The sequence below is a fragment of the Bradyrhizobium sp. 191 genome (genome assembly GCF_023100985.1).
GTDB classification, from domain to species: Bacteria; Pseudomonadota; Alphaproteobacteria; order Rhizobiales; family Xanthobacteraceae; genus Bradyrhizobium; species Bradyrhizobium diversitatis.
The window spans coordinates 1990707-2106049 of the sequence record NZ_CP064692.1 but is presented as its reverse complement, the minus strand read 5'-3'; the positions used below and the strand labels follow the sequence as shown (position 1 = coordinate 2106049).

The 115343-nt window shown below is 64.6% G+C and carries 104 protein-coding genes (2 of these 104 cut by a window edge); 66 read left to right on the top strand and 38 right to left on the bottom strand.

Annotation, left to right across the window (positions count from 1 at the left end):
• From IVB23_RS09645 to IVB23_RS09620, 6 genes are all read left to right on the top strand, one after another.
• A protein-coding gene (locus IVB23_RS09645) for an ABC transporter permease (RefSeq protein WP_061878258.1) crosses the window boundary here: on the top strand, positions 1–724 show its 3' portion. Its footprint begins 227 nt before the window's first position; 724 of the gene's 951 nt are visible here — the last part of the coding sequence; its start codon lies off the left edge, out of view; it ends in the stop codon at positions 722–724.
• Positions 711–1583 carry an ABC transporter permease gene (locus IVB23_RS09640; protein WP_247803354.1) on the top strand — a complete coding sequence of 291 codons (873 nt, stop codon included), beginning with the start codon at positions 711–713 and terminating at the stop codon, positions 1581–1583. The genes IVB23_RS09645 and IVB23_RS09640 overlap by 14 nt, the downstream gene beginning before the upstream one ends.
• Positions 1580–2572: an ABC transporter ATP-binding protein gene (locus IVB23_RS09635; RefSeq protein ID WP_247803353.1), complete on the top strand. Its 993-nt coding sequence runs from the start codon at positions 1580–1582 to the stop codon at positions 2570–2572. Before IVB23_RS09640 ends, IVB23_RS09635 begins: the two co-directional genes overlap by 4 nt.
• Positions 2569–3540: an oligopeptide/dipeptide ABC transporter ATP-binding protein gene (locus IVB23_RS09630; protein ID WP_197967016.1), complete on the top strand. Its 972-nt coding sequence runs from the start codon at positions 2569–2571 to the stop codon at positions 3538–3540. The genes IVB23_RS09635 and IVB23_RS09630 overlap by 4 nt, the downstream gene beginning before the upstream one ends.
• Before the next feature lie 83 nt (positions 3541–3623).
• Positions 3624–4691: an alcohol dehydrogenase gene (locus tag IVB23_RS09625; protein ID WP_197967017.1), complete on the top strand. Its 1068-nt coding sequence runs from the start codon at positions 3624–3626 to the stop codon at positions 4689–4691.
• Between the two features lie 134 nt (positions 4692–4825).
• Complete coding sequence (locus tag IVB23_RS09620) at positions 4826–5905, top strand: isocitrate/isopropylmalate dehydrogenase family protein (protein WP_247803352.1); 1080 nt, start codon at positions 4826–4828, stop codon at positions 5903–5905.
• A 34-nt stretch (positions 5906–5939) separates the two neighbouring features.
• Here the strand turns inward: IVB23_RS09620 and IVB23_RS09615 are convergent, their stop codons facing one another.
• From IVB23_RS09615 to IVB23_RS09600, 4 genes are all read right to left on the bottom strand, one after another.
• Positions 5940–6218: a hypothetical protein gene (locus IVB23_RS09615; protein WP_247803351.1), complete on the bottom strand. Its 279-nt coding sequence runs from the start codon at positions 6216–6218 to the stop codon at positions 5940–5942.
• 104 nt (positions 6219–6322) lie between these two features.
• Positions 6323–7144, bottom strand: coding sequence for an enoyl-CoA hydratase (locus IVB23_RS09610; protein WP_247803350.1), 822 nt, complete (start codon positions 7142–7144; stop codon positions 6323–6325).
• A 306-nt stretch (positions 7145–7450) separates the two neighbouring features.
• Positions 7451–7822: a helix-turn-helix transcriptional regulator gene (locus tag IVB23_RS09605; protein WP_020608151.1), complete on the bottom strand. Its 372-nt coding sequence runs from the start codon at positions 7820–7822 to the stop codon at positions 7451–7453.
• Between the two features lie 28 nt (positions 7823–7850).
• Positions 7851–8900: a LysR family transcriptional regulator gene (locus tag IVB23_RS09600; RefSeq protein WP_061878251.1), complete on the bottom strand. Its 1050-nt coding sequence runs from the start codon at positions 8898–8900 to the stop codon at positions 7851–7853.
• A 512-nt stretch (positions 8901–9412) separates the two neighbouring features.
• On the opposite strand from IVB23_RS09600, the gene IVB23_RS09595 reads away from it, so the two are divergent.
• The 4 genes from IVB23_RS09595 to IVB23_RS09580 all read left to right on the top strand — a co-directional run bounded on the left by IVB23_RS09595 (position 9413) and on the right by IVB23_RS09580 (position 12810).
• Positions 9413–9649, top strand: a complete 237-nt coding sequence (locus tag IVB23_RS09595; RefSeq protein WP_247804807.1) for a hypothetical protein — start codon at positions 9413–9415, stop codon at positions 9647–9649.
• 207 nt (positions 9650–9856) lie between these two features.
• Positions 9857–10588 carry a cytochrome c biogenesis protein CcdA gene (locus IVB23_RS09590; protein ID WP_061878249.1) on the top strand — a complete coding sequence of 244 codons (732 nt, stop codon included), beginning with the start codon at positions 9857–9859 and terminating at the stop codon, positions 10586–10588.
• A gap of 140 nt (positions 10589–10728) precedes the next feature.
• Positions 10729–11001 (top strand): hypothetical protein, encoded by a 273-nt coding sequence (locus tag IVB23_RS09585; RefSeq protein WP_247803349.1) that lies wholly within the window; start codon positions 10729–10731, stop codon positions 10999–11001.
• A gap of 261 nt (positions 11002–11262) precedes the next feature.
• Positions 11263–12810, top strand: a complete 1548-nt coding sequence (locus tag IVB23_RS09580; protein ID WP_247803348.1) for a heme peroxidase family protein — start codon at positions 11263–11265, stop codon at positions 12808–12810.
• A gap of 141 nt (positions 12811–12951) precedes the next feature.
• Here the strand turns inward: IVB23_RS09580 and IVB23_RS09575 are convergent, their stop codons facing one another.
• Entirely contained in the window at positions 12952–14409 is a 1458-nt protein-coding gene (locus IVB23_RS09575) for a sensor histidine kinase (protein WP_061878246.1), read from the bottom strand.
• Between the two features lie 380 nt (positions 14410–14789).
• Here IVB23_RS09575 and IVB23_RS09570 point away from each other — a divergent pair, with 380 nt between their 5' ends.
• From IVB23_RS09570 to IVB23_RS09560, 3 genes are all read left to right on the top strand, one after another.
• Positions 14790–15788, top strand: coding sequence for a TRAP transporter substrate-binding protein (locus IVB23_RS09570; RefSeq protein ID WP_061878245.1), 999 nt, complete (start codon positions 14790–14792; stop codon positions 15786–15788).
• Between the two features lie 83 nt (positions 15789–15871).
• A complete protein-coding gene (locus IVB23_RS09565) occupies positions 15872–16387 on the top strand; it encodes a TRAP transporter small permease (protein ID WP_247803347.1) in 516 nt (171 codons plus the stop codon).
• Positions 16384–17703, top strand: coding sequence for a TRAP transporter large permease (locus IVB23_RS09560; protein ID WP_247803346.1), 1320 nt, complete (start codon positions 16384–16386; stop codon positions 17701–17703). Before IVB23_RS09565 ends, IVB23_RS09560 begins: the two co-directional genes overlap by 4 nt.
• 64 nt (positions 17704–17767) lie before the next feature.
• On the opposite strand, the gene IVB23_RS09555 is transcribed toward IVB23_RS09560, so the two are convergent.
• Positions 17768–19042, bottom strand: coding sequence for a serine hydrolase domain-containing protein (locus tag IVB23_RS09555; protein ID WP_247803345.1), 1275 nt, complete (start codon positions 19040–19042; stop codon positions 17768–17770).
• Positions 19043–19205: 163 nt separating this feature from the next.
• Between IVB23_RS09555 and IVB23_RS09550 the strand changes: the two genes are divergently transcribed.
• The gene (locus IVB23_RS09550) at positions 19206–20123 is read left to right on the top strand and encodes an intradiol ring-cleavage dioxygenase (protein WP_247803344.1); all 918 of its coding nucleotides are present in this window, start codon (positions 19206–19208) and stop codon (positions 20121–20123) included.
• A gap of 81 nt (positions 20124–20204) precedes the next feature.
• On the opposite strand, the gene IVB23_RS09545 is transcribed toward IVB23_RS09550, so the two are convergent.
• From IVB23_RS09545 to IVB23_RS09535, 3 genes are all read right to left on the bottom strand, one after another.
• Positions 20205–21218 carry an acyltransferase gene (locus IVB23_RS09545; RefSeq protein ID WP_247803343.1) on the bottom strand — a complete coding sequence of 338 codons (1014 nt, stop codon included), beginning with the start codon at positions 21216–21218 and terminating at the stop codon, positions 20205–20207.
• 253 nt (positions 21219–21471) lie between these two features.
• Positions 21472–23208, bottom strand: coding sequence for a bifunctional protein-serine/threonine kinase/phosphatase (locus IVB23_RS09540; protein ID WP_247803342.1), 1737 nt, complete (start codon positions 23206–23208; stop codon positions 21472–21474).
• Positions 23209–23268: 60 nt separating this feature from the next.
• The gene (locus tag IVB23_RS09535; protein WP_247803341.1) at positions 23269–24108 is read right to left on the bottom strand and encodes a formate/nitrite transporter family protein; all 840 of its coding nucleotides are present in this window, start codon (positions 24106–24108) and stop codon (positions 23269–23271) included.
• Positions 24109–24782: 674 nt separating this feature from the next.
• On the opposite strand from IVB23_RS09535, the gene IVB23_RS09530 reads away from it, so the two are divergent.
• The 11 genes from IVB23_RS09530 to IVB23_RS09480 all read left to right on the top strand — a co-directional run bounded on the left by IVB23_RS09530 (position 24783) and on the right by IVB23_RS09480 (position 38521).
• Positions 24783–26099, top strand: a complete 1317-nt coding sequence (locus IVB23_RS09530; RefSeq protein ID WP_247803340.1) for a CmpA/NrtA family ABC transporter substrate-binding protein — start codon at positions 24783–24785, stop codon at positions 26097–26099.
• A 60-nt stretch (positions 26100–26159) separates the two neighbouring features.
• Positions 26160–27056 carry a nitrate ABC transporter permease gene (gene ntrB / locus IVB23_RS09525; RefSeq protein ID WP_061878236.1) on the top strand — a complete coding sequence of 299 codons (897 nt, stop codon included), beginning with the start codon at positions 26160–26162 and terminating at the stop codon, positions 27054–27056.
• 11 nt (positions 27057–27067) lie between these two features.
• Positions 27068–27862 (top strand): ABC transporter ATP-binding protein, encoded by a 795-nt coding sequence (locus tag IVB23_RS09520; protein ID WP_061878235.1) that lies wholly within the window; start codon positions 27068–27070, stop codon positions 27860–27862.
• A gap of 341 nt (positions 27863–28203) precedes the next feature.
• Positions 28204–29583, top strand: a complete 1380-nt coding sequence (locus IVB23_RS09515; protein WP_247803339.1) for an MFS transporter — start codon at positions 28204–28206, stop codon at positions 29581–29583.
• Positions 29584–29761: 178 nt separating this feature from the next.
• A complete protein-coding gene (locus tag IVB23_RS09510; RefSeq protein ID WP_061878665.1) occupies positions 29762–30190 on the top strand; it encodes a globin family protein in 429 nt (142 codons plus the stop codon).
• A 10-nt stretch (positions 30191–30200) separates the two neighbouring features.
• Positions 30201–31418, top strand: coding sequence for an FAD-dependent oxidoreductase (locus IVB23_RS09505; protein ID WP_247803338.1), 1218 nt, complete (start codon positions 30201–30203; stop codon positions 31416–31418).
• Between the two features lies 1 nt (position 31419).
• Positions 31420–34122, top strand: a complete 2703-nt coding sequence (locus IVB23_RS09500) for a nitrate reductase (RefSeq protein ID WP_247803337.1) — start codon at positions 31420–31422, stop codon at positions 34120–34122.
• Positions 34123–34497: 375 nt separating this feature from the next.
• Positions 34498–35394: an SMP-30/gluconolactonase/LRE family protein gene (locus IVB23_RS09495; protein ID WP_247804805.1), complete on the top strand. Its 897-nt coding sequence runs from the start codon at positions 34498–34500 to the stop codon at positions 35392–35394.
• An 18-nt stretch (positions 35395–35412) separates the two neighbouring features.
• Positions 35413–36252, top strand: a complete 840-nt coding sequence (locus IVB23_RS09490; RefSeq protein ID WP_247803336.1) for an aldo/keto reductase — start codon at positions 35413–35415, stop codon at positions 36250–36252.
• A gap of 187 nt (positions 36253–36439) precedes the next feature.
• Entirely contained in the window at positions 36440–37381 is a 942-nt protein-coding gene (locus IVB23_RS09485; RefSeq protein WP_061878229.1) for a DMT family transporter, read from the top strand.
• 60 nt (positions 37382–37441) lie between these two features.
• A complete protein-coding gene (locus IVB23_RS09480) occupies positions 37442–38521 on the top strand; it encodes a zinc-binding dehydrogenase (protein WP_247803335.1) in 1080 nt (359 codons plus the stop codon).
• A 166-nt stretch (positions 38522–38687) separates the two neighbouring features.
• Here the strand turns inward: IVB23_RS09480 and ppk2 are convergent, their stop codons facing one another.
• Both ppk2 and IVB23_RS09470 read right to left on the bottom strand, forming a co-directional pair.
• The gene (gene ppk2 / locus IVB23_RS09475) at positions 38688–39608 is read right to left on the bottom strand and encodes a polyphosphate kinase 2 (protein ID WP_197967036.1); all 921 of its coding nucleotides are present in this window, start codon (positions 39606–39608) and stop codon (positions 38688–38690) included.
• Between the two features lie 91 nt (positions 39609–39699).
• The gene (locus IVB23_RS09470) at positions 39700–40161 is read right to left on the bottom strand and encodes an Lrp/AsnC family transcriptional regulator (RefSeq protein WP_061878226.1); all 462 of its coding nucleotides are present in this window, start codon (positions 40159–40161) and stop codon (positions 39700–39702) included.
• A gap of 132 nt (positions 40162–40293) precedes the next feature.
• Here IVB23_RS09470 and IVB23_RS09465 point away from each other — a divergent pair, with 132 nt between their 5' ends.
• Together IVB23_RS09465 and IVB23_RS09460 are read left to right on the top strand one after the other, a co-directional pair.
• Positions 40294–42657, top strand: a complete 2364-nt coding sequence (locus IVB23_RS09465; RefSeq protein ID WP_197967037.1) for a transketolase — start codon at positions 40294–40296, stop codon at positions 42655–42657.
• 301 nt (positions 42658–42958) lie between these two features.
• Positions 42959–44389 carry an aldehyde dehydrogenase family protein gene (locus tag IVB23_RS09460; protein ID WP_197967038.1) on the top strand — a complete coding sequence of 477 codons (1431 nt, stop codon included), beginning with the start codon at positions 42959–42961 and terminating at the stop codon, positions 44387–44389.
• A 165-nt stretch (positions 44390–44554) separates the two neighbouring features.
• Here IVB23_RS09460 and IVB23_RS09455 read toward each other — a convergent pair whose 3' ends face one another.
• The gene (locus tag IVB23_RS09455; RefSeq protein ID WP_247803334.1) at positions 44555–45532 is read right to left on the bottom strand and encodes an SMP-30/gluconolactonase/LRE family protein; all 978 of its coding nucleotides are present in this window, start codon (positions 45530–45532) and stop codon (positions 44555–44557) included.
• Positions 45533–45620: 88 nt separating this feature from the next.
• On the opposite strand from IVB23_RS09455, the gene IVB23_RS09450 reads away from it, so the two are divergent.
• A complete protein-coding gene (locus IVB23_RS09450; protein ID WP_247803333.1) occupies positions 45621–46445 on the top strand; it encodes an NAD(P)-dependent oxidoreductase in 825 nt (274 codons plus the stop codon).
• Between the two features lie 7 nt (positions 46446–46452).
• Here the strand turns inward: IVB23_RS09450 and IVB23_RS09445 are convergent, their stop codons facing one another.
• The 4 genes from IVB23_RS09445 to IVB23_RS09430 form a co-directional block, all read right to left on the bottom strand.
• Positions 46453–46863, bottom strand: coding sequence for a cupin domain-containing protein (locus IVB23_RS09445; protein ID WP_247803332.1), 411 nt, complete (start codon positions 46861–46863; stop codon positions 46453–46455).
• Between the two features lie 41 nt (positions 46864–46904).
• Positions 46905–47360, bottom strand: a complete 456-nt coding sequence (locus IVB23_RS09440; protein WP_131866908.1) for a carboxymuconolactone decarboxylase family protein — start codon at positions 47358–47360, stop codon at positions 46905–46907.
• A gap of 70 nt (positions 47361–47430) precedes the next feature.
• Positions 47431–47964: a DUF417 family protein gene (locus IVB23_RS09435; protein ID WP_247803331.1), complete on the bottom strand. Its 534-nt coding sequence runs from the start codon at positions 47962–47964 to the stop codon at positions 47431–47433.
• 30 nt (positions 47965–47994) lie between these two features.
• The gene (locus tag IVB23_RS09430) at positions 47995–48807 is read right to left on the bottom strand and encodes an SDR family oxidoreductase (protein WP_247803330.1); all 813 of its coding nucleotides are present in this window, start codon (positions 48805–48807) and stop codon (positions 47995–47997) included.
• A 101-nt stretch (positions 48808–48908) separates the two neighbouring features.
• Between IVB23_RS09430 and IVB23_RS09425 the strand changes: the two genes are divergently transcribed.
• Complete coding sequence (locus IVB23_RS09425) at positions 48909–49841, top strand: LysR family transcriptional regulator (protein ID WP_247803329.1); 933 nt, start codon at positions 48909–48911, stop codon at positions 49839–49841.
• A gap of 18 nt (positions 49842–49859) precedes the next feature.
• Here the strand turns inward: IVB23_RS09425 and IVB23_RS09420 are convergent, their stop codons facing one another.
• Together IVB23_RS09420 and IVB23_RS09415 are read right to left on the bottom strand one after the other, a co-directional pair.
• Entirely contained in the window at positions 49860–50828 is a 969-nt protein-coding gene (locus tag IVB23_RS09420; protein ID WP_247803328.1) for a hypothetical protein, read from the bottom strand.
• 407 nt (positions 50829–51235) lie between these two features.
• Entirely contained in the window at positions 51236–52156 is a 921-nt protein-coding gene (locus IVB23_RS09415; protein ID WP_247803327.1) for a hypothetical protein, read from the bottom strand.
• 220 nt (positions 52157–52376) lie between these two features.
• Here IVB23_RS09415 and IVB23_RS09410 point away from each other — a divergent pair, with 220 nt between their 5' ends.
• The gene (locus tag IVB23_RS09410) at positions 52377–54095 is read left to right on the top strand and encodes an IlvD/Edd family dehydratase (RefSeq protein WP_247803326.1); all 1719 of its coding nucleotides are present in this window, start codon (positions 52377–52379) and stop codon (positions 54093–54095) included.
• A 67-nt stretch (positions 54096–54162) separates the two neighbouring features.
• Here IVB23_RS09410 and IVB23_RS09405 read toward each other — a convergent pair whose 3' ends face one another.
• Positions 54163–54738: a histidine phosphatase family protein gene (locus IVB23_RS09405; RefSeq protein ID WP_197967047.1), complete on the bottom strand. Its 576-nt coding sequence runs from the start codon at positions 54736–54738 to the stop codon at positions 54163–54165.
• On the bottom strand, positions 54735–55529 hold the full coding sequence (locus IVB23_RS09400; RefSeq protein ID WP_247803325.1) for an enoyl-CoA hydratase/isomerase family protein: 795 nt from the start codon (positions 55527–55529) through the stop codon (positions 54735–54737). Before IVB23_RS09400 ends, IVB23_RS09405 begins: the two co-directional genes overlap by 4 nt.
• Positions 55530–55756: 227 nt before the next feature.
• Between IVB23_RS09400 and IVB23_RS09395 the strand changes: the two genes are divergently transcribed.
• Complete coding sequence (locus IVB23_RS09395) at positions 55757–56977, top strand: FAD-dependent oxidoreductase (RefSeq protein WP_247803324.1); 1221 nt, start codon at positions 55757–55759, stop codon at positions 56975–56977.
• A gap of 4 nt (positions 56978–56981) precedes the next feature.
• Here the strand turns inward: IVB23_RS09395 and IVB23_RS09390 are convergent, their stop codons facing one another.
• Positions 56982–57896: a ribokinase gene (locus tag IVB23_RS09390; protein WP_247803323.1), complete on the bottom strand. Its 915-nt coding sequence runs from the start codon at positions 57894–57896 to the stop codon at positions 56982–56984.
• Positions 57897–57914: 18 nt separating this feature from the next.
• Positions 57915–58808 (bottom strand): sugar kinase, encoded by an 894-nt coding sequence (locus IVB23_RS09385; RefSeq protein WP_061878211.1) that lies wholly within the window; start codon positions 58806–58808, stop codon positions 57915–57917.
• A gap of 212 nt (positions 58809–59020) precedes the next feature.
• Here IVB23_RS09385 and IVB23_RS09380 point away from each other — a divergent pair, with 212 nt between their 5' ends.
• The 9 genes from IVB23_RS09380 to IVB23_RS09340 all read left to right on the top strand — a co-directional run bounded on the left by IVB23_RS09380 (position 59021) and on the right by IVB23_RS09340 (position 68744).
• The gene (locus tag IVB23_RS09380) at positions 59021–59869 is read left to right on the top strand and encodes a VOC family protein (protein ID WP_247803322.1); all 849 of its coding nucleotides are present in this window, start codon (positions 59021–59023) and stop codon (positions 59867–59869) included.
• A gap of 152 nt (positions 59870–60021) precedes the next feature.
• Positions 60022–60729: a TetR/AcrR family transcriptional regulator gene (locus tag IVB23_RS09375; RefSeq protein ID WP_197967052.1), complete on the top strand. Its 708-nt coding sequence runs from the start codon at positions 60022–60024 to the stop codon at positions 60727–60729.
• Positions 60730–60939: 210 nt separating this feature from the next.
• A complete protein-coding gene (locus IVB23_RS09370) occupies positions 60940–61749 on the top strand; it encodes an ABC transporter permease (protein ID WP_061878209.1) in 810 nt (269 codons plus the stop codon).
• A 57-nt stretch (positions 61750–61806) separates the two neighbouring features.
• Positions 61807–62799 (top strand): ABC transporter substrate-binding protein, encoded by a 993-nt coding sequence (locus IVB23_RS09365; protein ID WP_197967053.1) that lies wholly within the window; start codon positions 61807–61809, stop codon positions 62797–62799.
• A 151-nt stretch (positions 62800–62950) separates the two neighbouring features.
• The gene (locus IVB23_RS09360) at positions 62951–63796 is read left to right on the top strand and encodes an ABC transporter ATP-binding protein (protein ID WP_247804804.1); all 846 of its coding nucleotides are present in this window, start codon (positions 62951–62953) and stop codon (positions 63794–63796) included.
• A gap of 218 nt (positions 63797–64014) precedes the next feature.
• Entirely contained in the window at positions 64015–65412 is a 1398-nt protein-coding gene (locus IVB23_RS09355) for a hypothetical protein (protein WP_247803321.1), read from the top strand.
• The gene (locus tag IVB23_RS09350; protein WP_247803320.1) at positions 65409–66560 is read left to right on the top strand and encodes a Gfo/Idh/MocA family oxidoreductase; all 1152 of its coding nucleotides are present in this window, start codon (positions 65409–65411) and stop codon (positions 66558–66560) included. The genes IVB23_RS09355 and IVB23_RS09350 overlap by 4 nt, the downstream gene beginning before the upstream one ends.
• Positions 66561–66690: 130 nt before the next feature.
• The gene (locus IVB23_RS09345; RefSeq protein ID WP_247803319.1) at positions 66691–67881 is read left to right on the top strand and encodes a dihydrodipicolinate synthase family protein; all 1191 of its coding nucleotides are present in this window, start codon (positions 66691–66693) and stop codon (positions 67879–67881) included.
• Entirely contained in the window at positions 67881–68744 is an 864-nt protein-coding gene (locus IVB23_RS09340) for a sugar phosphate isomerase/epimerase family protein (protein WP_247803318.1), read from the top strand. The genes IVB23_RS09345 and IVB23_RS09340 overlap by 1 nt, the downstream gene beginning before the upstream one ends.
• Positions 68745–68760: 16 nt before the next feature.
• Here the strand turns inward: IVB23_RS09340 and IVB23_RS09335 are convergent, their stop codons facing one another.
• The gene (locus IVB23_RS09335) at positions 68761–69909 is read right to left on the bottom strand and encodes a Spy/CpxP family protein refolding chaperone (protein WP_247803317.1); all 1149 of its coding nucleotides are present in this window, start codon (positions 69907–69909) and stop codon (positions 68761–68763) included.
• Between IVB23_RS09335 and IVB23_RS09330 the strand changes: the two genes are divergently transcribed.
• The gene (locus IVB23_RS09330; protein WP_246515517.1) at positions 69880–70455 is read left to right on the top strand and encodes a hypothetical protein; all 576 of its coding nucleotides are present in this window, start codon (positions 69880–69882) and stop codon (positions 70453–70455) included. The genes IVB23_RS09335 and IVB23_RS09330 overlap by 30 nt on opposite strands.
• A 370-nt stretch (positions 70456–70825) precedes the next feature.
• Here the strand turns inward: IVB23_RS09330 and rocD are convergent, their stop codons facing one another.
• Positions 70826–72040 carry an ornithine--oxo-acid transaminase gene (rocD, locus tag IVB23_RS09325; RefSeq protein ID WP_061878203.1) on the bottom strand — a complete coding sequence of 405 codons (1215 nt, stop codon included), beginning with the start codon at positions 72038–72040 and terminating at the stop codon, positions 70826–70828.
• Positions 72041–72265: 225 nt separating this feature from the next.
• Positions 72266–73486, bottom strand: a complete 1221-nt coding sequence (locus tag IVB23_RS09320) for a cytochrome P450 (RefSeq protein WP_247803316.1) — start codon at positions 73484–73486, stop codon at positions 72266–72268.
• Between the two features lie 105 nt (positions 73487–73591).
• Here IVB23_RS09320 and IVB23_RS09315 point away from each other — a divergent pair, with 105 nt between their 5' ends.
• The 9 genes from IVB23_RS09315 (at position 73592) to IVB23_RS09275 (ending at position 84556) form a co-directional block, all read left to right on the top strand.
• Positions 73592–74134: a phosphonopyruvate decarboxylase gene (locus tag IVB23_RS09315; protein ID WP_028178284.1), complete on the top strand. Its 543-nt coding sequence runs from the start codon at positions 73592–73594 to the stop codon at positions 74132–74134.
• Complete coding sequence (locus tag IVB23_RS09310) at positions 74131–74721, top strand: thiamine pyrophosphate-dependent enzyme (protein WP_247803315.1); 591 nt, start codon at positions 74131–74133, stop codon at positions 74719–74721. The genes IVB23_RS09315 and IVB23_RS09310 overlap by 4 nt, the downstream gene beginning before the upstream one ends.
• A gap of 137 nt (positions 74722–74858) precedes the next feature.
• On the top strand, positions 74859–75560 hold the full coding sequence (locus tag IVB23_RS09305) for a TetR/AcrR family transcriptional regulator (RefSeq protein ID WP_061878200.1): 702 nt from the start codon (positions 74859–74861) through the stop codon (positions 75558–75560).
• 1 nt (position 75561) lies between these two features.
• Entirely contained in the window at positions 75562–76752 is a 1191-nt protein-coding gene (locus IVB23_RS09300) for an efflux RND transporter periplasmic adaptor subunit (RefSeq protein WP_061878199.1), read from the top strand.
• 81 nt (positions 76753–76833) lie between these two features.
• Entirely contained in the window at positions 76834–79929 is a 3096-nt protein-coding gene (locus IVB23_RS09295; protein WP_061878198.1) for a MexW/MexI family multidrug efflux RND transporter permease subunit, read from the top strand.
• Between the two features lie 129 nt (positions 79930–80058).
• A complete protein-coding gene (locus IVB23_RS09290) occupies positions 80059–82167 on the top strand; it encodes a sensor histidine kinase (protein ID WP_247803314.1) in 2109 nt (702 codons plus the stop codon).
• Complete coding sequence (locus tag IVB23_RS09285; protein ID WP_247803313.1) at positions 82164–82553, top strand: response regulator; 390 nt, start codon at positions 82164–82166, stop codon at positions 82551–82553. Before IVB23_RS09290 ends, IVB23_RS09285 begins: the two co-directional genes overlap by 4 nt.
• Positions 82550–83800: an adenylate/guanylate cyclase domain-containing protein gene (locus tag IVB23_RS09280; protein WP_247803312.1), complete on the top strand. Its 1251-nt coding sequence runs from the start codon at positions 82550–82552 to the stop codon at positions 83798–83800. Before IVB23_RS09285 ends, IVB23_RS09280 begins: the two co-directional genes overlap by 4 nt.
• A 9-nt stretch (positions 83801–83809) precedes the next feature.
• Positions 83810–84556: a hypothetical protein gene (locus IVB23_RS09275; RefSeq protein WP_247803311.1), complete on the top strand. Its 747-nt coding sequence runs from the start codon at positions 83810–83812 to the stop codon at positions 84554–84556.
• Here the strand turns inward: IVB23_RS09275 and IVB23_RS09270 are convergent.
• The 12 genes from IVB23_RS09270 to IVB23_RS09215 all read right to left on the bottom strand — a co-directional run bounded on the left by IVB23_RS09270 (position 84553) and on the right by IVB23_RS09215 (position 98477).
• A complete protein-coding gene (locus IVB23_RS09270) occupies positions 84553–85440 on the bottom strand; it encodes an ABC transporter permease (RefSeq protein WP_247803310.1) in 888 nt (295 codons plus the stop codon). The genes IVB23_RS09275 and IVB23_RS09270 overlap by 4 nt on opposite strands.
• A gap of 3 nt (positions 85441–85443) precedes the next feature.
• On the bottom strand, positions 85444–86385 hold the full coding sequence (locus IVB23_RS09265; RefSeq protein ID WP_247803309.1) for an ABC transporter permease: 942 nt from the start codon (positions 86383–86385) through the stop codon (positions 85444–85446).
• A gap of 31 nt (positions 86386–86416) precedes the next feature.
• Positions 86417–87928: an ABC transporter substrate-binding protein gene (locus IVB23_RS09260; protein ID WP_247803308.1), complete on the bottom strand. Its 1512-nt coding sequence runs from the start codon at positions 87926–87928 to the stop codon at positions 86417–86419.
• A gap of 17 nt (positions 87929–87945) precedes the next feature.
• A complete protein-coding gene (locus IVB23_RS09255) occupies positions 87946–89055 on the bottom strand; it encodes a dipeptide ABC transporter ATP-binding protein (RefSeq protein ID WP_247803307.1) in 1110 nt (369 codons plus the stop codon).
• A gap of 175 nt (positions 89056–89230) precedes the next feature.
• Positions 89231–90220 carry an ABC transporter ATP-binding protein gene (locus IVB23_RS09250; protein WP_247803306.1) on the bottom strand — a complete coding sequence of 330 codons (990 nt, stop codon included), beginning with the start codon at positions 90218–90220 and terminating at the stop codon, positions 89231–89233.
• Complete coding sequence (locus tag IVB23_RS09245; RefSeq protein ID WP_247803305.1) at positions 90217–90927, bottom strand: DUF1028 domain-containing protein; 711 nt, start codon at positions 90925–90927, stop codon at positions 90217–90219. Before IVB23_RS09245 ends, IVB23_RS09250 begins: the two co-directional genes overlap by 4 nt.
• A gap of 9 nt (positions 90928–90936) precedes the next feature.
• The gene (locus tag IVB23_RS09240; protein ID WP_247803304.1) at positions 90937–92742 is read right to left on the bottom strand and encodes a gamma-glutamyltransferase family protein; all 1806 of its coding nucleotides are present in this window, start codon (positions 92740–92742) and stop codon (positions 90937–90939) included.
• Positions 92743–92828: 86 nt separating this feature from the next.
• Positions 92829–93818, bottom strand: a complete 990-nt coding sequence (locus tag IVB23_RS09235; protein ID WP_247803303.1) for an oligopeptide/dipeptide ABC transporter ATP-binding protein — start codon at positions 93816–93818, stop codon at positions 92829–92831.
• A complete protein-coding gene (locus IVB23_RS09230) occupies positions 93815–94801 on the bottom strand; it encodes an ABC transporter ATP-binding protein (RefSeq protein WP_131866982.1) in 987 nt (328 codons plus the stop codon). The genes IVB23_RS09235 and IVB23_RS09230 overlap by 4 nt, the downstream gene beginning before the upstream one ends.
• 13 nt (positions 94802–94814) lie before the next feature.
• Entirely contained in the window at positions 94815–95786 is a 972-nt protein-coding gene (locus IVB23_RS09225) for an ABC transporter permease (RefSeq protein ID WP_247803302.1), read from the bottom strand.
• Positions 95787–95796: 10 nt separating this feature from the next.
• Positions 95797–96777, bottom strand: a complete 981-nt coding sequence (locus IVB23_RS09220) for an ABC transporter permease (protein WP_247803301.1) — start codon at positions 96775–96777, stop codon at positions 95797–95799.
• A 104-nt stretch (positions 96778–96881) separates the two neighbouring features.
• The gene (locus IVB23_RS09215; RefSeq protein ID WP_247803300.1) at positions 96882–98477 is read right to left on the bottom strand and encodes an ABC transporter substrate-binding protein; all 1596 of its coding nucleotides are present in this window, start codon (positions 98475–98477) and stop codon (positions 96882–96884) included.
• Positions 98478–98781: 304 nt separating this feature from the next.
• On the opposite strand from IVB23_RS09215, the gene IVB23_RS09210 reads away from it, so the two are divergent.
• The 6 genes from IVB23_RS09210 to IVB23_RS09185 all read left to right on the top strand — a co-directional run bounded on the left by IVB23_RS09210 (position 98782) and on the right by IVB23_RS09185 (position 106513).
• On the top strand, positions 98782–99039 hold the full coding sequence (locus IVB23_RS09210; RefSeq protein ID WP_194388732.1) for a DUF6489 family protein: 258 nt from the start codon (positions 98782–98784) through the stop codon (positions 99037–99039).
• A complete protein-coding gene (locus tag IVB23_RS09205; protein WP_197967068.1) occupies positions 99039–99839 on the top strand; it encodes an alpha/beta hydrolase in 801 nt (266 codons plus the stop codon). Before IVB23_RS09210 ends, IVB23_RS09205 begins: the two co-directional genes overlap by 1 nt.
• 47 nt (positions 99840–99886) lie before the next feature.
• Complete coding sequence (locus tag IVB23_RS09200; protein WP_247803299.1) at positions 99887–101437, top strand: wax ester/triacylglycerol synthase family O-acyltransferase; 1551 nt, start codon at positions 99887–99889, stop codon at positions 101435–101437.
• Between the two features lie 9 nt (positions 101438–101446).
• Positions 101447–102442 (top strand): alpha/beta hydrolase, encoded by a 996-nt coding sequence (locus IVB23_RS09195; RefSeq protein WP_247803298.1) that lies wholly within the window; start codon positions 101447–101449, stop codon positions 102440–102442.
• Positions 102443–102571: 129 nt separating this feature from the next.
• Positions 102572–105808: a cytochrome P450 gene (locus IVB23_RS09190; protein ID WP_247803297.1), complete on the top strand. Its 3237-nt coding sequence runs from the start codon at positions 102572–102574 to the stop codon at positions 105806–105808.
• Positions 105809–105838: 30 nt separating this feature from the next.
• Positions 105839–106513 carry a spermidine synthase gene (locus IVB23_RS09185; RefSeq protein WP_247803296.1) on the top strand — a complete coding sequence of 225 codons (675 nt, stop codon included), beginning with the start codon at positions 105839–105841 and terminating at the stop codon, positions 106511–106513.
• On the opposite strand, the gene IVB23_RS09180 is transcribed toward IVB23_RS09185, so the two are convergent.
• Positions 106510–107424, bottom strand: a complete 915-nt coding sequence (locus IVB23_RS09180) for an alpha/beta hydrolase (protein WP_247803295.1) — start codon at positions 107422–107424, stop codon at positions 106510–106512. The two genes, IVB23_RS09185 and IVB23_RS09180, sit on opposite strands and share 4 nt — an antisense overlap.
• 165 nt (positions 107425–107589) lie before the next feature.
• Here IVB23_RS09180 and IVB23_RS09175 point away from each other — a divergent pair, with 165 nt between their 5' ends.
• The 10 genes from IVB23_RS09175 to paaC form a co-directional block, all read left to right on the top strand.
• The gene (locus IVB23_RS09175) at positions 107590–107970 is read left to right on the top strand and encodes a hypothetical protein (RefSeq protein WP_247803294.1); all 381 of its coding nucleotides are present in this window, start codon (positions 107590–107592) and stop codon (positions 107968–107970) included.
• A complete protein-coding gene (locus tag IVB23_RS09170; protein ID WP_247803293.1) occupies positions 107967–109049 on the top strand; it encodes an alpha/beta fold hydrolase in 1083 nt (360 codons plus the stop codon). The genes IVB23_RS09175 and IVB23_RS09170 overlap by 4 nt, the downstream gene beginning before the upstream one ends.
• Entirely contained in the window at positions 109046–109639 is a 594-nt protein-coding gene (locus tag IVB23_RS09165) for a GNAT family N-acetyltransferase (protein ID WP_247803292.1), read from the top strand. The genes IVB23_RS09170 and IVB23_RS09165 overlap by 4 nt, the downstream gene beginning before the upstream one ends.
• 223 nt (positions 109640–109862) lie before the next feature.
• Positions 109863–110318 carry a phasin gene (locus IVB23_RS09160; RefSeq protein ID WP_061878177.1) on the top strand — a complete coding sequence of 152 codons (456 nt, stop codon included), beginning with the start codon at positions 109863–109865 and terminating at the stop codon, positions 110316–110318.
• Between the two features lie 185 nt (positions 110319–110503).
• A complete protein-coding gene (locus tag IVB23_RS09155; protein WP_247803291.1) occupies positions 110504–111790 on the top strand; it encodes a DUF445 domain-containing protein in 1287 nt (428 codons plus the stop codon).
• A gap of 202 nt (positions 111791–111992) precedes the next feature.
• Positions 111993–112763, top strand: coding sequence for an alpha/beta hydrolase (locus tag IVB23_RS09150; RefSeq protein ID WP_247803290.1), 771 nt, complete (start codon positions 111993–111995; stop codon positions 112761–112763).
• Positions 112764–113004: 241 nt separating this feature from the next.
• Entirely contained in the window at positions 113005–113871 is an 867-nt protein-coding gene (paaX, locus tag IVB23_RS09145) for a phenylacetic acid degradation operon negative regulatory protein PaaX (protein ID WP_247803289.1), read from the top strand.
• A gap of 76 nt (positions 113872–113947) precedes the next feature.
• Positions 113948–114940 (top strand): 1,2-phenylacetyl-CoA epoxidase subunit PaaA, encoded by a 993-nt coding sequence (gene paaA, locus IVB23_RS09140; protein WP_247803288.1) that lies wholly within the window; start codon positions 113948–113950, stop codon positions 114938–114940.
• Positions 114941–114950: 10 nt separating this feature from the next.
• A complete protein-coding gene (paaB, locus tag IVB23_RS09135) occupies positions 114951–115238 on the top strand; it encodes a 1,2-phenylacetyl-CoA epoxidase subunit PaaB (protein ID WP_015687593.1) in 288 nt (95 codons plus the stop codon).
• Positions 115238–115343, top strand: the beginning of a protein-coding gene (gene paaC / locus IVB23_RS09130; RefSeq protein ID WP_247803287.1) for a 1,2-phenylacetyl-CoA epoxidase subunit PaaC. The gene runs 671 nt beyond the window's last position; the window shows 106 of its 777 coding nt (coding positions 1–106); the start codon lies at positions 115238–115240; its stop codon lies beyond the right edge, outside the window. Before paaB ends, paaC begins: the two co-directional genes overlap by 1 nt.

Sequence of the window (115343 nt, the reverse complement as noted above, 5' to 3'; positions counted from 1 at the left end):
TCTCGGCCGTTCGTTCCGGACCGGTCAGACGGTGTTGCAGGCGGTCGCCGAGCGCATCCCGGTCTCGCTGCAGCTGATGCTGATGGCCGAATTCATCGGGCTCGTGATCGGTGTCCCCGTCGCGATCGCCTGCGCTGCGCGCGCCGGCGGCGCCTTCGACCGCTTCATGACCGGCAGCGCCTTCGCCATGCTGTCGATGCCTTCATTTCTCACCGCGATCCTGCTGATCTATCTGTTCGCGGTCGAGCTGCACTGGCTGCCCGCGACCGGCTATGTGCCGTTCACCGAGGAGCCGCTGGCGAATCTGCGCTTCTTCGTGCTGCCGGCCCTGACGCTCGCGCTCGCAGAATGGCCGGGCATCATGCGGGTGCTGCGCTCCGACATGATCGCGACCCTGCAGGAGGACTATATCGCGCTCGCCAAAGCAAAAGGCCTCAAGCCATCCCGCATCCTGTTCGTGCATGCGCTGAAGCCTTCGTCGCTGACCCTGGTGACGGTGACAGGCATCAATATCGGCCGCCTGCTCGGCGGCACGCTGATCGTGGAATCGATCTTCGCGCTGCCCGGCATCGGCCGGCTGCTCGTCGGCGCGATCTACACCCGCGACCTCATCATCCTCCAGGGCGTGGTGCTGCTGGTTGCCTGCGGCTTCGTCATCGTCAACTTCATCGTCGACATGCTCTATGCCGTGCTCGATCCGAGGATCCGCCATGGCCACGCTTGAGCTGTCGATCCAGGTCGAGGAGGTGGCTGCGCCGGTCGGCCGCAAGCGCAAGCTCGGCCTGTTGTTCTGGATCGCAAGCGCCTGGCTTGCGATCATACTTTCGCTCGCGATCCTGGCTCCGGTGCTGCCGCTGCAGAACCCTGTCGACATGGACATGCTGGAGCGCCGCGCGCCGTTCTCGACCGAGCACTGGCTCGGCACCGACGGGCTCGGCCGCGACGAGCTTGCCCGGCTGATCTTTGGTGCGCGGGTGTCGCTCACGGTCGGGCTGATCGCGCCGATGATCGGCCTCGTCGTCGGCGGCGCGCTCGGCCTGCTCGCCGGCTATTTCCGCGGCCGGTTCGAGACGCTGGTGGTCGGGAGCATGGACGTGCTGCTGGCCTTTCCGCCGCTGATCTTCGCGCTCGCCGTGACGGCGTATCTCGGCCAGTCCATTCCCAATCTCACCTTGATCCTCGGCGTGCTCGGCATTCCCGCCTTCATGCGCGTGGCGCGCGCTGCGACGCTGACCCTGGCGCGGCGCGAGTTCGTGATCGCGGCCGAGGCGCTCGGTGCGAGCCATGCGCGTATCCTGCTGCGCGAGCTGCTGCCGAACGTGCTGCTGCCACTGCTCGCCTTTTTCCTGCTCGGCGTTGCCGTCACCATCGTGGTCGAGGGTGCGCTGTCCTTCCTCGGCCTCGGCGTGCCGCCGCCGATGGCGAGCTGGGGCAGCATGATCGGCGAGGGCCGCGAGAGCCTCGACGTCGCGCCGCGGCTCGCCTTCCTGCCGGCCGCAGCCCTGTTTGTGACCGTGCTGGCGTTCAACCTCGTCGGCGACACCTTGCGGGCACTGACCGATCCGCGTCAGGGGGCGCTGTGAACGCGCCGCTGCTGACCATCGAGGACGTCGCGGTCGAGCTGCCGACCCCGCGCGGCAGCTTGCGCGCGGTCGATCATATCGACCTCTCGCTGGAGGGTGGTCGCACGCTCGGCATCGTCGGCGAATCCGGCTGCGGCAAGACCATGCTGTCGCGCGCCGTGCTTCAGCTGCTGCCGAAGAAAGCGAAGCTGACGGGGCGCGTGATGTTCGACGGCCAGGACCTGGTGCGGCTCGATTCCGAGCGCCTGCGACAGCTGCGCGGCCGAGATCTCGCGGTCGTGTTCCAGGACCCCATGACCTCGCTCAACCCGGTCCTGACCATCGGCACGCAACTGATGGAGACGATCCAGGAACATCTCGAGCTCGACACTTCCACCGCGAAAGCGCGAAGCATCGAGCTGCTTGCCGCGGTCGGCATTCCCGCGCCGGAGCAGCGGCTCGCGCAATATCCGCATCAATGCTCCGGCGGCATGCGCCAGCGCATCGCGATCGCGATCGCATTGTCCTGCGAGCCCAAGCTCTTGATCGCGGACGAGCCGACCACCGCGCTCGACGTCACCATCCAGGCGCAAATCCTCGATCTGCTCGCGCGCGAGCAGCGTCGCCGTCACATGGCGATGATCATCATCACCCATGATCTCGGTGTCGTCGCCGGCCGTGCCGACGAGGTCGCGGTGATGTATGCGGGCAGGGTGGTCGAGCGCGCGCCGACCTCGGCGTTGTTCAAGCGCATGCACATGCCCTACACCGAGGCGCTGCTGGCGGCGATCCCGAAGCTTGATGCCGCGCCGCATACGCCGCTGCCTGCCATCTCCGGCCGCCCGCCCGATCCGACACGGCCGCTGCGTGGCTGCTCCTTCGCGCCGCGCTGCCGCTATGCCGCAGGACGCTGTCACGAGGCCAAGCCCGAGCTGAAGGACGCGGAGGCGCCTGGACATCTCTATGCCTGCTTCCATCCGATCCGGATGACGGAAGGGATCGGCGCATGATGCAGCTTGCCGTGCGCCCCGAGCCGCTTCTGAATGTCGACAAGCTCGTCGTCGAATATGGTCTCGGCAACAAGACGGTGCACGCCGTCTCCGGCGTCAGTTTTCAGGTCGCGCGCGGCGAGACGCTGGGGCTGGTCGGCGAATCCGGCTGCGGCAAGTCGACGCTCGGGCGCGCGGTGCTGCAATTGCGCCGCGCCAGATCCGGCCGTGTGCTGTTCGACGGCGAGGACCTCACGGCCATGGAGGGCGAGGCGCTGCGCAGGATGCGCCGCCGGGTGCAGCTCATCTTCCAGGATCCGATCGCCTCGCTCAATCCGCGCCGTCGCATCGGCGATATCGTTGCCGAGCCGCTGATCATCGCCGGCGTCAAGAATGCCGCCGAGCGCAAGCGGCGGGTTCAGGAGGTGCTCTCCGCGGTCGGGCTCGATCCCGATCTCGTGGCGGGCCGTCTACCGCACGAGTTCTCCGGCGGCCAGTGCCAGCGCATCTGCATCGCGCGAGCGCTGGTGCTCAACCCCGAGTTCATCGTCTGCGACGAGCCGGTGTCGGCGCTGGACGTTTCCATCCGCGCGCAGATCCTCAACCTGCTGGAGGAGATGAAGGCGCGCTTCGGTCTGACGCTGCTGTTCATCGCACATGACCTCGCGGTGGTCAAAGCGGTCAGCGATCGCGTCGCGGTCATGTATCTCGGCCGGCTCTGCGAGGTCGGGCCGTCGGAGCAATTGTTCGCAAGTCCCGCACATCCCTATACCGGGCTGCTGTTGCAGGCGATTCCGGTGCCCGATCCGGACGTTCGTCCCGCCGAGAGCGTAGCGACAGGCGAGCCGCCATCGCCGATTGCACCACCGTCCGGCTGCCGCTTCCGCACCCGCTGCCCGCGCGCCGATCAGCGATGCAGTGCGGAGATACCCGAGTTGCGCCAGATCGGACCCGGCCAGTTCGTGGCTTGCCATCATCCGCTGGCCTGAACTAAGACCGCTCGCGGGTTTGTCTCGTCTCGCCGGTCATGGCATGCTGCGCTGAGAACGAGAAGCATTCCGGGAGGACGCCAATGAAGAGTTTCAAGGTTGCCGATTTCAAGGCGCCGCTGCAGGAGGTCGATGAGGCGACTCCGCAGCCATCGGGCACGCAGGTGTTGATCAAGGTGAAGGCGGCCGGCGTCTGCCACAGTGATCTCCACATCTGGGAAGGCGGTTACGATCTCGGCCATGGCCGCAAGCCGTTGTCACTGAAGGACCGCGGCATCAACCTGCCGCTCACGATGGGCCACGAGACGGTCGGCGAGATTCTGGCTTTCGGCCCCGATGTGAAGCCGACCGATCAGGGCGATCTCAAGCTCGGCGACGTCGGCCTGGTCTATCCCTGGATCGGCTGCGGCAAGTGCCCCACATGCCTTGCCGGTGACGAGAACATGTGCCTGACGCCGCGCTCGCTCGGCGTCTATTGCGATGGCGGCTATTCCGACCACATGCTGGTGCCGCATCCGCGCTATCTTCTCAATCTGAAAGGGCTCGATCCCGCGACGACCGCGCCTTATGCCTGCTCGGGCGTCACCACCTACAGCGCGCTGAAGAAGGTCGAGCAGTATTTCGACACGCCGATCGTGATGTTCGGCGCCGGCGGCCTCGGCCTGATGGCGCTGTCGCTGCTCAAGGCCATGGGCGGCAAGGGTGCGATCATGGTCGATATTGACGCGAAGAAGCGCGAGGCGGCCGAGAAGGCCGGCGCGCTGGCGACCGTCGATCCCAAGGCGCCGGATGCGCTTGAGCAACTTGCGAAGAAGGCAGGCGGCCCGATCCGCGCCGTGATCGACCTCGTCGGCAATGCCGCGACGACGCAGCTCGGCTTCGACTGCCTGACCAAGGGCGGCAAGCTCGTCATCGTCGGCCTGTTCGGCGGTGGCGCGACCTGGGCACTGCCGCTGATACCGATCAAGGCGGTGACGATCCAGGGCAGCTATGTCGGCAATCTGCGCGAGACGCAGGAATTGCTCGAGCTGGTGCGAACGAAGAAGGTGCCGCCGATTCCGGTGACGCGGCAACCGCTCGCCAAGGCCAATGACGCGCTGCTGCAGCTGCAGCAGGGCGCGGTGGTCGGACGCACGGTGCTGACGCCGTAGTAACAACTCTCTCCTCCGTCATTGCGAGCGTAGCGAAGCAATCCAGAAGTTCCTCCGCGGACACAGTCTGGATTGCTTCGTCGCAAGAGCTCCTCGCAATGATGAGGCTAGACCTTCCTTCATACAGGAACCCCATGTCTGCAAACAACGCCTTCCACATTGCCGTGCTCGCCGGTGACGGCATCGGTCCCGAAGTCATGGCGCCGGCGCTCGAGGTGTTGCGCAAGGTCGGCGAAAAGTCAGGCCTGCGCTTCCGGTTCACCGAGGCGCCGGCCGGGGCCAACAATTATCTCGCCACCGGCAAGTCGATGCCGGACACCACGATCAAGCTCTGCGAGGAGGCGGACGCGATCCTGCTCGGGGCCTGCGGCCTGCCGTCGGTGCGCTACCCTGATAATACCGAGATCGCGCCGCAGATCGAGCTGCGCTTCATCTTCGATCTCTATGCCGGCGTGCGTCCGGCGCGGCTCATTCCGGGCGTGCCGAGCCCGATCGTCGGCGCCGACCGACGCGGCATCGATCTCGTCGTCATCAGGGAATCGACCGAAGGCCTGTTCGCCTCGATGGGCAAGGGCGTCGTCACCCATGAGGACGCGCGCGAGACCCTGGTGATCACCCGCAAGACATCCGAGCGCTTGTTCGAGTTCTCGTTCCGCCTGACCGAGCGGCGCAAGGCGCGGGGCAAGCCGGGAATGCTCACCTGCGTCGACAAGGCGAACGTGTTCAAGGCCTTTGCCTTCTTCCGCGGCATCTTCGACGAGATCGCCAAGAAGCATCCCGAGGTGAAGACCGACCGCCTCTATGTCGATGCCTGCTCGGCGATGCTGGTGAAGCGTCCCTGGGATTTCGACGTGATGGTGATGGAGAACATGTTCGGCGACATCGTCTCCGACATCACCGCCAGCCTGATCGGCGGCCTCGGCATGGCGCCCTCGGCCGACATCGGCGACAAGTACGCGGTGTTCCAGCCGTGCCACGGCACCGCGCCTGACATCATGGGACAGGGCAAGGCCAATCCGACCGGCATGATCCTGTCTGCGGCGATGATGCTGGACTGGCTCGCCGACAAGCACGGCATCGAGAGCGCGGCCGAGGCGGGCGAGACCATCGAGCGCGCGGTGGACCAGATCTATGCCGGCGGCATCAAGCCGATGGAATTCGGCGGCAGCAACGGCACGGCGGATATTACGAAGGCCGTGCTCGCGGCGCTATAGTCGAAGAAAGGGGCCCTCACGGGCCCCTTCGCGTTCACCAGCGGTGCCAGTGGCGGTGACGCCAGCCCCACGGACGCGGGCCGTAGAAGCGCGGGCCGCCGTAATAGCCGTAGGCGCGATAATAGTTCGGGCGCCACCAGCAGCGGCCCCAGGGGTTACACACCCAACGCACCTGCTCGATGTCGGCGGGCGGACCGCTTGCAATCTTGTCGGCCTGCGGGATGCCGTTGGGCATTGCCGCGAGGGTCGGTCCCGAGGCGAGGGCCACACTGCCGACGGCAGCCAGACCAAGAACAGCAGATTTCAGTGTCATCGTAATCTCCCTCGTTGGTGGCGGGAGAACTTTCGCGACATCAAGTGGTTGCGGCTGTGTAAAGTTGCACGAGGAATTTAATCTACCTGAACGTCGGTTCAGCTTCAGCGCCCCCGGAACTGCGGCTTGCGCTTCTCCATGAAGGCCTGCCGGCCCTCGCGGAAATCCTCCGAGTCCATGCAGGCGTTGCCGATCGCCTTGATCGCCTCCATGTCGCGCGCGCTTTCGTCCTTCAGCGCCTGCGCGATGGTGATCTTGGCGGCCTTGATCGCGAGCGGGGCGTTCTGCGCGATCGTTGCGGCGATCGTCATGGTCTCGCCCCAGAGCTCGCCCGCCGGGAACAGGCGCTCGACGAGACCGATGCGCAGCGCTTCGGCTGAATCGATACGCATACCCGTGTACATCAGAAGCCGCGCCCGGGACGGGCCGACCAGCGACACCAGATGCCGCAAGCCGTCATAGCCGTAGGCGATGCCGAGCTTGGCTGCGGGAATGCCGAACTGGCTACCGTGCGAGGCGAGGCGGATGTCGGCGAGCATCGCCACCTGCATGCCGCCGCCAAGGCAATAGCCGTCGATGCAGGCGATGGTCGGCTTGGGATAGTCGGCGAGCAGCGCGCGCTGGGCGGCGCTGCGCCTGGCGTACTCCTCCGACGCCGCTGCATTGTGCCGCGTCTTTTCGAACTGGCTGATGTCGGCGCCCGAGACGAACGCCTTGCCGCCGGCGCCGCGCAGGATCACGACGCGCACGGTGTCGTCGTCGCGCAAGGCCGCCAGCGCCTCGCCAAATCCCTCCCACATCTCCAGCGACATCGCATTGCGCTTGTCGGGATTGTTGAAGGTGACCACGCCGACACCATCGGCCGCGTGCTTGAGGATCTTGCCGCCGGCGTAAGGAGTTCCGGTCGTGCTGGAAATGTCGGGCATCGCGCGCTCGCTTGTCGGTGGCCGAGCGCAATGTGCGGCGTCGCCGCTGCCGCGGTCAACCGGCACAGGGGAGGAGAGCTTGCATCCGCCTGTGCTGCGATTGCATGGCGCGCGGAGTTCGGCAAATGGCGGCAAACCGCCAAGAAGAAAGGGCCACCAGGCCGCCCCGAGACAGGCCACCCGAAGACAGACCTCGCGCAAGCGCGCGGGCGCAGGCATATCCCGTCGGCTCTCGTTCAATCCGGCCGCGCCCCCGTGACGCGGCGGATTGAACATCGGCCGTAAAGGCCAGAGCGCCGACCGACCTCAGCTCTCGTTCGCCGCGATCGATTCCATCAGCGAGACGAGCTGACGCTGCACCGTCTGGTCCTTGATCTTGCTGTAGGCGCGCAGCAGGCGGAGGCTGAAGGCGCTGTCGAGGAAGAGCAGGCTCTCGACTTCGCGGGCCTTGTTGTCGCCGTCATAGAAGAAGGTCACGGGCACATCGAGGGCGGAGGCGATCTGCTGAAGCCGAGCCGCGCCGACGCGATTGACGCCCTTCTCGTATTTCTGAACCTGCTGGAAGCTGACACCCAGCTTCTCGCCGAGCTCGGCCTGCGAGATCTTCATCTCGACGCGCCGCAGACGGATCCGCTTGCCAAGCTCAATGTCCGGCTTGCCGGCACTGCGCTGCTTCATTCTTTTGGCCGCTGCTTTCATATTCGTCTCACCTTTGTTCTTCGGTTGAAAATCCCCCGAAGAGCTGGGTCAGGGGTTCGCCCATATACGAGTCCTTGAATTCATGCGGGTGCACGAACTCTTCCTTAAACCACGGGAAGCGAGCCGGATTGAAAGCGTCGATCAGCCAGTCAATCATGTGCCGCACGCGGGGAATGCGGCCGCTACCGGGATGGTAGGACAGCCAGATATCCAGCGGTCGGTTCAGCTCGACCTCCAGTGGAATCAACTTCCCGCCAAGCGCAATGGCATAGCTCGGGAATACGCCTATGCCGGCGCCATTCGCGACCGCCCAGTAGTTGGCGCTCGAGACGTTGGTCTTCATGACCAGGAGGTCGCGTTCCGAAACGCCCGGGAAGAAGCTCTCGAATGTCTCCTTGGCGGCAAGCTGGTCGGCGAATTGCAGCACCAGGCGGTGCTTGATCAATTCCGCCGCCGAGCGCGGCGCGCCATGTCTTGCGATATATTTCTCCGAGGCCCAGAACATCAGATGCATGCGGCCGAGCCGCACCAGCTTGACGTCGAGCGCCGAGGGACGCGACAGATGGATGGCGACGTCGGCCTCATGGCGGGAGACGTCGGCCGAGCGCATCGCGCAATGCAGGTCGACCAGGATCTTCGGATAAGCTTGCTGGAATTCGACCAGCCGCGGGGCGAGCCAGAACGTCCCGAGGCCTTCGGTGACGGCGACGCGGACCTCGCCGGACAGGACGTTGGCGGTCGAATCGCTTGTTCGCAGCACGTCGAAGGCCGCGGCCTCCATGCGCTCGACGGCGGAGACCACCATCGCACCTTCGTCGGTCAGATGGGTGCCGTGGACGTCGCGGGTGAACAGGGTGGTGCCGGTCTGACGCTCGAAATCATCGATCCGGCGGCGGACGGCGTTGATCGACAGCGACAGGCGTTCGGCCGCCGAGCGGAAACTTCCGCATCGGACGACTTCCAGGAAAATGCGGGCCGCGTCCCAATCGGAGAGGCCGCTGATAATTGTCTTTGGGCGTTCTTCCAGCGGAACGCCCCTTTCCGCCAAGGAGTGCATACAATTTCCTTCAGGTAGCTAAACTGGCAGAATCTGACGCAAACCACAACCACGGCGGGTTGGGGAATGACGAGTTTTGAACGTCATCCTTATCAACTTGTGGGCGGTATTGGGGTGCTGTCTTGGGGTGGGATTGGGCAGGCTATCGCCCGTTGAGGGGAATGTGGCGTGAGTTCCGTTGCGAGCCGTGAAATGGCTGCGGGATGGCCGGCGCTGTCCGTGATGGAAATTCATGCGCGAAGGCAAATGCCGTCTCACGCGATGGATCGATCGCACCGCGCAAGACGTTCGCTCCTGGACCAGTTCGGCGATCGCCAATGCTGCTGCGGGGCGACTGCGGCCGGAACCGCGGTCCCACGGCAGAAACACACTGAAATCAGGTTCGGAGGCGCAGTAGCCTCGTGCTATCTTTGGTCGTCCATGCGGGCCAAAGGGGGCGCCACAAATACGTCTCGCAGGCCGAATTAACGGAAAGAGCGCAAGTGTCGCATTCAGACGAACAGTTGCAGGCGGTGCTGGGAACGCTTGAGGAGTGCCGCAGGGCTCTCAACGAGTGCAACAACCGTGAGTCGGCCGAAATGCTGTCCATCGTCATCCTCGACGTGCGGATGAAGCTGAAAGGAATTGACAGTGCCGATCTCAAGGCGCTGTGCGACGAAATGCTGCGGAGCGCTGCGAGCGAGCCGCCGACCCCTTCCAAGCAGACGCAGGACCAGCCCCGGCGTCCGCTGCTCCGCGTGGTGAAGTAGCCGCGCCGCCGAATCTCGCTTTTTGGCGAGGTTTGTGCGCGTCCCGATGCCGCATCTGTGATCACGGATGGCATCGGGAGGAGCCCTGGTTTTCGTGCGCCTCTGTTGCGCATTCTCAGCCATCGGCTACACCAGAGCCGGTTCGGCTCCGGCCGGGCGCATTCCCTTGCGCGCCGTACCGGTGCCTGAGATGGCTTCGACTGCATCATGCAAAATGTTTCGATCCCGGCGGCGCTGATTGCCGGACTCGTCAGCTTCCTCTCGCCTTGCGTCCTGCCTCTGGTTCCGCCCTATCTGGTCTACCTGACGGGCGCCACGATCGAGCATGTTGAGAGCGACGAGCCGGCCGCGGCCTCCAAGCGCGCGATCATGATGTCGGCGCTTCTGTTCGTGCTCGGCTTTTCCACGGTGTTCGTGGCGCTCGGCGCCAGCGCTTCGCTGGTCGGCGGGCTGATCCGAGCCTGGTCGGCGGAGCTGTCGATTCTCGCCGGCATCGTCATCATCATCATGGGCCTGCACTTCCTCGGCCTGACGCGCATCGGCCTCTTGATGCGCGAGGGACGGCTGCCGATCCCCAAGCCGGTCGGCCTCTGGGGCGCCTATATCATGGGTCTCGCTTTCGCCTTCGGCTGGACGCCCTGTATCGGCCCGATCCTCGCCGCGATCCTCTCGATCGCCGCGGCCGAAGCCACGGTGACGAAGGGCGCCGGCCTGCTCGCGGTCTATTCCGCGGGCCTCGGCATTCCCTTCCTGATCGCCGCACTGATGATCGAACAGTTCTCCGCGCTGTTCGCGCGCATGAAGGGCCATCTCGTCAATGTCGAGCGCGCCATGGGCGTCTTGATGGTGATCACCGGCATCGGCTTTCTCACCGGCGCGGTCTCGAATGTGAGCATCTGGCTGCTCGAGACGTTTCCGGCGCTGCAGACGATCGGTTAGGACGCGGAGACCGGGTTTTCACGGACAAGAAAGTAGAGGAACCGTTGAAATCCGTCAGGCATGCTGTCGCGGAACGACGATGCCAAACCTTTCCAGTCCCGAGGCGTTGCATCGGGGGACACTCGCATGGTGGAGATCACGTGAACAAGACACTGCGCATAGAACCCTTGTCGGACAACGCTGCTTTGGTTGCCTGGCAGTTTTTGGGACAGCCGTTGCAGGAGTGGCCGAGCTGGGTTCAGTCGAATTGCTCGCTGCAGAAGGATGCCGATGGAAAATTCGAGCTTCGGCACGAGCGGCGCAGCGGCACCCAGATCGTCTATCTCGGCGAGTGCCTGGTGAGAGATCTCGATGGCGGCGTGGACTTCTACACGGACGCCGAGATCTGGTCGCGGTTCGCAGCCAAACGCTGACGCGCAAAGGAGATTGAGCGGGCGCGTCGATCGCGCCTTAGTCTTTCCCGCTCGAGCTCAAGACGATCAAAAGCCTGTGTCGTTGGTGGGGCAAAAAGCCTCGTCGGTAGGACTCACCGACAGAATGCAATCTGTAGTAATATTTCGTTGTACTACACCCTGAGGGGCAATTCTTCTGAACATATACTGAAACGAGAATTTTAGACCAAGCGACATCTTCGGCGCCCCTCTCCCTTAAGCATTCTGAAGCAGGAGCAAGCGATGGGAACCGACGTGAATGTTCATCCCGGTCATGGCAAGGCCGGACGTCAGCCGACGCGACAATTTCTGGATACGCTTTCCGGACACGACGATCCGGGCATGTTTGGCCGGATGTTTCCGACCCTGGAGCCGCTGGCTGTCGACGACGGTCCGCTGCATGAGCTCGCCGACGCGATGAAGGATCCCGCCCCTGGCGACGCCGCGGGAAACAATCTCAAAGTCCCCGCCGGCTTCACCTATCTCGGGCAATTCATCGACCATGACATCACGCTCGATCTGACCTCCTTCGGCGAGAAGGAAGCCGATCCGACTGCGGTCACGAATTTTCGCACGCCCGCACTCGATCTCGACAGCATCTATGGTCTTGGTCCGGACGGAAGCCGTCATCTCTATGCGCGCAATTCGGCGAGCGACAGCGGCAAGACACCGGGCCCCAAGCTGCTGATCGGCAAGACCGTCAACGTCGACGCCATCACCGGCGATCATCGCAACGACCTGCCGCGCAATCCCGAGGGGTTTGCGCTGATCGGCGATCACCGCAACGACGAGAACCTTCTCGTCGCGCAAACCCATCTTGCGATGCTGAAGTTTCACAACAAGGTCTGCGATCAGCTCGCGACGTCGGGCAAGCCGGCGGGCGAGATCTTCGAGGAAGCGCGCCGGATCGTGACCTGGCACTACCAATGGATGGTCCTGCACGATTTCGTGGAGCGGATCACCGAGAAGGGCATCGTCGCAAAGATCCTCGAGCAGGGTCGGCGCTTCTATCGCTTCAAGAAGATTCCCTACATGCCCGTCGAGTTTTCAGGGGCGGTCTATCGTCTCGGTCATAGCATGGTTCGCCAGGTCTATAGCCACAACAGGATCTTCACGCCCGGCCCGGGCGGTATTCCTGCAACTCTCGATTTGCTGTTCAGGTTCACCGGTCTTTCGGGAGGAATCATCGGCGACCTAGCGCCGAACCCGATAACGCCGCCGCTCCCGCTTCCGGTGCTTTCGAGCAACTGGATCATCGACTGGCGGCGCTACTTCCAAGTGCTGCCGAACAATCCTGCGGGCGTGACGCTCAATCCGTCGCGCAAGATCGATCCCTTCATCGTGCCGCAACTCCACACACTGCCCGGTGACGGCGGCAGCCTGCCGTTCCGCAATCTCAAGCGCGGCGTGTTGCTGGGATTGCCGTCGGGGCAGGACGTCGCCAAGGCCATGAAGATCAAGAATCCACTGTCTCCGGAAGAAATCTCCAAGGGGAGCGACGGTGCCGTGGCGAAGAAGCATGGCCTGCACCAGCACACCCCGCTCTGGTACTACATCCTCAAGGAGGCGGAGCAGCGGGGAGGCGGTGAACGGCTCGGGCCGGTCGGCGCGACGCTGCTCGCCGAGGTCTTCATCGGCCTCGTCCACGGCGATCACCAGTCGTACCTGTGGCTCAAGGGCAAGACCTGGAAGCCGACGCTTCCATCGCAAGTGCCGGGCGAATTCACGATGGCCGACCTGCTGCGTTTCGTCGGCGATATCAGCCCGATCGACGGCATTACGACGGTCTAGATCTCCCGCCCGGCGATCGCCGGGCGCATCGATGCAGTCGGGCCTGGAACGTTTCCGTCCTTGCTGGCGATGGCCCAGACCGGCGCGCATGGCGCGCCGGTCTGGGCGTGCAGGACGCTCGTGTTGCGCTTGCGCCCTGGATCAGGGCGCCTCGTCCAGCGTGCAGATCACGGTGCAGACCACGCCGCGCGGCAGGAAGTCGACGGTTGCCTCACCGTCGAGTTGGTCGCGCGCGCTGCGCTCGATCAGGCGCGAGCCGAAGCCGCGTTGCACCGGCGCCGTCACCGGCGGCCCGCCGGTCTCGGTCCATATCAGCCGCAGTCGCGGCTTCGGCGCATCAGCGATGACCTCCCAGTCCAGCGTCACCCGGCCGGTCTCGTTGGACAGCGCGCCGTATTTCGCGGCGTTGGTGGCGATCTCGTGCACGATCATCGACAGCACGACGGCGAGCCGCGGCGACAGCGGCACGGCCGGGCCGGCCATGCGGATGCGGTCGTGATTGCTCATCCGGAACGGCTGGAGCGCGCGGGTAATCACGTCCCGGAGTTCCGAGCCCGCCCATTTCTCCTGGCTCAGGAGATTATGCGCCTCGGCCAGCGCGCCAAGCCGTCCCTCGAACTTGGTCCGCTCGTCCCGACTTGCGCTGCGGAAGGTTTGCACCGCGATCGCCTGCATCAGGGCCAGCGTGTTCTTGACGCGATGGTTGAGCTCCTCGATCAGGAGATCGTGCAGCATCTCGCCGCGTGCGATCGTGGTCGCCATCCTGACTGCAAAGGTGAGGCCGACCAGCAGCAGGATGCCGCCGATCAGGCCGGTGATCGCGATGTCGCGCCAGAGCGGCGCGATCAGCGAGCTCTCGCTGACGCCGGCCACGACCGTCCAGCCGGTCAGTTGCGATCTGGTGAAGGCGGAGGAGAGCGCGACGCCGTCGAGCGAAACGGTCGAAAGCGCGGCCTCCGGTGTGTGGGACATCGCATCGTAGAGTGCGCCGGAAGCCTGCTTGCCGAACGTCTCGGCAGGGTTGGGTGTACGCGCGAACACGCGAGCCTTGGTATCCAGCAGCGACACCGTCCATTGATCGTTTGGCCGCTGCTGCTCGACCAGTTTCTGGAATATCGCGATCGGCGGACTGAAGGAGAGCGCATAGGCCACTTCGCCATTGCGAAGCACGGGAACTTCCACGGTCACGATCGGCCGTTTCTCGGTCGAACCGACGAACAGGTCAGAATATTGCGGCGCCTTGCTTGCAAACACCCGCTCGACGATCTCTCGATTGTTGCGCGGCGGCAGGCTCGCTGCTTCCGTCGTCACGGTCGAAAACAGCTGCCGGCCGGATCTGTCGGCCAGCAGCAGGACGCTGTCTCCGCCATACTGGCTCGTGAATTCGACCGCCAGCCGGCGGAAGCCGTCGAAATCGCCGCTTTGCAGGGAATCGCCGAGCGCGAGCACCTGCAAGCCGCCCGTCATCCGCTGCACCTCGGAGTCGAGCACGAGGCGCATGCTTCGCACGGTCTCCAGCACCCGGCGCGTTGCCTCGCTGCGATCCTGGCGATAGTTGGAATAGGCGAGGCCGACGGCAAAGACGATCAGCGGCAACATCGTTCCCGCGACCAGGAGGGCGAGCCGGACCGGCAGGGTAAGCTTTGACAAGCGTGGGCGTCCCGGTTCCAGCGCAGCGGCGCCGGATCATGATTTTGGGAGGACCATAAGGGCAGTACTTGCCCGGTGCCACGATTTTCACGGCCGGAGCGATCCCGCGAAAGACGCTGCGACGCAGTCTGGAGTGGCGTCAGATCATCGCGATCGCGGCAGTGCAGCAGGCGGCACCGGCGGAGCTCTGCGACGAAGAGGACGTCCAGCCCAAGCGAAATGACTTCCGTCCCGCCGTAGTTTTTCATACGCTCCATGAATGCAAGCCGCATAGCGGCTGCGCTCACGCCCCGGCGACAGGGGCGGAGCCTCAAAGGGAGGGGAGACGGATGAAGCGAAGGTCATTTCTCGCTGGTATCGGTGCGACCACTGCGGCGGCTACGCTCGGCATGCCGTCGATCCTCAGGGCGCAAGCCCCGATCACGCTGAACGGCGCGGTCCAGTTCAATGACGACCATGCCTTCAACCGGGCGCTGATCCGGTTCGAGGAGCTGGTGAAGAAGTACTACGGCAAGCCGGTCAACTTCACCCTGCACAAGAACTCCTCGCTCGGCCTCGAGAAGCAGTATTTCGAGTACATGTCGCAGGGCAAAGCTGTCGATTACGGCATCGTCTCCCCGGCTCACATGTCGACCTTCGCCAAGGCGGCCCCATTCATCGATGCGCCCTTCGTGTTCAAGGGCATCGATCACATGAACAAGGTCGTCGAAGCCAACATCCTGGCGCCGATCGCCGACGAGGTCGCCGCCAAGGCCGAGGTCGTTCTGATCGGTTATGCCGGCGGCGGCATCCGCAACATCTTCGCCAACAAGCCGCTCAAGAATCTTGCCGACCTCAAGGGGCTCAAGGTCCGCGTGCAGGGCGCGCCGATCTGGTCGAAGACCTTTGCGGCCGTCGGCATGAGCCCGACCGTGATCGCCTACAACGAAATCTACAACGCGATCCAGAACGGGGTGATCTCGGCCGGCGAGAACGAGGCGGCCGGCGTCGAGGCGATGAAGTTCTATGAAGTGGCCCCGCATCTCAACCTGACCCAGCACGCCGTGTCGATCCGGCCGATCTGCTTCTCGGTGAAGACGCTGAAGACCTTGCCGAAGGATCTGCAGGACGCGATCATGAAGGCCGGCAAGGAGGCCGGCGACTACGGCCGCCAGCTCGAATCGAGCGAAGAGGTCGTCAAGCTCGACACGCTCGAGAAGGCCGGCAAGCTCAAGCGCGTTCCCTTCGAGGAGCGCGACGCCATGAAGAAGCTCGCCGATCCCGTGATGGCCACCTACGCCAAGGAAATCGGCGCCGAGGGCATTTTCGAGAAGATCAACGTCGTCTGAGGTCGATTGATCCGCCGTCGGCATTCCGGGCAGGCCCCGCTTCCTGCCCGGACATGGCGGATGAGTCGCCGCACGGAGCTCCAATGTCCGAAATGCACGTCCCGTCCACACCGTCGCTGTGGCGCCGCATCACGGCGGCCTATGCGAAATTGCTGGAAATCCTGCTGGCCGCCTGCGTCGGCATCCTCGTTATTCCGGTCACGCTGCAAATCATCTCACGCTACACGCCGTTCATTCCGTCCTACATCTGGACCGAGGAAATGGCGCGCTTCCTGTTCATCTGGACGATCATGATCGGGGCCATGGTCGGTGTGAGGGAAGCGCAGCATTTCGAGGTGGATGTGTGGCCCGACCTGTCGCGGCGGTCGGAGGCCGCGGTGCGGATCCTCGCGCGACTCGGCGTGCTGGCACTGGCGCTGGTGTTCGTCACCGCCGGCATCGAGTTCACCCGTTTTGCCTGGAACAGAACGTCGGAATTGGCCGATCTGCCGCTCTGGCTGATCCATGTCGCCTGGCCGGTGGCCGGTCTGACGTGGATCGTCTTTGCGGGTGAACAGATCATCGATGAAATACGCGTTCTGGTCGGGGCACAGAGATGAGCGGCACCGTACTTTCTGCCGGTCAGGCTGCGATGGTGCTGTTCGGGGCCTTCATCGGCCTGCTCATCGCACGCGTGCCGGTCGCCTTCGCGCTCGGCCTTGCCTGCGTGCCGATCCTGCTGATCGAGCCGCGCCTGTCGCTGATGATGCTCGCGCAGGAGACCTTCAATGCGTACAATTCATTCATCCTGCTCGCGGTGCCGTTCTTCCTGCTGACGGCGAACCTGATGAGCATCGGCGGCATCACCGATCGCCTCGTGACGCTGTCGCGCTCGATGGTCGGGCACTGGCCGGGATCCCTGGCGCAGATCAACGTCGTGCTGTCGGTGTTCTTTGCCGGCATCTCGGGCTCCTCCACCGCCGATGCGGCGAGCCAGTCCAAGATCTTCATCGATGCGCAGAACAAGGAGGGCTATGACCTTTCGTTCTCCATCGCCATCACCGCGGTGTCGGCGGTGCTTGCAGTCATCATTCCGCCGTCGATCCTGATGATCGTGTGGGGCGGGCTGATCTCGACCTCGATTGCGGCGATGTATCTGGCCGGCATCGTGCCGGGCCTGCTGATCGCGGGCGCGCAGATGGTGACGGTGCACATCTATGCCGTGCGCCGGGGCTACCCCACCTATCCGAAATCGACCTGGGTCGAGATGGGATACGCCATCTGGCGGTCGATACCGGCGCTGACGACGCCGTTCATCGTGGTCGGCGGCATTCTGCTCGGCTGGTTCACCGCGACGGAGTCCGCCTGCGTCGCTGTGCTCTATTCCGTGGCGCTCTCGACGTTCTTCTACCGCGAGACGGGCCTGCGCGAACTGTACAAGGCCTTGCTCGACACCGGGCGCCTTGCCGGCGTGGCGCTGTTCTGTGTCGGCACCGCAAGTGCATTCGGCTGGCTGCTCGCCTATTACAAAATCCCGCAAGAGCTGCTGGCCAACGTCTCGACCTGGGGCATGGGCGCTGTTGCCGCCGGCTTCTTCATTTCCTTCTGGTTTCTGGTGGTAGGCTGCTTCCTCGACGCCATCCCGGCGATCATCATCGTCGGGACCGTGCTGGAGCCACTCGCCAAGTCGGTCGATCTCCATCCGGTCCAGTTCGCGATCATTTCCATCGTATCGCTCGCCTTCGGGCTGGTGACGCCACCCTACGGCCTATGTCTGATGATCGCCTGCTCGATCGCCGGCGTGCGGCTGCGCTATGCCCTGAAGGACACGGTGATCATGCTGATCCCGATGCTGCTCGTGCTGGCGGCGGTCATCGTCTGGCCCAGCGTGTCGCTGTTCCTGCCGCGTCTGATCGTGCCGGAGATGCTGAAATGAGCGTCTGCAAATGAGCTTCTGAATGCGATCCCGCGGCGGGCGGCCGCGGGATCGATTTGACCGGTTACAGATTGCTCTCGGTGATGGCCGCGTAGACCATGCTGCGCAGCTCGCGGCGGATCGGGTAGGCGCTCGACGGCAGCACCTGTGTCATGAAGATCGTGATCAGCTCCTCGGCCGGATCGATCCAGAACGAGGTCGTGGCCGCGCCGCCCCAATTGTACTCGCCGGGGCTGCCGGCGATCAGCGTCTCCGCCGGGCGCATGGTGACGGCGAAGCCGAGGCCGAAGCCGATGCCGTTATAGGTGGCTTCGGAGAACAGCGAGCGCGACACCTCGGGCAGCGCGCGTCCGCCCGGGATGTGGTTCGTCGTCATCAGCGCCAGCGTCTTCGGCCCGATCAGCCTGACACCGCCGAGCTCACCACCATTGAGCAGGGCGCGGCAGAAGGTGAGATAGTCGGCGACCGTCGAGCACAATCCGCCGCCGCCGGAGATGAAGGAGGGCGGTGACAGGAACGAGCTCGTCGTCGGATCGTCCTGCAGCGTGATGCCCTCGCGGCGCTGGCCCGCGTGGAAGGTCATGCCGCCGCCGGGATCGGCGGAATAGCAGGCGGCGAAGCGATGCGCCTTCGAGGCCGGCACGTGGAAATCGGTGTCGGACATGCCGAGCGGATCGAGAATCCGCTGCTTGAGAAACTGCTCGAAAGGCATCCCCGAGATCTTGCCGACGAGGTAGCCGATCACGTCGGTTGAGACGGAGTAGTTCCAGGATTCGCCCGGCGAGAATTCCAGCGGGATCTTTGCCAATCCCTCGATCATGGTCTGGAGCGTGCCTGACTTCTCGACCTCACCGATCTTCTCGCTGCGATAGGCGGCATCGACATTGGAGCGCTGCTGGAAGCCGTAGGTGAGGCCGGAGGTGTGGCGCAGCAGGTCGACGATCAGCATCGGCCGGGACGGCGGCCGGGTCAGGAAGGCCGGGTAGGTGCCGGCGACGAAGACGCCGAGATCCTTCCATTCCGGAATGTATTTGGCGACGGGCTCGTCGATGGCGACGAGGCCTTCCTCGACCAGCATCATGAAGGCGACGCTGGTGAGCGGCTTGGTCATGGAATAGATGCGGTAGATGGTGTCGTCCTTCACCGGCGCCTTGCGCTCGACATCGGCGAAGCCCTGCACCGAGCTGTGGGCGATCTTGCCGCGGCGATAAACCAGGAGCTGCGTGCCGGGGAAACGGCCGGCATCGATGTACCGGTTCTTCAGATGGGCATCGACGCGGTCAAGCGCGGCCTTGGACATGCCGACGGATTCGGGCGAGGCGGGGGTGGGGGCGAGCATCAGTTCCTCCGGGGCGTTTTGTCGGAAAGTTGATACCGAAATGGCGGCCCCATTCCAAGTCGGTTGCGCTTAACGCGGCTGGGGCGACTGGTGTAGGCTCGGCGGCGGAACGCCTCCAGGGAGCCCGGCCGGGCCAACGAGAAAAACGCGAGGGCAACGCATCATGACGCAGTTCAACGAGACCGAACTCACCGAAGCCGTCGTTCGGAGCTTCGACCAGACGCCTGATACACGGGCAAAATTCCTGCTGCAGGAATTGGTGAAGTCGCTGCACGATTACGTGAGCAAGACCGGCCTGACCTTCGAGGAATGGGAATACGCCATCGATTTCCTGACCCGGACGGGGCAGAAATGCACCGACACGCGCCAGGAGTTCATCCTGTTGTCCGACGTGCTCGGCGTCTCCATGCTGGTCGACGCCGTCAACCACCGCGACCGCGAGGGCGCCACAGAGACCACGGTGCTCGGTCCGTTCTATGTCGGCGAGCACAAGGTGACCGTGCATGGCACTGACATCTCGCCGAACAATCAGACGGGCGAACGGATGTTCGTGCGGAGCCGCGTCACCGATCTCAAGGGCAAGCCGCTCGCGAACGTTCCCGTCGACGTCTGGCATGCCGACGATGACGGCTTCTACGACTCCCAAAAACCGAACTATGACGAGATCGGCGCCTCGGCGCGGGCGCGCTTCATCACGGACAGCGACGGCCGCTTCTTCTTCCGCACCATCCTGCCGTGCAGCTACCCGATCCCGACTGACGGACCGGTGGGCGAGATGATCGTGCAGACGGGTCGCCACCCGATGCGCCCGGCGCATGTGCACTTCCTGGTCAATGCCAAGGGCTACGAGCCGCTGATCACCCACGTCTTCATCGGGGGCGACAAATACCTGGACTCGGACGTGGTGTTCGGCGTCAAGGACGATCTCATTGCCAAGGTCGAGCCGCGCAACGATCCTGAGATGCCCGACGGCAGCAAGGCAAACGGGCCGTGGCACCTGATGACCTACGAATTCCACCTCAAGCCCGGCGACGGCATGGCGCCGAAGCCGCTGGGGACGAAGGCGGCGGAGCCGGCGTGAGGGCTCCCCGCCGGCGCCGCGTGACAGCAAGCTGGCGGCCAACAGCGGCAATCGCCGCTCGCGTGAACCGGCGCGGAGTGCTTAGTCGACCCGTGCCGGAATATGCGCGGCCTTCTCTCGTCTCGGGGCATCCGAGGTTCGTTGGTCGGCGCTCCACCTGCGGCCCCATCTGATGAGCGGCGCCTCAATGATGATGTGCAAGACCCAGGCGAGACCGATGGAAAGCAGAATGCTGGCGACGATTGTCGCGGCCGTCGATAACAGCCACACCTCGGTAAAGTTGATCATCCATCGTATCACCAGGTAATGGACGATATACAGCGAGTACGAAATCTTGCCGAACCATTGCAGGATCGGCGAAAAGGACCGCCCTTCGATCTCGGCAGACACCACGGCATGGATGAGCAATCCCGCAGCGAGGCCGTAGGTTGGCACGCGCGCGAATTGCGGGTCGGCCGATCCGGACACGAATATCCAGTACCAGCCGACGGCGAACAGGCCGGCTGAAGTTGCCAGAACATGGCGCGAAAAGTGCAATCGACCGTTCCTGTGGAGATAGGCAATGCCGACGCCGGCGCCGAATTCCAGGACCAGCGGATGGGAATAGATGCCAAGCTGCAGGCGGAGTACGAGGGCAATAACGACCATGCCGAGCCCCGCGAACAGCAGTTCGAACAACCGGTTCGGCGCGATGGCGAGGATGGCCGCAACTGCGGCATAGAAATGCAATTCGAAAGCAATCGACCAGGCTGGGCCAAGGTACCAGTTCGGATATGTCCACGCGAAGATGAGGCCAAGGTCGAGCGGCGGACGTTTCTCCGGCGACAGATCGATCCATGACGAACTGGCGAACGCCGCCAGCAACACAAGCCAGTAGACCGGGTAAATTCGAACCGCTCGTCTGAAGATGAAGCTCAACGGCTCGCGGTGCGCCGCCGCCGTGGTTGCGATGATGAAGCCGGAAATGACAAAGAAGATGTCGACGCCGCTTGCAAGAATGGTGAGGACGCCTTCGGCAACGCCCGGGCCGACCATGTCGGGCCGCGCGCTGACCGCGTGTCCGCAGACCACCGACAGCGCAGCAACGCCGCGCATTGCCTCTACACCCGCGAAGACGCGCAAAATGCCCCTGCACAATCAATTACAAGTTGAAATCTATCTGCACGCAAGGATACTAATAAATGGTTGCGTGGGGCCGAGAAACTCTACGCTAGGATGTATTAAGTGGGCTGGGGCGGGACGGCACCTTGCCATGACCGCTCGGAGGCAGGGAGCGACCGTGCGCCGACCAGCCCCAGATTCCGTTTGGCCGCCAGACGCTCACGTCTGCGCCTCATGAGCGCACACTCTAGCGCGCGTGCAGCATAGCCAGCAGCACGATGACCGCGCAGGCGAGCGCCGCCGACGTCACCTTCCAGAACATCAGCGGGTTGCGCTCGAGGAGCGGCGTCATTCGCGTGTCGAGATAGGCCGGGTTGGGCGTGCGAAGCTCGTGGACGAATTCGGACAGGTCCTCGTGTCGCTTGTAGGGATCGGGATGGAGCGCGCGCCTGAGCGCGCCATCGACCCAGGCCGGCACATTGCGGTCATCGTCGGCCGGGCGATACTGGAGCCTGCGCACGTCCGCCTTGCGCCGGATCCTGGCGACCTGTGTGCCGTAGGGCAGCTCTCCCGTCAGCATCTGGTAGCAGATCACGGCCAGCGAAAACATGTCGGAGCGCGGCGAGCCGCCTTGCCCGAGAAAATACTCCGGCGCCGTGTACTGCATCGTTCCCAGGATTTCGTTGGCCTCGTCCGGCGGCGCGGCCTCGGCGACGCCGGCGACCCTGACCGATCCGAAGTCGATGATCCTGGCGGTGCCGGTCTTGTCGATCAGGATGTTGTCGGGCCTGAGGTCCTGATGCAGCATCTCCATGCGGTGGAAGGCGCGCAGGCCCGCCGCGGTCTGCTCGACCAGCCCGCGGACGGTTTCGAGATCGGGGCGCGGATTGTCGATCATCCACTGCTTCAGGGTCTGTCCCTCGACGAATTCAGTCGCGACGTAGAGGTAGCTGCGCCGCCTCGACTGTGACCGCGGCTTCAGCACGTGCGGGCTGTCGATGCGGCGCGCGATCCACTCCTCCATTAGGAAGCGCTTCAGGTACGCGGCATTGTCGCGCAGGTCGACCGACGGCAGCTTGAGCGCGACCGGCTCCCCGGTCTCCACATCGACGGCAAGATAGATGTGGCTGCGGCTGCTGCCGTGAATCTCGCGGACGATCCGGTAGCCGTCGAAGATCGCGCGGGGTTCCGGCAGCGAAGGCAGCGGCAATTGTGCGGTCTGATTGAAGATGCCGGCCGGCTCGCGCTGCGGCACCGCATCGATGCGCAGGACCTGGACGGTGATGTTGTCGTCGCTGCCGCGCCGGTAGGCTTCCTCGACGATGGCCTTCGCCGCCGCGTCGAGATCGCCCGCATGCTCGTTCAGCGCGCTCGTGACGAAGCGTGCGTCGACGAATTCGTAAGCGCCGTCGGTTGCCAGCAGAAAGATGTCGCCGGCCTCGACCTCGAACGCCTGATAGTCGATCTCGAGCTGCGGATTGATGCCGAGCGCGCGGCCGAGATAGGTCTGCTCGGACGACACGATGATGCGGTGATCGTCGGTCAGCTGCTCGAGCGCCTTTCCGGCGACGCGGTAGACCCGGCAATCGCCGACATGGAAGATGTGCGCGGTGGTCGCTTTGATGACCATGGCGCTCAGGGTGCAGACATATCCCTTGTCGCGGTCATAGGCGTATTGGCTCTTGCGCGTCTGCGCGTGCAGCCAGGAATTGGTCGCGTCCAGCACGCGGCGGGCGGAGGTCTTCACCGTCCAGGATTCCGACGTGCAGTAATAGTCCATCAGGAAACTCTTGACCGCCGACTCGCTGGCGATCTGGCTCACCGCGCTGGAGGAGATGCCGTCGGCGAGAACCGCCGCGATGCCCTTCAGGCTGAGTAGCGGCTCCTCCGGAATCAGGACGCCGTGAAAGTCCTGGTTGACGGGCTTGCGACCCTTGTCGGAATGCTGGCCGACCGAAATCAGGAGTCCGCGGGTCATCGTCATCCCCGGCAAGGAGGAGCCACACCCTGATCGGGCGCGGCTCCCCGGTCGAGACATATTCGATCAGGCCGCAACGCGGGGCTTCGCGGCCCTGTCGACCTGACGCTTCGGCAACGTCATGACGTGCGTGGCATAGAGCGTCATGCCGGTGAAGGCGAGGCCGCCGACGAGGTTGCCGAGCACGGTCGGGATCTCGTTCCAGATCAGATAGTCCATGATCGAGAACTTCGCGCCGAGCAGCAGCCCGGACGGGAACAGGAACATGTTCACGACGGAATGCTCGAACACCATGTAGAAGAACACCAGGATCGGCATCCACATCGCGATGACCTTGCCGGGGACCGAGGTCGAGATCATGGCGCCGACGACGCCGGTCGAGACCATCCAGTTGCAGAGCATGCCGCGCATGAACAGCGTCGCCATGCCGGCCGCCCCGTGCGCGGCGTAGCCCAGCGTGCGCCCTTCGCCGATATTGCCGATGGCGGCGCCGACCTTGTCGGGCCCCTGGGTGAAGCCGAACGTCGTGACGAAAGCCATCATGAAGGCCACCGTGAAGGCGCCGGCGAAGTTGCCGACGAACACGAGACCCCAATTGCGCAGCACGCCGCCGATGGTGACGCCCGGACGCTTGTCGATCAGGGCGAGCGGGGAAAGCACGAAGACGCCGGTGAGGAGATCGAAACCCAGCAGATAGAGCATGACGAAGCCGACCGGAAACAGCAGCGCGCCGATCAGCGGTTGGCCCGTGTTGACGTTGATCGTCACGGCGAACCAGGCCGCCAGCGCCAGGATGGCGCCCGCCATATAGGCTCGGATGATGGTATCCCGGGTGGACATGAAGATCTTGGACTCGCCCGCATCCACCATCTTGGTGACGAATTCCGAAGGCGCGAGATACGACATCAATGGTTCCTTTGCTTCGTAAGGGAGATCGACACGCTCCGGAGAGCGCGGCTGAACGTGTTCGGCCGTGCGGGCTGGCCTGCCGCGCACGAGGGCTATGGAAAATCTGGAAGCTTTGGGAATCGCGTCACGAGGACTTTGAGCCGGGAGGGCCCGCGAAGCAGTTGAGCTTCCGGGATGCGGCCGCCAGAGGCTGCATCAATGCGGCAAGCCGCCGTCTTCGTTGACGGCGAAAGAAAAGCAAGTTGCGTGCCGGCACGTAGTGTTAAAAATACCGAGTAATATCAGTGTGATGCCGCTCTGCCCGGATCTTATTCTGACGTCGTCTCGGCCTTTTCCTTAAGCTGTTGCACAAGCTTTGTGCGACGCACAAGCAATGTGCAGAGCGCAAATTTCGCATGCGGAACTGACCTGCGACAGTCTGACGCGACCGCTATAATGCATTGATTTCTTTGTTCTTTTCATAGCGCCGGGCTTGGCATGAAGCTTGAATAGTTCCAGCCGACGCCATTGAAGCCGTCCCGCGAGAATTCTCATCCGATTTGCTGACGCCACCAGACGGGGGTCATCCCCGTCGCGTTTGCATGCGCCAAATTCGGCGCCACCGGACGGACGGGCTGCTCGCGCACACAGCCGCAAATCATTCCGCAAAGACGCAAAGGACGACACAGCCTATGACCAAGCGCATTCGCCGGCCCTCCAAGACTGGCATCAACCGCCGTCAATTGTTGAAAGCCACCGGCGCGACCGCCGCACTTCTCGCTGCCGCAAAAATGAATTTCCCCGCCGGCGCCTTCGCGCAGGACGCAGGCCCCGAGGTCAAGGGCGCCAAGCTCGGCTTCATCGCGCTGACGGACGCCACGCCACTATTCGTCGCCAAGGAAAAGGGCTTCTTCGCCAAATATGGCATGCCCGATGTCGAGGTGCAGAAGCAGGCCTCCTGGGGCACCACACGCGACAACCTCGTGCTGGGCTCGGAAGGCAATGGCATCGACGGCGCGCACATCCTCACCCCGATGCCGTATCTGATCTCGGCCGGCAAGGTGACGCAGAACAACCAGCCGACGCCGATGTACATCCTGGCGCGCCTCAACCTGAACGGTCAGTGCATCTCGGTCGCCAAGGAATATGCCGATCTCAAGATCGGCGTGGATACCGCGCCCTTCAAGCCGGCACTCGAGAAGAAGAAGGCGTCAGGCAAGGCGGTGAAGGCGGCGATGACCTTCCCCGGCGGCACACATGACCTTTGGATTCGCTATTGGCTCGCCGCTGGCGGCATCGATCCGGACAAGGATATCGAAACCATCGTGGTTCCGCCGGCACAGATGGTGGCCAATATGAAAGTTGGCACCATGGACTGCTTCTGCGTCTGCGAGCCGTGGAATCTGCAGCTCATCCACCAGAACATCGGCTACACCGCGATCACCACCGGTGAGCTCTGGGACAAGCATCCCGAAAAGTCGTTCGGCTTGCGCGCGGCCTGGGTCGACAAATATCCGAAGGCAGCGAAGGCGCTGCTGATGGCAGTGATGGAAGCGCAGCAATGGGCCGAGAAGATGGAAAACCGCGAGGAAGCCGCGGTGATCTGCGCCAAGCGCCAATGGATCAACTGCCCGGTAGAAGACATTACCGATCGCATGAAGGGCAAGTTCGACTACGGTACCGGCCGAGTGGTCGACAACTCGCCGCAGCAGATGCGCTTCTGGAAGGATCATGCCTCCTATCCGTTCCAGAGCCACGATCTCTGGTTCATGACCGAGGACATCCGCTGGGGCAAATACGAAGCCGGCTTCGACACCAAGGCGCTGATCGCCAAGGTCAACCGCGAGGACCTCTGGAAGGACGCGGCCAAGACCCTCGGAGTCGCGGCCTCGGACATCCCGACCTCCACCTCGCGCGGTAAGGAGACCTTCTTCGACGGCAAGGTGTTCGATCCGGAAAATCCGGCCGCCTATCTGAAGTCGCTCGCGATCAAGCGCGTCGAAGTCTGATGGAGCCAGCGGCCGCCTTCGGGCGGCCGCATCGTCCCTCGGAGCCGGAGAGATATTGCGATGAACATGACTGCCACCAAGATCGAGGTTGAGACCGCGACGCCCGCCGCAACGGTTGCGCCAGTCGTCGCGCTGACGCCGAAGCGTCCCCCGCGCACTGAGGCTTACGCTCGCATGGTCCGGGAGACGGCCGTGCGCGTGATTCCGCCGCTGGTCGTGATCGCGCTGCTGACGCTGATATGGGAGCTGATCTGCCGCCGCGCCGGCTCGGCGCTGCCGCCGCCGTCGAAAGTTTTCAGTGATACCAAGGAGCTGATCTTCGATCCGTTCTTCGACAACGGAGGCATCGACAAGGGGCTGTTCTGGCATCTGTCCGCCAGTCTCCAGCGCGTCGCCTTCGGCTACTCGCTGTCGGCCATTGCCGGCATCGGGCTCGGCGTGCTGGTCGGGCAGTCGGTCTGGGCCATGCGCGGGCTCGATCCGCTGTTCCAGGTGCTGCGCACGATTCCGCCGCTGGCCTGGCTGCCGCTCTCGCTCGCGGCCTTCCGCGACGGCCAGCCTTCGGCGATCTTCGTCATCTTCATCACGTCGATCTGGCCGATCATCATCAACACCGCGGTCGGCATCCGCAACATCCCGCAGGACTATCGCAACGTCGCCGCGGTGGTGCAGCTCAATCCGCTCGAATTCTTCGCAAAGATCATGATCCCGGCGGCGGCGCCCTACATCTTCACCGGCCTTCGCATCGGCATCGGCCTGTCGTGGCTTGCGATCGTTGCGGCGGAAATGCTGATTGGCGGCGTCGGCATCGGCTTCTTCATTTGGGACGCCTGGAACTCCTCGCATATCAGCGAGATCATCCTGGCGCTGTTCTATGTCGGCATCATCGGCTTCGTGCTGGATCGCCTGATCGCGGGGCTCGGCAAGTTCGTCACCCACGGTACCGCGCAGAACTGAGGAGAGGGGACATGACCGCTTATCTGAAGCTCGACCACATCGACAAGGTCTTCACCCGCGGCGCCGCCACCACGGAGGTGCTGAAGGACATCAACCTCACGATCGAGAAGGGCGAGTACGTTTCGATCATCGGCCATTCCGGCTGCGGCAAGTCGACCCTGCTCAACATCATCGCGGGGCTGACCGGCGCCACCACGGGTGGCGTGCTGCTGGAAAACCGCGAGGTGAACTCGCCGGGGCCGGATCGCGCCGTGGTGTTCCAGAATCACAGCCTGCTGCCGTGGCTGACCGTCTACGAGAACGTCAGGCTCGGCGTCGACAAGGTCTTTGCCAGGACCAAGTCCCGCGCCGAGCGCGACGCCTGGGTGATGCACAATCTCAACCTGGTGCAGATGGCCCATGCCAGGGACAAGCGTCCTTCGGAGATCTCCGGCGGCATGAAGCAGCGCGTCGGCATCGCGCGGGCGCTGGCCATGGAGCCGAAGGTGCTGCTGCTCGACGAGCCGTTCGGCGCGCTCGACGCGCTGACCCGCGCGCATTTGCAGGACTCGGTGATGGCGCTGCATCAAAAGCTCGGCAACACCATCCTGATGATCACCCACGACGTCGACGAGGCCGTGTTGTTGTCCGACCGCATCGTCATGATGACCAACGGGCCGAGCGCGCGCATCGGCGAGGTGCTGGAGGTGCCGCTGGCGCGGCCGCGCAAGCGGCTCGAGCTCGCGACCAACACCACCTATCTGAAGTGCCGTCAGCGCGTGCTCGAATTCCTCTACGAGCGCCACCGCTTCGTCGAGGCCGCGTAAACGAAGAGTTCAACGCGACCACACGTGCGCGCCCAAATAATCGTCATCTCGCTCAATCCTTGTGCGTCGCACAAGGATTGAGCGAATCGCAAACCAAGCGTGCGAATAAGCCCTGCGAACATTTCGGGCGAGACGAACAACATCCTGAAATCCCTGCGTTTCCAGGATGCGCGCAACTGGCACGGAAATTGAAGCGCATTTGCGCGACGCCAACGACGACGTCCCTCAACATCATCAATCAGCATCGTGAACTCGCCACCGGGGTGAAGCCTCGGAGCGCGCCTCCCTGTCTGGAGGCTGAGCCTGCAACGACGCAGCGGTGAGACTGGAAGGGATATGCAATGACGAAGAGTCCCACTTGGATTTCTGACTGGCGCCCCGAGGATGAGGCGTTCTGGAACGCGACCGGCAAGACGATCGCGCGGCGCAACCTGATCTGGTCGATCGTAGCCGAGCATATCGGCTTCTCGGTCTGGCTGATCTGGAGCATCGTCACGACCAAGCTGCCGCAGGCCGGCTTCCACTACACCACCGACCAGCTGTTCCAGCTCGTCGCCGTGCCGGGGCTGATCGGCGCCTTGATGCGCTTTCCCTACACTTTCGCAGTGACGACGTTCGGCGGCCGTAACTGGACCATCTTCAGCGCGGCGATCCTGTTCATTCCGACCTTGTCGCTCGCCTATTTCGTGAGCCAGCCCGACACGCCGTTCTGGCTGATGCTGCTGGTCGCCTCGACCGCGGGTCTCGGCGGCGGCAATTTCGCCTCCAGCATGACCAACATCTCCTTCTTCTTCCCCGACCGGATGAAGGGATGGGCGCTCGGCCTCAACGCGGCCGGCGGCAATATCGGTGTCTCCAGCGTGCAGCTCTTGACCCCGATCCTGATGACGTTCGCTATCTTCAACCTGTTCCAGGCAACGCCCGTCGACGGCATCTTCCTGCAGAATGCCGGACTCATGTGGGTGCTGCCGATCGCGATCGCGGTGTTTGGCGCGGTGTTCTTCATGAACAATCTCACCACGGCGAAATCGTCGGTGAAGAACCAGCTTGCGATCGTCAAGCGCAAGCACACCTGGATCATGGCGTATCTCTACATCGGCACGTTCGGGTCTTTCATCGGCTATTCCGCCGCGTTTCCGCTTCTGATCAAGACGCAATTCCCCACCGTGACGATCTCGATCGCCTTCCTCGGCCCGCTTGTCGGCTCGCTGTCGCGTCCGCTCGGCGGCTGGCTCGCAGACCGGGTCGGCGGCTCCATCATCACCTTCTGGAACTTCATCGCGATGGCGGGCGCCACGGTCGGCGTGCTCTACTTCGTCGGGCAGAAGGATTTCATCGGCTTCCTGTCGATGTTCCTGATCCTGTTCGTGACGACGGGCATCGGCAACGGCTCGACCTACCGCATGATCCCCTCGATCTTCCGCGAAGAGAACCTGTTCAAGGTGCGCGGCAAGGGCGATGTCGCGCGTGCGGCCGCGATGAAGACCGCGAGCATCGAAAGCGGCGCGGCGGTCGGCTTCATCGGCGCGATCGGTGCCGTCGGCGGCTACCTGATCCCCAGCGGCTTCGGCAAGTCGATCGCCATGACCGGAGGGCCGCAGCTCGCGCTCGCGATCTATCTCGCCTTCTACGCCTCGTGCCTCGCTCTGACCTGGTGGTTCTACCTGCGTCGCAGCCCGCAGGGTGAAGGCGCGCCGAGCCTCGCCGAAGCGCGGGTGTAGAGCATGATCCGGAAAAGTGTGAAGCGGTTTTCCGACTAGATCATGCTCAGAAGATAGTACTTGGCACGAATGTCGCTTCTCCCCGTACGCGGGGAGAAGTTCTCTGATGACGTTTGACCCATGAACTTTTTCCGCAATGGCGCGGACGAAGGCAGACCGAAACAGACAGGAGAACATCATGACGCCAGAACAGATTACTCTCATTCAGCAGAGCTTCTCCAAGGTCGCGCCGATATCCGAGCAGGCCGCGGTGCTGTTCTACGATCGCCTGTTCGAGGTGGCGCCGTCCGTGCGCGCGATGTTTCCCGAGGACATGACCGAGCAGCGCAAGAAGCTGATGGGCATGCTCGCCGCCGTGGTCGGAGGCCTGTCGAACCTCGAGTCGATTCTTCCCGCGGCCTCCGCCCTCGCCAAGCGACACGTCGCCTACGGCGCCAAGGCCGAGCACTACCCTGTGGTCGGCGCGACCTTGCTGTGGACCCTGGAGAAGGGTCTTGGCGAAGCCTGGACGCCAGATCTCGCCAAGGCCTGGACCGACACCTACGGCGTGTTGTCCGGCTACATGATATCCGAGGCCTATGGCGCACAAGCGCAGGCCGCCGAATAGGAGTTGCGTCGTGAGTGAACCGCTGGTCATCGTCGGTAACGGTATGGCGGCCGCGCGTCTGGTCGACGAGCTCGCCAGGACCGCGCTCGGCCGCTATGCGGTCGCCGTGATCGGCGAAGAGCCGCGGCTCGCTTACAACCGCGTGCTGCTCTCCTCCGTGCTGGCGGGCGAGACCGGCTCGCACGAGATCGAACTGCGGCCGGCCGAGTGGTGGCGCCATCGCGGCGTCACGGTGCGCTACGGCTATCGTGTCACCGAGATCGATACCGGCCGCCGCGAGCTGAAGATCGCAGGCGAGGAGAGCATGGAATATTCCAAGCTCGTGCTCGCCACGGGATCGACGCCGCTGCGGCTCAACGTGCCGGGGGCCGATCTCGCCGGCGTGCACACCTTTCGCGACACCCGCGACGTCGACCTGCTGCTGACGCTGGCCGCGGCGAAGAAGCGCGTCGTGGTGGTCGGCGGCGGCCTGCTCGGGCTCGAGGCGGCCTACGGCCTCGCCAAGGCCGGTGCCCCCGTGACGCTGCTGCATCTGATGGACCGGCTGATGGAGCGCCAGCTCGATCCGCCCGCCGCCGACCTGCTCAAGACGCTGGTCGAGCGCAAGGGCATCCGCATCCTGCTCAACGCCAGCACGGAGTGCATTCATGGCGAGGGTCATGTCGAGGCTGTCGAACTCGCCGACGGCCGCCGCATCGAGGCCGATGCGGTGATCTTCGCCGCCGGCATCAAGCCGAACGTCGCGCTGGCGAAAGAGGCGGGGATCGCGGTCAACCGCGGCGTCGTCGTCAATGACGTCATGCAGACCTCCTCGGCCGACATCTTCGCGCTCGGCGAATGCGCCGAGCATCGCGGCACCTGCTATGGCCTTGTCGAACCCGCTTATGAGCAGGCGCGCGTGCTGGCACGGCATCTTTCCGGCCGTCCCTCCGTCTATCAGGGCAGCGTCGTCTCGACCAATCTGAAGGTCTCCGGCGTCAGCGTGTTCTCCGCCGGCGACTTCATGGGCGGGGAGGGCAGCGAGAGCCTCGTGCTGTCGGACCGCAGCCGCGGCACCTACAAGAAGCTCGTGATCGCCGACGGCCGGCTCACCGGCGCCGTGCTGATCGGCGATACCGTCGATGCGCTCTGGTACCTCGAGCTGATCCGCAATCGCGACAAGGTCGCGGCGATCCGTACGGACATGATGTTCGGCCGCGCGCTGGCGCAGCCTTCGAAAGCGGCGTGACATGACGGCGATCGATCCAAATCTCCGCACCACCAAGACCACCTGTCCCTATTGCGGCGTCGGCTGCGGCGTGCTGGCGACGCCCGACGGCAAGGGTGGTGCAGCAATCGCCGGCGATACCGATCATCCCGCCAATTTCGGCCGGCTGTGCTCGAAGGGCTCGGCGCTCGGCGAGACCGTCGGGCTCGAAGGCCGGCTGCTCTACCCGATGATCCGCTGCAAGGGCGTGTTGGAGCGCGTCGCCTGGAGCGATGCGCTCGATCATGTCGCCCATCGCATGCAGCACATCGTGGCGCGCGACGGCGCCGACGCGGTCGCCTTCTATCTCTCCGGCCAGCTCCTCACCGAGGACTATTACGTCGCCAACAAGCTGATGAAGGGGTTTGTCGGCACGGCGAATGTCGACACCAATTCGCGGCTCTGCATGTCCTCTTCAGTTGCGGGCCATCGCCGCGCCTTCGGCGCCGACACCGTGCCCGGCTGCTACGAGGATCTCGACCAGGCCGACCTGCTCGTCTTCGTCGGCTCGAATGCGGCCTGGTGCCATCCCGTGCTGTTCCAGCGCATGCTGAAGAACCGTGGGGAGCGCGGCGCGCGCATGGTCGTGATCGACCCGCGCCGTACCGACACCGCCGGCGATGTCGATCTGTTCCTCGGCCTCAAGCCCGGCACCGACACGGCGCTGTTCTCCGGCCTCTTCGTCCATCTCGCCGACAATGGCGCACTCGATCGGGACTACATCGCGCAGAACACCAGCGGATACGACGACGCGCTGGCGCGTGCGCGCAACATCGCCGGCAGTGTCACTGCGACGGCGCTTGCCACGGGCCTCTCCGAGCAGGACGTCGCCTCCTTCTTCAGGATGTTCCGTGACACCGAAAAGGTCGTCACGCTCTATTCGCAAGGGGTCAACCAGTCGGCGCAGGGCACCGACAAGGTCAACGCCATCCTGAACTGCCATCTTGCGACGGGGCGAATCGGCAAGCCCGGTTCCGCGCCGTTCTCGCTCACCGGCCAGCCCAATGCGATGGGCGGCCGCGAGGTCGGCGGCCTCGCCAATATGCTTGCCGCCCATATGGGTTTCACGCCGCCCGACATCGATCGCGTCAGGCGGTTCTGGAAGGCGCCGCGCATCGCCACCCATGAGGGGCTGAAGGCGGTACAGTTGTTCGAGGCCATCAACCGCGGCGAGATCAAGGCGCTCTGGGTGATGGGTACCAACCCCGCAGTGTCGCTGCCCGATGCCGACATGGTCCGCGATGCCCTGAAGAAGCTCGAGCTGTTCGTGGTCTCCGAGAACGTGCTCTCCAACGACACCGTCGCGGCCGGCCCGCATGTGTTGCTGCCGGCGCTGGCCTGGGGCGAGAAGTCGGGCACCGTGACCAATTCCGAGCGGCGTATCTCGCGCCAGCGCGCCTTCCTGCCGGCGCCGGGCGAGGCGCGCCCTGATTGGTGGATTCTCAGCGAGATCGCAAAACGTTTCGGTTTCGGCGACAGCTTCAACTACAAATCCGCCGCCGATATCTTTCGTGAGCATGCCGCACTCTCGGCCTTCGAGAACAATGGCAGCCGTGATTTCGACATCGGCGCGCTGAGTTCGGTGTCCGACGAAGCGTTCGACGCCTTGGAGCCGGTGCAATGGCCCGCGCGCGAGGGGCAGAGGCCCGGCGAGCGCTTCTTTGCGAGCGGCGGGTTCTTCACCAATGACGGCAAGGGCCGCTTCGTCGCGCCGGAGGTGCCGGCGCTACGCGGCGAGACCGGACCGTCGCGCCCCTTGCGGCTCAACACCGGGCGCATCCGCGACCAGTGGCACACCATGACACGCACGGGTCTCAGCCAGCGCCTGGGCGCGCATTTGCCGGAGCCCTTCGTCGAGATTCATCCCGATGACGCCAGCAAATACGGCATCGCCCATGACAGCTATGCCCGCATCACCACCGATCATGGCAAGTGCATCCTGAAGGCCGTCGTCAGCGACCGGCAGCAGCGCGGCACCCTGTTCGTGCCGATCCACTGGAGCGCGATGAATACCTCGCACGGCCGCGTCGGCGCGCTGGTGCAGTCCTTCACCGATCCGTTCTCGGGCCAGCCGGAGGCGAAGGCGACGCCGGCCGCGATCGCTCCTTACGAATTCGTCTTCCGCGGCTTCGCGCTGTCGCGAAACCAGATCGACCTGCCGGAGAACCTGTTGTGGACCCGCGTCACGGTCGCCGGTGGCTTCGGCTATCTCTTCGCGGACAACGGCGATCTTTCGCGCTGGCCCGCCTGGCTCGAGAACGTCGCCGGAGAGGATGTTGCCGAGTATCGCGACTTCGGCGGCGGGGTCTATCGCGCCGCCTCGTTCGCAGGCGACCGCATCGAGACCTGCCTGTTCGTCGGACCCGCGCACGATGCCGGCGATTGGGAGGTGGTGAAAAGCGCATTCGCCGCCGACCAGGTGACCGACGAGCAGCGCCGTATGCTGCTGTCCGGCAAGTCGATAGAGGGCGCCGCGTCGACCGGGCCGATCGTCTGCGCCTGCTTCGGCGTCGGCCGCGGCACCATCTGCGACACAATCGCAGGCGGCGCCCGCACCGCCGCCGAGATCGGCGCCAGGCTCAAGGCCGGTACTAATTGCGGCTCCTGCATCCCCGAGATGAAGCGCCTGATTGCGACGACCGAAGCGCCGATGAAGCCGGCCAAGGTCGTGGGCGCGGCGGGGTAGGGCTGGCTCTCTCCAGCGTCATTGCGAGCGCAGCAAAGCAATCCAGGGTCTTTCCGCGAAGATAGTCTGGATTGCTTTGCTGCGCTCGCAATGACGGTTTGGATGCAGGTGTGTGCCAAAACTACGATCTCGTGCCCCGGACGCAGCGCAGCGTCTCTCCGACGGTGCGCTGCAGAGCCGGGGCCCATGCTACGCCGAGTTGCGTGGCTTCTGTTGGGTCCCGGCTCTGCGCCGCAACGCTTGCGCGTTGCAGCGCGTCCGGGACACGAGAGTGGTATGGGCTGGCACGCAGCCATGCCGCCCGCGCCAATCGACGCGCCCGCCATTGTGCCCTATGTTGCCGCGGCTTCCACCTCAGCAGCCATAACAGCAATGATGTACCTGGAAACGCCGCCGCGCCTGATCGAGACCGCGATCTTCTCCGTCATGCCCGATAAGTTCCGCCGCAAGGGCGTGCGGACGGATTGGGCCGATGCCAACCGGCCGGGCATTGCCACCGACAGCTTCATCGAAGGTCCTTCATTCGACAAGGATGGCAACCTCTATGTTGTCGACATTCCCTTCGGCCGCATCTTCCGTATCGCGCGTGACGGCGAGTGGTCGCAGGTCGCCGAATACGAGGGCTGGCCGAACGGGCTGAAGATCGCATCCGACTGCCGCATCCTGGTCGCTGACTACATGCACGGCATCATGGAGCTTGACGCGAATGCCGGGCGGATCAAGCCGGTGCTGACGGCGCGCAATTCGGAATCGTTCCGCGGCTGCAACGATCTCCACCTCGCCAGCAATGGTGACGTCTATTTCACCGATCAGGGCCAGACCGGCCTGCACGACCCCAGCGGCCGGGTCTATCGTCTCGCGTCGAACGGCCGGCTCGATTGCCTGATCGATACCGGCATCAGCCCGAATGGTCTCGTGCTCGACCCGACCGAGACCGTGCTGTTCGTCGCGATGACGCGCGACAACGCGGTGTGGCGGTTGCCCTTCATGAAGGACGGCAGCGTGTCCAAGGTCGGCCGCTTCTGCTCGCTGTTCGGCACCAGCGGTCCTGACGGCATGACCATGGATGCCAAGGGCCGCCTGTTCGTCGGTCATGCCTCGCTCGGCCATGTCTTCGTGTTCGCGCCGAACGGCGAACTGATCGCGCGGATCAAGTCCTGCGCGGGGCCGAACTGCACCAATGTCGCGATCGGTGGCGCAAAGAAGGATCGGCTCTATATCACGGAGTCGGCGACGGGCAGCGTGCTGGTTGCCGACATCAGTGATCTCTAGAGCCTCTGAGGGAATAACATGAACACACATCCCTTCGGCCAGACCGGCGCCAACGTCTCCGTCATCGGGCAAGGCACCTGGTATCTCGACCACGGCGATCGCAAGCGCGCAATCGCGGCGCTTCAGCGCGGGCTTGATCTCGGCATGACCCATATCGACACCGCCGAAATGTATGGCGATGCTGAACTCGTCATCGCGGATGCGATTGCGGGCCGTCGCGACGAGGTGTTTCTCGTTTCGAAAGTGCTGCCGAGCAACGCCTCGCGCCGCGGAACCATAGCGGCCTGCGAGCGCTCGCTGAAGCGGCTCAAGACCGACCGGCTCGACTGCTATCTCCTGCATTGGCGCGGCTCTTATCCACTGGAGGACACCGTCGCTGCGTTCGAGGAACTGGTGCAATCAGGCAAGATCAAATCCTGGGGCGTCTCCAATTTCGATGCCGACGATCTCGACGAGATTCTCGAAGTCGCAGGCGAGAGCCGGATCGCCTGCAACCAGGTACTCTATCATCTGAAGGAGCGCGCGATCGAGCATGAGGTGATCCCGTGGTGCGAGCGGCACAATGTCGCCGTCGTCGCCTACTCGCCGTTCGGTCATGACGATTTCCCGGCGAGCAGCAGCAAGGGCGGCGCGGTGCTGGCGCGCATCGCGGAGACGCGCCGCGCGACACCGCGTCAGGTCGCGCTGAGCTTTCTCACCCGTGCGACTACGGTGTTCGCTATACCGAAAGCCTCGTCTGCGGAACATGCCGGCGAGAATGCGGCGGCAGGCGACCTCGTGCTGACGAAGGACGAGATTGCCGCGCTGGACGCGGCGTTTCCCCGCGGGCCGAAGCCGCGCGGCCTGCCCATGCTGTAGTGCACAATTGGCAATGTTAACGGAGCATTGACGCGCGCGGCGGCTCGCGCATATCGGCATCCTGTTTTCGGAAGTTGTGAACGGGGCGCATTTGTCGTTTTTTACGGCCGTTCTCGATTCGCATTTTGCCCGGGTTCCAGCCGTGACACCGCCGCCCGCCGCAGCCGCAAGGCTCGACAGTATTCCCATGCCCGCACCGGAGAAGAAGCAGCAGGCTCGCCGCGCGCCTGCGCGCGTCGATCATCCCTTCAAGGGCATTGCGCTGATCCTGCTCTCGACGGTGTTTCTCGGCTGCTCCGACGTCACTGCGAAATATCTCTCGACCAGCCTGCCGTCGATCGAGATCACCTGGATCCGCTTCCTCACCTTCACGCTGCTGTTCACGCCGGTGATGCTGCCGGCCTCGCCGTTCTATGCGATGCGGACCAAGCGTCCCGGCCTGCACGTGATGCGCGGGGCGGCGCTGCTCGGCTCCTCGCTGTTCTTCATCACGGGTCTCGGCTTCCTGCCGATCGCGGAGGCATCGGCCACCGGCTTCGTTGCGCCGCTGTTCGTCACCGCGCTCTCGATCGTCTTCCTCGGCGAGAAGGTCGGCATGCGCCGCTGGCTTGCCACCGCGCTCGGCCTTATCGGCGTGCTGATCATCCTGCGCCCGGGCACCAGCGCATTTCACCCCGCCGCAGTCTTTCCGTTGGTCTCAGCCGCGTGCTGGGCCGGCACGTTGATCCTGACGCGCATGATGAGCGGGCGGGAAGCCGTCGTCACCACCATGGCCTATTCCTCGCTGACGGGCCTTGCGATCCTGACCGCGCTGGTGCCGTTCGTCTGGGTTACGCCATCCTGGACCGCGATCGCGCTCGGCATCTTCATCGGCGTCGCCTCGACCGCGGGCCAGTGGATCGTCGTGCTCGCCTATCGCTACGGCGATGCCTCGGTGCTGGCGCCGTTCTCCTACACGCAGCTGCTCTGGGTCAGCATTCTGGGCTTCTTCATCTTCGGCGAAGTGCCCGATGTCTTCACCATCACCGGCGCGGCCTTCATCGTGGCCAGTGGCCTCTACATCGCCCATCGCGAGCGTGTCCGCCGCGCCCAGCTCCTGGTGCTGGAGGAGCGTTCCCCGAACGCCTGACGCAAGTTCGCTCCTCGTGCTTTGTGGTATCAGCGCTCCAAACAATATGGGAGGAGCCGGATGCGGGCCGCGATTTTCAGGAACGGAGAGATCGTCGTCGACCGGATCGCCGAGCCGAAGCCGGGGCCCGGCCAGGTGCTGGTCAGGACGCTCGCCTGCGGCATCTGCGGCTCCGACCTGCATGCGCGCCAGCACGCCCATCGCATGGTGGAGATGGCACGGAAGGTCGGGCGCAAGCCGATGGACCTCTCCCGTGACGTCGTGTTCGGCCACGAGTTCTGCTGCGAGGTCGTCGACTACGGCACCGGCACCGAACGCAAGCTCAAGCCCGGCACCCGCGTCTGCTCGCTGCCGGCGCTGCTGACGCCTGAGGGCATCGAGGGCATCGGCTATTCCAACGACAATGTCGGCGGCTATGCCGAGGCGATGCTGCTCAGCGAAGCGCTGCTGCTTGAGGTGCCCAACGGGCTTGCGCCCGAGCATGCCGCGCTCACCGAGCCGCTGGCGGTCGGCGTCCACGCCGTGGCGAAAGCCAACATCAGCGGCGGCGAGGTGCCGCTCGTGATCGGCTGCGGCCCGGTCGGCCTCGCGGTGATCGCCGCGCTGAAGCTTAGGGGCTTGCACCCGATCGTCGCCGCCGACTATTCGCCGGCGCGCCGCGCGCTCGCCGCCAGGCTCGGTGCCGACATCGTCGTGGACCCGAGGGTGTCGCAGCCCTATGCGACCTGGGCCGAGCACGCGCGGATGTCGGAGGCGGAGAAGGCGGCGCGCCCGCCGTTCCAGGCGATGCTGCCGGCGCTGAAGCCGGCGATCATCTTCGAATGTGTCGGCGTGCCCGGCCTGCTGCAGCAGGTGTTCGAAGGCGCGCCGCGCGATGCACGCATCGTCGTGGTCGGCGTCTGCATGGAGACCGACAAAAGCGAGCCCATGCTCGGCATCATGAAGGAGCTGAGCGTCCAGTACGTGCTCGGCTACACGCCGGACGAATTCGCAAGCTCATTGCGCCTGATCGCGGAAGGGCAGATGGATGCGGCCGCGATGGTGACCGCCGAAGTCGGCATCGACGGAGTCGCCAAAGCATTCGCCGATCTCGCCAATCCCGAGATGCATACCAAGATCATCGTGCAGCCGTGGCGATAGCAACTGGGCAGGGTGCTGTAGGGTGGGTTAGCCCTACGACTGCGCGAAGCGCAGTTCGCACGGCGTAACCCACCACTTCTCTTGCGGCGGAGACAGAAGAGGTGGGTTACGCCGAGCAAATGCGCTGCGCGCATCAGCCCGTCTAACCCACCCTACGAGATCTCGCTCAATATTTCGCCGGCACGTACATCTCCGGCGGGACCGGCCCTCGCTGATAGTCGGGATTGCGCACGCGCGGCGGCAGCGTCACCGGAGCCCGCACGACCTCCTGGTACGGGATCTGAGTCAATAGATGTGCGATGCAGTTGAGCCGGGCGCGCTTCTTGTCCACGGCATCGACGATCCACCACGGGCTATCCGGCAGATGCGTGTGCTCCAGCATCGTCTCCTTGGCCTTGGTGTAAGCCTCCCAGCGACTGCGTGACTCCACGTCCATCGGGCTCAGCTTCCACTGCTTCAGGGGATCCTTGATGCGCATCGTGAAGCGGAATTGCTGCTCGTCGTCGGTGATCGAGAACCAGTACTTGACCAGGATGATGCCGGAGCGGATCAGCATGCGCTCGAACTCCGGCACTGTCTTGAAGAACTCCTGATATTCGTCCTCCGAGCAGAAGCCCATCACGCGCTCGACGCCGGCGCGATTGTACCAGCTACGATCGAACAGCACGATCTCGCCGCCGGCCGGCAGGTGCGCGACGTAGCGCTGGAAATACCATTGCGTGCGCTCGCGCTCGTTCGGCGCCGGAAGCGCCGCGACGCGGCAGATGCGGGGATTGAGGCGCTGGGTGATGCGCTTGATCACGCCGCCCTTGCCGGCGGAGTCGCGGCCCTCGAACAGCACCACGACCTTCTTCTTCTCGCTCTGCACCCAGTCCTGGAGCTTGACGAGCTCGCCCTGGAGGCGAAGCAGTTCCCGGAAATAGAGCCTGCGATCGACCGTCGGTTTCAGTGTTCCGGCCTCGTCGAGGAGCTCGTCGAGACGGGTATCATCCAGCTCCATCTCCAGTTCCTCGTCGAGATCGTCGGCCATTTCCTGGATGATGCGGGCGCGCTTGGAGATCTCGGATTTGCGATCGGCTGCGGTCATGGGTGCTTCTCTCGGCTCGAATACCAGTCACAACGACCATCGGCGGGGTTTGTTGCGACCATGTGACAACGTGGGATCCCGCTGACGCAGGTCACACCGGCAGCGCGATCGAATATTTCACCTGGCTGAGCGCAAAGCTCGACTCGATCGAGGCGATGCCGTCGAGCCGGGTCAGCTTGGTCTTGAGGAACGTCTCGTAGGAGGCGAGGTCGGCCGCCACCACGCGGAGCAGATAGTCGCGGTTGCCGGTCATCAGATAGCACTCCAGGACCTCGTCCCATTTCGAGATCGCGCGGGCGAAGCGGTTGAGGTCCTCCTCCTTCTGCCGCGCCAGCTTGATCGAGATGAAGACGCTGACATGCAGGCCGAGCGCCTTCTGGTCCACGGTCGCGATGTAGCGGCTGATGACGCCGCGTTCCTCCAGCAGCCTGACCCGGCGATGGCAGGGCGAGACTGAGAGCCCGACCTTGTCGGCAAGCTCCTGCATGGTCATCCGGCTGTCGTTCTGGAGATGGCTGAGGATTTTCCGGTCGATGGCGTCGAGCTCTGGCATTGGGAAGGGACCTGGGTCAGGAGGCGTCTGATTGGTAAAATATCCCAATATCGGCCGGTATGGCGCGAAAAATTGAGAAGTTTGGCGCGGCCCGCGGGCGTATGATCAGTGCTTATTTCCCGGAGCATCGCCATGCCCGTTGACCCTGCTCGCCTCGACACCCTGACCGCGCTCGCCCGCAAGGCACTGTGGCTGTCGTCCTGGACCATCCACCACGCCAACCACATCCGCGCCAATGCGGACGGCCTCAAGGTCGGCGGCCACCAGGCCTCCTCCGCCTCGCTCGCGACCATCATGTCCGCGCTGTACTTCCACGTGCTGCGCCCCGAGGACCGCGTCGCGGTGAAGCCGCATGCGAGCCCGGTGTTCCACGCCATCCAGTATCTGTTCGGCCGCCAGACCCGCGAGAAGCTGGAGAATTTTCGCGGCTTCAAGGGCGCGCAGTCCTATCCGTCGCGCACCAAGGACGTCGACGACGTCGATTTCTCCACCGGCTCGGTCGGCCTCGGCGTCGCGCAGACGCTGTTCTCTTCGCTGGTGCAGGACTACGTCAAGGCGCATGGCTGGATGAAGGACCGCCGCGAAGGGCGGATGATTGCGCTTGTCGGCGATGCCGAAATGGACGAGGGCAACATCTTCGAGGCGCTCGCGGAGGGCTGGAAGCACGGCCTGCGCAACACCTGGTGGGTGGTCGACTATAACCGCCAGTCGCTCGATGCCGTCGTGCGCGAAGGTCTTTGGGAAAAGTTCGAGACCATGTTCCGCAATTTCGGCTGGGACGTGGTGATCGTGAAATATGGCCGTTTGATGCGCGAGGCGTTCGCGGAGCCAGGCGGCGAAGCCTTGAAGCGCTGGATCGACAACTGCCCGAACGCGCTTTACGCGGCACTGTGCTTTCAGGGCGGCGCGGCCTTCCGCAAGCATCTGCACGACGAGATCGGCGACCAGGGCCCCATCACCAAGTTAATCGACAGGCGCAGCGACGAGGAACTGCTCGCGCTGATGTCGAATCTCGGCGGCCATGACATGGCGAGCATGCTGGAGGCATTCGACGCGATCGATCACGATCGTCCGGTCTGCTTCATCGCCTACACCATCAAGGGCGTCGGCCTGCCTTTCCAGGGCCACAAGGACAACCATGCCGGCCTGATGACCGTCGCGCAGATGGAGAAGTACCGCGACAGCCAGAACATCCGGCCCGGACACGAATGGGACAAGTTCGAAGGGCTGACGCAGGATGCGGCCGAACTGGAAGCGTTCCTCGCGCGGGTGCCGTTCAACCGGGACGGCCGCCGGCTGACGGCGCCCGTCGTCGAGGTGCCCCAGCAGCTCGCCTTCAAGCCGTCGCCGCAGATGTCGACCCAGCAGGGCTTTGGCCTCGTCCTCAACGAGATCGCGCGCAGCGACGGCGAGCTGGCAAAGCGCATCGTCACGACCTCGCCCGACGTCACGGTCTCGACCAATCTCGGCCCCTGGGTCAACCGCCGCGGGCTGTTCGCGCGCGCCGAAAAGGCGGATTTATTCCGCAGCGAGAAAATTCCCTCGACCTACAACTGGGACGCCTCGCCCAGGGGCCAGCATCTCGAGCTCGGTATTGCCGAGATGAACCTGTTCATCATGCTCTCCGCGCTCGGCTTGTCGCACCAGATCAACGGCGAGCGGCTGCTGCCGGTCGGCACGCTCTACGATCCCTTCATCGAACGCGGCCTCGATGCGCTGAACTATGCCTGCTACCAGGATGCCCGCTTCATGGTGGCGGCGACGCCGTCGGGCATCACGCTCGCGCCGGAGGGCGGCGCGCACCAGTCGATCGCGACGCCCTTGATCGGCATGGCGCAGGACGGCCTCGCCTCATTCGAGCCGGCCTTTGTCGACGAGCTCGCCGTGATCATGGCTTTCGGCTTTGAGCACATGCAGCGCGATCCCGGCGAGGGCGGTTCTGTGTATTTGCGGCTTTCCACGCGCAGCATCGAGCAGGCGCAGCGGATCATGACGCCGGAGCTGAGGCAGGGCATCACCGACGGTGCTTATTGGTTGCGCAAGCCGGGCCCGAATGCCGAAGTCGTGATCGCCTATACCGGCGCAGTCGCGCCGGAAGCGATCGAGGCCACCGGCTTCATCGGCGAGAGCCGTCGCGATATCGGGCTGCTTGCGATCACCTCGGCCGACCGTCTCCACGCCGGGTGGACCGCCGCGCGAAAGTTGCGGCGCGACCGCCGCGGCGTGCAGCATCTCAGCCACATCGAAAAGCTGCTGGCGCCGCTGCCGCGTGACTGCGGCATCGTGACCGTGATCGACGGCCACCCGTCCGCGCTCGGCTGGCTCGGCAGCGTCCGTGGCCACCGCGTCGAGGCTCTCGGCGTCGAGCAGTTCGGCCAGACCGGCAGCATCGCGGACCTTTATCGGCACTACGGCATCGATGCCAACGCCATCATCGATGCGGCCGAAAGCCTCACCACCGGTGCGCCGGTGCTGCACCGGAAGATGGCGGTGTAGTCGAGGTAACCACGCGCATGGGCCCCGGCTCTGCAGCGCATCACTGAAGAAGTGCTGCGCTGCGTCCGGGGCACGAGCGTGTTTGCACTCGCTCCAATCTCGTGTCCCGGACAAGGCGCGACATGAAATGTCGCGACGCCGAGCCGGGACCCAGAGCCGCTTGCCTCGCTTCAAATCGCGTCCCATATTCCGCGCGCTCGCCGCAACGCTGGCCCCGCATATGGCGGGTTCAATTGCCGGCGCTTTCGTGCAAGGATGCCTGCCGAAACGCCCCCTCCAAGCCCCCAAGAAGAGGTTAACGATGGTCAATCGCATGCAATTCTACATCGACGGCGCCTGGGTCGATCCCGCCGTCAAGAAATCCACCGCCGTGGTCAATCCGGCGACGGAAGAGGCGATGTACGAGGTTGCGCTGGGCTCCAAGGCTGACGTCGACAAGGCCGTCGCCGCCGCCAAGCGCGCCTTTGCCACCTTCTCCCAGACCAGCCGCGAGGAGCGCGTCGCGCTGCTGTCGAAGGTCATCGAGGTCTACAAGGGCCGCCTCAAGGAGATCGGCGCTGCCGTCTCCGACGAGATGGGCGCGCCGCTGCCGATGGCGGAAAAGCTCCAGGCCGGCGCCGGCCTCGGCCATCTCATGACCACGCTCGACGTGCTCAAGAACTACCATTTCGAGGAGCCGGTCGGCACCGCCATGGTGCTGCGCGAGCCGATCGGCGTGGTCGGCATGATCACGCCCTGGAACTGGCCGCTGAACCAGATCGCCTGCAAGGTCGCGCCCGCGCTCGCCGCCGGCTGCACCATGATCCTCAAGCCCAGCGAGTTCACCCCGACCTCGGCGCTGATCTTCGCCGAGATCCTGCATGAAGCCGGCGTGCCCAAGGGCGTGTTCAACCTCGTCAACGGTCTCGGCCCCGAGGTCGGCGCCGCCATGAGCGAGCATCCTGATATCGACATGATCTCCTTCACCGGCTCGACCCGCGCCGGCATCGACGTGGCCAAGCGCGCGGCTCCCACGGTCAAGCGCGTCAGCCAGGAGCTCGGCGGCAAGTCGCCGAACGTCATCCTCGAAGGCGCCGACCTCACGAAGGCGGTGACCGGCGGCGTGATGCACATGTTCAACAACTCCGGCCAGTCCTGCAATGCACCGTCGCGCATGATCGTGCCACTGTCGAAGATGAAGGAAGTCGCAGCGATCGCGAAGGCCGTGGCCGACAAGACCAAGGCCGGCGATCCCCGCGCCGAAGGCACCATCATCGGCCCGGTCGTCAACCGCGGCCAGTGGGACAAGATCCAGGGCCTTATCAAGAAGGGCATTGACGAGGGCGCTACCCTCGTCGCCGGCGGCCCGGGCCTGCCCGAAGGCGTCAACAAGGGCTTCTATGTCCGTCCGACCATCTTCGCCGATGTCACTCCCGAGATGACAATCGCGCGCGAAGAGATCTTCGGACCGGTGCTGACCATCATCGGCGCCAAGGACGAAGCCGACGCGGTCAAGATCGCCAACGATACGCCGTATGGCCTCGCCGGCTACGTCACGGGTCCGACGGTCGAGGACGCCAAGCGCGTCGGCCGCCAGATCCGCGCCGGCAACGTCAACCTGCAGGGCGTGCCCAACGACCGAACCGCGCCGTTCGGCGGCTACAAGCAGTCCGGCAACGGCCGCGAGTGGGGCAAGTTCGGCCTCGAGGACTTCCTCGAAGTGAAGGCCGTCGCGGGCTTCAACGCGGCGTAAGTTCGAGCGGTTGGAAAGAATGACGCCGGAGCGGGAGGCCGCTCCGGCGTTTTTGTTTTGCGGAGTTCGTAGGGTGGATTAGCGAAGCGTAATCCACCATGTATGTCGCCGTGGAGACCAAAGAGGTGGGTTACGCCTTCGGCTAACCCACCCTACGATTTCGAACTATCCCCCCGCCGCGCCCTGCGTGTTCACATACAGCGCATAGATCGACTGGCTCGCGGCCATGAACAGGCGGTTGCGCTTGACGCCACCAAAGCAGAGATTGGCGCAGCGCTCGGGCAGCGCGATGCGGCCGATCATGACACCGTCGGGTGCGAACACCACCACGCCGTCGAGCTCGGGATCGCCCATGCCCCAGCCGCACCAGAGATTTCCGTCGATGTCGCAGCGCATGCCGTCGGGCGTGCCGGGACCTGCATCGATGTGGACGCGCTTGTTCGAGATCGCCGTGCCGTCGGCCGAGACGTCATAGGCGAGGATCTTGCGGTTCGGCACGCCGCGGGACTCCACAACGTACAAAATCTTCTCGTCCGGCGAGAAGCACAGCCCGTTTGGACCGAGCACGCCTTCGGCGACGATCGTCGCCTTGCCGGTCGCGGGATCGAGCCGGTAGACGTTCGGCTCGATCTCGGGTTCTGCCTTGTAGCCTTCGTAGTTGCCGAGCAGGCCAAAGGTGGGATCGGTGAACCAGATCGAGCCGTCGGATTTCACGACGACGTCGTTCGGCGAGTTCAGCCGCCTGCCCTCGAACGAGTCCATCAGCACGGTGATGCTGCCGTCGTATGCAGTGCGGGTCACGCGGCGGCCGCCGTGCTCGCAGGTGATCAGCCGACCCTGGCGATCGCGGGTGTTGCCATTGGCGAAGTTGGAGGGCTTGCGGAACACGCTGACTGCGCCGGTCTCCTCCTCCCATTTGAGGATGCGCTGGTTCGGAATGTCGCTGCAGAGCAGATAGCGCCCGTCGCCGAACCATACCGGACCCTCCGCCCAGCGCAGGCCGGTCGTCAGCCGCTCCACCGCCGAAAGTTTCAGCCAGTATTTTTCGAAGCGGGGATCGAGTGCGTGAATGGCCGGGTCGGGATAGTAGCTCGCCGGGCGCCAGCCAAGCTGTTCTGGAGTGTGGGACGATGCCTCATTCATGTCGATTCTCTCGTTTCGTTCCCTCTGGACAATCCTGCTAACATTGGAGACATGTGACCGCAAATCGGTAAACACAGGCGAGGAAGACATGCCGCGTATCTTGATGACGGGAGCCTCAGGCGGAATCGGCACCAGCCTGCGGAAGCTGCTGCCGCCGATCTATCCGGATTTGCTGCTGTCCGACATCAAGCCGCCGGCCGATCTCGGCGCGAACGAGAAGTTCAAGGTGGCGGACCTCGCCGATCTCGCGCAATGCGAAGCGATCTGCGAGGGCGTCGACGGCATCCTCCATTTCGGCGGCTATTCGGTCGAAGGCACCTGGGATCAAATCCTCCAGGCCAACATCATCGGCGGCTACAATCTGTTCGAGGCCGCACGCAAGAAGGGCGTCAAGCGCGTGGTGTTCGCCTCGTCGAACCACGCCGTCGGCTTCTATCCGCGCCACCACAAGATCGGCACCGACGTCACTGCGCGGCCGGACAGCCGCTACGGCGTCAGCAAGGTGTTCGGCGAGGCCGTCGGCGCGCTCTACGCGGATAAGCATGGCCTCAAGGTAACTTGCCTGCGCATCGGCAATTTCGGCGACATGCCGCTGGACCAGCGCCGGCTCTCGATCTGGCTGAAGCCCGATGACCTCGTGCAGCTCTGCCGCATCGGGCTCGAACATCCCGACATCCATTTCGAAGTCTTCTACGGCGCCTCCTTCAACGAGCGCGCCTGGTGGGACAATCACCGCGCCTACGAGCTCGGCTATCGTCCGGCCGGCCGCGCCGAAGACTTCCGCGAGCACGCGATGGCGGAGCAGGCCAAGCTGAAGCCGGATCCCGTCGGCGATTATTTCCAGGGCGGCACGTTCTGCAGCATGGAGTTCGATGCCGACCCAGGCCGCGTGATCGACTGGACCAAGCGGTAGAAGCGGCTCACCTGCCGAGCGTCAACAGCGGCTTGCCTGTCTCGACAATATAGGTCGCAAGCTCCGCCGCGTTGCCGCTGCCGACGTTCGTCACCGCATGATGTACGCCGTGAGGAATGAGCAGCACGTCGCCGGCCTTCAGGATCACCGGCGGCCTGCCGTCGAGCCGATATTCCAGCTCACCTTCGATCAGATAGACGAGCTCTTCGCCCGGGTGACTGTGCCTGACGGCGACAACGCCCGGAGGAAAATCGACGCGGACCTGGACGACCTCGCGTCCGGGGACGCTCAGAGCTTCCTTCATGAGATGTGTGCGCTTGATGTCTCCCAGCCGTGGCTCTTCGGATCGGGCGGCGAGCGAAGTCAGGCTGGTTGCGGCGATCAGCGCCGCCGCAACTATGATTCCATGTCTCTTCATGTGAATGGCCTTTCGGTTGTGCGACGTTGCGCTTGTGTCGATCAGGCGGCGGCCGCTGCCGCGGGTGTTGCGCGAAAGCTGATGGCCATGCGGTTGTAGGCATTCATCAGGCTGATCGCGATCGTGAGGTCCACGAGCTCACGCTCCTCGAATACGGCGCGTGCGGCCCGGTATGCCTCGTCGGGGACGCCGGTTTCGGCAACCCGTGTCACCGTTTCCGCCCATGCCAGGGCGGCGCGCTCGCGTTCGTCGAAGAGATTGCCGGCCTCGCGCCAGGCCTGCAGCAGCGCAATCTTCTCGACCTTCTCTCCCTTCTTGAGCAGGTCGCGCGTGTGCATGTCGAGGCAGTAGGCGCAATTGTTGATCTGGGAGATCCGCAGATAGACCAGCTCGATCAGCGTGGCGGAAAGGCGGCTCTGCAGGATGTAGCCGTAGACGCCGCCGAGCGCCTTGATGCCTGCCGGCGCGATCTGGTTGTAGTCGAGACGCTTACTCATGGTCTTCTCCTTGATGAGTGGCCGGTTCCTTCGCCGGTATTGACGACGAACACCGCGTGTGCGCGCCTGTTCACCTGCGGATGACGGCCTTCAGCGAGTCCGTGAACACCCAGAAGGAAGCAGCCAACAGGCCGACGTCCTTCAGCAGGAACTGCCCCGGAGCGACGGTGATCGCGGGTGCCCCGAGCTCCGGCACCACGACGCCGGGCGTCGAGATCATGAAGCTCAGCGTCGTGACGAACAGCCCGGCCGAGAGAAGGCCGCCGGCTGCGGAATAGATCGGGCTTGCCAGCCGAAGCGCGATCAAAGACCCGATGCTCAGTTCGACGAAGCCGAGAAAGGTGGAGAAGCCGCGGACCGAAAACAGCGCGTAGAACCAGCGCAACAGCGGGCTGTTCTCCACCAGGGGAACCAGCCCCTGCGCTTCGTAGTCGGTGAACTTCATCCCGCCGAACCAGGCGTAGATGATTGCAAGCGACGCATAGAGGCCGATCCGGCTGACCGGTTCGGCGTAGGCGAGCAGACGTTCAGACTGGTCGCGCCAACTGATGGTGCGGCGCAGGGCGATGGATGAGGTGGACGAGTGGCTGATGATGCGTGACATGGTTGTCTCCGTTTTGATGCTGGGTTTCGCTCACGCATTCACGTGCGTGTGCAGGTTGTAGCGAGGGGCGGGAATGGCGCTCGAGAGCTTGTTCGTCATGGCGAGCCGCGTGCTCTCGTGGCGATCCCACGCGGATCGGTCGGCCAGCGCCGGGATCGTCACGACCTCGCCGAGGTCGAGACCCGCGAGCGCCGCGTCGACCATGTCGTCGGCCGACATGACGATCTCGGCGGGCAGTTGGTGAACCGGTGTACCGGCGACATCCCAGAACTCGGTCGCAGTGGCGCCCGGCAGCACGGCTTGCACGCGGATGCCCTTGCCGGCGAGCTCGTGAACGAGTGACTGGGTGAAGGCGAGCACGAACGCTTTCGAGCCGCCGTAGACGCCGTTCAGCAGCTCCGGCGCGATCGCGGCGATGGAGGCGATGTTGATGATCGTGCCGTGGCCGCGGTCGATGAATCCGGGGACAGCCGCGTAGGTCAAGCGCGTCAGCGCGCCGACGTTGAGGCGGATCATGTCCTCCATCTTGTCGATGTCGGAGGCGATCAGCGGGGCTGAGGCGCCGACGCCGGCGTTGTTGACCAGCACCGAGATGCCGGGCTCGGTTCTGAGGAGTTGCTCGACATGGCGCAGGTCGGACGGGGATGTGAGATCGGCTTGCACCGTCTCCACCTTGCGGCCGCTTTCATTGGCGAGCCTGCGCGCCAGCGATGCGAGCCGCTGCCTGTTGCGCGCAACGAGGATGAGGTCGTGGCCGCGCTTCGCCAGGCGGTCGGCGTAGATCGCGCCGATTCCGGTCGAAGCACCGGTGATGAGGGCGGTGCCTTTTCTGGTCTGGGTCATTTTCGTCTCTCCGTTTCGGTGCGGAGAGGAATAGGCACTTCCGGAAATGACGGGTATCTGGCAAATTCGGGATCTATCCTTCCAGAATATGGAAGTGTCCCATGGATCGTCTCGAAAGCATGTCGGTGGTTTTGGCGGTGGCAGAGGCCGGCAGCCTGTCCGCCGCCGCACGCCGCCAGAAAATGCCGCTGGCGACGGTGAGCCGGAAGGTCTCGGAGCTCGAGGAGCACCTCCAGACCAAGCTGTTTCATCGATCGAGCCGCGCGCTCGTCCCAACGGACGCCGGGCGCTCCTACGTCGCCGCGGCCAAGCGAATTCTCGCCGATCTCACCGAAGCCGAGCGCGTTGCCTCCGGCGAATACACCACGCCGCGTGGAGATCTGAGCATCACGACGCTGGTCGCGCTCGGTCGCCTCTGCTTGCAGCCGATCCTTGCCGAGTTCCTTGCGGCGTTTCCGGAAGTGGACGTTCAGCTCATCTTGCAGGACCGGACGCTCAACCTCCTGGACGAGCACATTGACGTCGCGCTTCGCGTCGGCGATCTCGCCGACAGCGGCCTGATCGCCGTACGGGTGGGGGACATTCACCGCGTCGCCTGCGCAAGCCCGTCCTATCTGAAGCTGCGGGGAACGCCGAAGGCTCCCGATGATCTCTCCGCCCACGACTGCATCAGCTATCCTGCGCTACAATCACCGGGCACATGGCGATTCAAACGAGGGCAGACCGAATATGCCGTCCCGGTGCGGTCGCGCTTCATCGCGAGCAATCTGGAATCGGCCATCGATGCCGCACGCGCAGGCATCGGGATCACCGTCGTGTTCTCCTACCTGGCGTCGGATGCGCTGCGGTCCGGAGAGCTGATCGCGCTTCTGCAGGACTTTCAGCCGCCGCCGCAGCCGGTCAACTTCGTCTATTCGCCCAACCGCTTCATGCCGGCCAAGCTGCGAGCCTTTCTCGATTTTGCAGTACCGCGCCTGAGGGCGCGCTTGGCCGACATGCCCCGGGACGTGGCGTCGCGGAAGCAACGGGCGTGACTGTGTCGGGCGCGGACATCAGAAATGCAGATTGATCCTCAGCAGCGCCTGGTGTCGCTCGAATTGCTCGAGGTTGAGGCTGCGGTTGTCGCCGAGTGCTTTGCCCGCGACCTGCATCTGCCAAGTGCCGGAAATGCCGACTTCCTTCGAGATACTGTAGGAGAAGGTCGGGCCGGCGAAGACTGCGTCTCCCAAAAAGCGGTCGAGGCCGCCGCCATCATAGGCCCGCGCGTAGCGTATGCCGAGGCCGAACAAGAGCTCGGGCTGCACTGCGTACGAGATCGCCGCCTGGAGCTGCATCTCCGAATCGTGTCGCCAGAGATTGGTGACGATCTCGCGGGTTCCGCCGGTCCCGTACCAGACGTTGAAGGCCGCAAACAGCCTGTCCTTGACCAGTTCGCGGTCGAACAACGCGGCAAACTCCGCGCCATATTGCGCGATATTCATGCCGGTGGCGTCGTCGATCCGGCTCCAGCCGGGCTGTGCATGGAGAGTCAAACCGAACGGCGCGACGGCACGATCGACCAACTTGTAGCGCAGTTCGAGCGCGGCGCCGCTGAAAGCGACGTCCCGATGATCGGCAAGTCCCGGAACGCCGTTGATGTGCTGCCCGCTCAGCGAAAATCCCGGCGCGATCCGGAAATTGTCCGAGACCGTGTATTTGACTTGATTGAGATTGGCCAAGGCTGCGTAGCTGCCGGAGCGCTTGCCGAACGCGCCGACATTCTCGAACTCGACCTCGATCTCGCCGGGCTTGCCGATGTCGGAGCCCATGCTGAAACCGAAAATGTGCTCGGTGTCGATCTCCGCGTGAGCTGACGGCAGGTTCTGCGCAGGCTTCGAGGCGGCATGGCTGAGCGGGCCGCGAGGCGTGCCATATGTGCGCCCCGGCTTGTCGTCGGCGAAGGCCAAGGCACAGCTCGCCAGCTGACTGGCCACGATCGTTGCCGCCGCTACGGTGTGCGGGAAGCTCAATATTCCAGACACGAACAATTCACCTCTAAGCCGGGACTCGCTGATGGACGGAAGGTCTCAGGCATGCGCCGACCGTATGCAAATGCAAGTCATTCGCAAGACATTCCATGAAATTGCCCTCGATGCAATTGTTGCGACTCATTCTTAGTTGCGTTCAAGTGTCGCGGCTGGACTGAGCTCCAGCGCAAATCCGCCTTGGGGAGCCGGGGGGCCGGGAATTCGCGCGGGTCAGGCCCCAATTGATGCAAGATCAGGTGGCCGCACCGACTATGCGAGACCAGTGCGGATCGCGAGCGGCTGGGACGATTGAGCGGTTCTTGCGCGCTTGCGGCCCACGGCGTGCCGGCCGGAGGCATTGACCGTGCTGCCGGCAAGAGGCTGCGAAAGGACGTCTGCCGGGCCAGTCGGGCTTATCGAAATCAACCTCTGGCGATGTCCCGGCTTATCTTCTGCAATCGTGCAAAGGCGGCCCACGCGTTTGGATATTGGGCGTCTCTTGAATCGATCGTGAGCAGCGCGCGGCATGCCTCGTTGATGTCGTCCGCTGAAGGACGCATGGAGATGTCGCCCGATGACTCCGCCCGCTTCCAGCGGTCCTCGACCTCTTTCGCCAGGGCCAGCGCTTCCGACGGGGTTCGCTTCCGGGTTGGCTTCGCCAATGCGTGGTCCGGAGGGAATGTGGGCCAGGCGGTGGGAGGCCGATCGGCTCGCCAGTCGCCTTCCTTGGCGGCCTCGCGCTTCGCGGGCGGATTTGCCTGTCCAGGTACGGCATCAGGCGGAACGGTCCGGCCGGCCAACTCGCGGATCTGCTGCTCCATTGTCCCACCAGATGACGATCCGCCCGCCGAGGGCGCTGTCAGGACGGGCGCAATCGACGTCTGCACGTCGGGGGCAACCTTCTGGACGGTCTTGACGACAGCCGACGCGCCGGGTGACAGAGCCGGTCGCTGTTGCGCGACCTTGTCGTCCTCGGTGGGGCAGGGCCGGTATCCCGAACGCTGACGTGTGATGCGTCCGTCATCATCGATGCGGGCAAAATCAATGGCCACAGTGTAGACGAAAGCGGCGTCGATGACCTGGCCGGACTTGTCCCTTGCCTTGACACCGCCGCAAACATACCTCGCCGCGCCGGCTTCGACTGAACGCAACGCGCCGAATGTGGCCGTCCCTGGATCGATCAGCGCATGTCGAACGGCTGCGCGAGCTTTCATGTGTTCGGTCGATAGCGCGCTGATCAGGACGTCAGGGTTGATCAAATCGGGCTGGTAGTACCACACATACTCGACGGCAAAAAAAGCTGCGCCGAAAGCGGCTGCGATCAGGACACCGGGTACATTCATGGGATTTCTCCGGGCACTGGAACCCGGAATGGTTGTTGTTTGTTTCGAGAACCATTTGCGCTAGAGTCTTCTAACAAGCCGTTAATCGGTTGTGCGATCGAGGAGTATCTACCAGGCGATTGTCCTCGGGAGGGATGAGCTCCGCCGGATCCATCTGCGCGCCTTGTTGACAAAGCGGGGTGAGGCGGTACCACCATGGCGAAATGGACGGAGCGACCTGATGACGAGTGGCTTGCGCAAGGGTTTGACGAGCTATGGCGATGCCGGCTTCTCGCTGTTCCTGCGCAAGGCGTTCATCAAGGCGATGGGCTATTCCGACGACGCGCTGGAGCGCCCGATCGTCGGCATCACCAACACCTATAGCGACTACAATCCCTGCCACGGCAACGTCCCTGACATCATCGAAGCCGCCAAGCGCGGCGTGATGCTGTCCGGCGCGATGCCTTTCGTGTTTCCGACCATCTCGATCGCCGAAAGCTTTGCGCATCCGACCTCGATGTACCTGCGTAACCTGATGGCGATGGACACCGAGGAGATGATCCGCGCCCAGCCGATGGATTCGGTGATCGTGATCGGCGGCTGCGACAAGACGCTGCCGGCGCAGGTGATGGCGGCGATCAGCGCCGATTTGCCCACGGTGGTCATTCCGGTAGGTCCCATGGTGGTCGGTCATCACAAGGGCGAGGTGCTGGGCGCCTGCACCGATTGCCGCCGGCTATGGGCCAAATATCGCGCCGGTGACATGGACGACGCCGAGATCGAGGCGGTGAATGGGCGCCTGGCGCCGTCGGTCGGCACCTGCATGGTGATGGGCACGGCCTCGACCATGGCCTGCATGATCGAAGCCATGGGCCTGTCGCTGCCGATGAGCGCAACGATCCCGGCGCCGCATGCCGAGCGCTTCCGTCTCGCCGAGGCGAGCGGCAAGGTGGCCGCCGAGATGGCGAAGACGAAGGGGCCCAAGCCCAGCGAGTTGCTGACGCCTGCGTCTTTCAGGAATGCGCAGGTCGTGCTCCAGGCGATCGGCGGATCGACCAATGGCCTGATCCATCTGACCGCGATGGCGCATCGCTCGCCGCACCGGCTCGATCTCGCAGCGTTCGACCAGATCGGCCGCGAGGTGCCGGTGCTGGTCGACCTCAAGCCGTCGGGCGAGCATTACATGGAGCATTTCCATCACGCTGGCGGCGTGCCGAAGCTGCTGGCGCAGCTCGGCGACCTCGTCGATCTCGATGCCAAGACGATCTCCGGCCAGACACTGCGCGATGTCGTGGCCAATGCGGAAGACGTGCCCGGCCAGGATGCCATCCGCCCGCGCGAAAATCCGATCAAGAAGGAAGGTGGCCTCGCCATCCTGCACGGCAATCTCGCCCCGCGCGGCGCCGTCATCAAGCAATCGGCCGCGAGCCCGAAACTGTTGCGGCACACCGGGCGGGCAGTCGTTTTCGAATCCGTCGAGGACATGACCTTGCGGGTCGACAATCCCGATCTCGACGTCACCGCCGACGACGTGCTGGTGCTGCGCAATGCCGGCCCGAAGGGCGCGCCGGGCATGCCGGAAGCCGGCTATCTGCCGATCCCGAAGAAACTCGCGCGCGGCGGCACCAAGGACATGGTGCGCATCTCGGATGCGCGCATGAGCGGCACCGCGTTCGGCACCATCGTGCTGCACATCACCCCGGAATCCGCCGTCGGCGGGACGCTGGCGCTGGTCGAGAACGGCGACATGATCCGCCTCGATGTCGAAAAGCGCAGCATCGAGCTTCTGGTCGATGCCGCCGAGCTGGAGCGGCGCCGCGCCGCGCTGAAGCCGGCCGCCGTCCCCGAGGAAACGCGGCGCGGCTACGCCTGGCTGTTCAACGAGACCATCATGCAGGCCGACGAGGGCTGCGACTTCGACTTCATGCAGAGGACCGGGAAACAGACGGAGAAGCATTGATCGGCCGCGCGAACGAACGCTCGGATCGGCTGCTTCAAATTGCCGGCGGAGACAGGCTGCATCTGTCCTAGGTAACGACCTGCTCGATCCGCCACTGCGCGTCTTCGTGCAGGTAGCGGAACGGCGTGCCGTGGCTGTTCTTGAAATAGCTGCCACATAGTGCGTTTGCCATGGCTTGCATCACGGCGTCGTGGCAGACGAACAGGAAATTGTCGTCGGGATGGCGCGCGAGCCACCCCGAGACGCAGGCCAGCGACCGTCCGGCCATGGCGTCCCAGCTTTCGCCGTCGGCCGGCAGGATCGACACGAGACCCGTCGCGGATTTGACGCCGTGCTTGATCATGAGGTCGCGGACGGGAAGGCCTTCAAAACTGCCGAAATCGAACTCAATGATGCCGTCGTCTATCGCGAGCGGCACCGCGATCACGTCCGCGATGATCTCGGCCGTCCGCGCCGCGCGTACCAGGGGGCTTGCGACGATGCGGCTGATGCCGACGCCGTGCAGCGCGTGCGCGGCCTCGCGCGCTTGTCGCAGGCCATCGTCGTTCAGCGGATTGTCGGTGCGGCCCTGGAATCGCCCCTCGCGATTCCAGTCGGTGGCGCCGTGGCGGAGGCCGTAGAAACTGCGCGCGGGCCTCGTCACTTCGACTTGCTCGTGAACTTCTTCACGGCGGAGCGAAACGCCTCCGTGTTCATCGCCATGATGATCTTGTGCTCCTCGGCATCCAGCTGCTGCTTCACCGGCGTGGTGGCGGCCTGGTAGACCAGCTGCTTGGTGCCGGCGATCGCGGCCGGCGGGTTCTGCGCCAGCCGTTCGGCAAGCTGCCGCGTCGCCGCCTTCAGCTCGGTTGCGGGAACGGTCTTGGCGACCAGGCCCCATTCATAGGCCTGCTGCGCGGTAAAATTGTCCTCGGCGAGAAAAATCTGCAGCGCGCGGCGCGAGCCCACCGTGCCGACGATGCCGACCGTCGAGCCGCCGTCCGGCGACACCCCGATCTTGGCATAGGCGGGCGTGAACCTGGCATCATCAGCGGCGATGCAAAGGTCGGTGACGAAGGCGAGGCCCATGCCGGCGCCGGCGGCCGAGCCGTGCACGCTGGACAGCGAGATCTTCGGCATGCGCCTGACGATCTCGATGAAGGCATGATAGTGCTTGAGCAGCTCGCCGACGACTGAAGTCACCGTGCCGGCTTCGGCGGCGGCTCCGATCGTCTGCAGATCGCCGCCGGCGCAGAAGGCGCGGCCTTCGCCTTCGAGGACGACGACGCGGATGTCGTCCGCGCCTTCGATATAGGTGGCGAGCTGTTCGAGCTTCTGGGCAATCGCAAGGTTGATCGCGTTGAACGCAGCGGGGCGGTTCAGCGTGATGGTTGCGATCGGGCCGTCGATCCGCAGCAGGGCGGGATCATCGGGCTTTGAGACGGGAGCGGTCATCTGGAAAATCCCCGGCAGGAGGTCGAGACTCGAACTAAATCGCAGAAGGGCAGGGGTGACAATCCCCGGCCGCCGCTCTTGCGCCGGGCGGAACGATCGGCTCAAATGGGGCTGCCTTCGTCAAGGGACGGACACGAGCGCCGGCTCCTCCTAAGGCCAGCAACCAGAATCAGCGAGAGAGGAGACGGCATGGGTTACGCTCGTGTCTTCCGGAAATGGGCTGTCCAATGACGGGCGGTCCTGTGATCATCGTCGGCGCCGGCCATGGCGGCTATCAGGTCGCAGCATCGTTGCGCCAGGCCGGCTTTTCGGAGCGCATCTGCCTGATCAATGACGAGGCGCATCTGCCCTATCAGCGCCCGCCACTGTCGAAGGCCTACATCAAGGGCTCTGCCGGACCGGAGAGCCTGATGTTCCGGCCCGAGAAATTCTATCAGGACCAGAAGATCGAGCTGATCGCGGGCCGCGCCGCCTCGATCGACCGCGCCGGGCACAAGGTGCATCTCGCATCCGGCGAGACGCTGGCTTACGGCCACCTCGTGCTGGCGACCGGCGCGCGCAACCGCCTGCTCGACCTGCCCAATGCCAACCTGCCCGACGTGAGATATTTGCGCATCCTCGACGACAGCGAGGCGCTGCGCAAGATCATGCCGTCGAAGACACGTGCGGTGATCATCGGCGCCGGCTTCATCGGCCTCGAATTCGCCGCGACCGCTCGCATCAAGGGCCTCGAGGTCGACGTGCTCGAGCTCGCCCCGCGCGTGATGGCGCGGGCGGTGACATCAGAGGTCTCGGAGTATTTTCAGGAACGCCATCGCGAGGCCGGGATCCGCATTCACCTTGGCGTGCAGGCCACCTCGATCGAGGCGGAGGGCGGCAAGGTCACCGGCATCTCCTTGAGCGACGGCCGGCATCTGCCGGCCGACCTCGTCGTGGTCGGCGTCGGCGTGCTGCCGAATATCGAGCTTGCGGCGGAGGCGGGGCTTCCAGTCGCCGCCGGCATCATCGTCGACGAATATCTTGCGACGGCCGATCCTGATATCTCCGCGATCGGCGATTGCGCGCTGTTCGCAAGCCCGCGCTTCGGCGGATCGCTGCGGCTGGAATCAGTGCAGAACGCCACCGATCACGCCCGCTGCCTTGCAGCAAAGCTGACCGGCGACAAGAAGCCCTACGACAGCCATCCCTGGTTCTGGAGCGACCAGGGCGACGACAAGCTCCAGATCGCTGGCCTCACCACCGGCTACGACCGCGTCGTGCTGCGCGGAGACCCCGCCAAGAAGGCGTTCTCGGCGTTCTGCTATCACGGCGACAGGCTGCTCGGCATCGAATCCATCAACCGCGCCGGCGACCACATGTTCGGCCGCCGCTTGCAGGGCATGGACCGCTCGATCACGCCGGAGCAGGCCGCGGACGAGAGTTTTGACCTGAAGAGCGCGCTGGCGTGAGTGCTTAGCGCGGCAAAACCGCCGCCACCTCCGCGGCCGTCGGCATCGACGGCCCGGCGCCCATCCGCTGCACGCTGATCGAGGCGGCGGCATTGGCGAAGGCGAGGGCGGTGCGCAAGGGCACATCGTCGGCCAGTTGCGCGGCCAGCGCGCCGACGAAGCAATCGCCGGCGCCCGTGGTGTCGAGCGCCCTGACCACGCGGCCGGGCACGGCAATCTCCTCGCGCCCCGCGAGCGCGAGCACGCCGCGCTTGCCGAGCGTGACGCAGATGGTCTGGTCCTCGCGCGCCTGAAGCTGCCGCGCCACGGCAATGATCCTTGTGGCCTCGTCGTTCTCGGAGAGCCCGCTGCCTGCGAGGAAGCCGAGTTCGGTCTCGTTCAGCACGAGGATGTCGACGAGCGCGAGCAGCTCGCGGGACATGGCCTGCGCCGGTGCCGGATTGAGCACCGTCGTGGCCCCGGCGGCGCGGGCGCGTCGGAAGAACGCGGCGATCGTCAGCAGCGGAATCTCGAACTGGCTGACGGCGACGTCGCCCGCCAGCAGCGGCACGACCTCGACGTCGTCGGCGCCGACCAGCCCGTTCGCCCCGGGAATGACGACGATGGTGTTGTCGGCCTCCGCCACCGTGATGATAGCCGTCCCGGTGTGGGCCTCCGCCGTGTCCTGGACGTAACCGAGATCGATGCCCTGGCCGCCGAGAAAGGCCTTCAGCTCGCCTCCGAATGAATCCTTCCCCAGCCGCCCGATCAGCGTGGTCCGCGCGCCAAGCCGTGACGCCGCGACCGCCTGGTTGGCACCCTTGCCACCCGGAAAATACAGCACCTGCCGGCCGGCGACGGTCTCGCCGACGCGTGGATGGCGATCGGCCGTCGCCACCACATCCATGTTGATGCTGCCGGCGACGAAGACGCGCCCCATAGGAGACCTCGGCGACCGCTAGACTCTGACCTCGAACTCGTGCCTGACCTTGGCGATGTCGACGAGTGTCGGCAAGCCGGCCTCGTTGCCGAGGCGCTGGATCTTGAAGGTCGAGGCGGCGCGCGCGAAATCGAAATGCTCGCGCCAGCTTTTGCCGGGATGGGCGAGGTAGGAATAGACATAGGCGCCGTGGAAGACGTCGCCGGCGCCGTTGGTGTCGATCACGCGCTCGCGCGGGATCGGCATCGCCGGCATCACCTGCACCGTTCCTGTCTCGTCGTACCAGAAGAGGCCCTTCTCGCCCATGGTGACGCCGCCGATCTTGCAGCCGCGGCCCTTGAGGTAGTCGAGCATCTTCTCCGGCGTCAGGTCCATCTGCTCGCACAGCCGTTCGGCGACGATGGCAACGTCGATATATTCGAGCAGCTCATGCGTGTTGGTGCGCAGGCCGCCGCCATCGAGCGAGGTCAGGATGCCCGCCTCGCGGCACACCTTGGCGTAGTGGATCGCGGCGTCCGGCTGGTGGCCGTCGACGTGCAGCGCGCGGCAGCCGCCGAGATTGAGCATCGGGAAGGGGTGGATGTGCTCGTCGTCGCGGCAGCGGACGATGGCGCGCTTGCCGTCCTTGGGCATGATGAAGGAGAGCGAGGACTGGTTGACCTTGCGCCCGTGCAACGAGATGCCGTACTTGGCGCACATGTCCTGGAACATGCGCCCCAGCCAGTCATTGGCCGCCGTGGCGATGAGATCGGGCACGATGCCGAGCTTGGCGCAGCAGAACGCCGCCGTCACCGCATTGCCGCCGAAGGAGACCGCGTAGTCCGAGGCCACGTGCTTCTCGTCGCCGGTCGGCATGTGGTCGGTGATGAAGACGACGTCGATATAGGTCTGTCCGATGAAGAGAGCCTGCATTGCTTGTCCGTGATGCGCTTGTGGTCCCGGCCGGCGGGATTACTCTAGCACCGGTTCCGCTCCGGAGGGACGCTGAAATTATTCGCAAAACTGCCGCCCGAAGCGCTTGAGGTCAGCATGGTGCCGGAATACGACCATGTCGGCCCAATGCCAAGCCCGGACAAACGCCGTCTGTCGGTCCCTGGGTTCCAAGTCGATCAAAAGGGTGCAGGATGATCACCGGCCTCGATCACATCGTCGTTCTGGTGAGGGATATCGGTGCGGCCAAGGCGGCCTATCAGACGCTGCTGGCCCGCGCGCCGGCCTGGCAGAATTCCGGCGAGGGCGCTGACCGGGTGCTGTTCACCCTCGACAACATGACGATCGAGCTGATGGCCCCTCACGGCTTCAGCGCCACCGCCGACCGCATGCGCGCACTGCTCGAGGACCAGGAGGGCATGCTCGCCAGCCTGTGCTTTCGTGTCGCGGACATCGGCAAGATGCACCGGCGGCTGGAGCGGGTGGCCTTGAAGCCGGACCCGGTCGCCGAGGTCGAAAGCAGCGATGCGGTCACCGGCGCGGTGCTGCACTGGAAACGCACGCGGGCTGCCACCGAGCTCACGCGCGGCGTGCGCATGTTCTTCCTTGAGCTTGCCGACGAGCGTCCGAAGTCGGTCGCGACCGACATCGCGCCGATCGACGCGCTCGACCACGTCGTCATCACCACCGAGGATTCCGAGCGCGCCGCCGCGCTCTATGGAGCGCGGCTCGGGCTCGATCTCGCGCTCGACCGCTCGCACCAGGACTGGGGCCAGCTGATGTTCTTCCGCTGCGGCGACCTCATTGTCGAGGTGGTGCGCCGGCCCGTGGCCGGCGGTGACCTCACGCATGACCGGCTCTGGGGCCTGAGCTGGCGGGTCGCCGACATCGACGCCACCCGCGCCCGCCTGATCGCTGCCGGCCTCGACGTCAGCGAAGTCCGCAACGGCCGCAAGCCGGGCACGCGGATCATGACGGTGCGGAATGGGACCTGCGGGATTCAGACCGTGCTCTTGGAGCGCTCGCCGAAGCCGGTGGAGTGAGGGACGGTCTCTCCTCCGTCATTGCGAGCGCAGCGAAGCAATCCAGAATCCCTCCGCGTTGGCAGTCTGGATTGCTTCGTCGCAAGGGCTCCTCGCAATGACGGCTTCCTCGTGTTACACGCTGACCCGAGAACCTCCAGTGAGCAACCGGTTTGGCGAAGGCAAAGCGAACTCTGAAATGGCAGCGCGATCCCGAGGGGATGCGGCTGCGCATTCTCGAAGCCGCCAAGCAGGAGTTCTCCGCCCATGGGCTCGCCGGCGCGCGCGTCGACCGCATCGCGGCCAAGGCCGGCGCCAACAAGCGCATGCTGTACTATCACGTCGGCAACAAGGACGAGCTCTATCTCGCGGTGCTCGAAGGCGCCTATGACAAGATCCGCAGCGAGGAGCGCGGGCTCGATCTCGAGCATCTCGATCCGCCCGAGGCCATCCGCCGCCTGATCGAGTTCACCTGGAATTACTTCCTGCGCAATCCCGAGTTCCTGTCTTTGCTCCAGACCGAGAACCTCGCGCGCGCAAAGCACCTGAAGAAATCGACCAAGGTCAAGTCGATGCACTCGCCCTTCGTCGAGATGATCCGCACCGTGGTGCGCCGCGGCGTCGACAGTGGCGACTTCCAGGTTGCGGTCGATCCGGTGCAGCTCTACATCTCGATCGCGGCGCTGAGCTTCTTCTATCTCTCCAATTCGGCCACGCTTAGCGTGATCTTCGGCCGTGATCTCCTGGACAAGAAGGCCAAGGACGAGCGGCTGGCTCACATGTCCGGGCTCGTGCTGGCGGCATTGACCGGCAAGTCCGTCGCGCTGTTCGAGATCGCGAAGGCCCCGAAGCAGCGCAGCGCGGTGGCGCAGACGGTTTAGCGCTCCATTCTCTCTGCTGTCATTCCGGGGCGGTCCGTAGGACCGAACCCGGAATCTCGAGATTCCGGGTCGATGCTTCGCATCGTCCGGAATGACGACGATTTCGGGGGGCGGAACCCCGGCGCAAAACGTCACAGGGAAAGCTCTGGACAGTATTTATCCAACGGGTTAATTTCTCCCCACAACCAAGAAGACTGCCGGGAGTGAAAATTGGCCGAGCCCAAGCCGCAAAACGCTGTTTCCAAGCTGCTGAATGCGGCCTGGGTTCGGCCGTTCCTGTTCCTGGTCTTCATCGTCGTCGCCTGGGATCTCGCGATCCGAATCTTCAGGATTCCCGCTTACCAGATCCCGTCGCCGCTCGATGTCGTCGCCGTGCTGCGCACCGAATGGCCGGAGCTGCTGCGCCAGTCCTGGCCGACCACCTACGCCACCGTCTGCGGCTTCCTGCTCTCGGCGCTGTTCGGCATTCCCGTGGCGATGCTGATCGCGGGCTCCAAGACGGTGGAGAGCTACGTCTATCCATTGCTGGTGTTCTCGCAATCCGTGCCGAAGATCGCGATCGCGCCGCTGTTCGTGGTCTGGTTCGGTTTCGGCATCATTCCCAAGGTGATCTCGGCGTTCCTGCTCGGCTTCTTTCCAGTCGTCGTCTCCGCGGTCCAGGGCTTCAAGTCGGTCGACCCCGACATGGTCGATCTCGCCCGTGCCATGCAGGGCAGCCGTTTCCAGGTGTTTCGCGCGGTGAACCTGCCGCATGCGCTGCCGGCGATCTTCTCCGGGCTCAAAGTGTCGGTGACGCTCGCCGTGGTCGGCGCCGTCGTCGGCGAGTTCGTCGGCTCCAATTCCGGCATCGGCTACGTGATGCAGCGCTCGATCGGCACCTTCGATCTGCCGACGATGTTCGCGGCGCTGGTGATCCTGGCGCTGCTCGGCGTGGTCCTGTTCTGGATCGTGGACCGGATCGAGAAGCTGGTCATTCCCTGGCACGTCAGCCAGCGCGAGGACGTGATCTTTGCATCCTGACTAAAGCAACGAGCGGCCACCAACGGCCGACGCAACCAACGGGAAGGGAGAGAAACGATGAAGCGGTGGATTGGAGCTGCATCCGTGGCACTGATGGCGTTCGCAGCCATGCCGGCGCAGGCAGCCGATAAGGTCGTGCTGATGCTGAACTGGTACGTCTATGGCGAGCACGCGCCGTTCTATTACGGCAAGGCCAAGGGCATCTACGCGGCCGAAGGCATCGAGCTCGAGATCCAGGAAGGCCGCGGCTCGGCTGCGACCACGCAGGCGGTTGCCGCCAAGACCGCCGATTTCGGCTATGTCGACGTCCCCACCATGATGCGCGCCGCGATCAAGGGCGCGCCCGTGGTTGCGACCGGCGTGCTGCTGCAGACCTCACCGATGTCCGCGATGGGCTTCGCCGACAAGAACATCAGGAAGCCCGAGGACATCAAGGGCAAGACGGTGGCGATCACGCCGGCGGACTCGATGACGCAGATCTGGCCGCTGTTCCTGAAGAAGACCGGCCTGAAGGAGAGCGACTTCAAGACCGTCGCCGGCGACGGCCAGACCAAGCTCAATGCCGTCATCAACGGCCAAGCTGATCTTCTGCTCGGCTACGTCATGGACCAGTCGATGAAGATCAAGGACGCCACCGGCAAGGACGTCTATCCGATCAAGTTCGCCGACTACGGCATCAACATGGTGTCGTCCGGCATCATCGCCAACACCGACTATGTGAAGGCCAACGCCGATCTCGTCCGCCGCTTCATGTCGGCAACGACGAAAGCGGTGGAAGCCGCCGAGAAGGAACCGAAGGCCGCGGCGCAGTCGATCCTCGATGCTAATCCGAAGGGCGGCAAGATCGACACGCTGACGCAGGGCTTTGAGCTGACCATCCCGCTCTACCGGACCGCGGAGACCAAGGGCAAGCGTCCGTTCCAGGTCACCGACCAGAACATGACCGAGACCGTCAATCTGCTGGTCGAATATGGCGGCCTCGATGCCAAGGCCAAGGAGAACCCGAAGGCCTTCTACACCAACGACTACCTGCCGAAGAGCGGCTCGTGAGCAATCAATCTCCACTGTCGTCCCTGCGAACGCAGGGACCCATAACCACCGGCCTTGATGGTTACGGAAGGTCTCAACCCGCGTGCCCGAACGCTCCGGCTCGGCGTATGGGTCCCTGCGTTCGCAGGGACGACGCGTGGAGAGGGTTATGATGACCCCTGCGACCAAGCCAGTCGATATCAACCAGCCGGCCGCGCATCTGAGGCTGGTGAGCGACCGGGCCGGCGATGCGTCGGGCATCAAGCTGTCAGGCGTGTCGAAGACATATCGGACGCGCGACGGCGATGTGCCGTCGCTGCGGCCGCTCGACTTCCACATCAATGACGGCGAGTTCTTCGTCGTGGTCGGCCCATCCGGCTGCGGCAAGTCCACGCTGCTCAAGCTGATCTCGGGCCTGCTGGCGCCGACCACGGGCGAGATCCTGGTCGAGGGCCAGAAGGTGACGACGCCGCACGGCAATGTCGGCATCGTCTTCCAGAACGCGCTGCTCTTGCCCTGGCGCAACATCCTGGGCAACGTGATGCTGCCGATCGACATGAAGCGCCTGCCGCGGCAGGAATATCTCGACCGCGCCAAGTCGCTGTTGAAGCTGGTCGGCCTCGAAGGCTTCGAGAAGAAGCTGCCCTGGCAGCTCTCCGGCGGCATGCAGCAGCGCGCCTCGATCTGCCGCGCCCTGGTGCACGATCCCAGGATCATGCTGATGGACGAGCCGTTCGGCGCGCTCGACGCGCTGACGCGCGAGCGCATGAATGTCGAATTGATGCGGATCCAGCGCGAGACCAAGAAGACCGTGCTCTTGATCACGCATTCGATTCCCGAGGCTGTGTTCCTCGCCGACCGTGTCCTGGTCATGACCGAGCGCCCCGGCGCGATCGCCGCGATCTACGACGTGCCGCTGCCGCGCCCGCGCTCGCTCGACGTGATGGCCGATCCTGTCTTCACCGAGCTCGTGCAGCGCATCCGCGAGCACTTCTTCTCGCAAGGCGCATTGGATTAGGGGCGAGTGATGTTCTCTGGAGCCGCCACAAGCACGGTGCGCTCCCTCCCCCGCTTGCGGGGGAGGGGTGGGGAGAGGATGTCTCCGCATCGGGAGTGTCCCGTTGCGGATAGAACCCTCACCCGGCGCTGCGCGCCGGCCTCTCCCGCAAGCGGGAGAGGCGAGTCGCCCGCGGTCATGCCTGTCGCACCACGTTCAACTCGTTTTGTTGTGAGATCATGCCCCCCCGCCTGAAGCTGCGAGACATCGCCTTCTTCGAACGTCCCGTGCAATTCGCGCGGCCGTTCCACTTTGGCGCGATCACGATCAACGCGACGCCGCAGCTGTTCGTGCGGGCCGAGATCGAGGTCGAGGGCAGGGGCGTTGCGGTCGGTGCCAGCGCCGAGCTGCTGGTGCCGAAATGGTTCGACAAGCGGCCGGAGCTGTCGCCGGCGCAGACAGTGGACGAATTGCGCCGGTCGCTGGGGATCGCGCGCGGACTCTATCTGGCTCGCACCGGATATCAGACCGCGTTCGATCTGCATGCCTCGTGCATCGGTGCCCAGATCGCGACCTGCGCGAAGAAGAACATTCCGGCGCTTGCTGCGGCTTATGGCCCCGCGGAGATCGACAAGGCCATCCTCGATGCGCTGCTCCGCGCCGTCGAGACCAATTTCTTTGACGGGATGGCCGGCAATATCGCGGGTATCGATGCGCGGCTTTCTCCTGATTTGAGCGAGAGGGACATCAGGACGTCTCTCTCCGGCCGGGTGCCGCTGGAGCGTGTTGCCATCAGGCATACCGTCGGCCTTGATGATGTCGTGGAAGGCGAGGGCGGCGTTGCCGATCCGCGCGAGAATACCGGCGCGCGCTACTTCAAGCTCAAGCTGTCCGGCGATCCGGCTGCCGATGCGGCGCGGCTTGCGCGGATCGGCAAGGAACTCGATACGCTGGGGTATGACTACAAGGTCACGCTCGACGCCAACGAGCAGTACGCTGACCTCGCAGCGTTGCGGGCGCTGATCGACCGGCTTGATCATGACGCCGCGCTGCGCCAGATCGCGGCGCGATTGCTCTATGTCGAACAGCCAATGCCGCGCGACATCACCCGGCAATCGCCGCTGGGCGCACTGGCAGATCGCGGTTTCATCATCGACGAAGCCGATGATTCCTATGATGCCTTTCCGGCCGCCCGGGCCCTCGGCTATCGCGGCATCTCGTCAAAATCCTGCAAGGGGCTCTACAAATCCATCGTCAATGCCACGCGTGCAGCGAAATGGAGCGCGGGCGTCGAGCAGTACTTCGTGACCGGGGAGGACCTCACCTGCCAGGCTGGTCTCGCCGTGCAGCAGGATCTTGCGCTCGGTGCCTTCATCGGCGTCACCCACGCCGAGCGGAACGGCCATCACTATGTCGACGGCTTCGGCGAGACGCCGGTCGCCGAAGCCCAGGCCTTCGCGGCCGCGTATCCCGATCTCTACGCCGATGCCGGTCAGGGCATCCGCCTCTCCATTCACGACGGCGATCTCCTGACGGGATCGCTTCACACAGCAGGCTTTGCCACCGCGGTCCATCCGGACTGGTCGGCGCTGCGCCCGCTCGAACAGCCAAATTCACTTCAGGAGCAGTTAGCATGACCACCCAACGCCTCGGCCTCATCATGAACGGCGTCACCGGACGCATGGGGCTCAACCAGCATCTGATCCGCTCGATCGTCGCCATCCGTGACCAGGGCGGCGTCCGCCTGAAGAACGGCGATTGCGTCATGCCCGACCCGATCCTGGTCGGCCGCAGCGCCGAGAAGGTCGAGGCGCTGGCCAAGCGCTACAACATCACGCGCTGGACCACCGACCTCGACGCCGCGCTCGCCGACAAGAACGACACCATGTTCTTCGACGCCGCGACGACGCAGGCGCGCCCCGGTCTTCTGACCCAGGCCATCAACGCCGGCAAGCACGTCTATTGCGAGAAGCCGATCGCCACGAACTTCGAAGAAGCGCTCGAAGTGGTCAAGCTCGCCAATGCCAAGAGCGTCAAGCACGGCACGGTGCAGGACAAGCTGTTCCTGCCGGGTCTGAAGAAGATCGCCTTCCTGCGCGACTCCGGCTTCTTCGGCCGCATCCTCTCGGTGCGCGGCGAGTTCGGCTATTGGGTGTTCGAAGGCGGCTGGCAGGAGGCGCAGCGGCCGTCCTGGAACTACCGCAGCGAGGACGGCGGCGGCATCATCCTCGACATGGTCTGCCACTGGCGCTACGTGCTCGACAACCTCTTCGGCAACGTCCAGAGCGTGGTCTGCATCGGCAACACCGACATCCCCGAGCGCTACGACGAGCAGGGCAAGAAGTACAAGGCGACCGCGGACGATTCCGCCTACGCGACGTTCCAGCTCGAGGGCGGCATCATCGCCCACATCAACATGTCCTGGGTGACGCGCGTCTATCGCGACGACCTCGTCACCTTCCAGGTCGACGGCACGCTCGGCTCGGCGGTCGCGGGGCTCACCGATTGCATGATCCAGGCGCGGCAGGCGACCCCGCGGCCGGTGTGGAATCCCGACGAGAAGCGCCTGCACGATTTCTACGGCGACTGGCAGAAGCTGCCCGACAACGTCACCTACGACAACGGCTTCAAGGAACAGTGGGAGATGTTCATCCGGCACGTCTACGAGGACGCCCCCTACAAGTTCACGCTGCTCGAAGGCGCCAAGGGCGTGCAGCTCGCCGAATGCGCGCTGAAGAGCTGGAAGGAGCGGCGCTGGATCGACGTCGCCCCGATCAAGGCGTGAGGTCGCTCGGATAAACCCCGATGTCCACCAAGCCGTCATTGCGAGCGAAGCGAAGCAATCCAGACTGTTGCCGCGGAGGCACTCTGGATTGCTTCGCTTCGCTCGCAATGACGAGGAGAGGCCTAGAATCATGAATAAACCCGTCCAGCCGATGTCGTCATTGTCGCTCAAGCTGCCCAAGGCCGATCGCTCGATCGAGACCTACCGGTTAGCTGCCTCACGCACGTTCCCCGCAAAGCTCGAGGGACCGCTGAACCGCATCGCCTTCTCGGCCGTACACACGGTCGCCGATCCCTTGGCCGACAACGATCCCTGGCTGTCGGTCACCGTCGACTGGGACAAGACCATCGCCTTCCGCGAGCACGTCTGGGATCTCGGCCTCGGCGTTGCCGAAGCCATGGACACCGCGCAGCGCGGCATGGGCCTGGACTGGCCGACTTCGCTGGAGCTGATCACGCGCTCGGTCGCCGCCGCCAAGCGCCGCAACGCGCTGGTGTTCTCCGGTGCAGGCACCGATCATCTCGCAGTCGAGGACGCCAGGAGCCTCGATGACGTGATCCGTGCCTACGAAGAGCAGATATCGGCAGTCGAGAAAGTCGGTGGTCGCATCATCCTGATGGCGTCGCGCGCGCTGGCGAAACTCGGCCGCAACGCCGACGACTACGCCAAGGTCTATGACCGTGTGCTGTCGCAGGTCCGTGAGCCCGTCATCATCCACTGGCTCGGCGACATGTTCGATCCGGCGCTGACGGGATATTGGGGCACTGGGGATCTCGACGAGGCGATGGATACGGCAGTCGCCATCATCAACGCCAACGCCGCCAAGGTGGATGGCGTCAAGGTCTCGCTGCTCGACAAGCAGCGCGAGATCGACATGCGCCGGCGCCTGGACAAGCGCATCAAGATGTACACCGGGGACGATTTCAACTACGCGGAGCTGATCGCCGGCGACGAGCAGGGTTTTTCGCACGCGCTGCTCGGCATCTTCGACGCCATCGCGCCGGCGGCGTCCTACGCGCTGTCGCGGCTCGCCGCGGGCGACGAGGCTGGCTTCCACGACGTGCTGGGGCCGACGGTGCCGCTGTCGCGTCACATCTTCAAGGCGCCGACGCGCTTCTACAAGACTGGCGTCGTGTTCATGGCCTATCTCAACGGCCATCAGGATCATTTCACCATGGTCGGGGGACAGGAGAGCACGCGCTCCATGCTGCATCTGGCCGAGCTATTCCGTCTGGCTAACAAGGCCGGCCTGCTCGCCAACCCTGAACTCGCGACGCGGCGGATGAAAGCCGTGCTCGCCACCCACGGCATCGAATCCTGATGCGCGACTTCTCGTCCGACCACCGCTGGCTGTCGCTGAACACGGCGACGGTCCGCAAGCAGGGTGATCTCGTCGCGATCGTTGAGGCCTGCGCCAAGCACGGCATCCGCGCCATCGATCCCTGGCGCGACCAGGTCGCGTCCGTCGGTCTCGACCGCGCCGCGCGCGCGGTGCGCGATGCCGGCCTCGAACTCTCAGGCTATTGCCGCGGAGGCATGTTCACCTCGGACGCCTCGCGCCGGGGCGAGGTGCGCGACGACAACAGGCGCTGCGTCGACGAGGCCAAGGCGCTGGGCGCCTCCTGCATCGTCCTCGTCGTCGGCGGCCTGCCGCAATATTCGCGGCCGGGCAGCGAGGCCTCGAAGGATCTCGTGGCAGCGCGCGGGCAGGTCGAGGAAGCTCTTGCCGAGATGCTCGACTACGCGAGGCAAGCAAAGCTGCCGCTGGCGATCGAGCCCCTGCATCCTGCCTATGCGGCCGACCGCGCCTGCGTGAACACCACGAAGCAGGCGCTCGACATCTGCGACCGGCTCGACCCTGATCGCACCGGCATGCTCGGCGTCGCGCTCGACGTCTATCACATCTGGTGGGACCCGGAGCTGATGAGCCAGATCGCGCGCGCCGGCCAGGATCGCCTGCTCGCCTTCCATGTCTGCGACTGGCTGGTACCAACGAAAGACATCCTCAACGACCGCGGCATGATGGGCGACGGCGTCATCGACATCAAATCGGTGCGTCAGGCGGTCGAGGCGCAGGGCTTTGCCGGCTATTCCGAGATCGAGATTTTCTCGAACGACTGGTGGGCTAAGCCGATGAACGAGGTGCTACGCACCTGCATCGCGCGGCATAAGGCGGTGGTCTAGGTCGCGCGCGCGGGCCTCACGGGCTTGCGAGCTGTTGCAGCGTGTTGAAGCGCGCCTTCTGCTCGCTGCTCAGCGTGGCGTAGAACTCGTCCAGTGCGGGTTCGACCAGCTTGGCGGCCGTCAGCATGGCCTCGAGACGGCGATGCATCGCCTCCAGCCGTCCGACCGGCGTCAGGGGCACATCGTTCGGACAGGCCGCCTGCAGGCCGTCAACGCCCTTCGCCGTCGCTTCGCTCAGGCGGTCGAGCGCCTCCTTCTGCTTGCCCGCAGGGTGGAGCACGGCCTCGATCCTCTGGATCGGCAGCTGCGTCAGGCTGGACTTGGGATCGCCGCAGCCCTCGGCACTGGCCTCCTGCTGCTGCGAGCGCTCGCCGACATTGGGGCCGAGCGCGTTGAAGCGGGCCTGCTGTTCGTCACTTAGCGAGTTGTAGAAGTTCTCCAGTACTGGCCGCACGATCTTGACGGCCTCCAACGTCGCGCTGATGCGGTTCATCATCGCGCGCAGGCGGCCGGGCGGAGTCAGTGCATAGGTTTCCGCACAGGAGTCCTTGAACACGGCGGCAGCGTTTGCCGCCGCGGTCTTCAACTCGTCGAGCAGCGCGCGTTGCTCCGGCGTCGGCTGCACGGCTCGCGCGATATCGGCAAGCGGCCAGGCGGTGACGCCCTTGTCCGGCGTGCTGCACAATTGCTGGAGCGTCTGCGGGCTCACGCTGGCGCGCGGCCGCGTGCGTCCGCCGCCGGCTTGCGGATAGTCGTACGGATCGGTGCTGGCATAGGCGGCATAGGGGCCGTCGCCACCCCAGAACACGGTATCGACGAAGTCGTCATAGGCGTACGCCCAATAGCCGGGCTCGTAAGCATAGGACCAGAACGTGTAGTTGAAGATGTCGGAATAGGCGTAAGGCCAGAACACCGGCCCAAGCCACGCCACGAACGCCGCGGGATGGCGGTGACGCCAGGCCTGCCGGGGAGCCCAGCCGCTTTGGCGCGTGGTGAGCGCCGCCTGGGCTAGAGCAGGGGCCCGCTCGCGGAAGGGCTCGGCAAACCGTCCACGCTGGGCGGCCTCCACTGCGGCCGCAGCCGCCCGCCCGGCGGGAGCCTGGAGTCCAAGCCGCTGCTGGCGCGCCAGATCGCTTTGCTGCGCGCGCTGCTCACGCTGAAGCAAGCGGTTCTGCGTCTGGAGCGTGCGCTGTTGCTCGCGCAACGCCCGCGCGCTTTCCGGTTTCTGCGTCTGGAGTTGCTGCACGCGCTGCTGCAGGCGATCGATACGGGCCTGGCGCTCCGTGGTCTGCCGCGACAGCATCTCGCGCTGCCGCTGCTCGACTTGCTGCGAGCGCTGTTGGATACGTTGCTCGCGTTCAAGAAGACGGCTCTGCGACTGCAGCAACCGCTGCTGCTGGTGTTGTGCCCTTGCGCCTTCCGGCTTCTGCGATTGCGATTGCAATTGCTGCACGCGCTGCTGCAAGCGATCGATACGGTCTTGGCGTTCCGCGGATTGGCGCGAAAGCATCTCGCGCGGCGGTCCCGCTCGCTCGCTCGCGGCCGGGGGGGCACTTGGGCGCGACGGGGCGGCGATATGCGGCGTCGGCCGCGGCGCCACGGCCGGACGTTGCGGCGATTCCGGCGGGCGATGGAATTCGCGCCGCGGCGCCGCCACCTGGGGGGCGGCTCGCGGGGCACTGAATTGTGGGCTCGAGCGCGGTGGCGGTGATGCCATGTGCGGCGCCGGACGTGGCGCCATCGCTGGCCGCTGCGGCATGGCTGGCGGTGCTGCCGGCCGAGCCATAGCCGGCGGCGCCGCCGGACGGGCCATGGCCGGTGGTGCTGCTGGCCGTGCTGCCGGCGCTGCGGCGGGGCCGGGCGGCCCGCCTCTTCCATGTCCCTGGCCGGGTCCTTGGGCGAGCGCGCCGGCACTCGCCGCCAGCATCGAGACACCGACTAAAACAGCCGTAAGGCAAACGCCACGCGGAAGCATGATCTTAGCTCCCAGCTCATAATCGCCCACAACGTTTCAACGCGCAGGTTGCGGAATCGTTCGTTGCTGGCGGCGGCCGGCATGCGATCTTCGGACGCAGGCAGTCTCAGGAGAAGTCCTGCGTCAGGGTGGTGGCGAGCCGCTCCAGCGCCCAGTCGACCTGGTCGCTTGTGATCACCAACGGCGGGGCGATGCGGATCGTTTGCTCATGGGTATCCTTGGCGAGGATGCCCTTGCCCTGAAGCGCCTCGCAGTAGCGGCGAGCGCGGCCAGCTTCGGGATGCAACTCGACCGCCAGCATCAAGCCGCGCCCGCGAACCTCGCGGATCGTATTCGCACGAATGTCTTGCAAGCCTTTCAGAAAGCGCTCGCCCTGCCTGGCCGCGTTCTCGATCATGCCTTCCTCGACCAGCACGCGTATCGCTGCGCGGGCCACGGCGCAGGCAAGCGGGTTGCCGCCAAAGGTCGAGCCATGCTGCCCGGGTCGCAAAGTCCCGAGCACGTCGTTGTTCGAGAGCACGGCCGACACCGGATAGAAGCCACCGGACAGGGCCTTGCCGAGCAGCGTCACGTCCGCCTCGATTCCCTCGTGCTGTTCGGCGAGCAGTTTACCGGTGCGACCGAGCCCGGTCTGGATCTCGTCGAGCACCAGCATCACGTTGTTTGCGATGCAGAGCTGGCGCACCTCAGTGAAGTAGCCGGCCGGAGGAATGATGACGCCGGCTTCGCCCTGGATCGGCTCGACCAGAAAGGCGACCGTGTTTGGGGTGATCGCCTCTTCCAGCGCCGCGGCGTCGCCGAACGGGATGATCTTGAAGCCAGGCGCGAACGGCCCGAAATGTGTGCGTGTCTCAGGGTCGGTTGAAAAGCCGACGATGCCAAGCGTGCGCCCGTGAAAATTGTTGGCGCAGACGATGATCTCGGCCGCACCGTCCGGCACGCCCTTCACCTCGTAGCCCCATTTGCGAACCGCCTTGATCGCGCTTTCGACCGCCTCGGCGCCGCTGTTCATCGGCAGCACCTTGTGGGAGCCGGTGAGCGCGGCGATCTCTTCGTAGAACAGGGCGAGCTGGTCGTTGTGGAAGGCCCTCGAGGTGAGCGTCAGCCTGTGCGCCTGTTCGATCATCGCCGCCAGGATCTTGGGGTGGCAGTGGCCCTGGCTGACCGCCGAATAGGCCGAGAGGCAATCGAGATAGCGGTTGCCTTCGGTATCCCAGACCCAGACACCTTCGCCGCGTGACAGGACGACCCCGATCGGCGCGTAATTATGGGCGCCAAAGCGTGCTTCCGTTGCGATGAGATCAATGACCGACGCGCTCATCTGTCGTCTCTCCATTGCTGCGCGCCGGCGTCAACCGACCGCTCCGGCGGCCCTCAACCTGATCTGGGTATCGCTCTGCCGTCTTGGAAGCCTTCATGCCCCGATCGCGTGGTGGGGCCCGATCTGCTCGAAATGTCAGATGGTTCTGCGGAACCACAGGGCCTCGTTCGCCGACACGCCCTCTACTGTGCATGGGGTTGTTTTCGACATTTTGCTCTGGACCCCTCAGTCGATCGCGCAGGGCACGCTCAAGAACCCGCGGAACCGGACCCGTCCGCCCCGGACCGGCTGCCCGCTCACGGCATAGTTCGGGAAGCGCGCCAGGAAGCGCGAGATCGCGATCGCGCCTTCCAGCCGCGCCAGCGCCATGCCGGCGCATTGATGTGCGCCGGTGGCGAAGGCGAGGTGCCGGTTCGGCGTGCGCGCAATATCGAAGCGCTCCGGGTCTGGAAACTGCGCGGGATCGCGGTTGGCCGCGCCAATGCACAGCGTCACCGACGTGCCGGCATCGAGCACGACGCCGCCGAGCTCGACGCGCTCCGTGGTCATGCGATTGCCGAGCTGGTTCGAGCTCTCATAGCGCAGCATCTCCTCGAGCGCCGTCTTGATCATGTCGGGGTTGTCGATCAGCCGCTGCTTCTGGTCGGGATGACGGTCCAGCGCCACGAGGCCGTTGCCGATCAAATTGGTGGTGGTCTCGTGCCCGGCGTTGAGCAGGAAGATGCAATTGTGCAGCAGCTCCTTCTCGCTCAGCCGCTCGCCGTTCTCCTCTCCCTGGATCAGCCGCGTCAGCACGTCGCGCTCGGGGTTGCCCGGCTTTGCGCGCCGCCGCGCCACCAGCGTCTGCAGATAGGCGAGGAAGTCCGCCACGGCCTTGTTGCCGCGCGCGCCTACCTCGGGCGACACCACGGGTTCGAGCGCGCCGAGGATCGCCAGCGACCAGTCGCGCAGCGGCCCGCGTTCCTCGTGGGGAACGTCGAGCAGATTGCCGATCACCTCGATGGGAATGGAGGCCGCGAAATCCTCGATCAGCTCGAAAGCGCCCTTGGCGGCGATGGTGTCGAGCAGGCCGTCGACCAGCTTGATGAGGTCGCCCTCCATGCTCGCGATCGCACGCGGCGACAGCGCGCCCATGATCAGGCGGCGCACGCGGGTATGGGACGGCGGGTCGTTGAAGACGAGACTGGTGGTGTGGTGCTCGTAGAGCGGGGTGTCGCCGTATTTCGGTGCGAACTCACGCTTCTTGTCCGAGCTGAACGATTTGGTGTTCTTGTAGGTGGTGACGAGGTCGTCGTAGCGGGTCAGGAACACGGTGCCGTTCGGCAGGCGCTTGACCGGCTCGTTCTCCCGCAGTGCACGATAGGTCGGGTAGGGGTCGTCGTAGAACTCCGGCGTCAGCTTCTCGAGGTCGAAGCTGGCCGCCAGCGCCTTCGCATCTGCGTTCATCCCGTTATACTCGCCGGTTAAAGCCGATATGCCGTTTTTGTTGTTCTGGTCGGCGCATGCATGCGTCTACAGTCTTTGCACCTTGCTAGCCGACCGGACAGGAAAATGCACGCACGCGCTGACGCTGCCGACACGGCCCCGAACTGGCCCGACGATATCTTCGCAACATTGCAGCGCTTCGACGTCCGGCAGGTGCCGTATGTCCCCGACGCCGGTCATTCCAGGCTGATCCAGCGCGTGCTGGATTCCTCCACCATGCGCGGCATTCCGCTGACGACGGAGGAGGAGGGCGTGGCGCTGCTCGCCGGCGCCTGGGCCGGTGGCCAGCGCGGTGTCTTGCTGATGCAGTCGAGCGGCGTCGGCAATTGCATCAACATGCTGTCGTTGATCCCGATCCTGCGCTTTCCGTTCCTCACGCTCGTCACCATGCGCGGCGAATGGGGCGAGTTCAATCCGTGGCAGGTGCCGATGGGATCGACCACGCAGGGCGTGTTCGAGCTCTCCGGCGTCAAGGTGCTGCGCGCCTCGAATGCCGCCGAGGTGCCCGCCGTGCTCGAGGCGGCCGCGGCGCAGGCTTACAACGCGCTCACCCCGACTGCCGTCCTTCTGTCGCAGCGCCTGATCGGTGCCAAGGTTTTCACCAAATGAGCAAGGCCAATCTCCTCGACCGCCGCCAGGTGGTGTCCGCGCTGCTCGCGGACCGCAAGGACGTCGTCGCGATCGGCGGCCTCGGCGCCTCCACCAACGACATGTGCGCCGCCGGCGACCATGCCCGCAATTTCTACCTATGGGGCGGCATGGGCGGCGCCGCGATGATCGGGCTCGGCCTCGCTCTGGCGCAGCCGAAGCTGCCGGTGCTGGTCATCACCGGGGACGGCGAAATGCTGATGGGGATGGGCAGCCTTGCCACCATCGGCCTGCAAATGCCGCCCAATCTGTCGATCGCAGTGCTGGACAACGAGGCCTATGGCGAGACTGGCGGGCAGACCAGCCACACCTCGGCCGCCGCCGACCTTGTCGGCATCGCCAAGTCATGTGGCATTGCGGACAGCCGGGCCGTCACGACCATGGCCGAGGTCGAGGCCTTTGCCAAAGCCGTCCACGACGTTTCCGCCGGCCCGCGCTTTGCCAATGTGAAGATCGACAGCGCCAGCCTGGAGCGGATCCTGCCAAGCCGGGATGGGACCTACATCCTCAACCGGATCCGCGGCGACCTCGGCTTCCAGCCGATCTAGCCAGGCGCTGCTCTCAGAGCGAGCGCGCTGCAAGCAGCCCGAGTGGTGGGACGAATTCCCCTGAATTTGCAACGCATTCAGGTTGCGATGCAACATAGTGCTTGACTTCTGCGTGGGTGAGTGCTTACTCACCCAGCATGAGCTCATTGCGTATGACGAGCGACCTGAGGCGTCAATTGATCCTCGGCGCCGCAAAGCGCTGCTTTGCCCGACATGGCTACACCGGCACCACGACGAAGAGCGTGGCCGCCGCCGCTGCCATTTCCGAGGCGCTGCTGTTCAAGCATTTCCCGTCCAAGGCCGCGCTCTATGCAGAAATTCTTAGCGACGAATGCGAAGCGGATCCGGCGTTCATCGAGCTTCTCGAGCGGGAGCCCTCGACCGCCACGCTGGTCGAGGTGATCCGCAGGATGGTCGGGCATTTCCTGCACATTGCTGACGGTCCCGATCAGGAAGAGGCGCAGCGCCTGCGGCTGATGGCCACGAGCCATCTGGATGACGGCGAATTCGCGCGTTTGCTATATGCCAAGATCGAGACATTGATTGGGGCGGCTTTTGTCGGCTCGCTCGAGCGCGCCGTGGCCGCCGGGGATGCGCGGCCCTACGCCGGCGATCCGCTCAACCTGTTCTGGTTTGCGCATCATGCGGTGATGACCGCGGCGCTGACCAGGCTGCCGGCCACGCCTTGTCTCGCTTACGGCAAGGCGAACGACCTGGAGCGGCAGCTCTGTGAGTTTCTCCTGAGGGGTATCGGACTTAACGACGCCGCAATTGCTTCGCATCTGGGCCGCGATCAGGCCGCGGATGCCGGCAAGGCGGCGATTGCAGAAAGTGCATGACATGAACATCGTAACCGAACACAAGATTTCGGGCGAACCGATCGACAAGGCTCCCAAGCGTCCGGTTCGGCCGGTGCTCTGGTTCATCATCGTCGGCACGCTTCTCGCCGCGCTGGTCGGTGGACTCGTCTGGTTCAACTATTTCCGCGGCCAGATGATCCAGCAGTTCTTCGCCAACAACAAGCCGCCGCCGACGGCCGTCAGCGCGGCCGAGGCGAAGTCCGAGGTGGTGCCGAACCTGCTCACCGCGGTCGGCAGCCTTGTCGCCGTGCATCAGGTCGACGTCAGCGCCGACGTCAACGGCCGCGTCACGGAGATCAAGTTCGAGCCGGGTACGCGCGTCGAGGCCGGCACGCCGCTGGTGCAGCTGTTCGACGCGCCGGAGCAGGGCGACCTCGCCAATTACAAGGCGCAGGCGACCGTCGCGCAGCTGTCGCTTGACCGCGCCAAGCAACTGGCCGCGCGCCAGTTCGGTCCGCAGGCGACCGTCGATGCCGCGCAGGCCTCCTACGACCAGGCGCAGGCCGGCATCGCCAAGACCGACGCGCTGATCTCGCAGAAGCTGGTGCGCGCGCCGTTCTCCGGCGATCTCGGCATGCGCAAGGTCGAGGTCGGCCAATACCTGACGGCAGGTACGGCGATCGTGTCGTTGACCGATCTGTCGGAGCTGTGGGCCAACTTCACGGTGACGGAAAAGGATTCCGGCAACCTCAAGGTCGGCCAGACCGTCCGGCTGAAGGTCGATGCCTATCCAGGCCGCACCTTCGAGGGCAAGATCACCACGATCGAGCCGCAGATCGCGACCGACACCCGCAACATCCGCGTGCAGGCGACGATCGCCAATCCGGAGAAGATCCTCAAGCCCGGCATGTTCGTGACCACCACGGTCGTGCTGCCGGACAAGCCGGCCGTGATCACCGTGCCCGAGACGGCGGTCGACTACACCCTGTACGGCGACTCGGTGTTCGTGATCGCCGAGAAAAAGGAAGCGGACGGCAAGACCAGCCTCTCGGCGGTGCGCACCTTCGTGCAGACCGGCAACCGGGTCGATGGTCGCGTCGAGATCCTCAAGGGCCTGAAAGCGGGCGACAAGGTCGTCGCCCTCGGCCAGCTCAAGCTGCAATCGGGTGCACCGGTATCGATTTCGACCGACCCGACTCCGCCGATCCCGGCGCAGCCGCCGCGCTATTGACAACATCCTCACGTGATCCGGCCCCGCCGGATCACGTCTCTTGAGACATAGAAATCCAGATCGGAAATCGAGATCGACGCGATGGCCCTTACCGATATTTTCATCAAGCGCCCGGTCCTGTCGGTCGTCGTCAGCCTGCTGATCCTGCTGATCGGCCTGCGCGCGGCGATGGTGCTGCCGATCCGGCAATATCCGAAGCTGTCGAACACGGTCATCAATATCACGACCGTCTATCCCGGCGCGTCCGCGGACCTGATCCAGGGCTTCATCACCACGCCGATCGAGCAGGCAGTCGCCTCCGCCGAGGGCGTCGACTACATCACCTCGTCCTCCGTGCTCGGCACTTCGACGATTCAGGTCTACATCAAGCTGAATTTCGATCCGAACCAGGCGCTCACCGAGGTGCTGGCGAAGACGAACTCGGTGAAGTACCTGATCCCGAAGGAATCCAACGACCCGATCGTCACCAAGACCACCGGCCAGACCACGGCCGTGATGTATCTCGGCTTCTCGTCCGAGGAGCTGTCCGGTTCGGCGATTTCCGACTATCTGACGCGCGTGGTGCAGCCGGTGCTGTCGACCGTCGACGGCGTCGCCTCGGCCGACATTCTCGGCGGCCAGACCTTCGCGATGCGTCTTTGGCTCGATCCCGTGAAGATGGCCGGCCGCAATGTGTCGCCGGCCGACGTCGCCGCGGCAATCACCGCCAACAACTTCCAGTCAGCGGCGGGCCAGACCAAGGGCTATCTCATCGTCTCGAACGTCTCGACGAATACCGGCCTCACCGACGTCAACCAGTTCAAGAAGATGATCGTCAAGGCCAAGGACGGCGGCTTCGTGCGGATGGAGGATATCGCCACCGTCGAGCTTGCCGCCCAGAGCACGGACGCCAGCGTCGCCTTCAATGGCGAGCACGCGATCTTCATCGGCGTGCAGGCAACGCCGCAGGGCAACCCGCTGACGCTGGTCAAGGGTGTGCGCGCGCTGTTCCCTGAACTCGAGCGGAATTTGCCGCCGTCGATGAAGATGAAGGTCGCCTACGACTCCACCAAGTTCATCCAGTCCTCGATCGACGAGGTGGAGAAGACGCTGGGCGAAGCCGTGATCATCGTGATCGTGGTCATCTTCCTGTTCCTGGCTTCGCTGCGGTCGGTCATCATTCCCGTCGTCACCATTCCGCTGTCGATGATCGGTGTCTGCACCCTGATGCTGGCGCTGGGCTTCAGCTTCAATCTCCTGACCCTGCTTGCGATGGTGCTGGCGATCGGCCTCGTCGTCGACGACGCCATCGTCGTGGTGGAGAATATCCATCGCCACCTTGAGGAGGGCAAAACACCGGTTCAGGCCTCGCTGCAAGGTGCGCGCGAGATCGTGGGTCCCGTCATCTCGATGACGATCACGCTCGCGGCGGTGTACGCGCCGATCGGCTTCCTCGGCGGCCTCACCGGCTCGCTGTTCCGCGAATTCGCCTTCACCCTCGCGGGCTCGGTAATCGTGTCGGGCGTGATCGCGCTGACATTGTCGCCGATGATGTGCTCGATGCTGCTGAAGAACACCGAGGAAGGCCGCTTCGCGAAGCTCGTGAACCGGGTGTTCGGCGCGATGACGCGCTGGTACGGCCGCAAGCTCGATCGTTCGCTCGACTACAAGGCCATCACCGGCCTGTTCGCGGTGACGATCCTCGGGCTGGTCGGCTTCCTCTACATGCATACTTCGAAGGAGCTGGCGCCCGAAGAAGACCAGGGCATCGTGTTCGCGGTGACCAAGGCCCCGAAATACGCCAACATCGATTATCTCGATTTCTACGGCGAAAAGCTCGACAAGGAATTCGCGAAATTCCCCGAGACCGACCTGCGCTTCGTGCTGAACGGCATCAACGGCCCGCAGGGCGGCATCGCCGGCATGCTGCTCAAGCCCTGGGACGAGCGCACGCGTTCGTCGATCCAGCTCAAGCCGCTGGTGCAGGCCGAGCTCTCCAAGATCGAGGGCGTGCAGGCCTTCGCCTTCAACCTGCCGCCGCTGCCGGGCGGCCCGGGCGGCCTGCCGATCCAGATGGTGATCAACTCCACCGCCGGGTTCCAGACGGTCTATGAGCAGATGGAGAAGCTGAAGGAAGCTGCGCGCAAGAGCGGCATGTTCATCGTCTCCGACAGCGACCTCGCCTACAACCAGCCGAACGTGACGGTGACGATCGACCGCACCAAGGCACAGGATCTCGGCGTCAACATGCAGAACCTCGGCGCTACGCTCGCGGTGCTGCTCGGCGGCAACTACATCAACCGCTTCAATCTCGAGGGCCGGTCCTACCAGGTGATTCCGCAGGTGCCGCGCGCCAAGCGGCTGTCGCCGGAATCGCTCGGCGGCTACTATGTGACGACCAATACCGGCCAGCAGCTGCCGCTGTCGACGGTGGTGTCCATTGAAACCAAGACCGACCCGAATTCGCTGACTCACTTCAACCAGCTCAATTCGGCGACGTTCTCGGCGGTGCCGATGCCGGGTGTGACCGTCGGTGCGGCGGTGGACTTCCTCGAAGGCGAGGCCAAGAAGCTGCCGCAGGGCTTCAGCCACGACTATCTGGCCGACTCCCGGCAATATGTGCAGGAAGGCAATCAGCTCGCGATCACCTTCGGCTTTGCGCTGATCATCATCTTCCTGGTGCTGGCCGCGCAGTTCGAGAGCCTCCGCGACCCGCTGGTGATCATGATCTCGGTGCCGATGGCGATCGTCGGCGCGCTGATCCCGCTGTTCTTCGGCGCGGCGACCATGAACATCTATACCCAGGTCGGTCTGCTCACCCTGGTCGGCCTGATCACCAAGCACGGCATCCTGATGGTGGAGTTCGCCAACGAGCTCCAGGTCAAAGAGCGGCTCGACCGCCGCTCCGCCATCGAAATGTCGGCCCGCATCCGCTTGCGGCCGATCCTGATGACGACGGCCGCCATGGTCACCGGCCTGATCCCGCTCCTGACCGCGACCGGCGCGGGTGCGGCCAGCCGCTTCTCGATCGGTCTGGTCGTCGTGGCCGGCATGTCGATCGGCACGCTGTTCACGCTGTTCGTGTTGCCGGCGGTCTATGTGGTGCTGGCGACCGACCATCGCGCGGCGGCTGATTCGGAGCGGAACAAGCAGGTCAACGAGCTCGACCTGGGCTCCAAGGCGCTGCGGCCGACCTGAGGCCGCAAGGCAAGCCAGTCCAGGGGCGGCAGCGGTCATCCGCCGCCGTCCTTTTTCGTTGTGTCCTGGGGAAGCCCGTTCCTGCGCTTGCGAGAGACAAGGTCCGGTCTTCTTGCTAGGTTCCGCGGGATGAGCCTTTCCGTCCCCTCCGACACCCCTCGAGCCGGGCCGCTGCCGAGCGCGGCCCCAGGCAAGGCAGCGTCCGGCGAAACGGCGGGCCGCGGAATCAGGATGCGGCTGTTCACCAAATATGTCGCGCTGTTCGTGGCCGTCGTCGCCATCGCTCTGCTCGCCAATGGCTTGTTCGAGGTCTTCTTCTATTATCGCGAGCACAAGGCTTCCCTGATCAGAGTCCAGCACGAGCAGGCCGAGGCGGCCGCGGCCAAGATCGGCCAGTTCGTCAAGGAGATCGAGAGCCAGCTCGGCTGGACCACGCAACTGCCTTGGTCGGGAAGTTCGATCGAGCAGCGCCGGTTCGATGCGCTGCGCCTCCTGCGTCAGGTGCCTGCCATCACCGAACTTGCCCAGGTGGATTCGACCGGCAAGGAGCGGTTGCGGGTCTCGCGGCTGGCGATGGACGCGCTCGACAGCGGAATCGACCTGTCGGCCGACCCGAAGTTCACCGAGGCGGTCGCGCACAAGGTTTATTACGGCCCGGTCTATTTCCGCCGGGAGTCCGAGCCCTACATGACGCTGGCGCTGGCCGGCGCCCGCAAGGATGCCGGCGTCAGCATCGCGGAGGTCAATCTCAAGCTGATCTGGGACGTTGTGTCCCAGATCAAGGTCGGCGAGCACGGACACGCCTACGTGGTCGGTCCGGAGGGACGACTGATCGCGCATCCCGACATCAGCCTCGTCCTGCGCAATACCGACATGTCCGGACTCCCCCAGGTACGTGCCGCGCTGGCCGGGAGCGGTACCGTCGCCGGCGCGCTTTCCGAAGCGCGCAACATCCAGGGCCGGCAGGTGCTGACCGCATCGGCCCCGATCGAGCCGCTGCATTGGACAATGTTCGTCGAGCTGCCGGTCGAGGAGGCCTATGCCGCGCTCTATGCTTCATTGCAGCGGCTTGCGATCGTGCTGCTCGCAGCATCGATTTTCGCGGTGCTCGCCGGGATCTTCCTGGCGCGCCGCATGGTCGTGCCGATCCAGGCGTTGCGCAGCGGCGCCGAGCGGATCGGGGGCGGCGATTTCTCCCAGCGCATCTCGATCAGAACCGGCGACGAGCTTGAAGGGCTCGCCGACCAGTTCAACGACATGGGTGCACGCTTGCAGGAATCCTATGCCGACCTCGAGAACAAGGTCGAGCAGCGCACCGCGGAACTCCGCCAATCCCTCAACGATCTGCGCACCGCGCAGAACCGCCTGATCCAGACCGAGAAGCTTGCGTCTCTCGGCCAACTCACCGCCGGCATCGCTCACGAGATCAAGAACCCGCTCAACTTCGTCAACAATTTCTCCGCAGTGTCGACGGAGCTGATCGACGAGCTCAACGAAGCGCTGCAATCCGCCGCTCTCGACGGCAAGACGAAGGAGGAGGTCGAGGAACTGACCGGCATGCTCAGGGGCAACCTCGAGAAGGTGGTGCAGCACGGCAGGCGCGCCGATTCCATCGTGCGGAACATGCTGCTGCATTCGCGCGAAGGTTCCGGCGAGCATCGCGCCGTCGACATCAATGCGGTCGTGGAGGAAAGCCTCAATCTGGCCTATCACGGTGCCCGGGCCGAAAGGCCGGCATTCAACGTCACGCTCGAGCGCGCGTTCGATCCCGCTGCCGGCATGGTCGACATTTATCCGCAGGAGATCACGCGCGTCTTCCTCAACCTGATCTCGAACGGCTTCTACGCGGCGTCCAAGCGCAAGGAGACCGAGGGGGACAGCTTTGCGCCCACCTTGAGCGCGACAACGAAGGATCTCGGCGGCAGCGTCGAAATCCGGATCCGCGACAACGGTACCGGGATTCCGCCCGAGGTGAAGGAGAGGATGTTCAACCCCTTCTTCACCACCAAGCCGGCCGGCGAGGGGACGGGGCTCGGTCTGTCCATGAGCCATGATATCATCGTGAAACAGCACGGCGGCACGATCGACGTGAACACCGAGCCCAGCGTATTCACCGAATTCATCGTCACCCTGCCGCGGGCGATGGCAACAGGCGGCACGACTGACAGCACACCTGACAGCACACCTGACAGCACACCTGACAGCACACCTGGCAGTACACTTGGAGGCAAGTCTTGAACGTTTACATCCTGGTCGTCGATGACGAGCCCGACGTCGAGGCGCTGTTTCGGCAACAGTTCCGGCGCGACCTGCGCGCCGGCCGCTTCCAGGTGGAGTTCGCGCTCTCGGCCCCCGAGGCGCTGAAGCGCGCGGCCGAGGTTCGCGATCCCTCACTGATCCTGATCCTGTCTGATATCAACATGCCCGGCATGAGCGGGCTCGACATGCTGCCGAAGGTGCGTGCCGCGCATCCGGATGTGCCCGTCATCATGATCACGGCCTATGGCGACGCCGAGACGCGCCGAAAGGCGATCGAGCGCGGTGCCGTCGGGCTTCTCACCAAGCCGATCGACTTCGCGCTGCTGCGGCAGGAGATCGACACGAGGCTCGAGCAAGCCGCATGACTGCGACCATCCTCTTCGTCGACGACGAGCCTGACCTCGAGGCGCTGATCCTGCAGAAATTCCGCAGGCAGATCCGCGATGGGAAGCTCGCTCTCATATTCGCGCGCGACGGCCTGGAGGCGCTGGAGTCGCTCGAGCTGAACCCGCAAGTCGACATGGTGGTTTCCGACATCAACATGCCGCGGATGGACGGGCTGTCGCTGCTGGCGAGGCTCCAGGAGGCCGAGGACAAGAAGTCGACCATCATCGTCTCGGCTTATGGCGACATGAGCAATATCCGCATCGCCATGAACCGCGGCGCTTTCGACTTCCTGACCAAGCCGATCGACTTCGCCGATCTGGAGACCACGATCGAGAAGACCATTCGTCATGTCGAGATGCTGCGCGAAGTGCGGCGGCGCCAGATGGAAGCCGAGCGCGCTTATGCCTCGCTGTCGCGCTTCTTCTCGCCGGAGATCGCAAGGCGCTTGGCGGCGGATGTCCAGGGTGACGGCATGGAGGTGCATTGGCGCGATGTCGCCACCCTCTTCACCGACATCACCGGCTTCACCTCACTGGTCGAGTCCGCGGCCCCGCAGACACTGGGCGAGCTGCTCAACGAATATTTCGGCGGCATGACCGAGATTGTCTTCGCTCATGAGGGGACGGTCGCCAAGATCATCGGCGATGCGATCCAGGTGCTGTTCAATGCGCCCGGCGACCAGCCGGACTATGCGACGCGTGCAGTCGCCTGTGCCCATGACCTCGACACCTGGGCGGAGGACTTTTCGGCGCGCTGGAAGGCGAGGGGCGTGAATTTCGGGACCACCCGCATCGGTGCCCATGCTGGCCCCGCGCTGGTCGGCAATTTCGGCGGCAACCGCTTCTTCGACTACACGGCCTATGGCGACACCGTCAATACGGCAGCGCGGCTGGAGGCGGCCAACAAGTATCTTGGAACGCGCATCTGCGTCAGTGCCAGCGTGGCCAAGGGGGCTGCGAACTTCCATGGTCGGCCCGTGGGCGACCTGATGCTGCGCGGACGCAGCGAGCCGCTGCGTGCGTTCGAACCGCTGCCCCAGGCGAAATTCGAAGCCCCGGCGACGGCGCAATATTCCGAAGCTTTTGCCAAGATGGAGGCAGGCGATGCCGCCGCCATGCCGGCCTTTGCCGCGCTGGTCGGGATGCATGCCGACGATCCGCTGGCCGGTTTTCACCTGAGGCGTCTGCTCAACGGCGCCAAGGGCACTCGCATGCAATTGGAATAGGAGTCCGTCATGACGCGCGAATTCTCCGCCGGCAACTATCGTTTCATTCCATCCGTGTTCCAGTATTCCGCTGGCGCCGTCGCGGATGAGGGTTATGAGATCGAACGCGTCCGGTTCGACCGCCTGGTGCCGCTCGCTGAAGGATTTGCGCTGGCCGCAAAATTCATCCAGGAGGCGGGGCGTCCATTGACGGCATTCTGTGCCTGCGAGCTGCGCTCGCCGGCGGCCTTCAGCGAGGAGGGCTTTCGTGCGTTCAACCTGCACTATGTGAAGACGTTGTCCGAGTGGGGCATCTTCGACGGCACGACCAATCCGGTGGCGCGCAGCAATGTCTGCCCGGAGATCGATCCGCCGTCAGAGCCGTCCTTCTACGCATTCTCCTTCACGCGACCGACGCGATCAAACACGCCCAGCTTTGTCATCGCCGGCGGCGCGGAGGCACGCGAGGGCAGCGGTACCTATGTCGAGCGCACCGTGCGCTACCGCGACCTCAGTCCGGAAGGCTTGCGGGAAAAGGTTCGCTTCACCACGACCTCGCAGATGGAGAGCCGGATGGCCGCCTTCGGCGTCGGCTGGAAGGACACGACCGGCGTGCAGGCCTATTCCGTGCACGACTTCCACCACGCGCTGGTCGACGAACTGGTCCGCCGCGGCGCCTTGCGCTCCGGCCTGACCTGGCATTTTGCCCGGCCGCCGGTCGTCGATCTCGAATACGAGATGGATTGCCGCCGCGTGATGCGCGAGGTTGTGATCTAGCGCTGCCGCGGATCGAGCGCGTCGCGAAGGCCGTCGCCGAGCAGGTTCAGCGACAGAACCACGAGGAAGATCGCGAGGCCCGGCCAGATCGCCATCCAGGGCGCCTGGGTCAGGAAGCGTTGCGCGGCGTTGAGCATGCTGCCCCAGGACGGCGCGGGCGGCTGTTGGCCGAGGCCCAGGAACGACAATGCGGCTTCCGCAATGATGGCGGCGGCGATCGAGAGTGTCGCCTGCACCAGCAGCGCCGGCAGGATGTTCGGCAGGATATGGGAGAACGCGATCCGCCACGGCGGATTGCCAAGCGCCCGCGCGGCCTCGACATAGTCCTCGGCCTTGACGACCAGCACCTGGCCACGGGTCAGGCGGATGAAGATCGGGGTCGCCGAGATGCCGATCGCGATCATGGCATTGCCGAGGCTCGGCCCGAGGAATGCCGCGAGCGCGATCGCCAGGATCAGGAACGGGCAGGCCAGCATCGCATCGGTGATCCGGCTGATCAGCGCGTCGGTGAAGCCGCCGCGATAGCCGGCGAGAAGGCCGAGCGGCACGCCGATGCCGAGCGCGATCGCGACCGAGATGAGACCCGCGAGGAGGGAGGCGCGCGCGCCGTAGATGACGCGGCTCAGGATGTCGCGGCCGAGCTCGTCGGTGCCGAACCAGTGCGCCGCCGTCGGCGGCTTGCGCACCAGGCTCCAGCTCGTCGCGATGGGATCGTAGGGAACGGCGAGTGGCGCAAGCGCCGCAAGGAGGATGAATACCGTGATCACGACAAGCCCGAACACGGCCGCCTTGCGCTTGAACAGCCGCCGCCGGGCGCGGCGCGCCGGGCTGTCCAGCTCGTAGGCTTGGGCGGTGGGGCTGGCGGGCAGCGCAGTGTCGGTCATCGCCTAGCCCCTTAGCCGCGGATTGACGAGGACATAGGCGACGTCGGCGACGAGGTTCAGGGTGATGTAAACCGTGGCCGTCACCAGCACCACGCCCTGCACCACGGCGTAGTCGCGATTGAACACGGCGTCCACGATCAGCTTGCCGAAGCCGGGAATGGAGAAGATCTGCTCGGTCAGCACCGCGCCCGACAGCAGCGTGCCGAGCTCGAGCGCGCCGAGCGTGATGATCGGCGTCAGCGCATTGCGCATGGCGTGCTTGAGGATGACCGAGCGCTCGGAAAGACCCTTCGCGCGAGCGGTGCGGACATAGTCGCTCTCCAGTACCTGGAGCATGGCGCTGCGGGTGTGTCGCATCAGGATCGCGGAAATCGCGTTGCCGAGCACGAAGGCCGGCATGATGGTGGCGGCGAGACTCGCGCGCCAGTCCTCGGTCAGCGGCACGTAGCCCGAGGCCGGCAGCCAGCCGAGCTTGATCGAGAACAGGAAGATCAGGAGGATTCCGAGCCAGAAATTCGGCGTCGAGATGCCCCAAAGCGCGAAAAGATTGGCGCCATAGTCCCATGCCGTGCCTTTCTTCACAGCGGAGATGATTCCGGCGGGAATGCCGATGCAGAACGCGATCAGGATCGCCATCGAGCCGAGCTGCAGCGTCACCGGCAGTTTCTGTGCGATCAGCTCGCGCACCGGCATCTTGTTGCGCAGCGACTCGCCGAAATTGCCTGTCAGCACGCCCCTGAGCCAGTGGACGTACTGAACCGGGATTGGCTGATCGAGCTTGTATTGCTGGCGGATCTGCTCGATCACCGCGGGATCGCGCTCCTCGCCGGCCATCACCAGCGCGGGATCGCCCGGCAGCAATTGCTGCAGCGAGAAGATCAGCACCGACACGAAGAACAGCGTCGGTACGATCTGCGCGATGCGGCGGGCGAGGAAGTTCAGCATGGCCCCACACGTGTCCCGGTCGTGGCCGCGATCATTTCAACTTCAGCCCAACCACGCGCACCAATCCGTCCGGCATCTGCCTGTAACCATCGAGCTTCTTGGTGTGCGCGATCAGAAGCGTGCGGTGATAGATGTAGATGATCGGCAGGTCGTCGAGCAGGATCTTGGCCAGCTTGGCGTAGATCGCCTTGCGCTCGTCGACGTTCGCTGTCGCTCGCCCTTCTTCCAAGAGCTTGTCGGCCTCGGGGTTGGAATAGCCTCCGTCATTCTGCGGCGCCTTGCTGCGCATGAAGATGTAGGAATTGCCGTCGGGATCGATCCGGCCGCTCCAGTTGATCTGGAAGACCTGGAACTCGCCGGCCTGGGCCTGCTTGAACGTGGTCGCGAACTCGACGGCACGGATCTTGATGTCGAAGCCGGCTTCCGCCGCCATCGACTGAACGACCTGGGCGACGGCCTCGTTCTCCGCGCCCTTCGGGATCATGTAGTCCACCGTCACCGGCAGGGTGACGCCCGCTTCCTTCAGCAGCGCCTTGGCCTTGGCAACGTCGCGGCCGCGAACCGGGAATGCCTTCTGGTAATAGGGATGCGTCGGGCTGACCCATTGATTGCCCGGAGTGAACTCTCCGTTGAACACGACCTGGTTGAGAGCCTCGCGGTCGATGGAAAGGTCGAGCGCCTGACGGACTTTCGCCGACTGGCTCAGCGGGCCCTTGTTCTTGTCGTTACCGATGTTGATGGTCAGGCCGAGATAGCCAAGCTCCGGCGCGGTCGACAATACGAGCCGGGAATCGGCGCGGACGTCCTTGATGTCGGTGGCGAGCACGCGTTCGATCAGGTCGAGAGCGCCGGATTTCAGATTGGCGAGGCGCACGGTGGCGTCGACGATCGGCTGGAACACGACGCGGTCGATGTGGATGTTGTCCTTGTTCCAGTAGTCGGCGAATTTCTCGAACACCATGCGGTCCTGCTGGACGCGTTCGACGAACTTGTATGGACCGGCGCAGACCGGATGCAGGCCGAACTTGTCACCGGCCTCCTTCGCAGCCTTGGGCGAGACCATCATGCCGGAGCGGTCGGTGAGCTGGGCGATCAGGGGCGAGTAGGGCGTCTTCAGCACCAGCTTGATGGTGAGGGGATCGACCACCTCGACGTGGTCGACGCTGGCGAGCTCGGACTTGCGAAACGAGGTCGGCAGCGTCATGTGACGCTCGATCGAGAATTTCGCGGCTTCCGCATCCATCGGTTCGCCGTCGTGGAATTTGACGCCTGGCCGAAGCTTGATCGTCATGGCCTTTCCGTCGGCCGATGTCTCGTAGGACAACGCCAGCTGCGGCACGATGTTGAGCTTCTCGTCGATGTCGAACAGCTTGTCACAGAACGCGGAGAAAACGATGCGGCCGACATAAGTGCGGCCGATGCTGGGATCGAGGATGTCGGGGTCTTCGGCGATGCCGATGCGAAGCGTAGTCTGCGCCTGGGCGGTGCCCGCGAGCGACGTCAGCAATGCCGACGCCAGGATTGTCAAACGCATAAAGCTCATCGTACTCAATCTCTGTTTCACGGCGTTGTGGGGGCGGCCCCCAATGAACGAACCCCGCCGCCGCGTGCTGCTTCCGGCCCACTGCTGAAGGCTGCGACCAGTTTTTCCAGGACCGGCGAGAAGCCGCCGTCCATGGGGACGATCGCCTCCGAGGAGGGCAGTTCCGATGTTCGGTGGCAGGCCGTTGCATGTCCGGTGCCATCCAGCACGAGCTGGGGCATTTCGCTGCGGCAGCGGTCGATGACATAGGGGCAGCGGGTGTGAAAGCGGCATCCCGGCGGCGGATTGAGCGCGCTGGGGATCTCTCCCTGCAGCACAATCCGGCTGCTCTTTGCCCGCGGTTTAGGCACGGGGATCGCGGACAGCAGCGCCCGGCTGTAGGGATGGTTCGGCGCGGCGAACAGCGCGTCCGCCTCCGCGGTCTCGACGATCTGGCCGAGATTCATCACCGCGACGCGGTCGGCGATGTGCTTGACCACGGCGAGGTCGTGCGAAACGAAAATGTAGGCGAGGCCAAGCCGGTCCTGCAGCTCGCTCAGCAAGTTCAGGATCTGCGAGCGGATCGAGACGTCGAGCGCCGAGACCGGCTCGTCGCAGATGATCAGCTTCGGCTCGACGGCTAGCGCGCGAGCGATGGCGATGCGCTGGCGTTGACCGCCGGAGAATTCGTGCGGGTAACGCCGGGCGAGGCGCGGCTCCAGCCCGACCAGCCGCAACAGCTCGGCGACGCGCTCGGATCGTCGCGGCGCCGGAACGAGATCGTGCAGCGCCAGCGGCTCGGTCAGGATCTGTCCGACCGTCATGCGCGGATTGAGGGAGGCGTAGGGATCCTGGAAGATGATCTGCGCCTCGCGGCGGAAGGCGCGCAAGCCGTTGGCGTCGAGCGAGAGCAGGTCGCGGCCGTCGAAGCGGACCGCGCCCGCATCCGGCTCGATCAGCCGCAGCACCAGACGGCTGACGGTGGACTTGCCGCACCCGGATTCGCCGACGAGCGCCAGCGTCTTGCCGGCGTCGAGCGAGAACGAAACGCCATCGACGGCCTTGACGTGCGCCAATGCGCGGCCGAACAGCGAGCGCTCGGCGACGAAATGCTTGACCAGGCCCTCGACCTCGAGAAGAGAGCTCATTGCTTCTGCACCCCGCAAGTACCGATCTCGTGTCCCGGGCGCGGCGCAGCACGAAGTGTTGCGACGCTGAACCGGGACCCAGATTGCCGCCACATGGGCCCCGGTTCAGCAGCACACCACCGCGCTGCGCTTGTGCTGCGCTGCGCCCGGGGCACGAGACGGGAGAACGAGGCCATCACGACACCAACAGTTCGAGCGGCGCGCGGATACAGCGCGAGAGGTGACCGGGGCCGACTTCCAGCAGCGGCGGCGGCGCCTTCGTACAGGCATCCAGCATGAAGGGACAGCGCGCGGCGAAGCGGCAACCGGCGGGCGGCTGCGCCATGTTCGGAACCATGCCTTCGATCGTCGCAAGCTGCTCGGCCCGATGGTCGAGCCGCGGGATCGAGCCGAGCAGACCGACCGTATAAGGATGCTGCGGAGCCGAGAACAGCTCGTCCACCGGTGCACGCTCGACGATCTCGCCGGCATACATCACCGCCACCTCGTCGCAGACCTCGGCGACGACGCCGAGATCGTGGGTGATCAGGATGATCGCGGCGCCGCTCGCCGCTTTCAACTCGCGCATCAATTCCAGGATCTGGGCCTGCAGGGTGACGTCGAGCGCGGTCGTCGGCTCGTCGGCGATAAGGAGGCGCGGGTCGCAGGCCAGCGCCATCGCGATCATGACGCGCTGGCGCATGCCGCCGGAGAGCTTGTGCGGATACTCGTCAATGCGCCGCTCGGGCGATGGGATGTGGACGCGGCGCAGCAGCTCGATTGCGCGGTTCCGCGCACTCTTCCGCGAGCCGCCGCGATGGCGCAGGATCGTTTCGATGATCTGATCGCCGATCGTGAAGCTCGGGTTGAGCGAGGTCATCGGTTCCTGGAAGATCATCGCCAGCCGGTTGCCGCGGAGGTCGCGCAGCGTCTGGACAGGGGTCTTCAACAGGTCGAAACCGTCGAAACGGATCGCGCCTGATATCTCCGCGCTTCTCTTCGGCAAGAGGCCCATGATGGCCAGCGACGTCACGCTCTTGCCGCAGCCGGATTCGCCGACGAGGCCAAGCGTGGCGCCATGGGCGACGCTGAGGTCGACGCTGTCGACGGCGTGGGTGACGCGGCCGTCGTCGCCGTGAAAGCGGATGCGCAGATCCCTGATCTCGATGAGGGGGCTCGGGTTCATGACCGCCTCGCCCGGGCTGCTTCGATGCTGGCGTCGATGACGCTGCGATCGGTGTTGCCGGCCGGGTTCTGCCGCGTCGGCATGGAGGCGCGGAAATGCACCCAGAGCTCGTGGCTGACCTGCTCCAGACGCTCGAGCTCGCCGAGCGGGTCGGGATGATCGTCGGTGCGAATGTCGAGCGCCGGCCATTCCTCCTCGCCGTGGATCAGGAGCGCGGCGGACTGCTTGCCGCGCTTGTCCCCGCCGGCGGCTTCGCCCGCGCGCATCGCCGCGAGCAGGCGGCGCGGGAAGGGGAGGCTGTCATTGGCGATGTAGGTCTTTGCCGTCTCATCGAGCACGTCGGCGCAGGCGAGCATGTTGCCTGCGATCGAGAAGCCGCTGCCCGCGATGTGACCGCACCAGTCGACACAATCGCGCCCGGTATGCGCGGCGATCTCGCCGCTGGCATCCATAATGTGGATCTGGCGGCTCTCGCGGCCGTCGTCGGTCGCGAGCAGGGTGGCGAGCACGTCATGCGCGTTCAATCCTTCGCGCAGCAGCTTGACGCCGTCGATGCCGTAATAGGGGTTGACGAAGGCCTGCGTTGCGATGGCGCCGACACCGGCGGCGATGTAGGGGACCCTCGCGCCGACGGCGAAGAAGCGGGTCGCTACCGCAATGCCAAACTGGCCGGTGGCAGGGTCTCGCGCGATGATCGACCAGGTCATGTGCTACCTTCAGCGTCCTGCGGCGTAGCCCTGCATGCCGCGGGGATTGGCGGCGGCGCGGCGGCGCACGCCGACGCGCGAGGCCGCGGTAAGGCGGCCTTCCGACCAGTCGGGACCGACCTCGACGATGTGCCCGCGCTCGCGCAGGTTCTCGATCGTCGCCTTCGGCACGCGGTTCTCGACCACGAGCACGCCGGGGCGGGCGGTGCGCGGCCAGAACGAGATCGGGAAATGCTCGGAGTGCCAGGCCGGCGCGTCGATTGCCTCCTGGAGATTCAGATTGCAATGAACGTGGCGCAGGAAGAACTGCGTGATCCACTGGTCCTGCTGGTCGCCGCCGGGCGAGCCCCAGGCGAGATATGGCTCGCCATCGCGCAATGCCATGGTCGGCGACAGCGTCGTGCGTGGCCGCTTGCCCGGCGCGAGCGCGGCGGGATGACCTTCCTCCAGCCAGAACATCTGGGCGCGGCTGCCGAGGCAGAAGCCGAGCTCGGGAATGATTGGCGAGGATTGCAGCCATCCGCCCGATGGCGTCGAGGACACCATGTTGCCGGCCTTGTCGATGATGTCGAAATGCACGGTGTCGCCGCGCACCTCGCCGAAGCGCCCTACCGTCGGCTCGCCGGCACCGAGCGCGCCGACGGCCTCGCGCTGGCCCTCGGCGCGGCGCAGCTTGACCTCGCCGCCAAAGCCTTCGACTGAACCGGGGAGGAGATCGAGCGAGGCCTTGTCGGTGATGAGCTTGCGCCGCTCGTCATTGTAGGCATCCGACAACAGCGTTCCGATCGGAATCTCGTTGAACTTGGGATCGCCATAGAATTTCTCGCGGTCGGCGAAGGCGAGCTTGGCACATTCGATCTGGAGATGGATGAATTCCGGTCCGGTCGGGTCGAGCCCGTCGAGCGCAAAGCCCTTCAACAGAGCGAGCTGTTGCAGCGTCACCGGCCCCTGGCTCCAGACGCCGGCCTTGCAGACGGTGTAACGGCCGTAATCGTAGGTGAGCGGCGCCTCGATCGTCGGCTGCCAGCGTGCCATGTCGTCGGCCGAGAGCACGCCGCGATGCGGCGAGCCGCTGACGTCCATCACCTCCTGCGTCCGGCAGAACTTGTCGATGGCTTCCGCGACGAAACCTTGCGACCAGGCTTTGCGCGCGCGTTCGATCTCGGCGTCGCGGCCCCCACCGCCGCTCTCGGCTTCGCTGAGGATGCGGGCGTAGGTTGCGGCCAGTGTCTTGTTGGTGAAGAGCGTGCCGGGCTTCGGCACCTTACCGTCTGGAAGATACACCGCGGCCGAGGTTGGCCAATACTTGCGGAACAGCTGCTCGACGGTCTGGATCGTGGCGCAGGCGCGTTCGACCAGCGGATAGCCGTCGCGGGCGTAGGAGATCGCAGGCTCCAGCACGTCGCGCACGCGCATCGTGCCGTAGTCTCGCAGCAGCATCATCCAGGATTCGAAAGTGCCGGGAACGCAGGCGGCGAGCAGGCCGGTGCCCGGCACCATGTCGAGGCCTTCGCTTCTGTAGTGTGCGATGGTGGCGCGCGCGGGTGCCGGGCCCTGACCGCAGATCACCTCGGTGCGGCCGCGCTTCACGTCGTGGACGATGATGGGTACGTCGCCGCCGGGACCGTTCAGATGCGGCTCGACCACCTGAAGCGTGAAGGCGGTGGCAACGCCGGCATCGAAGGCATTCCCGCCCTTCTCAAGGATGGCCATGCCGACGGCGGTCGCAATCCAGTGCGTGGTGGCGACGACCCCGAATGTGCCTTCGATCTCGGGCCTCGTCGTGAACGGATCGGGATTGATATTGCTGCCCATGAACTTCACCACCTTATTTCCGGCGCGCGCAATTGATCACAGGGCCACGCTGCCGCCAAATGCGCAGGCTGCATGGCACGCGCGCGTCACGCCGGGACCGGCGCGGTGTTGACGGCGTGGCAGGCGACGCCGTCGATCAGTTCCGGGGTCTCCTTGCGGCAGAGATCGACCGCCAGCGGACAGCGCGGATTGAAGGCGCAGCCCGGGGGCGGATTGATCGGGTTCGGGATCTCGCCCTTGACCGGAATGCGCTGGCGGCCGCTCATGGCGAGATCGGGCACCGCGCCCAGCAGCATCTTGGTGTAGGGCATGCGCGGGCGGGCAAACAGCTCGCGTCCTTCCGCGATCTCGACGATGCGGCCGAGATACATCACGCCGACGCGGCTCGCCATGTGGCGGACCACGGCGAGGTTGTGGCTGATGAACATGTAGGTCAGGCCGAACTTGTCCTGGAGGTCGCGCATCAGGTTCAGGATCTGCGCCTGCACCGAGACGTCGAGCGCCGAGGTCGGCTCGTCGCAGACGATGAACTCGGCGTCGGAGGCGAGCGCGCGCGCGATCGCGATGCGCTGGCGCTGGCCACCGGAAAACTCATGCGGAAATTTCAGCCGGTCGTCGGGATGCAGGCCGACGAGGCTGAGCAGCTCGCCGACGCGGGCCTGGATGTCACGTTCGCCCTGGATCAGGTCGAAGGCGCGGATCGGCTCGGAGATGATGGCGTCCACGCGGAAGCGCGGGTTCAGGCTTGCATAGGGATCCTGGAAGATCATCTGAATACGGCGACGCAGCTTGCGCCGCGCCGGCGCCTGCCGCGGATCGGTCATCGAGACGCCGTCGATCAGGACATCGCCGGAACTTGGCGGCAGGAGACCGACGACCATCCGCGCCACCGTGGTCTTGCCGGAGCCGGATTCTCCGACCAGAGCAAACGTCTCGCCCTTTCTGATGTCGAAAGTGACGCCATCCACCGCCTTGAGGTATTCGAGGTGACCACCTTCGAGCACGCGGTTGAGCCAGGGTTTCGAGACGTCGAAAACGCGCCGCAGATTGGTGGCCTGGACGAAGGGAATGCTCATGCCGCGCTCTCCGCCGGCATAGTGTCGTAGAGATGGCACGCGACCGATTGCGCGCCGCGCGGCAGCGGCTCCGGCCGCTCCACGCGGCAGCGATCGAAGGCGAAGGCGCAGCGCGGATTGAACGAGCAACCATGCGGGATCGCCGACAGCCGCGGCATGGAGCCGGGAATCTGCACTAGGCGCTTGTCCTCGCCCGCAAGCGTCGGGATCGCCCCCATCAGGCCCTTGGCGTAGGGATGCAGCGGGTTCCGCACGACATCCTGCACCGGGCCGATCTCCGCGATGCGGCCGGCATACATCACCGCGACGCGGTCCGAGGTTTCCGCGATCACGCCCATGTCGTGGGTCACCAGCATGACCGCAGTGCCATGGTCGCGCCCGAGCCGCTTGATCAGCGAGATGATCTGGGCCTGCACGGAAACGTCGAGCGCGGTGGTCGGCTCGTCCGCGATGATCAGCTCCGGCTCGGCACAGATCGCGAGCGCAATCACGACGCGCTGGCGCATGCCGCCGGAGAATTCGTGCGGATAGCCGTCGATGCGCTTTTCGGGTGCGGGAATGCCGACTTCGGCGAGCAGGTCGATGGCGCGGCGGCGCGCCGCCTGCTCCGACAGATTGAGATGCGTCCGGATCGTCTCCACGATCTGGTCGCCGACCCTGTACAGCGGATTGAGCGAGGTGAGGGGATCCTGGAAGATCATCCCGATGCGCTTGCCCCTGATCCGGCGCATCTGCTCCGGCGGCAGATTGTCGATGCGCAGGCCCGCGAGACGAATCTCGCCGCCGGCGATGCGGCCGGGCGGATCGATCAGCCCGATTACCGAGAGGCCGGTGACGGACTTGCCGGCGCCCGATTCGCCGACGACGCCGAGCACCTCGCCCTTGGCGATGTCGAAGGAGACGTCGTCGATGGCGCGCAACGTGCCTCGGCGGGAGGCGAACTCCACCTGGAGGTTGCGCACGGAGAGAACGGGTTCGGTCATGGGCGAGGCGTACTCATCGAAGCTTCGGGTTGAGCGCGTCGCGCAGCCAGTCGCCAAGCAGGTTGATGGAGAGGATCAGGGCGGCGAGCGCAAAACCGGGGAAGGCGACGATCCACCATTCGCCGGCGAACAGGTAGTTGTTGCCGATGCGGATCAGCGTGCCGAGCGATGGCATCGTGTCGGGCAGGCCGACGCCGAGGAAGGAGAGCGTCGCCTCGGTGATGATGGCGAGCGCAAGGTTGATCGTGGCGATGACCAGGATCGGCCCCATCGTGTTCGGCAGCACATGCCGCAGCATGATCTTCGGTGCAGGCAGGCCGATCAGCTGCGCGGCAGCCACGTAGTCCTTGTTCTTCTCGACCATCACGGAGCCGCGCACCGTCCGCGCGTACCCCACCCAGAAGCTCAGGCCGATCGAGATCACCAGCACCACCAGCATGCTGGTGGCGTCGAGCCGGTTGCCGAGGATCGATTTCGCGATGCCGTTGACCAGCAGCGCGATCAGGATGGCGGGGAAGGTGAGTTGCACGTCGGCGATCCGCATGATCACGCCGTCGACTGCGCCGCCGAAATAACCGGCGATCAGGCCGAGCGCAATGCCGAGCGCGCCGGCGAAGATCACGCCGGCGACGCCGACGGCCAGCGAGATGCGCATACCGTAGAGAATGGCAGAGAACACGTCGCGGCCCTGCTCGTCGGTGCCGAGCAGGAACGGGCTCTGGCCGTCGGCGGTCCACAGCGGCGAGATCCGCGAATTCATCAATTGCAGCTGCGCCGGATCGAACGGGTTCTGCACCGCGAGTACGGATGCAAAGATCGCGAGCAGGAAGAACAAGACCGTGATGGCCGCCGCCACCATGGTGAGCTTGGAACGGCGGAACGAATAGAAGATGTCGCTGTCGAGCGCGCGGCTGAGCCAGCCGCGGGCCGCATGCGCCGGCTGCGCGTTCTGCTTGTCGGAACTGGAGACGACGGCGTCGGACATGCAGGCTGCCTTATAAGGCGCGACCGACGGTCGAGCGCAGGCGCGGATCGACCACGGTATAGAGAATGTCGACCACCAGATTGATGGTGACGAAGATCAGCGAGACCATCAGCAGGTAGGCGGCCATGATCGGGATATCGACATTTTGCACGGCCTGGACGAACAGAAGTCCCATGCCCGGCCACTGGAACACGGTTTCGGTGATGATGGAAAATGCAATAACCGAGCCAAACTGAAGACCGGCCACCGTGATCACCGGAATCAACGTGTTCTTCAGCGCGTGGCCGAAATGGATGGCACGGGTGGTCAATCCCCTCGCGCGGGCGAAGCGGATATAGTCGGTCCGCAGCACTTCCAGCATCTCCGCGCGCACCAGTCGCATGATCAGGGTCATCTGGAACAGGCCGAGTGTGATCGAGGGCATGATCAATGCCTTCAGTCCTGACAGCGTGAGCAGGCCCGTCGTCCACCAGCCGAGCTTGACCACCTCGCCGCGGCCGAACGAGGGCAACCAGCCCAATGTCACCGCGAACAGATAGATCAGAAGAATGCCGATCAGGAAAGTCGGCAGCGAGATGCCGACAAGCGAAACGGCCTGGAACAGTTTGGCCAGCACCGTGTCGCGCTTGAGCGCCGAATAGACGCCCATCAGGATGCCGAACACCATCGCGAAGACGGTCGCGCAGATCGCAAGCTCCAGTGTCGCGGGCATACGCTCCATCAACAGCGCCGAGACCGGCTGGCGGAACTGGTAGGAGACGCCGAACTTGAATTGCGCGGCATCGGCGAAATAGCGCGCGAACTGTACCGGCACGGGATCGTCGAGGCCGAGCGATTTGCGCACGATCGCGCGCTCGGCCGCCGAAGTATCGATCGAGACGATCTGGTTGACGGGGTCGCCGGCGAAGCGGAACATCGAGAACGCGATGATGCCGACGGCGAACATGACGCCGAGGGCCTGAACGGCGCGGCGAAGAGTGAAAGCGAGCATGCCTTCCACTGTCCTTGGGTGTGCGTGCGGCTGACCTCTTTGTCGGCCGGAAAAGGAATGGTCCCGGACGCCTCACGCGACCGGGACCCTGTGTTCAACTGACGCTATTCCTTCTTGGTCGCCCAGTGGAACATGACCAGATTGTCGGCGCGCTGCGGCAGGTTGACCTTTTTCGATACGCCCCATGCCAGCGCCTGCTGGTGCAGCGGAATGTAGGCCCAGTCCTTCATGCCGATTTCATAGGCCTGCTTGATCAGCTGGTTGCGCTTGGCGGTGTCGGTCTCGACCAGCACCTTGTCGGTGATGGCGTCGAACTCCTTGTTGCAGTAGCCGCCGAGATTGGCCTCGCCGCGCGAGGATTTCGCATCATCGCGGCAGCCCATGATGTCGTAGAGCACGTTATGGGAATCCATGGTGCTCGGCGTCCAGCCCAGCAGGTAGAACGAGGTCTGGTAGCCGCCCTGCTTGAGCACCTTGGCGAAGTACTGCGCCTTCGGCTGCGCCAGCAGATTGATCTTGACGCCGATGCGCGCGAGCATGCCGACGACGGCCTGGCAGATCGCGGCGTCGTTGACGTAACGATCGTTCGGGCAGTCCATGGTGACCTCGAAACCGTCGGGGTAACCGGCCTCGGTCAGAACCTTCTTGGCGCCCTCAGGATCGAATTTCGGCCGCGTGAAATCCTTGGAGAGCGCGAACAATTCCGGCGCGATCATCAGAGCCGACGGCGTCGACAGGCCGCGCATCACGCGCGTCTTGATCAGCTCGATGTCGATGGCCTTGTAGAAGGCTTCGCGGACGCGGGCGTCCTTGAAGGGGTTCTTGCCCTTGATGTTGGAGTAGAGCAGCTCATCGCGAGTCTGGTCGAAGCCGATGAAGATGGTGCGCAGCTCCGGTCCCTTCAGCACCTGGGCATTTGGGCTGGAATCGACGCGGGAGATGTCCTGGATCGGCACCGGCTCGATGACGTCGACTTCGCCCGAGAGCAGCGCGGCGACGCGGGTGGCGTCGGAGGCGATCGGGGTGAAGATGATCTCCTTCAAATTGCCTTCGACCTTGCCCCAATAGTTGGGGTTGGCCTTGAACACCGTCTTCACACCGGGCTGATGGCTCTCGATGATGAAGGGACCGGTGCCGTTCTCGTGCAGCGAGGCGTAGCTCGGCGTGGTCGCCGCCACCGGCGTCGGATCGACGACGTTGTTCTGCTCGGCCCATTTCTTGTCCATGATGTACCAGACATCCCACGAGTTATGCAGGATGGGATTGGGCGAGGGCAGGATGAAATCGACGGTGTAGTCGTCGACCTTGACCACCTTGACGTCGGGCGCAAGGCGGGTCTGCATGTTGGACCCCTTCTTGCGGACGCGGTCGGCCGAGAACAGCACGTCGTCGGCGGTGAAGGGATCGCCGTTGTGGAATTTCACGCCCTTGCGCAAATGGAAGCGCCAGCGGGTCGGCTCCGGCGTTTCCCAGCTTTCCGCCAGTGCCGGAATGATCTTGAGGTCCTTGTCGCGCGCGGTGAGGCCCTGATAGACGTGGCCAAGATGGGCGTGGGTGGTGCTCTCGTTCAGGGTGTAGGGATCGAGCGACTTCAGGTCACCCTGATTGGCATAACGTAGCGTCTGGCTTGACGCCGGCGAGACCGCCAACGCAAGCGCACCGGCGAGCGCCGCCGCAAACAGACTTTGACCGATTGACATTCTTGACCCTCTCCGCACTGCCACGCCGGTGATTTTTGATTGTTCGGCGGGGCTGACTGATCCATGTTGCCCAGAGTTATCGACCCGTGCAAGCGCCATTCCAGCAAGGAACGCGCCAAGTTGCGCCGCTGTGCAGCAATGCTGACCGTGTCGCCAGGCATGGAGGGCCGTGCCTTCCGACTTTGGTTGACCATGCCGGCTGATTGCCGGACGGAGCATGTCGCGCCGGCATCAGGTCGCTTGCGTTGCACCACAACTCGCGGCGATACTCCGACAGGCCGCTCGAATCTCATCTGGAGGGGACATGAAGGTTAACATCGAAATCGACTGCACCCCCCTCGAGGCCCGCCAGTTCTTCGGTCTGCCGGACGTGGCGCCGATGCAGGCTGCGGTGATGGACAAGTTGCAGCAGCAGGTTCTCAGCAACATCGAGAAGGTCTCGCCGGAATCCCTGATCCAGAGCTGGTTCACCTTCGATCCCAAGATCGCCGAGCGATTTCAGGACATGTTCGTCGCGATGGCCGGCCTCGGCGGCACCCGCAGCGGCGACAAGAAAAAATAGTGTCGACCGGACCGGACGGGGCGCTGGAATCGGGGCGGCTTCGTCCGCCAGGTCTCGGCCTGCTGCTGGCCGAAGCCCGTGGACTGTTCGAATTGAATGCGAGCCTGCTGCTGTCGCCGCTCCTGATGCGCGCGCCGAGGGGCGACGGCCATCCGGTGCTGGCGCTGCCGGGCTTTCTCGCCAGCGACCTGTCGATGGTGCCGATGCGGCGCTATCTCAGCGAGCTCGGTTATGAGGCACATGCCTGGCGGATGGGCCGCAATCTCGGTGGGCTCGGGCGGATGCGGGATTCGCTGCGTACTCGCCTGGCCGAAATCCATGCCGCGAGCGGACGCAAGGTCAGCCTGGTCGGGTGGAGCCTCGGTGGCGTCTATGCCCGCGACCTCGCGCTTTGGGCACCCGACAAGGTCCGTTACGTCATCACGCTCGGCAGCCCTTTCGCCAACGACGTGCGGGCGACCAACGCCACGCGGCTTTACGAGGCGATGTCAGGCGAGCGGGTCGAGGATTTTGCCGAAGCGCGCGAGGCGATCGCCGGAGATCTGCCGGTGCCGACGACGTCGATCTATTCGCGCGCCGACGGCGTCGTGAACTGGCGGACCTGCCTGCTTCGTCCTTCCGCGCGTGCCGAGAACATCGAGGTGCACCTGGCGAGCCATATCGGGCTTGGGGTCAACCCCGCGGCGCTGTGGGCCGTGGCGGACCGCCTGGCGCAACCGGAGGGGGAATTCCGTCCATTTGACCGGGCCGGGCCGTTTGCCATTGCATATGCCCCGCCGGAACAGGCAGTATCGGCCTGACGAGAAGCGCCGTCCAAGGTGCCCGTCAGATCCTGCGGGAGGGAACCATGGCCGACGGGAAGAAGCTGTCGTCGCTGGACGCGTCGTTTCTCTATCTGGAAACGCCGGAGATGCCGATGCATGTCGGCAGCATGGCGATCTTCCGCCTGCCCGACGACTACAAGGGCGACTTCTTCGAAGACTTCAAGGCGATGATCCTCTCGCGCCTGCACATCGCGCCGATCCTCAAGGCGCGGCTGGAGAAGGCGCCGCTCGACATCGATCATCCCTCCTGGGTCGAGGACGACCAGTTCGACATCGACCGTCACATCTTTCGCGCCAGCCTGCCGCAACCGCGCGACCGCGCCACGCTCGAACGCATCGTCGGCTGGATGCACGCCAAGCTCCTGAACCGCGCCCGCCCGCTCTGGGAGTTCTACGTATTCGAGGGCATGAAGGACAATGAGGTCGGGCTCTATTCCAAGATGCATCATGCCGCGATCGACGGCGGCGCCGGCGCGGCGCTGACCAATATGATCTACGACATCTCGCCGATTCCGCGGACGGTCGATCCGCCGACGGCTGGAAGCAAGCCCGGACAGGAGCCGCGCGACATCGCCGCGAACCTGCTCGATTCCTATCAGCAGCTCTTCTCTCAACCGCTCGACGCTTCGCAGGCCGCGAAGAACCTGCAATTGCCCCGCACTGGCAAGAGCGACATCGGCTCGATCCTGTTCGACAACGCGATGTACCAGATCGAGAGCGCGGTGCGCTTCGCCGGCAACATCCCGACCGTGCTGAAGAGCGTCTCCGACGTGCTCGGCAAGGTCGCCGATCCCAAGTCGCGCGAGAGCCTCGCCAGCATGGTGTCGCCGCCGACCATGCTCAACAAGACGATCTCGTCGGAGCGAAGCTTTGCCGGCGTGTCGATCCCGCTGTCGCGGGCCAAGGCCCTGGCCAAGCGGGCCGGCGGCAAGCTCAACGACGTGGTGCTGGCGCTGGCCTCCGGCGTGGTCCGGCGCTACCTCCTGCAATATGGCACGCTGCCGGCGAAATCCCTGACCGCCGCGGTGCCGATCTCGCTGCGCGAGGAAGGCAACACCGAGGCCAACAACCAGGTGTTCGGCATGATCTGCGCGATCGCGACCAACCTCGAGGATCCCAAGGCGCGGCTGGAGGCGATCATCGCGCAATCGACCAAGTCCAAGGAGATGTCGCACCCCTTGCGCGCCCTGATGCCGCAGGTCTCCAACATCTCGATGCTGGGCGCGCCGATCATGGTGCAGATCCTGGCGCTGCTCTATAGCCGCTCAAATCTTTCCGACGTGCTGCCGCCCGCGGCCAACATCACAGTGTCCAACGTGCCTGGGCCGCGGCAGACGCTCTATGCCGCCGGTGCCGAGCTATTGCATATCTTCCCGGTCTCGATCTCGACGCACGGGCAGGCCCTCAACATCACCGTGCAGAGCTATCGCGACCAACTCGACTTCGGTTTCATCGTCGGTGCCAACATCATTCCGCATGTGCAGGTGATGTGCGATATGTTGCCGGAGGAGTTTGCCGCGCTGGAGGCCGCCTATGCGCCGTCGGCCGCCGACATCAAGGGCGCGGCGGAATAGGAAGCCATCATGATTGAAATGCCGCCGCTCAAGTTCGCACAGACGAACGGAATCCGCATGGGCTATTACGAGGCCGGCCCGACCGATGACAAACCGCCGCTCGTGCTCTGTCACGGCTGGCCGGAGCTCGCCTTCTCCTGGCGCCACCAGATCAAGGCGCTGAGCGAGGCCGGCATCCGCGTGATCGCGCCGGACCAGCGCGGCTACGGCGCGACCGACCGACCCGAGGCGGTCGAGGAATATGACATGGAGCATTTGACCGGCGATCTCGTCGGTCTGCTCGATCATCTCAACATCGGCAAGGCGATCTTCGTCGGTCACGACTGGGGCGGCTTCGTCGTCTGGCAGATGCCGCTGCGGCATCCCACGCGTGTCGCCGGTGTCGTTGGAGTCAACACTCCGCACTGGGACCGCGCGCCGATCGACCCCATCGCGCTGTTCCGGCAGCGCTTCGGCGATCAGATGTACATCGTCCAGTTCCAGGACCCCGCGCGCGAGCCGGACAGGATCTTTGGCAGCCGCGTCGAGCAGACCTTCGACGCCTTCATGCGCAAGCCGGCTGCGCGCCCGCCGGGTGCGCCCGAGGAACAGCCGATTGCCGGCATCGGCGCTTCGCCCCGCATCAACCTGGCCTTCCCGCAGATGATCGCGAATTACGACGCCAGACATGATCCGCGCAAACCGATCCTGTCCGCCGACGAGAAGAAGGTCTTTGTCGATACCTTCACCAAGACCGGTTTCACCGGCGGCATCAACTGGTACCGCAACTTCAGCCGCAATTGGGAACGTGCGAAGGGGCTCGACCACCACATCCATGTGCCGTCGCTGATGATCATGGCCGAGAACGATGCGGTGCTGCCGCCGTCGGCAGCCGACGGCATGGAGAAGCTGATCGGCGATCTCGAGAAATATCTGGTGAAGGACAGCGGCCACTGGACGCAGCAGGAGAAGCCGGAGGAGGTCAGCGCCAAGCTGATCGAATGGCGTAGAAGGCGGTTTGGGTGAGGATCCGGTCGTCCGCGTAAGTCAGACGTCATTCCGGGACGGGCCGAGGGACCGGACCCGGAATCTCGAGATTCCGGGTTCGATGCTGCGCATCGCCCCGGAATGACGGCAAGGGGGGAACGTAGTTAAATGTCATCCAAGAATCGTCTGGACCCGATTCCGCATCCGCCGACCCAGCCCGTGGTCGGCAACATGCTGTCGCTGGATTCGTCCGCTCCCGTGCAGCACCTGACGCGGCTTGCGAAGGAGCTGGGTCCGATCTTCTGGCTCGACATGATGGGCTCGCCGATCGTCGTCGTCTCCGGCCACGATCTCGTCGACGAGCTCTCCGACGAGAAGCGGTTCGACAAGACGGTGCGCGGCGCGCTGCGGCGCGTGCGTGCGGTCGGCGGCGACGGCCTGTTCACGGCTGACACCAACGAGCCGAACTGGAGCAAGGCGCACAACATCCTGCTCCAGCCCTTCGGCAACCGCGCCATGCAGTCCTACCACGGAAGCATGGTCGACATCGCCCAGCAGCTCGTCCAGAAATGGGAGCGGCTCAACGCCGATGATGAGATCGACGTCGTCCACGATATGACCGCGCTGACGCTTGATACGATCGGCCTGTGCGGCTTCGACTATCGCTTCAATTCGTTCTACCGGCGCGACTACCATCCGTTCGTCGAGTCGCTGGTGCGCTCGCTCGAGACCATCATGATGACGCGGGGCCTGCCGTTCGAGCAGCTCTGGATGCAGAAGCGCCGCAGGACGCTCGCCCAAGACGTCGCCTTCATGAACAAGATGGTCGACGAGATCATCGCCGAGCGTCGCAAGATCGCGGAGGGCATCGACGACAAGAAGGACATGCTCGCCGCGATGATGACCGGGGTCGACCGCGCGACCGGCGAGCAGCTCGACGACGTCAATATCCGCTACCAGATCAACACGTTCCTGATCGCGGGCCACGAGACCACCAGCGGCCTGTTGTCCTACACGCTCTATGCGCTGCTCAAGCACCCCGACATTCTCAAGAAGGCCTATGACGAGGTCGATCGCGTCTTCGGCCCCGATGTTAATGCGAAGCCGACTTATCAGCAGGTGACGCAGCTCACCTACATCACGCAGATCCTGAAGGAGGCGCTGCGGCTGTGGCCGCCCGCGCCGGCCTACGGCATCTCGCCGCTCAGGGACGAGACCATCGGTGGCGGCAGGTACAAGCTCAGAAAGGGCACTTTCACCACCATCCTGGTGACCGCGCTGCATCGCGATCCCTCTGTCTGGGGGCCGAACCCGGACGTGTTCGATCCCGAGAATTTCAGCCGCGAGGCGGAAGCGAAACGGCCGATCAATGCGTGGAAGCCGTTCGGCAACGGCCAGCGCGCCTGCATCGGCCGTGGCTTCGCCATGCACGAGGCTGCGCTCGCGCTTGGCATGATCCTCCAGCGCTTCAAGCTGATCGACCATCAGCGCTATCAGATGCACCTGAAGGAAACGCTGACGATCAAGCCGGAAGGCTTCAAGATCAAGGTGCGTCCGCGCGCCGATCGCGAGCGCGGCGCCTATGGTGGGCCGGTCGCTGCGGCGGCTTTGGCGCCGAAGGCGCCGCGTCAGCCGACCGCGCGCCCGGGCCATAACACGCCGATGCTGGTGCTCTACGGCTCCAATCTCGGCACGGCCGAAGAGCTGGCGACGCGCATGGCGGACCTCGCCGAGATCAACGGCTTTGCCGTGCATCTCGGACCGCTCGACGACTATGTCGGCAAGCTGCCGCAGGAGGGCGGTGTGCTGATCATCTGCGCCTCCTATAACGGGGCGCCGCCCGACAACGCCACGCAGTTCGTCAAATGGCTCGGTGAGGATCTGCCGAAGGACGTCTTTGCCGGCGTACGCTATGCGGTGTTCGGCTGCGGCAACAGCGACTGGGCCGCGACCTATCAATCGGTGCCGCGCTTCATCGATGAGCAATTGTCGAAGCATGGCGCGCGCGCGGTCTATCCGCGCGGCGAGGGTGATGCGCGCAGCGATCTCGACGGCCAGTTCCAAAAATGGTTCCCGGCGGCAGCCCAGGTCGCGACCAAGGAGTTCGGTATCGACTGGAATTTCACCCGCACCGCCGAGGACGATCCGCTCTACGCGATCGAGCCGGTGGCGGTGACCGCCGTCAACACCATCGTCGCCCAGGGCGGCGCGGTGGCGATGAAGGTGCTGACCAACGACGAGCTGCAGAACAAGAGTGGACCGCATCCGTCGGAGCGCTCGACGCGCCACATCGAGGTGCAGTTGCCGTCCGAGATCACCTACCGCGTCGGCGATCATTTGAGCGTGGTTCCGCGCAACGACCCGACGCTGGTGGATTCGGTGGCCCGCCGCTTCGGATTCCTGCCCGCCGACCAGATCAGATTGCAGGTCGCCGAGGGCCGCCGTGCGCAATTGCCGGTCGGCGAGGCCGTGTCGGTCGGCCGCCTGCTCAGCGAGTTCGTCGAACTCCAGCAGGTCGCGACGCGCAAGCAGATCCAGATCATGGCGGAGCACACCCGGTGCCCTGTGACCAAGCCGAAGCTGCTGGGCTTCGTCGGCGAGGAGCCTGAAACGCTGGAGCGCTATCACGGCGAGATATTGGCCAGGCGCAAATCGGTGTTCGATCTGCTGCTCGAATATCCCGCCTGCGAATTGCCGTTCCACGTCTATCTGGAGATGCTCTCGCTGCTGGCCCCGCGCTATTACTCGATCTCGTCATCGCCATCGGTCGATCCGGCGCGTTGCAGCATCACCGTTGGCGTGGTCGAGGGGCCGGCCGCCTCGGGCCGGGGCACTTACAAGGGCATCTGCTCGAACTATCTCGCCAACCGGCGTGTGGGCGACGTGATTTACGCCACCGTGCGTGAGACCAAGGCCGGTTTCCGGCTTCCCGATGATCCCTCCGTGCCGATCATCATGATCGGACCGGGCACGGGGCTTGCGCCGTTCCGCGGCTTCCTCCAGGAGCGCGCCGCGCGCAAGGTCAGAGGCGCCGCGCTCGGCCCGGCCATGCTATTCTTTGGCTGCCGTCACCCGGATCAGGATTTTCTGTATGCCGATGAGCTGAAGGCACTGGCGGCCGGAAGCATCACCGAGCTCTTCACGGCATTCTCGCGCGCGGATGGACCGAAGACCTATGTGCAGCATGTGCTCGCCGCCCAGAAGGACAAGGCCTGGCCATTGATCGAGCAGGGCGCCATCATCTATGTCTGCGGCGACGGCGGCAGGATGGAGCCCGATGTGAAGGCGGCGCTGGTTGCGATCCAGCGCGAGAAGACCGGCAGCGACGCCGCCGCGGCTTCGCGCTGGATCGAGGAGATGGGCGCGAAGAACCGGTATGTGCTGGATGTCTGGGCGGGTGGGTGACGGCCCGCCCGATCGTGCTAAACGTCTGGCATGATTCCCTGGGAAAAGATCGACACCGCCAAGATCCCCGGCTCCGACGAGGAGCTCCGCCTGATGCGGCGGGGCAAGGAGTTTTCCATCAAGCTCGGCATCAACGAGCTGATGAACAATCGCCTGTCGGGCTCGGAGGCCGCGCTCGCGACGCTCGCGGCAAAGCAGATCGAGCAGGTCGCGAAACCCGTCATCCTCATTGGTGGCCTCGGCATGGGGTTTACACTGCGTGCGGCGCTCGCTGTGCTCGGAAGCAAGGCGAAGATCATTGTCGCCGAGCTCGTGCCCGCGGTGGTGGCCTGGGCGAAAGGTCCGATGGCGGAGGTCTTTGGCGACAGTCTCGATGATGCCAGGGTGAGCATCCGGGAAACTGACGTCGGCGAGATTATCCGCGCGCAGCGCTCGGCGTTCGATGCCATTCTCCTCGACGTTGATAACGGGCCGGAAGGGCTGACCCGGAAAGGCAACGATGCCCTCTATGATGCGAGCGGGTTGAAGGCGGCGAAGACGGCGCTGCGTCCGGGCGGCGTGCTCGCGGTGTGGTCGTCGGGCCCCAACCCGGCCTTCACCAAGCGGCTCGGCAGCGCCGGCTTCCACGTCAGCGAAATCAACGTCCGCGCCACCGGCAGAGGCGGCGGCGCGCGCCACGTGATCTGGATCGTGCGGAAGACCTAAGCCGCCTGCGCCGCTGCCCCGTGCGCGTGCTTGTCGATCGCGTCGATGATCTCGGGCCAGAACCGCATCGGCAGGGCATGACCCATGCCTTCGATCATCAGCAGCTTCGCATTCGGGATTGACGCCGCCGTGTCCTTGCCACCTTCGGGATGGACCAGCGGATCGACCGTGCCGTGGATCACCAGCGTCGGCGTCTTCACGCTATGCAGGCGCTCCTTGCGGCTGCCGGAGGCCAGCACGGCACGGAGTTGCCGGCCGACGCCGGCCGGATTGAGCCCGCGCGCGAACACGCGCTCGGCACGGCCGAGGTCGAGCGCTTCCTCTTCCGGGAAATGCCCGGCGCGCAAAATCTTCCAGGTCTGGCCGAAGCGGATGATGAACTCCTCCATGCTGCGTGGCGGCGGCGCCATCAGCATCGCGGCGGCCTCGCGGGTCGGCGGCGGTATACGCGGATTGCCCGTGGTCGACATGATCGATGTCAGCGAATCTACGCGGTGCGGAAACGACAACGTCACCTCCTGTGCGATCATGCCGCCCATGGAGGCGCCGACCAGATGCGCCGACTTGATGCCGAGTGCGTCCATCAAGCCGATCGTGTCCTTGGCCATGTCGATCAGCTTGTAGGTTGCGGCCACGGGAATCCTGAGGAAACGCAGCTTCAGCAGCTCGAGCGGGGTCAGGCGCTTGCCGCCCGTGAGATGGCTCGACTTACCGATGTCCCTGTTGTCGAAGCGGATCACGCGGTAGCCGCGCGCGGCGAGCTGCTCGCAGAACGCATCGTCCCAATGGATCATCTGCGCCCCGAGCCCCATGATCAGCAGCAGCGGCTCGGCATTGTCGCTGCCGAAAATCTCGTAGCAGATGTCGATGCCATTGGCGCGGACGGTGTGGGGCGGCTGATGGGCGGTCACGGGCGCGGTCCCTCCTGCTGGTCGATGCTGTATCGCACGGTTTCGTTCCGCGAAGAAGCCGCGAGCGCGACACCGCGCCCGCTGCTTGCCGGTTGACCGGCATCTCGCAACGGTGTGGTATGGCGAGAAAGAAGGGTGAAAAGCCCTCCACATGGGAGGATGCTGATGACCGACAAGATCACCGATCCGGTCGCCTTGTGGCAGAAGATGGTCGGCGAGATGGAGAAGGGTTTCAACTCCTTCGCGACCAAGGCAATGGAGACACCCGAGTTCTCGCAAGCCGTGAACCGCGCCGGCGGCGTTGCTGCAGGTGCTCAGAAGCAATTTGGCGATCTCATGGAGAAATACCTGCTCTCCATGAACCTGCCGAGCCGCGAGCAGATGACCGGTATCGCGGAGCGGCTTCAGTCGATTGAAGGCCAACTCGGCGAGATCAAGTCGATGCTGAGCCAGATGTCGGCCGGTTCGGGTGCGCAGCAGGGCGGCGCTGCTCCGCGGCCGCCGCGGACGAAACGTCCGCCGCCCGAAGGCGGAGACCAAAAATGAACGCGCCGACGGGGCTCGATTTCGCGTCCATCCCGGAGCGCATCCAGTCCGAGGTGCAGCGCGCGATCCAGCGCAGCATCAAAGGCGTCGAGTATTTCTCGACCTCGGGCCCTTCGCTCGGCTCGACACCGAAGGACGTGCTGCATTCGCGCGGAACCATGAGCCTCTATCACTATCGGCCGATGTCGGACGAGATCTACCGCGTGCCGGTGCTGATCGTGATGGCGACGACCAACCGCGGCTATATCCTCGACCTCGTGCCCGGCCAGAGCTTCATCGAGTTCCTGCTGAGGCGCGGCTACGACGTCTACATGCTGGACTGGAGCGCCCCGCGGCCGGAAGAGAAGAGCCTGCGCATGGAGGACTACGTCCTCGATTTCATCCCGGACTGCATCCGCCGCGTGCAAGCCGATTCCGGCGAGCAGGACGTCTCCGTCATCGGCTATTGCTTCGGCGGCGTGCTGTCGCTGCTCTACGGCTCGATCCACAGGGATGGGCCGATGAAGAATTTGATCTGCTTCACCACGCCGATCGACTTCCGCGAGATGAAGTTGTTTTCGAATTTCTCCGATCGCCGCTATTTCGACGTGGATCGTCTCGTCGACAGCGTGGGAAACGTGCCGCCGGAGATGATCCTGTCCTCGTTCGAGATGCTGCGCCCCGCCTCGCGCACGGCGAGCCAGATCCAGCTCTGGGAGAACATCTGGAACGACGAGTTTGTCAAGTCCTACCGCATGTTCGACCGCTGGGCGACCGACACGCTGCCGCTGGCGGGCGAGTATTTCCGCGCCATCACCAAGGACCTGATGTGGGACAACAAGCTGTTCAACGACACCATGTCGGTTGGCGGCCGGGCGGCGAAGCTGCAAGACATCAAGGTGCCGATCCTGCATGCGGTCGCCGAGCACGATCACATCGTGCCGTATGAGGCCGCCAAACATCTGATCGCCAAGGTCGGCTCGGCGGACAAGGAGGAAGTGATCCTGAAGGGTGGTCACGTCTCTCTCGTCGCGGGCGCCAACGCGGTGAAGCGGCTGTGGCCGAAACTGGATACCTGGCTGGGAAAGAGATCGACATGAGTGAGCAGCGTTCCTATCCGCGTCAGGTCGAGACCGAGGCCGGCGACATCGAGATCCGCTTGATGTCGCCTGCGGACGAGGCCGTCGTGCTGGCCTTCGGCAAGGGCCTGCCGACCCACGATCTGCTGTTCCTCCCCCGCAACATCAGCGAGCCGAAGGTCCTGTCTGCATGGGTCAAGGAGATCGAGCGCGGCGCGATCCAGAGCCTGCTCGCGGTGAGAGAGGGCAGGGTGGTCGGGTGCGGCACGCTGGTGCGCGATCCGCATTCCTGGTCGCCGCATGTCGGCGAGATCCGGATGGTGGTCTCGCCCGATGTCCGCGGCAAGGGAGTGGGCAAGGCGCTCTCGCAGGAGACCTTTGCACTCGCGCTCGGCGCCGGCCTGGAGAAGCTCTCGGTCCAGATGACCGTCGATCAGCAGGCGGCGATCGCCCTGTTCGAAAGCCTCGGGTTCAAGGCCGAGGCGCTGCTGCGCGACCATGTCCGGGATGTCGACGGCAAGACCCACGACATCGTCGTGCTCGGTCACAACATCGCGCAGGTCCAGGCCCAGATGGAGGCGTATGGGGTGCCGGGCGCTGTCCAGCACTAGGAGCGCCCGCTCAGCATTCGGCTCAAATCGGGCCGATCGTCGGACCTGTTGGCTAAAGAGGCATCATGATGCCTCTTGTCGAGGCCTATCACATTTTTGTGATGGTGCGTCGCAATATGAATGTTGCGTCGCACAATTAACTATGCCATAGAAATGGTTGCCCCAGGCCAATGAGGACGGGGTGAGCCCATAGCTCAGATCAATGAGGATGGAGAGAACCCCCATGACCACTGAAACCAACACCGCTTTCGAGGGCTTCAAGGACGCTTTCAAGAACATCCAGAATCTGGAAGTTCCCGAGGCCGCCCGCGAATTCGTCAAGAAGACTGCCAACACTGCCAAGGACCGTGCCGCGGAGGCCTTCGCCGGCTCCGAGCGGGTAACCGCCGCTGTCGAGAACGCAGTGGCCGAATCCGTCGCCGAGGCCGGCAAGATCAGCCGCAATATCCAGCAGGCGATCTACGAGGACGCCGAGGCGTTCTTCTCGGGCATCGACAAGCTGGCGTCGGCAAAGTCGATCAGCGAAGCCGTCGAGATCCAGTCGAGCCTGCTCCGCTCCCGCGGCGAAGTGTTCGTCTCGCGTGCCAAGGCGACCGCCGACTATCTCGGCAACCTCGCCGCCAACGGTGCGAAGTCCGCTCAGGACAATTTCGCCAAGGTCTACAACAAGACCGCCTGATTTGACCCATGAGTAGAAACTGAATTTGAGGCCCGCTTCGGCGGGCCTTTTGTTTGAGCTGCCGTAAGCACATCCACCGTCATTCCGAGGCGCCCGAAGGGCGAACCCGGAATCCAGAGGTTGTGGAGCGAGATTCCGGGTTCGATGCTTCGCATCGCCCCGGAATGACGTACTCTCAAACCGTCATGACTCCACGCGACACCTTCTCCTTCGACGCCCCCGGCGATGCCGAACGCGCGGCCGAGCTGCGCCGCGTGAAAACCCTGGCGACGCTGGTACTGGCCGCGACGCTTCTGCTCTTCGTCGTCGCAAAATGGCTTCTTCCAGTGCATCCCGTGTTCGGCTTCGTTGCAGCCTTCGCGGAAGCGGCGACCATCGGTGGTCTCGCCGATTGGTATGCGGTGGTCGCGCTGTTCAAGCGGCCGCTCGGCCTGCCGATCCCGCACACGGCGATCATCCAGAGCAATCAGGCTCGCATCGCCGACAAGCTCGGCGAATTCATCCAGGTGCATTTCCTGGAGGCCGGCCCCGTCGAGGCCAAGCTGAAGGAGATCGATTTCGGCTTCTTCGTTGCGGACTGGCTGCGGGACCGCAAGCGCAGCGATGATCTGGCGCGGTTCGCGTTGCGCCTGCTGCCGGAGGCCGTTTCCGCCACCGAAAGCTCCGGCCTGATGAGCTTCGTCATCCGCCGCATGTCATCGCAGCTCCAGGCGATCGATCTGGCGCCGCTCGCGGCCGGCACGCTGCGCGGCTTCGTGGCGGAGGGGCGGCACCAGATCCTGTTCGACGATCTCCTGCGCGTGATGCACGACACGCTGAACCAGAAGGAAACGATGGCGATGATCCGCGAGAAAGTGCGCGCGGAATTGCCGACCCTGCTCAAGCTCTATCGCGCCGACAAGTTTCTGGTGAACAAGATCGTGGCCTCAGCCACCGCCTTCTTCAATGAGGTGCGCAGCGATCCCAAGCATCCGTTCCGCGGCGAGTTCGATCGCATGGTGCTGAGCTTCGTCGATCGGCTCGGCACCGATCAAGCCTATATCGATCGCATCGACGGCTTGAAGCGCGATCTGCTCGCGCGTCCCGAGCTTGCCGAACTCGCCCGCACCGTCTGGGCCAACACGCGCTCCTTCATCGAGCGCAGCGCGAGCGGCGAGACGCAGGTGCTGCAGCATCATCTCGCCGGCGTGTTCGTCGCGGCCGGCGAGGCGCTCGCCGGCGATGCCGAACTGCGCGGCGAGATCAACAAGGGCCTGGTGGCGATGCTGCGCAGCTTCGTGGCCGACCAGAAGAGCGGCGTCTCCACCTTCATCTCCGATCAGGTCAAGGCGTGGAATATGACGCAGCTGATTACGCTGATCGAAATCAACATCGGGCGCGACCTGCAATACATCCGCTTCAATGGCTCGCTGATTGGCGGTCTCGCCGGTCTCGCACTCTACTCCGCAGAATTCCTGCTTCGATTGCTGTGACTTTCGCGTCATGGCCGTCGGCATTACCGCGCGGGCCTATTGCCGCCGCGCATCTCTCCCGCTTGAATGTCTGGAACCGGCCACCTAGCTGATTGATGTTGCGCTGCGGAACGTTCGAGAAGCCGGTGCATTGGAATTCATGCCGATTTGCCGGCATCGCAGCCGGCGTCCTTTCCAGAAGTCTTCCCAGGGGGAAACATCGATGACCGCAACTGCCCAGACGCTGCGTCCGCCGTCCCGTACCCTGATGTTTCTGGAAGGGCGCGCGATCCACGAGTTCGGCGCATTCCTCGGCGCGCTGCCGCTGTTGAGCCTTGCGCCGCGCGGAGACGGGCATCCGGTGCTGGTGCTGCCGGGCCTCGTGGCTTCCGACGCGTCGACGCGTGCGCTGCGCGCGTTTTTGACGAGCAAGGGCTATGCGGTGAGCGGTTGGCGTCAGGGTCGCAATTACGGCCTGCGCGAGGGCGTGCAGGATGCCATGGTCGATCTGGTCCAGGAGCTCAACGACAAGCACGGTCGCAGGATCAGCCTGGTCGGCTGGAGCCTCGGCGGTCTCTATGCCCGCCAGCTCGCCAAGATGATGCCGGAGCGCGTGCGCCAGGTGATCACGCTCGGCAGTCCCTTCGCCGGCGATCCGCGCTCGACCAACGCCTGGCGCGTCTACGAATGGGCGAGCGGGCACAAGGCCGATGAGGTCGATCCGCGTTTCGGGGGAGAGCTTGCCGCTCCGCCGCCGGTGCCGACCACCGCCATCTTCAGCCGCACCGACGGTGTCTGCGCCTGGCAGGGCTGCATGGAGAAGGCGGGCGCGCAGACCGAGAGCATCGAGGTCGAGAGCAGCCATTGCGGCATGGGCCATCATCCGGCCGTCGTCTATGCCGTGGCCGATCGCCTCGCGCAGAAGGAAGGCCAGTGGCGTCCGTTCGACCGCAGCGGCTGGCGCAGCCTCGCCTACCCCGATCCGCATCGATAGTTTCTTCGCCTCTCCCCGCCTGCGGGGAGAGGCCGGAATTTGCGAATAGCAAATTCCGGGTGAGGGGGACTCTCCGCGAGTCCGTCTGTTACCGTGTTTGCCGAGGCGGCCCCTCACCCCAACCCTCTCCCCGTAAGAACGGGGAGAGGGAGAGAAAGAGAAAGAGAAAGAGAAAGAGAAAGAGAAAGAGCGTCGTCCCCGTCCATTGTCGCGCCCGCATCAAACGCGCTATGGCTCGTGCATGGCGCATCCGCTCTCCCGCATCATCGACCAGCTCAAGCGCGAGCCGTCGCGCACCGGCTCCATCGTCATCACCGTGTTCGGCGATGCGATCGTGCCGCGCGGCGGCTCGGTGTGGCTGGGGACGCTGCTGGAATTCTTCGAAAGCTTGGATATCGACAGCGGCGTGGTCCGCACCGCGATGTCTCGGCTTGCTGCCGACGGCTGGCTGACGCGCGAGAAGGTCGGGCGGAACAGTTTCTATCGCCTGGCCGACAAGGGTCGGCAGACCTTTGAAGCTGCCACGCGCCACATCTACGATCCGCCGCCATCGGACTGGACCGGCCGTTTCGAGCTGCTGCTGATCGGCAATGGCGAGGACCGCGACGCCTCGCGCGAGGCGCTGCGCAATGCCGGCTTCGGCAGCCCGCTGCCGGGCGTCTGGGTCGCGCCGTCGGGCGTGCCGGTGCCGGATGAGGCTGCGGGCGCCATCCGTCTCGAAGTCTCGGCGGAGGATGACAGCGGGCGGCGTCTGCTCAGCGCGAGCTGGCCGCTCGATCGCACCGCGGATGCCTATCTGAAATTCATGAAGACGTTCGAGCCGCTGCGCGCCGCGATCGCGCGCGGTATTGAATTGTCCGAGGCCGATGCCTTCACCGCGCGGATCCTGTTGATCCACTACTATCGCCGTGTCGTGCTGCGCGACCCGCTGCTGCCCGAAGGCCTGTTGCCCGCGGATTGGCCGGGAAGGGCGGCCCGCGCGCTCTGCGCCGAGATCTATCGTGCGCTCCTCGTTGCATCGGAACAATGGCTCGACGGCCATGGAAGCAACGAGAAGGGGCCGTTGCCGGCGGCCCGGAAGCTCCTGGAACGGAGGTTCGATGCTTGATCTTTATGTTACAGAAATATCTTGCATGATGTAATTTATGTTATATATTATCTCCCAATAAATCGGGAGGACGCGCATGTATACCCAGGCGCTGAACACGGCCGAGACCGAGGATCGCGGTCTCGAGGACGCGGCGAAGGCTGCGGAGTTCCAGGCCCGCATCGATGCAGAGGAACGCATCGAGCCGAACGACTGGATGCCGGCGGCCTACCGCAAGACGCTCACCCGCCAGATCTCCCAGCACGCGCATTCCGAGATCGTCGGCATGCTGCCCGAAGGCAACTGGATCACTCGTGCGCCGACTTTGCGCCGCAAGGCCGCGCTGCTCGCCAAGGTGCAGGACGAGTGCGGCCACGGGCTCTATCTCTATGCTGCCGCCGAGACGCTCGGCTCGTCTCGCGAGGAGCTGGTGGACGCGATGCTCGCGGGCAAGGCCAAATACTCCTCGATCTTCAACTATCCGACGCTGACCTGGGCCGACATCGGCACGATCGGCTGGCTGGTCGACGGCGCGGCGATCATGAACCAGATCCCGCTGTGCCGCTGCTCCTATGGCCCCTATGCGCGCGCGATGATCCGCGTCTGCAAGGAGGAATCCTTCCATCAGCGCCAGGGCTACGAGATCATGCTGACGCTGTGCCGCGGCTCCGACGAGCAGAAAGCGATGGCGCAGGATGCGCTGAACCGGTGGTGGTGGCCGGTGCTGATGATGTTCGGCCCGCCGGATGTCGCGAGCCAGCACAGCGACACCTCGACGAGGTGGAAGATCAAGCGCTTCTCCAATGACGAGCTGCGCCAGAAATTCGTCGATGCCACCGTGCCGCAGGCGCAATATCTCGGCCTCACCATTCCCGATCCCGGCATGACGCAGGATGCGGACGAGCACTGGCGCTACAGCGAGATCGACTGGACCGAATTCAAGCAGGTGCTCGCCGGCAATGGCCCCTGCAACCGCGACCGCATGGCCGCGCGCCGCAAGGCACACGAGGAGGGCGCCTGGGTGCGCGAGGCGGCAGCCGCCTATGCCGCCAAGCGCGCGCGGCGTCAGACCGCGCAGGCTGCAGAATAGGGAGATCAAGATGGCCACGCCGAACACCCCGCTGTGGGAGGTCTTCATTCGCAGCCGCAACGGGCTCGCGCACAAGCATGTGGGATCGCTGCATGCCAGCGACGCGACCATGGCCCTGCAAGCCGCCCGCGACATCTATACCCGTCGCGGCGAGGGCCTGTCGATCTGGGTCGTGCCGTCGAGCGCGATCACCGCGAGCGATCCCGCCGAGAAGGGCATGATGTTTGAGCCGGCCGAGTCCAAAATCTACCGGCATCCGACGTTCTACGAGGTGCCGGAAGAAGTGGGGCACATGTGATGGCCGTCGCCAACATCCAGGTCTCCGAAACGCCGCTGGTGCTCTACGCGCTGCGCCGCGCCGACGATGCGCTGATCCTCGGTCACAGGCTGTCGGAATGGTGCG

Excerpts from the sequence above, each read along its gene's own strand:
- IVB23_RS09640 (WP_247803354.1), top strand. The coding sequence starts at position 711 with ATGGCCACGCTTGAGCTGTCGATCCAGGTCGAGGAGGTGGCTGCGCCG.
- IVB23_RS09630 (WP_197967016.1), top strand. The coding sequence starts at position 2,569 with ATGATGCAGCTTGCCGTGCGCCCCGAGCCGCTTCTGAATGTCGACAAG.
- IVB23_RS09625 (WP_197967017.1), top strand. The coding sequence starts at position 3,624 with ATGAAGAGTTTCAAGGTTGCCGATTTCAAGGCGCCGCTGCAGGAGGTC.
- IVB23_RS09620 (WP_247803352.1), top strand. The coding sequence starts at position 4,826 with ATGTCTGCAAACAACGCCTTCCACATTGCCGTGCTCGCCGGTGACGGC.
- IVB23_RS09615 (WP_247803351.1), bottom strand. The coding sequence starts at position 6,218 with ATGACACTGAAATCTGCTGTTCTTGGTCTGGCTGCCGTCGGCAGTGTG.
- IVB23_RS09610 (WP_247803350.1), bottom strand. The coding sequence starts at position 7,144 with ATGCCCGACATTTCCAGCACGACCGGAACTCCTTACGCCGGCGGCAAG.
- IVB23_RS09605 (WP_020608151.1), bottom strand. The coding sequence starts at position 7,822 with ATGAAGCAGCGCAGTGCCGGCAAGCCGGACATTGAGCTTGGCAAGCGG.
- IVB23_RS09600 (WP_061878251.1), bottom strand. The coding sequence starts at position 8,900 with ATGCACTCCTTGGCGGAAAGGGGCGTTCCGCTGGAAGAACGCCCAAAG.
- IVB23_RS09590 (WP_061878249.1), top strand. The coding sequence starts at position 9,857 with ATGCAAAATGTTTCGATCCCGGCGGCGCTGATTGCCGGACTCGTCAGC.
- IVB23_RS09580 (WP_247803348.1), top strand. The coding sequence starts at position 11,263 with ATGGGAACCGACGTGAATGTTCATCCCGGTCATGGCAAGGCCGGACGT.
- IVB23_RS09575 (WP_061878246.1), bottom strand. The coding sequence starts at position 14,409 with ATGTTGCCGCTGATCGTCTTTGCCGTCGGCCTCGCCTATTCCAACTAT.
- IVB23_RS09570 (WP_061878245.1), top strand. The coding sequence starts at position 14,790 with ATGAAGCGAAGGTCATTTCTCGCTGGTATCGGTGCGACCACTGCGGCG.
- IVB23_RS09565 (WP_247803347.1), top strand. The coding sequence starts at position 15,872 with ATGTCCGAAATGCACGTCCCGTCCACACCGTCGCTGTGGCGCCGCATC.
- IVB23_RS09560 (WP_247803346.1), top strand. The coding sequence starts at position 16,384 with ATGAGCGGCACCGTACTTTCTGCCGGTCAGGCTGCGATGGTGCTGTTC.
- IVB23_RS09555 (WP_247803345.1), bottom strand. The coding sequence starts at position 19,042 with ATGCTCGCCCCCACCCCCGCCTCGCCCGAATCCGTCGGCATGTCCAAG.
- IVB23_RS09550 (WP_247803344.1), top strand. The coding sequence starts at position 19,206 with ATGACGCAGTTCAACGAGACCGAACTCACCGAAGCCGTCGTTCGGAGC.
- IVB23_RS09545 (WP_247803343.1), bottom strand. The coding sequence starts at position 21,218 with ATGCGCGGCGTTGCTGCGCTGTCGGTGGTCTGCGGACACGCGGTCAGC.
- IVB23_RS09540 (WP_247803342.1), bottom strand. The coding sequence starts at position 23,208 with ATGACGATGACCCGCGGACTCCTGATTTCGGTCGGCCAGCATTCCGAC.
- IVB23_RS09535 (WP_247803341.1), bottom strand. The coding sequence starts at position 24,108 with ATGTCGTATCTCGCGCCTTCGGAATTCGTCACCAAGATGGTGGATGCG.
- IVB23_RS09530 (WP_247803340.1), top strand. The coding sequence starts at position 24,783 with ATGACCAAGCGCATTCGCCGGCCCTCCAAGACTGGCATCAACCGCCGT.
- ntrB (WP_061878236.1), top strand. The coding sequence starts at position 26,160 with ATGAACATGACTGCCACCAAGATCGAGGTTGAGACCGCGACGCCCGCC.
- IVB23_RS09520 (WP_061878235.1), top strand. The coding sequence starts at position 27,068 with ATGACCGCTTATCTGAAGCTCGACCACATCGACAAGGTCTTCACCCGC.
- IVB23_RS09515 (WP_247803339.1), top strand. The coding sequence starts at position 28,204 with ATGACGAAGAGTCCCACTTGGATTTCTGACTGGCGCCCCGAGGATGAG.
- IVB23_RS09510 (WP_061878665.1), top strand. The coding sequence starts at position 29,762 with ATGACGCCAGAACAGATTACTCTCATTCAGCAGAGCTTCTCCAAGGTC.
- IVB23_RS09500 (WP_247803337.1), top strand. The coding sequence starts at position 31,420 with ATGACGGCGATCGATCCAAATCTCCGCACCACCAAGACCACCTGTCCC.
- IVB23_RS09495 (WP_247804805.1), top strand. The coding sequence starts at position 34,498 with ATGTACCTGGAAACGCCGCCGCGCCTGATCGAGACCGCGATCTTCTCC.
- IVB23_RS09490 (WP_247803336.1), top strand. The coding sequence starts at position 35,413 with ATGAACACACATCCCTTCGGCCAGACCGGCGCCAACGTCTCCGTCATC.
- IVB23_RS09485 (WP_061878229.1), top strand. The coding sequence starts at position 36,440 with ATGCCCGCACCGGAGAAGAAGCAGCAGGCTCGCCGCGCGCCTGCGCGC.
- IVB23_RS09480 (WP_247803335.1), top strand. The coding sequence starts at position 37,442 with ATGCGGGCCGCGATTTTCAGGAACGGAGAGATCGTCGTCGACCGGATC.
- ppk2 (WP_197967036.1), bottom strand. The coding sequence starts at position 39,608 with ATGACCGCAGCCGATCGCAAATCCGAGATCTCCAAGCGCGCCCGCATC.
- IVB23_RS09470 (WP_061878226.1), bottom strand. The coding sequence starts at position 40,161 with ATGCCAGAGCTCGACGCCATCGACCGGAAAATCCTCAGCCATCTCCAG.
- IVB23_RS09465 (WP_197967037.1), top strand. The coding sequence starts at position 40,294 with ATGCCCGTTGACCCTGCTCGCCTCGACACCCTGACCGCGCTCGCCCGC.
- IVB23_RS09460 (WP_197967038.1), top strand. The coding sequence starts at position 42,959 with ATGGTCAATCGCATGCAATTCTACATCGACGGCGCCTGGGTCGATCCC.
- IVB23_RS09455 (WP_247803334.1), bottom strand. The coding sequence starts at position 45,532 with ATGAATGAGGCATCGTCCCACACTCCAGAACAGCTTGGCTGGCGCCCG.
- IVB23_RS09450 (WP_247803333.1), top strand. The coding sequence starts at position 45,621 with ATGCCGCGTATCTTGATGACGGGAGCCTCAGGCGGAATCGGCACCAGC.
- IVB23_RS09445 (WP_247803332.1), bottom strand. The coding sequence starts at position 46,863 with ATGAAGAGACATGGAATCATAGTTGCGGCGGCGCTGATCGCCGCAACC.
- IVB23_RS09440 (WP_131866908.1), bottom strand. The coding sequence starts at position 47,360 with ATGAGTAAGCGTCTCGACTACAACCAGATCGCGCCGGCAGGCATCAAG.
- IVB23_RS09435 (WP_247803331.1), bottom strand. The coding sequence starts at position 47,964 with ATGTCACGCATCATCAGCCACTCGTCCACCTCATCCATCGCCCTGCGC.
- IVB23_RS09430 (WP_247803330.1), bottom strand. The coding sequence starts at position 48,807 with ATGACCCAGACCAGAAAAGGCACCGCCCTCATCACCGGTGCTTCGACC.
- IVB23_RS09425 (WP_247803329.1), top strand. The coding sequence starts at position 48,909 with ATGGATCGTCTCGAAAGCATGTCGGTGGTTTTGGCGGTGGCAGAGGCC.
- IVB23_RS09415 (WP_247803327.1), bottom strand. The coding sequence starts at position 52,156 with ATGAATGTACCCGGTGTCCTGATCGCAGCCGCTTTCGGCGCAGCTTTT.
- IVB23_RS09410 (WP_247803326.1), top strand. The coding sequence starts at position 52,377 with ATGACGAGTGGCTTGCGCAAGGGTTTGACGAGCTATGGCGATGCCGGC.
- IVB23_RS09400 (WP_247803325.1), bottom strand. The coding sequence starts at position 55,529 with ATGACCGCTCCCGTCTCAAAGCCCGATGATCCCGCCCTGCTGCGGATC.
- IVB23_RS09395 (WP_247803324.1), top strand. The coding sequence starts at position 55,757 with ATGACGGGCGGTCCTGTGATCATCGTCGGCGCCGGCCATGGCGGCTAT.
- IVB23_RS09390 (WP_247803323.1), bottom strand. The coding sequence starts at position 57,896 with ATGGGGCGCGTCTTCGTCGCCGGCAGCATCAACATGGATGTGGTGGCG.
- IVB23_RS09385 (WP_061878211.1), bottom strand. The coding sequence starts at position 58,808 with ATGCAGGCTCTCTTCATCGGACAGACCTATATCGACGTCGTCTTCATC.
- IVB23_RS09380 (WP_247803322.1), top strand. The coding sequence starts at position 59,021 with ATGATCACCGGCCTCGATCACATCGTCGTTCTGGTGAGGGATATCGGT.
- IVB23_RS09365 (WP_197967053.1), top strand. The coding sequence starts at position 61,807 with ATGAAGCGGTGGATTGGAGCTGCATCCGTGGCACTGATGGCGTTCGCA.
- IVB23_RS09360 (WP_247804804.1), top strand. The coding sequence starts at position 62,951 with ATGACCCCTGCGACCAAGCCAGTCGATATCAACCAGCCGGCCGCGCAT.
- IVB23_RS09355 (WP_247803321.1), top strand. The coding sequence starts at position 64,015 with ATGCCCCCCCGCCTGAAGCTGCGAGACATCGCCTTCTTCGAACGTCCC.
- IVB23_RS09350 (WP_247803320.1), top strand. The coding sequence starts at position 65,409 with ATGACCACCCAACGCCTCGGCCTCATCATGAACGGCGTCACCGGACGC.
- IVB23_RS09345 (WP_247803319.1), top strand. The coding sequence starts at position 66,691 with ATGAATAAACCCGTCCAGCCGATGTCGTCATTGTCGCTCAAGCTGCCC.
- IVB23_RS09340 (WP_247803318.1), top strand. The coding sequence starts at position 67,881 with ATGCGCGACTTCTCGTCCGACCACCGCTGGCTGTCGCTGAACACGGCG.
- rocD (WP_061878203.1), bottom strand. The coding sequence starts at position 72,040 with ATGAGCGCGTCGGTCATTGATCTCATCGCAACGGAAGCACGCTTTGGC.
- IVB23_RS09320 (WP_247803316.1), bottom strand. The coding sequence starts at position 73,486 with ATGAACGCAGATGCGAAGGCGCTGGCGGCCAGCTTCGACCTCGAGAAG.
- IVB23_RS09315 (WP_028178284.1), top strand. The coding sequence starts at position 73,592 with ATGCACGCACGCGCTGACGCTGCCGACACGGCCCCGAACTGGCCCGAC.
- IVB23_RS09310 (WP_247803315.1), top strand. The coding sequence starts at position 74,131 with ATGAGCAAGGCCAATCTCCTCGACCGCCGCCAGGTGGTGTCCGCGCTG.
- IVB23_RS09305 (WP_061878200.1), top strand. The coding sequence starts at position 74,859 with ATGAGCTCATTGCGTATGACGAGCGACCTGAGGCGTCAATTGATCCTC.
- IVB23_RS09300 (WP_061878199.1), top strand. The coding sequence starts at position 75,562 with ATGAACATCGTAACCGAACACAAGATTTCGGGCGAACCGATCGACAAG.
- IVB23_RS09295 (WP_061878198.1), top strand. The coding sequence starts at position 76,834 with ATGGCCCTTACCGATATTTTCATCAAGCGCCCGGTCCTGTCGGTCGTC.
- IVB23_RS09290 (WP_247803314.1), top strand. The coding sequence starts at position 80,059 with ATGAGCCTTTCCGTCCCCTCCGACACCCCTCGAGCCGGGCCGCTGCCG.
- IVB23_RS09280 (WP_247803312.1), top strand. The coding sequence starts at position 82,550 with ATGACTGCGACCATCCTCTTCGTCGACGACGAGCCTGACCTCGAGGCG.
- IVB23_RS09275 (WP_247803311.1), top strand. The coding sequence starts at position 83,810 with ATGACGCGCGAATTCTCCGCCGGCAACTATCGTTTCATTCCATCCGTG.
- IVB23_RS09270 (WP_247803310.1), bottom strand. The coding sequence starts at position 85,440 with ATGACCGACACTGCGCTGCCCGCCAGCCCCACCGCCCAAGCCTACGAG.
- IVB23_RS09265 (WP_247803309.1), bottom strand. The coding sequence starts at position 86,385 with ATGCTGAACTTCCTCGCCCGCCGCATCGCGCAGATCGTACCGACGCTG.
- IVB23_RS09260 (WP_247803308.1), bottom strand. The coding sequence starts at position 87,928 with ATGAGCTTTATGCGTTTGACAATCCTGGCGTCGGCATTGCTGACGTCG.
- IVB23_RS09255 (WP_247803307.1), bottom strand. The coding sequence starts at position 89,055 with ATGAGCTCTCTTCTCGAGGTCGAGGGCCTGGTCAAGCATTTCGTCGCC.
- IVB23_RS09250 (WP_247803306.1), bottom strand. The coding sequence starts at position 90,220 with ATGAACCCGAGCCCCCTCATCGAGATCAGGGATCTGCGCATCCGCTTT.
- IVB23_RS09245 (WP_247803305.1), bottom strand. The coding sequence starts at position 90,927 with ATGACCTGGTCGATCATCGCGCGAGACCCTGCCACCGGCCAGTTTGGC.
- IVB23_RS09240 (WP_247803304.1), bottom strand. The coding sequence starts at position 92,742 with ATGGGCAGCAATATCAATCCCGATCCGTTCACGACGAGGCCCGAGATC.
- IVB23_RS09235 (WP_247803303.1), bottom strand. The coding sequence starts at position 93,818 with ATGAGCATTCCCTTCGTCCAGGCCACCAATCTGCGGCGCGTTTTCGAC.
- IVB23_RS09230 (WP_131866982.1), bottom strand. The coding sequence starts at position 94,801 with ATGACCGAACCCGTTCTCTCCGTGCGCAACCTCCAGGTGGAGTTCGCC.
- IVB23_RS09225 (WP_247803302.1), bottom strand. The coding sequence starts at position 95,786 with ATGTCCGACGCCGTCGTCTCCAGTTCCGACAAGCAGAACGCGCAGCCG.
- IVB23_RS09220 (WP_247803301.1), bottom strand. The coding sequence starts at position 96,777 with ATGCTCGCTTTCACTCTTCGCCGCGCCGTTCAGGCCCTCGGCGTCATG.
- IVB23_RS09215 (WP_247803300.1), bottom strand. The coding sequence starts at position 98,477 with ATGTCAATCGGTCAAAGTCTGTTTGCGGCGGCGCTCGCCGGTGCGCTT.
- IVB23_RS09210 (WP_194388732.1), top strand. The coding sequence starts at position 98,782 with ATGAAGGTTAACATCGAAATCGACTGCACCCCCCTCGAGGCCCGCCAG.
- IVB23_RS09200 (WP_247803299.1), top strand. The coding sequence starts at position 99,887 with ATGGCCGACGGGAAGAAGCTGTCGTCGCTGGACGCGTCGTTTCTCTAT.
- IVB23_RS09195 (WP_247803298.1), top strand. The coding sequence starts at position 101,447 with ATGATTGAAATGCCGCCGCTCAAGTTCGCACAGACGAACGGAATCCGC.
- IVB23_RS09190 (WP_247803297.1), top strand. The coding sequence starts at position 102,572 with ATGTCATCCAAGAATCGTCTGGACCCGATTCCGCATCCGCCGACCCAG.
- IVB23_RS09185 (WP_247803296.1), top strand. The coding sequence starts at position 105,839 with ATGATTCCCTGGGAAAAGATCGACACCGCCAAGATCCCCGGCTCCGAC.
- IVB23_RS09175 (WP_247803294.1), top strand. The coding sequence starts at position 107,590 with ATGACCGACAAGATCACCGATCCGGTCGCCTTGTGGCAGAAGATGGTC.
- IVB23_RS09170 (WP_247803293.1), top strand. The coding sequence starts at position 107,967 with ATGAACGCGCCGACGGGGCTCGATTTCGCGTCCATCCCGGAGCGCATC.
- IVB23_RS09165 (WP_247803292.1), top strand. The coding sequence starts at position 109,046 with ATGAGTGAGCAGCGTTCCTATCCGCGTCAGGTCGAGACCGAGGCCGGC.
- IVB23_RS09160 (WP_061878177.1), top strand. The coding sequence starts at position 109,863 with ATGACCACTGAAACCAACACCGCTTTCGAGGGCTTCAAGGACGCTTTC.
- IVB23_RS09155 (WP_247803291.1), top strand. The coding sequence starts at position 110,504 with ATGACTCCACGCGACACCTTCTCCTTCGACGCCCCCGGCGATGCCGAA.
- IVB23_RS09150 (WP_247803290.1), top strand. The coding sequence starts at position 111,993 with ATGACCGCAACTGCCCAGACGCTGCGTCCGCCGTCCCGTACCCTGATG.
- paaX (WP_247803289.1), top strand. The coding sequence starts at position 113,005 with ATGGCGCATCCGCTCTCCCGCATCATCGACCAGCTCAAGCGCGAGCCG.
- paaA (WP_247803288.1), top strand. The coding sequence starts at position 113,948 with ATGTATACCCAGGCGCTGAACACGGCCGAGACCGAGGATCGCGGTCTC.
- paaB (WP_015687593.1), top strand. The coding sequence starts at position 114,951 with ATGGCCACGCCGAACACCCCGCTGTGGGAGGTCTTCATTCGCAGCCGC.